Origin of the sequence: Leptospira montravelensis, from assembly GCF_004770045.1 — a bacterium.
GTDB lineage: Bacteria > Spirochaetota > Leptospiria > Leptospirales > Leptospiraceae > Leptospira_A > Leptospira_A montravelensis.
Map to the genome: position 1 here is coordinate 807,401 of NZ_RQFO01000017.1, position 115,343 is coordinate 922,743.

At 37.1% G+C, this 115,343-nt stretch carries 111 protein-coding genes (2 of these 111 running past the window's edge); 56 read left to right on the plus strand and 55 right to left on the minus strand.

Features of this window, described 5'->3' with window-relative positions; genetic code table 11:
- The 7 genes from EHQ31_RS17715 to EHQ31_RS17745 all read left to right on the plus strand — a co-directional run.
- Positions 1–1,922, plus strand: the 3' portion of a protein-coding gene (locus EHQ31_RS17715) for a methyl-accepting chemotaxis protein (RefSeq protein ID WP_135572531.1). Its footprint begins 70 nt before the window's first position; only the last 1,922 of its 1,992 coding nucleotides appear in the window; its start codon lies beyond the left edge, outside the window; the stop codon is at positions 1,920–1,922.
- A gap of 395 nt (positions 1,923–2,317) precedes the next feature.
- Positions 2,318–4,018, plus strand: a complete 1,701-nt coding sequence (locus EHQ31_RS17720; RefSeq protein ID WP_135572533.1) for a porin — start codon at positions 2,318–2,320, stop codon at positions 4,016–4,018.
- A gap of 12 nt (positions 4,019–4,030) precedes the next feature.
- Positions 4,031–4,504, plus strand: a complete 474-nt coding sequence (locus EHQ31_RS17725; RefSeq protein WP_135572535.1) for an LA_3150 family lipoprotein — start codon at positions 4,031–4,033, stop codon at positions 4,502–4,504.
- A gap of 281 nt (positions 4,505–4,785) precedes the next feature.
- Positions 4,786–5,679: a bile acid:sodium symporter family protein gene (locus EHQ31_RS17730; RefSeq protein ID WP_135572538.1), complete on the plus strand. Its 894-nt coding sequence runs from the start codon at positions 4,786–4,788 to the stop codon at positions 5,677–5,679.
- Position 5,680: 1 nt separating this feature from the next.
- On the plus strand, positions 5,681–6,646 hold the full coding sequence (locus tag EHQ31_RS17735) for an NAD-dependent epimerase/dehydratase family protein (RefSeq protein WP_135572540.1): 966 nt from the start codon (positions 5,681–5,683) through the stop codon (positions 6,644–6,646).
- Positions 6,636–8,417, plus strand: a complete 1,782-nt coding sequence (locus EHQ31_RS17740) for a Vgb family protein (protein WP_135572542.1) — start codon at positions 6,636–6,638, stop codon at positions 8,415–8,417. The genes EHQ31_RS17735 and EHQ31_RS17740 overlap by 11 nt, the downstream gene beginning before the upstream one ends.
- Positions 8,414–9,613 (plus strand): MFS transporter, encoded by a 1,200-nt coding sequence (locus EHQ31_RS17745; protein WP_135572544.1) that lies wholly within the window; start codon positions 8,414–8,416, stop codon positions 9,611–9,613. Before EHQ31_RS17740 ends, EHQ31_RS17745 begins: the two co-directional genes overlap by 4 nt.
- A gap of 1 nt (position 9,614) precedes the next feature.
- On the opposite strand, the gene EHQ31_RS17750 is transcribed toward EHQ31_RS17745, so the two are convergent.
- Genes EHQ31_RS17750 through EHQ31_RS17795 form a run of 10 tightly spaced genes read right to left on the minus strand, consistent with a single transcriptional unit; the run spans position 9,615 to position 21,141 of the window.
- A complete protein-coding gene (locus EHQ31_RS17750; protein WP_135572546.1) occupies positions 9,615–10,844 on the minus strand; it encodes a DUF2804 domain-containing protein in 1,230 nt (409 codons plus the stop codon).
- A 29-nt stretch (positions 10,845–10,873) separates the two neighbouring features.
- Positions 10,874–12,436 (minus strand): methyl-accepting chemotaxis protein, encoded by a 1,563-nt coding sequence (locus tag EHQ31_RS17755; protein ID WP_135572548.1) that lies wholly within the window; start codon positions 12,434–12,436, stop codon positions 10,874–10,876.
- Between the two features lie 2 nt (positions 12,437–12,438).
- Positions 12,439–13,224, minus strand: a complete 786-nt coding sequence (locus tag EHQ31_RS17760) for an enoyl-CoA hydratase/isomerase family protein (protein WP_135572551.1) — start codon at positions 13,222–13,224, stop codon at positions 12,439–12,441.
- 11 nt (positions 13,225–13,235) lie between these two features.
- Positions 13,236–15,161, minus strand: coding sequence for an AMP-dependent synthetase/ligase (locus tag EHQ31_RS17765; RefSeq protein WP_135572553.1), 1,926 nt, complete (start codon positions 15,159–15,161; stop codon positions 13,236–13,238).
- A gap of 8 nt (positions 15,162–15,169) precedes the next feature.
- A complete protein-coding gene (locus EHQ31_RS17770; RefSeq protein ID WP_135572555.1) occupies positions 15,170–16,000 on the minus strand; it encodes an SDR family NAD(P)-dependent oxidoreductase in 831 nt (276 codons plus the stop codon).
- 21 nt (positions 16,001–16,021) lie between these two features.
- Positions 16,022–16,984 carry an NAD-dependent epimerase/dehydratase family protein gene (locus EHQ31_RS17775; protein ID WP_135572557.1) on the minus strand — a complete coding sequence of 321 codons (963 nt, stop codon included), beginning with the start codon at positions 16,982–16,984 and terminating at the stop codon, positions 16,022–16,024.
- Position 16,985: 1 nt separating this feature from the next.
- Positions 16,986–18,113: an acyl-CoA dehydrogenase family protein gene (locus tag EHQ31_RS17780; protein WP_135572559.1), complete on the minus strand. Its 1,128-nt coding sequence runs from the start codon at positions 18,111–18,113 to the stop codon at positions 16,986–16,988.
- Positions 18,110–18,991: a bile acid:sodium symporter gene (locus tag EHQ31_RS17785; protein WP_135572561.1), complete on the minus strand. Its 882-nt coding sequence runs from the start codon at positions 18,989–18,991 to the stop codon at positions 18,110–18,112. The genes EHQ31_RS17780 and EHQ31_RS17785 overlap by 4 nt, the downstream gene beginning before the upstream one ends.
- Before the next feature lie 4 nt (positions 18,992–18,995).
- Positions 18,996–20,537, minus strand: coding sequence for a GMC family oxidoreductase N-terminal domain-containing protein (locus EHQ31_RS17790; protein WP_135572563.1), 1,542 nt, complete (start codon positions 20,535–20,537; stop codon positions 18,996–18,998).
- The gene (locus EHQ31_RS17795) at positions 20,530–21,141 is read right to left on the minus strand and encodes a hypothetical protein (protein ID WP_135572565.1); all 612 of its coding nucleotides are present in this window, start codon (positions 21,139–21,141) and stop codon (positions 20,530–20,532) included. The genes EHQ31_RS17790 and EHQ31_RS17795 overlap by 8 nt, the downstream gene beginning before the upstream one ends.
- A gap of 124 nt (positions 21,142–21,265) precedes the next feature.
- On the opposite strand from EHQ31_RS17795, the gene EHQ31_RS17800 reads away from it, so the two are divergent.
- A complete protein-coding gene (locus EHQ31_RS17800) occupies positions 21,266–21,844 on the plus strand; it encodes a TetR/AcrR family transcriptional regulator (protein ID WP_135572567.1) in 579 nt (192 codons plus the stop codon).
- A 10-nt stretch (positions 21,845–21,854) separates the two neighbouring features.
- On the opposite strand, the gene EHQ31_RS17805 is transcribed toward EHQ31_RS17800, so the two are convergent.
- Positions 21,855–23,030 (minus strand): EAL domain-containing protein, encoded by a 1,176-nt coding sequence (locus EHQ31_RS17805; protein WP_135574036.1) that lies wholly within the window; start codon positions 23,028–23,030, stop codon positions 21,855–21,857.
- Positions 23,031–23,237: 207 nt separating this feature from the next.
- Here EHQ31_RS17805 and EHQ31_RS17810 point away from each other — a divergent pair, with 207 nt between their 5' ends.
- Together EHQ31_RS17810 and EHQ31_RS17815 are read left to right on the plus strand one after the other, a co-directional pair.
- Complete coding sequence (locus EHQ31_RS17810) at positions 23,238–23,951, plus strand: RluA family pseudouridine synthase (protein ID WP_135572569.1); 714 nt, start codon at positions 23,238–23,240, stop codon at positions 23,949–23,951.
- Complete coding sequence (locus EHQ31_RS17815) at positions 23,941–24,582, plus strand: HAD family hydrolase (protein WP_135572571.1); 642 nt, start codon at positions 23,941–23,943, stop codon at positions 24,580–24,582. The genes EHQ31_RS17810 and EHQ31_RS17815 overlap by 11 nt, the downstream gene beginning before the upstream one ends.
- 7 nt (positions 24,583–24,589) lie before the next feature.
- On the opposite strand, the gene EHQ31_RS17820 is transcribed toward EHQ31_RS17815, so the two are convergent.
- Together EHQ31_RS17820 and EHQ31_RS17825 are read right to left on the minus strand one after the other, a co-directional pair.
- On the minus strand, positions 24,590–25,519 hold the full coding sequence (locus EHQ31_RS17820; protein WP_135572573.1) for a response regulator: 930 nt from the start codon (positions 25,517–25,519) through the stop codon (positions 24,590–24,592).
- Positions 25,516–27,132, minus strand: a complete 1,617-nt coding sequence (locus EHQ31_RS17825) for a sensor histidine kinase (protein ID WP_135572575.1) — start codon at positions 27,130–27,132, stop codon at positions 25,516–25,518. The genes EHQ31_RS17820 and EHQ31_RS17825 overlap by 4 nt, the downstream gene beginning before the upstream one ends.
- Positions 27,133–27,232: 100 nt before the next feature.
- Between EHQ31_RS17825 and EHQ31_RS17830 the strand changes: the two genes are divergently transcribed.
- Positions 27,233–28,306 carry a quinone-dependent dihydroorotate dehydrogenase gene (locus tag EHQ31_RS17830; protein ID WP_135572577.1) on the plus strand — a complete coding sequence of 358 codons (1,074 nt, stop codon included), beginning with the start codon at positions 27,233–27,235 and terminating at the stop codon, positions 28,304–28,306.
- Complete coding sequence (gene rlmD / locus EHQ31_RS17835) at positions 28,303–29,502, plus strand: 23S rRNA (uracil(1939)-C(5))-methyltransferase RlmD (RefSeq protein ID WP_135572579.1); 1,200 nt, start codon at positions 28,303–28,305, stop codon at positions 29,500–29,502. Before EHQ31_RS17830 ends, rlmD begins: the two co-directional genes overlap by 4 nt.
- Here the strand turns inward: rlmD and EHQ31_RS17840 are convergent.
- From EHQ31_RS17840 to EHQ31_RS17850, 3 genes are read right to left on the minus strand one after another with little or no spacing between them, the layout of a single operon-like run.
- Entirely contained in the window at positions 29,495–31,048 is a 1,554-nt protein-coding gene (locus tag EHQ31_RS17840; protein WP_135572581.1) for an FAD-dependent oxidoreductase, read from the minus strand. The genes rlmD and EHQ31_RS17840 overlap by 8 nt on opposite strands.
- Before the next feature lies 1 nt (position 31,049).
- Positions 31,050–31,577: a hypothetical protein gene (locus EHQ31_RS17845; RefSeq protein WP_135572583.1), complete on the minus strand. Its 528-nt coding sequence runs from the start codon at positions 31,575–31,577 to the stop codon at positions 31,050–31,052.
- A complete protein-coding gene (locus EHQ31_RS17850; protein WP_135572585.1) occupies positions 31,561–32,709 on the minus strand; it encodes a nitrilase-related carbon-nitrogen hydrolase in 1,149 nt (382 codons plus the stop codon). The genes EHQ31_RS17845 and EHQ31_RS17850 overlap by 17 nt, the downstream gene beginning before the upstream one ends.
- 81 nt (positions 32,710–32,790) lie before the next feature.
- Between EHQ31_RS17850 and EHQ31_RS17855 the strand changes: the two genes are divergently transcribed.
- The 6 genes from EHQ31_RS17855 to EHQ31_RS17880 are packed head-to-tail and all read left to right on the plus strand — an operon-like array spanning position 32,791 to position 38,795.
- Positions 32,791–33,999, plus strand: coding sequence for an argininosuccinate synthase (locus EHQ31_RS17855; protein ID WP_135572587.1), 1,209 nt, complete (start codon positions 32,791–32,793; stop codon positions 33,997–33,999).
- A gap of 1 nt (position 34,000) precedes the next feature.
- Positions 34,001–34,483 carry a pantetheine-phosphate adenylyltransferase gene (coaD, locus tag EHQ31_RS17860; RefSeq protein WP_100743597.1) on the plus strand — a complete coding sequence of 161 codons (483 nt, stop codon included), beginning with the start codon at positions 34,001–34,003 and terminating at the stop codon, positions 34,481–34,483.
- A gap of 18 nt (positions 34,484–34,501) precedes the next feature.
- Positions 34,502–36,610 carry a cation:proton antiporter domain-containing protein gene (locus EHQ31_RS17865; protein ID WP_135572590.1) on the plus strand — a complete coding sequence of 703 codons (2,109 nt, stop codon included), beginning with the start codon at positions 34,502–34,504 and terminating at the stop codon, positions 36,608–36,610.
- A gap of 42 nt (positions 36,611–36,652) precedes the next feature.
- The gene (locus EHQ31_RS17870) at positions 36,653–37,066 is read left to right on the plus strand and encodes a nucleoside-diphosphate kinase (protein ID WP_100788832.1); all 414 of its coding nucleotides are present in this window, start codon (positions 36,653–36,655) and stop codon (positions 37,064–37,066) included.
- A gap of 51 nt (positions 37,067–37,117) precedes the next feature.
- On the plus strand, positions 37,118–38,041 hold the full coding sequence (locus tag EHQ31_RS17875; protein WP_135572592.1) for a polyprenyl synthetase family protein: 924 nt from the start codon (positions 37,118–37,120) through the stop codon (positions 38,039–38,041).
- Positions 38,022–38,795 (plus strand): TlyA family RNA methyltransferase, encoded by a 774-nt coding sequence (locus EHQ31_RS17880; RefSeq protein ID WP_135572594.1) that lies wholly within the window; start codon positions 38,022–38,024, stop codon positions 38,793–38,795. Before EHQ31_RS17875 ends, EHQ31_RS17880 begins: the two co-directional genes overlap by 20 nt.
- Before the next feature lie 4 nt (positions 38,796–38,799).
- Here the strand turns inward: EHQ31_RS17880 and EHQ31_RS17885 are convergent, their stop codons facing one another.
- The gene (locus EHQ31_RS17885; RefSeq protein WP_135572596.1) at positions 38,800–39,165 is read right to left on the minus strand and encodes a response regulator; all 366 of its coding nucleotides are present in this window, start codon (positions 39,163–39,165) and stop codon (positions 38,800–38,802) included.
- Positions 39,166–39,214: 49 nt separating this feature from the next.
- Here EHQ31_RS17885 and EHQ31_RS17890 point away from each other — a divergent pair, with 49 nt between their 5' ends.
- The gene (locus EHQ31_RS17890) at positions 39,215–39,448 is read left to right on the plus strand and encodes a ferredoxin (protein ID WP_135572598.1); all 234 of its coding nucleotides are present in this window, start codon (positions 39,215–39,217) and stop codon (positions 39,446–39,448) included.
- On the opposite strand, the gene EHQ31_RS17895 is transcribed toward EHQ31_RS17890, so the two are convergent.
- The gene (locus EHQ31_RS17895; RefSeq protein WP_244247468.1) at positions 39,449–40,318 is read right to left on the minus strand and encodes an alpha/beta fold hydrolase; all 870 of its coding nucleotides are present in this window, start codon (positions 40,316–40,318) and stop codon (positions 39,449–39,451) included.
- Position 40,319: 1 nt separating this feature from the next.
- On the opposite strand from EHQ31_RS17895, the gene EHQ31_RS17900 reads away from it, so the two are divergent.
- Genes EHQ31_RS17900 through EHQ31_RS17915 form a run of 4 tightly spaced genes read left to right on the plus strand, consistent with a single transcriptional unit; the run spans position 40,320 to position 45,324 of the window.
- The gene (locus EHQ31_RS17900) at positions 40,320–42,110 is read left to right on the plus strand and encodes a two-component system sensor histidine kinase NtrB (RefSeq protein ID WP_135572600.1); all 1,791 of its coding nucleotides are present in this window, start codon (positions 40,320–40,322) and stop codon (positions 42,108–42,110) included.
- Positions 42,103–43,614: a hybrid sensor histidine kinase/response regulator gene (locus EHQ31_RS17905; protein ID WP_135572602.1), complete on the plus strand. Its 1,512-nt coding sequence runs from the start codon at positions 42,103–42,105 to the stop codon at positions 43,612–43,614. The genes EHQ31_RS17900 and EHQ31_RS17905 overlap by 8 nt, the downstream gene beginning before the upstream one ends.
- Before the next feature lie 7 nt (positions 43,615–43,621).
- Positions 43,622–44,605, plus strand: a complete 984-nt coding sequence (locus EHQ31_RS17910) for an aminoglycoside phosphotransferase family protein (protein WP_135572604.1) — start codon at positions 43,622–43,624, stop codon at positions 44,603–44,605.
- Positions 44,602–45,324 (plus strand): NTP transferase domain-containing protein, encoded by a 723-nt coding sequence (locus EHQ31_RS17915; protein WP_135572606.1) that lies wholly within the window; start codon positions 44,602–44,604, stop codon positions 45,322–45,324. Before EHQ31_RS17910 ends, EHQ31_RS17915 begins: the two co-directional genes overlap by 4 nt.
- On the opposite strand, the gene EHQ31_RS17920 is transcribed toward EHQ31_RS17915, so the two are convergent.
- A complete protein-coding gene (locus tag EHQ31_RS17920) occupies positions 45,310–46,653 on the minus strand; it encodes a glucose-6-phosphate isomerase (protein WP_135572608.1) in 1,344 nt (447 codons plus the stop codon). The two genes, EHQ31_RS17915 and EHQ31_RS17920, sit on opposite strands and share 15 nt — an antisense overlap.
- 44 nt (positions 46,654–46,697) lie before the next feature.
- Here EHQ31_RS17920 and galK point away from each other — a divergent pair, with 44 nt between their 5' ends.
- Both galK and EHQ31_RS17930 read left to right on the plus strand, forming a co-directional pair.
- Positions 46,698–47,867 carry a galactokinase gene (gene galK, locus EHQ31_RS17925; protein ID WP_135574040.1) on the plus strand — a complete coding sequence of 390 codons (1,170 nt, stop codon included), beginning with the start codon at positions 46,698–46,700 and terminating at the stop codon, positions 47,865–47,867.
- Positions 47,864–48,256 (plus strand): STAS domain-containing protein, encoded by a 393-nt coding sequence (locus EHQ31_RS17930; RefSeq protein ID WP_135572610.1) that lies wholly within the window; start codon positions 47,864–47,866, stop codon positions 48,254–48,256. The genes galK and EHQ31_RS17930 overlap by 4 nt, the downstream gene beginning before the upstream one ends.
- On the opposite strand, the gene mtnP is transcribed toward EHQ31_RS17930, so the two are convergent.
- Positions 48,253–49,116, minus strand: a complete 864-nt coding sequence (gene mtnP, locus EHQ31_RS17935) for an S-methyl-5'-thioadenosine phosphorylase (RefSeq protein ID WP_135572612.1) — start codon at positions 49,114–49,116, stop codon at positions 48,253–48,255. The two genes, EHQ31_RS17930 and mtnP, sit on opposite strands and share 4 nt — an antisense overlap.
- A gap of 92 nt (positions 49,117–49,208) precedes the next feature.
- Here mtnP and EHQ31_RS17940 point away from each other — a divergent pair, with 92 nt between their 5' ends.
- The 3 genes from EHQ31_RS17940 to EHQ31_RS17950 are packed head-to-tail and all read left to right on the plus strand — an operon-like array spanning position 49,209 to position 52,727.
- On the plus strand, positions 49,209–50,642 hold the full coding sequence (locus EHQ31_RS17940; protein ID WP_135572614.1) for a DUF4139 domain-containing protein: 1,434 nt from the start codon (positions 49,209–49,211) through the stop codon (positions 50,640–50,642).
- Positions 50,642–52,228 carry a phytoene desaturase family protein gene (locus tag EHQ31_RS17945; protein ID WP_135572616.1) on the plus strand — a complete coding sequence of 529 codons (1,587 nt, stop codon included), beginning with the start codon at positions 50,642–50,644 and terminating at the stop codon, positions 52,226–52,228. The genes EHQ31_RS17940 and EHQ31_RS17945 overlap by 1 nt, the downstream gene beginning before the upstream one ends.
- A gap of 37 nt (positions 52,229–52,265) precedes the next feature.
- A complete protein-coding gene (locus EHQ31_RS17950; RefSeq protein WP_135572618.1) occupies positions 52,266–52,727 on the plus strand; it encodes a MarR family winged helix-turn-helix transcriptional regulator in 462 nt (153 codons plus the stop codon).
- On the opposite strand, the gene EHQ31_RS17955 is transcribed toward EHQ31_RS17950, so the two are convergent.
- Complete coding sequence (locus EHQ31_RS17955) at positions 52,728–53,996, minus strand: formylglycine-generating enzyme family protein (protein WP_135572620.1); 1,269 nt, start codon at positions 53,994–53,996, stop codon at positions 52,728–52,730.
- A 94-nt stretch (positions 53,997–54,090) separates the two neighbouring features.
- On the opposite strand from EHQ31_RS17955, the gene EHQ31_RS17960 reads away from it, so the two are divergent.
- The gene (locus EHQ31_RS17960; protein WP_135572622.1) at positions 54,091–54,702 is read left to right on the plus strand and encodes a hypothetical protein; all 612 of its coding nucleotides are present in this window, start codon (positions 54,091–54,093) and stop codon (positions 54,700–54,702) included.
- Between the two features lie 3 nt (positions 54,703–54,705).
- Here the strand turns inward: EHQ31_RS17960 and EHQ31_RS17965 are convergent, their stop codons facing one another.
- Complete coding sequence (locus EHQ31_RS17965; protein WP_135572624.1) at positions 54,706–55,359, minus strand: hypothetical protein; 654 nt, start codon at positions 55,357–55,359, stop codon at positions 54,706–54,708.
- 144 nt (positions 55,360–55,503) lie between these two features.
- On the opposite strand from EHQ31_RS17965, the gene EHQ31_RS17970 reads away from it, so the two are divergent.
- The gene (locus tag EHQ31_RS17970; RefSeq protein WP_135572626.1) at positions 55,504–56,787 is read left to right on the plus strand and encodes a homoserine dehydrogenase; all 1,284 of its coding nucleotides are present in this window, start codon (positions 55,504–55,506) and stop codon (positions 56,785–56,787) included.
- 5 nt (positions 56,788–56,792) lie between these two features.
- Positions 56,793–57,164: an STAS domain-containing protein gene (locus tag EHQ31_RS17975; RefSeq protein ID WP_135572628.1), complete on the plus strand. Its 372-nt coding sequence runs from the start codon at positions 56,793–56,795 to the stop codon at positions 57,162–57,164.
- Here the strand turns inward: EHQ31_RS17975 and hflX are convergent.
- On the minus strand, positions 57,148–58,710 hold the full coding sequence (gene hflX, locus EHQ31_RS17980) for a GTPase HflX (protein WP_135572629.1): 1,563 nt from the start codon (positions 58,708–58,710) through the stop codon (positions 57,148–57,150). The genes EHQ31_RS17975 and hflX overlap by 17 nt on opposite strands.
- A 143-nt stretch (positions 58,711–58,853) precedes the next feature.
- Here hflX and EHQ31_RS17985 point away from each other — a divergent pair, with 143 nt between their 5' ends.
- A complete protein-coding gene (locus EHQ31_RS17985) occupies positions 58,854–60,722 on the plus strand; it encodes a HEAT repeat domain-containing protein (protein WP_208652795.1) in 1,869 nt (622 codons plus the stop codon).
- Here the strand turns inward: EHQ31_RS17985 and EHQ31_RS17990 are convergent.
- From EHQ31_RS17990 to EHQ31_RS18005, 4 genes are read right to left on the minus strand one after another with little or no spacing between them, the layout of a single operon-like run.
- Complete coding sequence (locus tag EHQ31_RS17990) at positions 60,709–61,110, minus strand: response regulator (protein ID WP_135572630.1); 402 nt, start codon at positions 61,108–61,110, stop codon at positions 60,709–60,711. The two genes, EHQ31_RS17985 and EHQ31_RS17990, sit on opposite strands and share 14 nt — an antisense overlap.
- A complete protein-coding gene (locus EHQ31_RS17995; RefSeq protein WP_135572631.1) occupies positions 61,107–63,002 on the minus strand; it encodes an ABC transporter ATP-binding protein in 1,896 nt (631 codons plus the stop codon). The genes EHQ31_RS17990 and EHQ31_RS17995 overlap by 4 nt, the downstream gene beginning before the upstream one ends.
- Positions 62,999–63,568, minus strand: coding sequence for an anthranilate synthase component II (locus EHQ31_RS18000; protein ID WP_135574042.1), 570 nt, complete (start codon positions 63,566–63,568; stop codon positions 62,999–63,001). Before EHQ31_RS18000 ends, EHQ31_RS17995 begins: the two co-directional genes overlap by 4 nt.
- Before the next feature lie 55 nt (positions 63,569–63,623).
- Positions 63,624–64,790: an acyl-CoA dehydrogenase family protein gene (locus EHQ31_RS18005; protein ID WP_135572632.1), complete on the minus strand. Its 1,167-nt coding sequence runs from the start codon at positions 64,788–64,790 to the stop codon at positions 63,624–63,626.
- A 123-nt stretch (positions 64,791–64,913) separates the two neighbouring features.
- On the opposite strand from EHQ31_RS18005, the gene EHQ31_RS18010 reads away from it, so the two are divergent.
- Entirely contained in the window at positions 64,914–65,657 is a 744-nt protein-coding gene (locus EHQ31_RS18010; protein ID WP_135572633.1) for a YebC/PmpR family DNA-binding transcriptional regulator, read from the plus strand.
- A gap of 103 nt (positions 65,658–65,760) precedes the next feature.
- Here EHQ31_RS18010 and EHQ31_RS18015 read toward each other — a convergent pair whose 3' ends face one another.
- Positions 65,761–66,006 carry a GlsB/YeaQ/YmgE family stress response membrane protein gene (locus EHQ31_RS18015; protein ID WP_135572634.1) on the minus strand — a complete coding sequence of 82 codons (246 nt, stop codon included), beginning with the start codon at positions 66,004–66,006 and terminating at the stop codon, positions 65,761–65,763.
- A gap of 88 nt (positions 66,007–66,094) precedes the next feature.
- On the opposite strand from EHQ31_RS18015, the gene EHQ31_RS18020 reads away from it, so the two are divergent.
- From EHQ31_RS18020 to EHQ31_RS18035, 4 genes are all read left to right on the plus strand, one after another.
- Positions 66,095–67,444 carry an EAL domain-containing protein gene (locus EHQ31_RS18020; RefSeq protein WP_135572636.1) on the plus strand — a complete coding sequence of 450 codons (1,350 nt, stop codon included), beginning with the start codon at positions 66,095–66,097 and terminating at the stop codon, positions 67,442–67,444.
- 20 nt (positions 67,445–67,464) lie between these two features.
- Complete coding sequence (locus EHQ31_RS18025) at positions 67,465–68,409, plus strand: response regulator (RefSeq protein WP_135572638.1); 945 nt, start codon at positions 67,465–67,467, stop codon at positions 68,407–68,409.
- Between the two features lie 30 nt (positions 68,410–68,439).
- Entirely contained in the window at positions 68,440–69,222 is a 783-nt protein-coding gene (locus EHQ31_RS18030; RefSeq protein WP_135572640.1) for an enoyl-CoA hydratase/isomerase family protein, read from the plus strand.
- Between the two features lie 89 nt (positions 69,223–69,311).
- Positions 69,312–71,276 (plus strand): M23 family metallopeptidase, encoded by a 1,965-nt coding sequence (locus EHQ31_RS18035; protein WP_135572642.1) that lies wholly within the window; start codon positions 69,312–69,314, stop codon positions 71,274–71,276.
- Here the strand turns inward: EHQ31_RS18035 and EHQ31_RS18040 are convergent.
- Entirely contained in the window at positions 71,263–72,030 is a 768-nt protein-coding gene (locus EHQ31_RS18040; protein ID WP_002972927.1) for a glucose 1-dehydrogenase, read from the minus strand. The genes EHQ31_RS18035 and EHQ31_RS18040 overlap by 14 nt on opposite strands.
- A 108-nt stretch (positions 72,031–72,138) precedes the next feature.
- Here EHQ31_RS18040 and purB point away from each other — a divergent pair, with 108 nt between their 5' ends.
- Positions 72,139–73,443 carry an adenylosuccinate lyase gene (gene purB, locus EHQ31_RS18045; RefSeq protein WP_135572644.1) on the plus strand — a complete coding sequence of 435 codons (1,305 nt, stop codon included), beginning with the start codon at positions 72,139–72,141 and terminating at the stop codon, positions 73,441–73,443.
- A gap of 76 nt (positions 73,444–73,519) precedes the next feature.
- Positions 73,520–74,101 (plus strand): class I SAM-dependent methyltransferase, encoded by a 582-nt coding sequence (locus EHQ31_RS18050; protein WP_135572646.1) that lies wholly within the window; start codon positions 73,520–73,522, stop codon positions 74,099–74,101.
- Position 74,102: 1 nt separating this feature from the next.
- On the opposite strand, the gene EHQ31_RS18055 is transcribed toward EHQ31_RS18050, so the two are convergent.
- Both EHQ31_RS18055 and ygiD read right to left on the minus strand, forming a co-directional pair.
- Positions 74,103–74,750, minus strand: a complete 648-nt coding sequence (locus tag EHQ31_RS18055) for an alpha/beta hydrolase (protein WP_135572648.1) — start codon at positions 74,748–74,750, stop codon at positions 74,103–74,105.
- A gap of 33 nt (positions 74,751–74,783) precedes the next feature.
- Positions 74,784–75,611: a 4,5-DOPA-extradiol-dioxygenase gene (gene ygiD / locus EHQ31_RS18060; RefSeq protein WP_135572650.1), complete on the minus strand. Its 828-nt coding sequence runs from the start codon at positions 75,609–75,611 to the stop codon at positions 74,784–74,786.
- A gap of 163 nt (positions 75,612–75,774) precedes the next feature.
- Between ygiD and EHQ31_RS18065 the strand changes: the two genes are divergently transcribed.
- The 5 genes from EHQ31_RS18065 (at position 75,775) to EHQ31_RS18090 (ending at position 78,553) form a co-directional block, all read left to right on the plus strand.
- Positions 75,775–76,164, plus strand: coding sequence for a hypothetical protein (locus EHQ31_RS18065; RefSeq protein WP_135572652.1), 390 nt, complete (start codon positions 75,775–75,777; stop codon positions 76,162–76,164).
- Positions 76,165–76,324: 160 nt separating this feature from the next.
- On the plus strand, positions 76,325–76,684 hold the full coding sequence (locus EHQ31_RS18075) for a nuclear transport factor 2 family protein (protein ID WP_135572654.1): 360 nt from the start codon (positions 76,325–76,327) through the stop codon (positions 76,682–76,684).
- Positions 76,685–76,875: 191 nt separating this feature from the next.
- Positions 76,876–77,385 carry a VOC family protein gene (locus tag EHQ31_RS18080; RefSeq protein ID WP_135572656.1) on the plus strand — a complete coding sequence of 170 codons (510 nt, stop codon included), beginning with the start codon at positions 76,876–76,878 and terminating at the stop codon, positions 77,383–77,385.
- 9 nt (positions 77,386–77,394) lie between these two features.
- Positions 77,395–78,060: a YdcF family protein gene (locus EHQ31_RS18085; RefSeq protein WP_135572658.1), complete on the plus strand. Its 666-nt coding sequence runs from the start codon at positions 77,395–77,397 to the stop codon at positions 78,058–78,060.
- 31 nt (positions 78,061–78,091) lie between these two features.
- Positions 78,092–78,553: a hypothetical protein gene (locus tag EHQ31_RS18090; RefSeq protein WP_135572660.1), complete on the plus strand. Its 462-nt coding sequence runs from the start codon at positions 78,092–78,094 to the stop codon at positions 78,551–78,553.
- A gap of 40 nt (positions 78,554–78,593) precedes the next feature.
- Here EHQ31_RS18090 and add read toward each other — a convergent pair whose 3' ends face one another.
- Positions 78,594–79,946: an adenosine deaminase gene (gene add / locus EHQ31_RS18095; protein WP_135572663.1), complete on the minus strand. Its 1,353-nt coding sequence runs from the start codon at positions 79,944–79,946 to the stop codon at positions 78,594–78,596.
- Between the two features lie 156 nt (positions 79,947–80,102).
- Between add and EHQ31_RS18100 the strand changes: the two genes are divergently transcribed.
- Positions 80,103–81,296, plus strand: coding sequence for a DegT/DnrJ/EryC1/StrS family aminotransferase (locus EHQ31_RS18100; protein ID WP_135572665.1), 1,194 nt, complete (start codon positions 80,103–80,105; stop codon positions 81,294–81,296).
- A 3-nt stretch (positions 81,297–81,299) separates the two neighbouring features.
- Here the strand turns inward: EHQ31_RS18100 and EHQ31_RS18105 are convergent, their stop codons facing one another.
- From EHQ31_RS18105 to EHQ31_RS18115, 3 genes are read right to left on the minus strand one after another with little or no spacing between them, the layout of a single operon-like run.
- Positions 81,300–82,019, minus strand: a complete 720-nt coding sequence (locus EHQ31_RS18105; RefSeq protein ID WP_135572667.1) for a hypothetical protein — start codon at positions 82,017–82,019, stop codon at positions 81,300–81,302.
- 55 nt (positions 82,020–82,074) lie between these two features.
- A complete protein-coding gene (locus EHQ31_RS18110; RefSeq protein WP_135572668.1) occupies positions 82,075–83,475 on the minus strand; it encodes an NHL repeat-containing protein in 1,401 nt (466 codons plus the stop codon).
- Positions 83,475–84,401 (minus strand): site-2 protease family protein, encoded by a 927-nt coding sequence (locus EHQ31_RS18115; RefSeq protein ID WP_208652797.1) that lies wholly within the window; start codon positions 84,399–84,401, stop codon positions 83,475–83,477. The genes EHQ31_RS18110 and EHQ31_RS18115 overlap by 1 nt, the downstream gene beginning before the upstream one ends.
- A 360-nt stretch (positions 84,402–84,761) precedes the next feature.
- On the opposite strand from EHQ31_RS18115, the gene cysE reads away from it, so the two are divergent.
- Complete coding sequence (gene cysE / locus EHQ31_RS18120) at positions 84,762–85,478, plus strand: serine O-acetyltransferase (RefSeq protein ID WP_135572670.1); 717 nt, start codon at positions 84,762–84,764, stop codon at positions 85,476–85,478.
- Here cysE and EHQ31_RS18125 read toward each other — a convergent pair.
- Positions 85,475–86,359, minus strand: coding sequence for an SHOCT domain-containing protein (locus tag EHQ31_RS18125; RefSeq protein WP_244247469.1), 885 nt, complete (start codon positions 86,357–86,359; stop codon positions 85,475–85,477). The genes cysE and EHQ31_RS18125 overlap by 4 nt on opposite strands.
- Positions 86,360–86,387: 28 nt before the next feature.
- On the opposite strand from EHQ31_RS18125, the gene EHQ31_RS18130 reads away from it, so the two are divergent.
- The gene (locus EHQ31_RS18130) at positions 86,388–86,816 is read left to right on the plus strand and encodes a TlpA family protein disulfide reductase (RefSeq protein WP_135572672.1); all 429 of its coding nucleotides are present in this window, start codon (positions 86,388–86,390) and stop codon (positions 86,814–86,816) included.
- Positions 86,791–88,014: an LIC10025 family lipoprotein gene (locus tag EHQ31_RS18135; RefSeq protein ID WP_135572674.1), complete on the plus strand. Its 1,224-nt coding sequence runs from the start codon at positions 86,791–86,793 to the stop codon at positions 88,012–88,014. Before EHQ31_RS18130 ends, EHQ31_RS18135 begins: the two co-directional genes overlap by 26 nt.
- Positions 88,015–88,072: 58 nt before the next feature.
- On the opposite strand, the gene EHQ31_RS18140 is transcribed toward EHQ31_RS18135, so the two are convergent.
- From EHQ31_RS18140 to EHQ31_RS18165, 6 genes are all read right to left on the minus strand, one after another.
- A complete protein-coding gene (locus tag EHQ31_RS18140; protein WP_135572676.1) occupies positions 88,073–88,678 on the minus strand; it encodes an anthranilate synthase component II in 606 nt (201 codons plus the stop codon).
- A gap of 72 nt (positions 88,679–88,750) precedes the next feature.
- On the minus strand, positions 88,751–90,133 hold the full coding sequence (locus EHQ31_RS18145; RefSeq protein WP_135572678.1) for an anthranilate synthase component I family protein: 1,383 nt from the start codon (positions 90,131–90,133) through the stop codon (positions 88,751–88,753).
- Between the two features lie 110 nt (positions 90,134–90,243).
- Positions 90,244–90,819 (minus strand): superoxide dismutase, encoded by a 576-nt coding sequence (locus EHQ31_RS18150; protein WP_004787680.1) that lies wholly within the window; start codon positions 90,817–90,819, stop codon positions 90,244–90,246.
- A 109-nt stretch (positions 90,820–90,928) separates the two neighbouring features.
- Positions 90,929–91,771: an inositol monophosphatase family protein gene (locus EHQ31_RS18155; protein ID WP_135572680.1), complete on the minus strand. Its 843-nt coding sequence runs from the start codon at positions 91,769–91,771 to the stop codon at positions 90,929–90,931.
- Positions 91,772–91,782: 11 nt separating this feature from the next.
- Entirely contained in the window at positions 91,783–92,673 is an 891-nt protein-coding gene (locus EHQ31_RS18160; RefSeq protein WP_135572682.1) for an LIC_10030 family protein, read from the minus strand.
- 17 nt (positions 92,674–92,690) lie between these two features.
- Positions 92,691–94,673: a beta-galactosidase gene (locus tag EHQ31_RS18165; protein ID WP_135572684.1), complete on the minus strand. Its 1,983-nt coding sequence runs from the start codon at positions 94,671–94,673 to the stop codon at positions 92,691–92,693.
- A 75-nt stretch (positions 94,674–94,748) separates the two neighbouring features.
- On the opposite strand from EHQ31_RS18165, the gene EHQ31_RS18170 reads away from it, so the two are divergent.
- From EHQ31_RS18170 to EHQ31_RS18185, 4 genes are read left to right on the plus strand one after another with little or no spacing between them, the layout of a single operon-like run.
- On the plus strand, positions 94,749–95,603 hold the full coding sequence (locus EHQ31_RS18170) for an Hsp33 family molecular chaperone HslO (RefSeq protein WP_135572686.1): 855 nt from the start codon (positions 94,749–94,751) through the stop codon (positions 95,601–95,603).
- Positions 95,600–96,058, plus strand: a complete 459-nt coding sequence (tsaE, locus tag EHQ31_RS18175; protein ID WP_135572688.1) for a tRNA (adenosine(37)-N6)-threonylcarbamoyltransferase complex ATPase subunit type 1 TsaE — start codon at positions 95,600–95,602, stop codon at positions 96,056–96,058. The genes EHQ31_RS18170 and tsaE overlap by 4 nt, the downstream gene beginning before the upstream one ends.
- Entirely contained in the window at positions 96,055–96,726 is a 672-nt protein-coding gene (gene tsaB, locus EHQ31_RS18180; RefSeq protein WP_135572690.1) for a tRNA (adenosine(37)-N6)-threonylcarbamoyltransferase complex dimerization subunit type 1 TsaB, read from the plus strand. The genes tsaE and tsaB overlap by 4 nt, the downstream gene beginning before the upstream one ends.
- 4 nt (positions 96,727–96,730) lie before the next feature.
- Complete coding sequence (locus tag EHQ31_RS18185; RefSeq protein ID WP_135572692.1) at positions 96,731–98,923, plus strand: ribonuclease R family protein; 2,193 nt, start codon at positions 96,731–96,733, stop codon at positions 98,921–98,923.
- A gap of 19 nt (positions 98,924–98,942) precedes the next feature.
- Here EHQ31_RS18185 and EHQ31_RS18190 read toward each other — a convergent pair whose 3' ends face one another.
- Positions 98,943–100,649 carry an alkaline phosphatase family protein gene (locus EHQ31_RS18190; RefSeq protein ID WP_135572694.1) on the minus strand — a complete coding sequence of 569 codons (1,707 nt, stop codon included), beginning with the start codon at positions 100,647–100,649 and terminating at the stop codon, positions 98,943–98,945.
- Here EHQ31_RS18190 and EHQ31_RS18195 point away from each other — a divergent pair.
- On the plus strand, positions 100,609–101,697 hold the full coding sequence (locus EHQ31_RS18195) for a CapA family protein (RefSeq protein WP_135572696.1): 1,089 nt from the start codon (positions 100,609–100,611) through the stop codon (positions 101,695–101,697). The two genes, EHQ31_RS18190 and EHQ31_RS18195, sit on opposite strands and share 41 nt — an antisense overlap.
- 25 nt (positions 101,698–101,722) lie before the next feature.
- Here EHQ31_RS18195 and EHQ31_RS18200 read toward each other — a convergent pair whose 3' ends face one another.
- The 3 genes from EHQ31_RS18200 to EHQ31_RS18210 are packed head-to-tail and all read right to left on the minus strand — an operon-like array spanning position 101,723 to position 103,357.
- On the minus strand, positions 101,723–102,349 hold the full coding sequence (locus EHQ31_RS18200) for an L-threonylcarbamoyladenylate synthase (RefSeq protein WP_135572698.1): 627 nt from the start codon (positions 102,347–102,349) through the stop codon (positions 101,723–101,725).
- 16 nt (positions 102,350–102,365) lie between these two features.
- Entirely contained in the window at positions 102,366–103,103 is a 738-nt protein-coding gene (locus tag EHQ31_RS18205; protein WP_135572700.1) for an SDR family NAD(P)-dependent oxidoreductase, read from the minus strand.
- On the minus strand, positions 103,100–103,357 hold the full coding sequence (locus EHQ31_RS18210) for a hypothetical protein (protein WP_238776979.1): 258 nt from the start codon (positions 103,355–103,357) through the stop codon (positions 103,100–103,102). The genes EHQ31_RS18205 and EHQ31_RS18210 overlap by 4 nt, the downstream gene beginning before the upstream one ends.
- A gap of 24 nt (positions 103,358–103,381) precedes the next feature.
- Between EHQ31_RS18210 and EHQ31_RS18215 the strand changes: the two genes are divergently transcribed.
- Positions 103,382–103,957, plus strand: coding sequence for a Maf family protein (locus tag EHQ31_RS18215; protein ID WP_135574049.1), 576 nt, complete (start codon positions 103,382–103,384; stop codon positions 103,955–103,957).
- Here EHQ31_RS18215 and EHQ31_RS18220 read toward each other — a convergent pair.
- Positions 103,941–104,171 carry a hypothetical protein gene (locus EHQ31_RS18220; RefSeq protein WP_135572702.1) on the minus strand — a complete coding sequence of 77 codons (231 nt, stop codon included), beginning with the start codon at positions 104,169–104,171 and terminating at the stop codon, positions 103,941–103,943. The two genes, EHQ31_RS18215 and EHQ31_RS18220, sit on opposite strands and share 17 nt — an antisense overlap.
- Before the next feature lie 51 nt (positions 104,172–104,222).
- Between EHQ31_RS18220 and holA the strand changes: the two genes are divergently transcribed.
- Positions 104,223–105,332: a DNA polymerase III subunit delta gene (gene holA / locus EHQ31_RS18225; RefSeq protein WP_135572704.1), complete on the plus strand. Its 1,110-nt coding sequence runs from the start codon at positions 104,223–104,225 to the stop codon at positions 105,330–105,332.
- On the opposite strand, the gene EHQ31_RS18230 is transcribed toward holA, so the two are convergent.
- On the minus strand, positions 105,311–106,198 hold the full coding sequence (locus tag EHQ31_RS18230) for a helix-turn-helix domain-containing protein (RefSeq protein ID WP_135572706.1): 888 nt from the start codon (positions 106,196–106,198) through the stop codon (positions 105,311–105,313). The genes holA and EHQ31_RS18230 overlap by 22 nt on opposite strands.
- The gene (locus EHQ31_RS18235; protein ID WP_135572708.1) at positions 106,179–107,756 is read right to left on the minus strand and encodes an LIC10012 family protein; all 1,578 of its coding nucleotides are present in this window, start codon (positions 107,754–107,756) and stop codon (positions 106,179–106,181) included. Before EHQ31_RS18235 ends, EHQ31_RS18230 begins: the two co-directional genes overlap by 20 nt.
- Before the next feature lie 129 nt (positions 107,757–107,885).
- Here EHQ31_RS18235 and EHQ31_RS18240 point away from each other — a divergent pair, with 129 nt between their 5' ends.
- Entirely contained in the window at positions 107,886–108,467 is a 582-nt protein-coding gene (locus tag EHQ31_RS18240; protein WP_135572710.1) for a lipoprotein LipL21, read from the plus strand.
- 73 nt (positions 108,468–108,540) lie between these two features.
- On the opposite strand, the gene EHQ31_RS18245 is transcribed toward EHQ31_RS18240, so the two are convergent.
- The 6 genes from EHQ31_RS18245 to recF form a co-directional block, all read right to left on the minus strand.
- The gene (locus EHQ31_RS18245) at positions 108,541–108,924 is read right to left on the minus strand and encodes a PilZ domain-containing protein (protein ID WP_135572712.1); all 384 of its coding nucleotides are present in this window, start codon (positions 108,922–108,924) and stop codon (positions 108,541–108,543) included.
- Between the two features lie 11 nt (positions 108,925–108,935).
- Entirely contained in the window at positions 108,936–109,949 is a 1,014-nt protein-coding gene (locus EHQ31_RS18250; RefSeq protein ID WP_135572714.1) for a tRNA dihydrouridine synthase, read from the minus strand.
- 9 nt (positions 109,950–109,958) lie between these two features.
- The gene (gyrA, locus tag EHQ31_RS18255) at positions 109,959–112,484 is read right to left on the minus strand and encodes a DNA gyrase subunit A (protein WP_135572716.1); all 2,526 of its coding nucleotides are present in this window, start codon (positions 112,482–112,484) and stop codon (positions 109,959–109,961) included.
- A 19-nt stretch (positions 112,485–112,503) separates the two neighbouring features.
- Positions 112,504–114,423 (minus strand): DNA topoisomerase (ATP-hydrolyzing) subunit B, encoded by a 1,920-nt coding sequence (gene gyrB / locus EHQ31_RS18260; protein ID WP_135572718.1) that lies wholly within the window; start codon positions 114,421–114,423, stop codon positions 112,504–112,506.
- Between the two features lie 79 nt (positions 114,424–114,502).
- A complete protein-coding gene (locus EHQ31_RS18265; protein ID WP_135572720.1) occupies positions 114,503–114,826 on the minus strand; it encodes a DciA family protein in 324 nt (107 codons plus the stop codon).
- Positions 114,823–115,343 carry the final stretch of a DNA replication/repair protein RecF gene (recF, locus tag EHQ31_RS18270; RefSeq protein ID WP_135572722.1) on the minus strand. The gene runs 583 nt beyond the window's last position, so the window shows 521 of its 1,104 coding nt (coding positions 584–1,104); its start codon lies beyond the right edge, outside the window; its stop codon occupies positions 114,823–114,825. The genes EHQ31_RS18265 and recF overlap by 4 nt, the downstream gene beginning before the upstream one ends.

Sequence of the window (115,343 nt, forward strand, 5' to 3'; positions counted from 1 at the left end):
GGATCTCCTCCTTCGCTTACTTCATAGGCAAAACCTATATTGTGAATGCATATATAGGCGAAATGAAAAACGTTGCCAGAATCTCAGGAAGGCAGATTCAGAATTTTTTTGATAATCAATTTCTACTAGCAGAGTTGAATGCTACTAACCCCGAATTTGCGGAACGTTGTATCAAAAAGGATCGTAAATACCTAGACCCACTTCTTGCCAATTTAAGTCAAAAATTTGGAATTTACGAAAATGTTTTTGTATCCACTGCAGAAGAAAACCCGATGGTTTTTTCCGATGCAACCGGTAAGGCCATTGGATTTCGCTGGGGAAACACAGGTTTTGATGAAAATATCAAAGCCGTACTAAAGGGAAAACCTCTTCTCAGTAAGGTGGCAAAATCTCCTGTCACACAAGAACCCGTTGCCGTTCTCACTATGCCTGTATTCCAAGGGAATCAAGTGGTTGCGATCTTTGCCTTTGCGATTTCTTTGAATCATCTTACCGATGAAGTAGTAAAAGATGTCAAAATTGGAAAGGAAGGTTTTATAGCGATTACAGATAAGGAAGGCCAAGTCATTGGACATCCTGACAAATCGTTAATCTTAAAGTTAGATCTACAAAAACTCGATTGGGGAAAAAAGTTACTCACCATAAAATCTGAAGAACATATGGAGTATTTTTTCGGTAAGGAAAAAATTGCAACTGTGTTTGATATTGAACAATATAATATTCGTTTGGCGACAATTGCATCCCAAGGTGAAATTTTAGCAGTTGTTCATGATATGTTGTTTAAAATTGGAATCTTTTCTATTGTTATTTTAGTAATATCGATTTTTGCACTTTCCAAACTCATCACAAAAAGACTAAAACCAATTTCCAGCCTTAGAGATTTATTTAAAAAGATGTCATCAGGCGATCTAAGCCAATCCTTAAAAATCACCCATAGTGATGAAATTGGTGAGTTAAGTAGTGATACAAATTCATTTTTAGTTAGCCTTCGCAAAATTATTTCAGAGATTCAATTTATATCACAAGAACTTGCTTCTAGTGCAGGCGAACTTTCTTCTAGTGCCGATAGTTTTTCAGGAGGTGCCCAAGCAACAGCCGCTTCCACCGAAGAGATGTCTGCAACAGTTGAAGAAATGTCTGCGAGTATGGAAAACATTACCGGTTCGATTGATATCCAACACAATAATATTTCTCAGTTCCAAGTGAAAATCCAAGAGTTAGCAAATAGCGTCAAACAAGTAGCAGACGAAATCAATCATACCATGAACCAAATGAAGTCTATCTCTAACCAAGCGAAAGAAGGAGAACAGTCACTCACCGGTATGAATGATATGATCAGTAACATCCTCAAATCATCAGATGAGATGAAAGCGATCATTGCCATCATCAATGAAATTTCTGACCAAACACAACTTTTGGCTCTTAATGCTGCGATTGAAGCAGCTCGTGCGGGAGATGCGGGAAGAGGATTTGCTGTTGTTGCTGAAGAAATTTCTAAACTATCCATTCGGACAGCATCATCGATCAAATCCATTTCAGAGATGATAGGCAAAAACGCAAAGGAGTTGGATGGCGGTGCCAAAAGCATCCAATCCTCCACTTCCCTCATCCAAGAAATAATTAAAAATATCAATGGTGTATCGCAGGCAATGGATTCTCTTTATTCGATTATGGGTTCCCAAGCCCGAATCAACCAATCGGTTTTGGAAAACTCAGGAGTGGTCAAAGGGGAATCAGACCAAATTAAGGTTGCTGCGGATGAACAAAGGGGAGCGGTGCAGGAAATTACGGATGTCATCACCCAGATCAATGAACATACCATTAACACAGCCGCAGGGGCAGAAGAAATGTCTTCGTCTGCCAAAAATCTTTCTAATACGGCAGATAAGCTAAAGGGAATCTGCGACCAATTCCAATTATAACCTTTAGTTCTTAGTTGTCTTAAGCGGAAGGGATCGTAGCGGAAATCCTTTCGCCTAAGCGAAAGATTGCAGCGTAGAGCCCGGTCCGCACGAACGTGCGGATCCGCCCCCCAAATCTTCTTACCAATCCTCGAAAGAAACCAAATGGATTCACAAATTGGCTCGATTCCATTCGTGATGATCTTGTAATAAAACTCTAGTCTCATTGTTACAAACCTCGTTTTTGTTAAAAAAAAGTACAAAAAGTACGCCCCAAGGTCCCCTGTAACCAAATCGTAACAATTCTGTCATCCAATCCCAACAGTACTTCAATACGTTTGTAACTAGACTGAAACATTGAATCGGATGCGTTTCATCCGTTTGTAATAAATCCAAATCAGTCGTAACCAAAACGAATGAAGACTATTTCAAAAGCAATTTTGGCACTCTTACTCTTAGTAAAGGCAGTTTCTGCAGAATCAGAACCTGCACAAACCAAAGAAGTGGGTCAGGTGGGAACAAACCCAACGGAAGCCAGAGAACATAAAAAAGAAGCAAAAGAACCACAAGCGAAAGTATATCGAGATCTTTATGAAGATACGGAATCAGGCCAAATTTTTACAAAACCAGGTGCCAACCGAGTGAAGGTGGAGTACAACCGCCCCCTTTCTGGAAATACAACCACCCTTCCTGATGCTTTTGCGCATAGGCCTGATGATACTGCCAAAGAAAAATTAACGATTACCGGTAGGATGCAATTTCGCGGAGTTTCTGGATCACAAGACTCGCTTTTTAATAACGGACATCGCGATTTTAATACTGTGGATTGGAACTTCCGAAGGTTACGATTGGGAGCTCAATATGAAAACGATTGGTGGGGTGCAAACATCCAACTTCGTTTAGAAAACATGTTGAACAGGCCAGATGTCGTTCAAACCACTAGCACTTTAAATTATTTGGATGCAAATGGAAAACCAGCTACTACTAGTTATGTGACAAATACTAAAATGAAAGACAATCGTGGTTACATTCACGAAGCCTTTGCTTATGCTAAAATTCCTTATGGTGGAATGCGATTTGTGTTTGGACAATTGCCAACACAATTTAGTAGAGAGTATTTACAATCATCTGCAAATTTTGTGACATTAGAACGCAGTATGATTGTGAATGCGATTCCTCAGTTCGATAACGGTGTGATGCTCCAAGCAACTCCACTTAAAGAAATTGATCATAAATGGGAAAGATACCTTCAACTATCACTAATGGTTGGTAATGGAAAAGGTGGTGGCGGAGATTACGGAACAGGAAGAAGGCAAGATCTAACTTCCGCTAATCGATATGGCGCAGTGAACACTTCCCCTATTTACTATGCACGAGCACAAGTAAATGTGTTTGGCGGACTCAAACGAGAGTCTGATGGAAAGATGGTGAATTGGCAAGAAGGAGAAGAAATTTTCCAACGTGAATTAAAATGGTCTGTGGGTGCAGGTTACGTACAAACACAGAATTTAATCACACCAGCACTTTATGTTCCCGAATACACACCAGGAACCACAAGTGGAATCCAATTGTTAACAGCACAAGGTTCCAACCCAGATCGCGGAAGTTTAGATGCGAATGGATATCCTAATTTTTTAGTGCAAAACTCTATACCTACTTTGGGCCGACCTAAGATGGGACTGATTGGTCATACCTATGATAGCACTTTCACTTATAAAGGTTTTTATCTATCAGGCGCCTATACTAAGTTTGGTGGTTCCGCGTCCAATGATTTATTTGGATATCATGGAACGATTGGATACAATATTCCCATTTTTGATAAATACTACATTATGCCAGTTTTGAAATACGAATTCATCCAAGGTGATTTTAACCGAAATGGAAGGATCGATCCAACCGACTCATTACGAGTGTATTGGGCTGGTTTGAATTTGTTCGGGGACAAACATCATTTTAAAGCCCAATTGTATTACCAAGTCCTTGGCAATCAGTTTGATGTGAATCCGACCACGGGAAATGCAATGCCGATTGATGACAGAAGAGTTTACCTACAATTACAGGCAAACTTTTGGACCGGAGTTGTTTCTCCTGAAGCTTACAGTTATAGACCAAACTAAAAGGACCTTTATATGAAATTAAATCTAATGAATCGATTGTTGTTTATGGTCTTTGTTTTGTTTTTACTTGGCAATTGCCAATCCAAAGAACAGAATCGGGATGAAATTTCCTCACTTGTGATTAACAATTTATTAAACAATGTGCCGGATCGAAATAAATCTTTAGTGGTAATGGAAGTGGCCGACCTGGGTGGCTCTTATACTGGAACTTGTTATGATACATTCCAACTCAACGGCGGAAATATTGGTTCCACAGCTTACTTCAACACTCCTCCTGGTGGTGCTGGTGGCACCCTAAACACGGATGTAAAAAAGTATGCTGTATCAACTTCCTCTTGTTCCGATTTAGGATTTGCCAGTGGCACTAATTTTGGTTCTACATCACAAAGACCAAATCCCAATGATTTGTTTACTTTTAAAATGTTTACTTGTGATCCGAATAACAACCCTTGTGCGAAATCGGCGATCAAAGCAGCAGGATTTTAAACGAAACTCATCAAATCTCTAAAACTAACATCAAATTTCTTTTCACGAAAGGATAAAATCACTATCCTTTTGTGAATTTTGTAAGGATCTTAACTTCATTTAGAATTTGTTCTGTATGGAAAAGAAGTTAGTGTTCAGAAATAACTTAACTCTCACTTTCCTTCCCCTAAAAAAAAGATAGAATTGGATCTTCCATAGAAGAAGATATCGTCTTGCGAACGTAATAAATTTTAACGTGCGTTCTTTATTGGATCTATTTAATTCTATAGGAATGAATCAGAATGAATTATAATAACGACTACCAAATCGTTTTAGGCCTTGTTTTGGCGCTTATGATCTTCGGGGTTGCTTTGGAACTTAGGTTCATAGCTTTTAAAGCAGTGTTACAACGTCCGATCTCTGCCTTAGCTGGCCTCATTGGACAAACCGTTTTTTTACCTTGGATCACTCTACTGATTACACTCCTACTCGATTTGCCCGCAGGGATTGAGTTAGGTATGTTGTTAGTAGCAGCAAGTCCTGGAGGAAATTTATCCAATATCATTACTCATTTGGCTCGCGGAAATACCGCACTTTCAGTGAGTATGACTGCTGTTTCCAGTGCATTCGCCATTATAACTTTACCACTTAACTTTACGATTACGGCAAATTTGAATCCTGTTACACAGGCCCTGATCTCTGGAACAGGAGAACTTCATATTGATAGTATTGCCATCATCAAAGGATTATTGATTTTACTTTTATTTCCTTTAACTCTTGGAATGTTAATTGGAAATTATGCAACGGGAACCGCTCATAAAATCACTCCCTTTTTCAAAAGGGTTTCTTCCTTTGCTTTTCTTGTGTTTATCCTTGTAGCTGTTGGCGGAAACTGGAAAGTGTTTTTAGACAATATGGGATTTATTTTTCTAATTGTTGTCCTTCATAATTTAGTAGCCCTAACCATTGGAAATCTAATCGCTAGAGTATTTCGACAAGACCCTTCCAACCGCCGCGCCATTACGATTGAAGTAGGCATGCAAAACTCAGGTCTTGCCCTGGGACTTATATTAACACAATTCCAAGCAGAACCAAACATGGCTTTGGTGGCAGCATTTTGGGGAATTTGGCATATTGTTTCGGGACTTTTGTTAGTATTGTATTGGCGTAAATTTTCACCTATCGAAGGAAAATAGCTTGAGAGTATTGATTACAGGAGGTGCCGGATACATCGGTACCTCGCTCATCCAACATATATCTAAATCCTATCCAAATTGGAAAATTTTTTCAACAGATATAAAACCTTTTAATGGTTTAGAAAATTTTTCGAATGTCGAATTTCAAATTTTAGACATCACGAAGAAAGAAGAAGTGATTTCACTGATTCAAAAATGGAAACCTAATTCTATAGTGCATTTGGCTTCCATTTTAAATCCTCCACCAGGAATGAGTGAAGAAATCCAACACAAAATTGATGTAGAAGGCACAAGGAATGTGTTAGATGGTGCAGTCCTTTCGCAAACTGAACAAGTAATCATTACTAGTTCTGGGGCCGCTTATGGTTATCACAAAGACAATAAAGATTGGATCGAGGAAACAGATCCCATCCGAGGACATTCTGCCTTTGTTTATTCTAGGCATAAAAAGGAAGTAGAAGAACTTCTTGTTAGTTATCGCAACCAACATCCTGAATTAAAACAACTAATCTTAAGACCCGGAACCATCTTAGGAGCTACCGTCAATAACCTAATTACCGATATGTTTCGAAAACCATTTGTTATGGGTGTTTTCGGACATCTAAGTCCTTTTGTTTTTATTTGGGATGAAGATGTCATACAAATCATCATAAAAGGTATATTGGAAAAAAAAGAAGGACAGTTTAATCTCGCTGGCGATGGGGCTATGACTCTAAAAGAAATTAGTTCTATGATTAAAAAACCTTATTTGCCAATTCCTGCGTTTTTATTACAGTCGGTGCTTTTTATATTGCGAATGTTCCGCCTAACACAATACGGACCTGATCAAATTGATTTTTTAAGATATAGGCCTGTTTTATCCAACAAAAAACTAAAAACAGAATTTGGATACACACCAAATTTCACTTCCAAAGAAACATTCATTCAATATTTACAAGCCAAAGGAGTTCCTTACCATGAACGTTAAATACTTTTTGTTATTTTCTATATTCACCTATGTCCCGTTATTTGCCATTGACATCGAAGTGAAAGATTCTTCAGGAAAACCTTTAGATCTGGTTATGGTCACTGTCAAAGCAGAAAAACCACAAGTACCTCCTCGAGATGATCATGGATATCCTCCCGAAGGTTTGGAATTTACGATTACTCCAGAAGTGACTATGTTTACAAACCCCAACGGAAAAGTACAAGTTCCTTTTCCTTATGCGCCCTCAGTGGTCATTCGTTTACGAAAAATTGGATACAAAGACCAAAACTTAAGGGCCTTTTCCTCTGGTTCATTTCAGTCCTTTCGAATGGAGAAAGTAGTAGATATCAACCTTCTTGTTAGTCAATACCCATCTAATAGTTGGGTAGCGGCCTTAGATTTTGGCGAAGATAAGGATTTAAGAAAAACTTACATGGAACAATGTGGGTTTTGTCACCAACAAGGTAGTTTTTTTATGCGCCGCGCATTCTCTGAAGGAGATTGGGAAGATATTATCAATCGAATGATGGGATATGGTGCAAGGCCACACGGCAAAGCCAAAAAGAAACTCCCTTCATTATTATCAAATGCTTATGTAGATTTACTCAAACATCCTGAACGTGTAAAACCAGGTCGCACTTGGGGAAAAGAATTATACGGTGCTGTAATTCGCGAATGGCCAATGGGTGATAGTTTTTCCCAAATGCATGATCTTTTGTATCATAAAAAAACAGGTTTAGTGTATGTGGGTGATAATATTCAAGACCGACTTTGGGAAATAAATCCTAACACAGGTAAAACGGTAGTTTATAAAGTTCCCAAACAACCAGAAGACGAACTTGGTGGTCTTCTGCCAGGAAGATTACGATCTTTCCAAAAACATGAAACTTATGTTGGTTTACATTCACTAGCAGAGTCTCCAGTGGACGGACATATATTCATCACACCATCCTTACAAAAAAGGATCACTGAGTTTGATCCAATTTCAAAAAAATTCACAGACCATATGTTTGCCGATGGATTATATCCTCATACGGTTCGTATTGATGATGAAGATCGAGTTTGGTTTACATTAGCACTTTCCAACCAAGTGGGAATGTTTGATCGAAAAAAAAATACTTTCAAAAATTATAACTTACCTGCAAGAACCAAAAAGGAAAGTTTTAGTTTATGGATCAGCGGATTCATTGTGAAGTTGATGAACTGGGGTTTCCCAATGCACTTACTTCCTGTGGATGAACGTGTGAGTGGAATGCCTCTTCCTTATGGAATTGATATCGCACCCAATGGAAATGTTTGGTTCACTCGGTTACACGCAGATACAATTGGCGTGATCAATCCAAAAGATGATAGTTTTAAGTTGATCGAAACTCCATTCCAAGGTCCACGCCGCCTAAGAATTGATAAAGACAATCATATTTGGATCTCTGCATTTCCTGAAGGTTCTATTGCTAAGTACACACCAGAAGATGGTAAATTTAAAATGTATCCTTTGCCTACTGCCGTAGATGGAGTAGAAACTCCTTATTCTCTTAACGTCGACAGACCAAGAAACTTAGTTTGGGTGAATGGTACTTCTTCAGACAACCTCATGGCAATGGATATCAAAACAGAAGAATGGAAAGTATATCCCATGAGTCGAAAAGTTACTTTTACAAGAGATGTAGAATTTGGTCCAGATGGAAAAGCATACACTTGTAATGGTGCCTTCCCAAGTTGGCATATTGAAGATGGACAACCAACACTTATGGAAATTAAACAATCAAAATGAATGTTAAAGAAAATTATAACCAAGGACAAATTATAAGATTTTTGGCTGCCTCTTTTTTAGGATTTTTGGCAGGTCACCTAACAAACTATAGTGTTATTTTGTACGCACAAGATGTTTGGAATGCAGATGCCCTTGCTGGTCTCGGCTTTGGTTTGTGTTTTGGTGTCCCACTCATTCTTGGTTGGTTTGCAGGTGCTTGGTGTGATTCATACTCACCACAAAAATTAGCGCAAGGTGCCCATGTTTCTTTTTTAGTTTCTCTTGGTTTATTGCACCTTTCTTCTCGAATGGAAGGCAAGTTTGCAGTTTTTCTTTTTCTACTTGGCGCTGGTTTTGCGGGTGTAGGTTGGTCTATCCTTGCACCAGCACGTATGTCCTTACTGGGTAGGCTTGCCGGGGAGCGCCAAGTAAAGTTAGCAGTTGTATTCAATATTCTTGTGATGCTTGGATTCGGAGCTGCTCCTCCAATTCTTGCTTTTTGCAGAAAAATTAATTCCTGGGAAATGGTTCACCTAACGGGAATCAGTTTATTTTTTATTGCAATGGTACTTCTTTTGGGTATTCAAACGAAAGGACTTGGAAAAAATTCCTCTGCTTGGGATCGGATTTTACGAGGAGTTTCTTACGCTAAAAATCACACTCTGCTCAAACAAACCTTACTTTTTTCTATAGTGATTTATTGTTCTATGGGGCCAGTCCAAGTAATGATGCCTCGGTTTGCCAAAGGTGTTTTGGGACTAGGAGAATTAGAACGAGGATTTTTTCTGGGAGCACTCGCGGTTGCTTTGTTAGTTGGTGGCGGAGTTTCTTTGAAACTAGCAAAACAAGTTGGTTATGGCAAAATGATACTTTTGGCCGGTTTATTTTGTGGGTTGGGTTTTTTAGGGATTGGATTTAGTTCCATTGTATGGGTTTCTGTTTTATTTTTACTATTTAGCGGATTTGGAGCGGGTGCTAGCATTAGTTTAATCGTTGCTATCTTACAATCGGAAGTGGCTACAGAATATAGAGGTAGACTTGTAAGTTTATATACAATCACAAGTCAAGTTGTCCCTGCGGCGTCAGGACTTCTCTCTGGACTACTTTTGGTTAAGCTGCCGATTACGACTGCTGTCATAGGTGCTGGAGCCACCCTCACACTGATTGTGATTTTCAGCACAATCAGATTAGAAACATTAAGAAACTATGAAGTTTAAATTACCATTGTTGGTACATTTGTTCTGCAAAACCAGCAAGGTCTTTTACTACTAGTTTTGTGCCATTGTCCAAAACAACATAACCGTTGTAATATCCGAATGCTTTGTTTAAATAAGCTTCTGTCTTCAGAAGTTCCAATATTTCAGAGAAAGTGAAGTTTTGGTACAATTGTTTTAAAAATCCAATCATCCCCATTAGATCAATGTCTGAATGCAAAAGATAAACGGGTGTGAAATCAAGTTCCATCCGACCTTCGTTACTGATAAACTTCCAAGGTTTTTTGTAATCTGTTACATCATACTTCCATGTAACTTTATCTAGTTTATGAACCTTTCCTTTATAAACGATTCCATTCTCAGTTGCATTGTTTGGAATTCCAAATCCATATCCTAAGTTTAAACTTAGTAATTCTCCATCAACGAGACCTGCACCAGCTGCCCAAAGCCATTTGTTTTGTTCTGGCCAAGTACCTCTTCCCCAATCTAATACGGCATAACTTTTATCGTTAAATTCATATTTGATATCGTTATGTTGGATCGAACCTTTGCATAACAAACTTGGCATTTTGTATTCATAAAAAAAAGTTGATTCGGAAAAAGGAGTGATGACAGCAAGGGCCTCTTGTGCTTTTTCTTCCAACTCTAAATTACCTTTGATGAACTCAGCATTCGAATCACCAATGATAGAATACGCAATGACTCTTTTGCCTTTTAGTTTAGTGATTCGAATGAACTGATCCCCTTTTTTGAATTCAATAGGATCCGTTGTATTTGTTGGAAAAAGTATTTCACCAGGTCTTACTAATTCAGTTTTTGAAAAAATCACTTTGCCTGTGGAAAAATCTAAAAGTTCAATGCTACCCATTGCTAAATTTCCAATATCGGTAACAGTAACAGCACCACCAAATTTTTCATTATAAAATGTGTAATGTTCCCAACGTTTATATCTTTTGGGGTCTACTTTAATAAAAGATTCATTTATTTGGAAATTAGGGTATCTTGACCAACCGGAAACATTAAGTTTACCATCGACTAACAAAAGCGAAACGGGGCTTTTGATTTCCTTTTGGTTAGTCGGATTTGCGTCAGGTTCTGGAATGAGAGTGATGGTTTTTCCATGTTGGTCTATGATTTGACCTGGTTCTAACTTCGCATTAGAACAATTGAATATGCAAAGGCTTAGGAAAATTATACCTAAGACAATGAACACTTGTGGTTTGCTATAAAACATAAAAGTTCTCCAAAAAAACAAATACTAGACTAAGAATTGCTAAAAGTCAATAACTCTTGAGCTTGAATTCTAATTTGTTCAACATACTGCTCTAAATTTCTGGATGCATCCGAAATTTGGCTCTCCTCATCTTCTAGGGCAAGAATCCCTTTATTAACTTCAGTTTGTCCTGAAATCTGTTCTTTCGTACTAAGAGATATTTGTGATGATAAATCATTGATTTCATTCAAACGAGATATGGTATCAAAAATAATTCCCTTTTGTTTTTCAAAAAGCTCATGCATAAAACTCACTTTCTTTGTCGTAATCTCTAATTTTTGAATTTGATTTGTAGTTAAATTCCCTGCTTGAGAGGACACTTCTGAAGCATTGATTATAAATTTTCGAGAGTTACCTACTACCTCCGAAATGATTTTTGCATTAGTTGCAGTAAAGTCTGCTAATTTACTTACTTCGCTCGCAACAACCGCAAAACCCCTTCCTACTTCACCAGCACGAGCCGCTTCAATCGATGCATTTAGCGCGAGTAAATTTGTTTTCTCTCCGATTTCAGCAACTATCTGGTTAATTTCATCTACCTTATCAAAAGAAGATTTTATGGAAGATAAATACTCGGTAGTTCTTTGAGAGACCACTCCAATTTCTGTTGTGTCTTTTTTGTTTTCATTCGCAAGTGATATCAACTCTTGATTTATATCGCTGATAGTAGAAACCAAATGATTTAAGTCGTTGGATCCAGAAAATAAATCTGTAATTTTTATATTTTGTTCATTGATAATCTTCGCATTGGACTCAAAAGAAGAAAAAAGTTCTATATTGATAGCGGTCACTTGTTCTAAAGAAGCCGCTTGGGATTCTAATCTTTCTGCTGTTTTAAAAATGTAACTTCCACAACTTTGAATCGAAGATTCTAAATTGACTGCAGCACCTTGCACCATTTTTTTTTGTATGATTGATTTTTGAAATAAGTCTTCCGATTCAGTTGCTTTCTCCATTCCTTTATCACTGATTTGTATCAAAAGGGCAATGAGTCTTGAAAGTAAAACTCCACTAACAATGATAAATATACCCTTAACTATTTCAGCGGAAGTTCCTACATAACCTGTTTGAATATAAAGAGTAGGATCTTCGGTCGGTATCAGTCCACCATAAGAAATAGATGTAATATAAGCGAGAAATACACCAAATCCCGCCAAACATCCATTAAACAATACAAACTTAGGATTTCCTAAAAATCCAGAGTATATTAAATAAAAATACACTACTAGTAGCACTGCAGTGTTATTTAAGGCAGACTTCGCTTCTAGAGGGCCCATACTACAGTCAATAGATGTATTGATTAAGTGAATTCCAATATCTAATAGAATAAGAAATTTATGAAACCAATCAGGTGGATTTCCGTTTTTTAACCAAAGATAACAAATAGTAGCGTAAATACCCATAAACAATGTTCCCGATAAATGGATAATGAACATTGTTTTTGGCATACTTTCTCTCGTTCCAAGTAACGCCAAAAAGAATATAAAAAACAGGACGATTCTGATTCGGTTGACTGTTACTTTTCCATTTTGCCAAAGTGACTCAATATTCATTGTTAGTTGCCAGAAAAAACAGGTTTACGTTGATTAGTAAAACTTTCTAAAGCTTCTTTTAAATCAGAAGAACCTAAAATCTGAGATTGTAATTCGATTTCTAATTCCAAACTTTGATCTAATGGAATTTTATCCCCTTGTTTTATAATCTGTTTCGTAATCGAAATTGTTTTGGGAGGTAAGGATTTAAACTTATTTGCAAATTGTTTCACTGAGTCTTCCAAATGATCAGAAGGAACTACTTTTGTGACTAGGTTAAGTTGTAATGCTTTTTCAGGGTTAAATTTATCACCTAACATAACCAATTCATTGGTTGCGGCCACGCCAGCATTACGAGTAATTCGGTTGGTTCCCATAAGAACTGTTAATCCTAATTTAACAAGTGGAACAGAAAATACCGACTTTTCGCTGGCGATTCTAAAATCACAACATAAACTCAACATAAATCCACCACCCATACAAAATCCTTGTATTTTGGCGATTGTAGGTTTTTTGATATTTTCAAATGCGGTAAAACAACTTTGCATTTCTCGCATATTATGTTTGAAATCTTCTGTATTAATTTCAGTCACTTTGTTTAAGATATCGATATTTACACCAGAGGAAAAATGTTTTCCTGCACCTTGCAAAATGATGACCCAAACACTTTGATTTTCCTCTAACTCTTTACTAATTTTTTTTAGCTCAAAAAGAGAATCCATATTCATTACATTCAAATCATTCGTTTGTAAAGTAAGGGTTGCAACTCGGTCTTCAATACTGATATTCCATGATTTATAGGTTTGCATAAAATTTCCCCCTATTTCCGATACATAGATTCAATTTCATTTTGATACTTTTCTTGAACTCTATTTCGTTTCACTTTTTGAGTTTGGGTTAATTCATCATGTACAACAAAAGGATTTTGTAAGATATAAAAATTTGAAATTCTTTCAAATGCCTTAAATCCATTTTTATCAGATATAAATCTTTTAACTTCTTCTTTGATTAATTTCTGTAAATTTTCATCTTCGTTGTAGATACAATGGTTCAAATCCAAAGTGATCGAATGTAAATTTAAATAGGTTTGTACTTTTTCCAAATTTAATAGAATTAATACAGATAATGTTTTTTTATCTTGTCCAACTACAACTGCTTGGTCTATATATTCGCTTTGTTTTAAACAAATTTCTATTGGCTCTGGTTCGACATTTTCACCACCAGATAGTACAATTGTATCTTTGGCCCTACCGGCAAACTTCAAAGTACCTTGAGCTGTATAAACAAGTAAGTCTCCAGAATTTAACCAACGATCCTCGGTTAAAACGGCTTTTGTTTTTTCCTCTTCCAAATAGTAGCCTTTCATATTATGAAATCCATGATGGTGGGCTACACCTTTGATTCCCGGTTTTACAATTTCCTTTCCAAACTCATCGATAAGTTTGATTGTTACTCCTTCAATTGGTTTTCCAACATTACCAATTGAAAAATCATTATAATGTCTTATGGTAGAAACACCTGAATTCTCAGTCATTCCATAGACTTCTAATATAGGCATTCCAATTGCATACATAAACCTATCAACTTCGGCTTGTAATGCTCCTGCTCCTGCGAAAGCATAACGTAATTTACTACCTAATACTGATAATATTTTTGATAGAACTAATTTAGAAATAGGTAGCAGAGGAAGATAAATGACTAATTTAATGAAATGAAAAACTTGAGACAAAAGTTGGAGTAATGTTTTAGGCGAATTTAGCCTTGGAATTCTATCAAAAGCAAGATCAAAACAAATCGAAAAATTAACTGAGTTCCAAACAAGTAATTTCAAAAAATATTTTTTGAATAGATTACTTTTGTTAACGGTATCTCTAATTTTATCATAAAAACTTTCCCAAACACGAGGAACTGTAAATAAAATTGTAGGTTTCGCCTTTGCTAAGTCTTTTCCTAACTCGGCAACCGTTGTAAAAGCAATTTTAATACCTGAATAAAAACAGATAGTTTCAAAAATTCTTTCACCACTATGCCAAGGCGGAAGAAATCCTAAAGTAACATCACCTTCTCCCACTCGAACTCCAGTTTTTCGAAATTCAGCCACAAGGGAATGAATCTCAAAAAGAATACTCCCATGTGTTAACATAACACCTTTTGGTTTTCCTGTTGTACCAGAAGTATAAATAATAGTAGCTAAATCCTCTTCCTGGATTTCTTTTCCTCTCAAATGAAACTTTTCATCACTAACGGAAGCACCTGCTCTCTTCAATTCTGAAAAATTTAAAATTGGGAAACCTAATTCGGTATTTTCACTTCGATTGTCCCCAAATAATACAATGGTTTCAATTTTCAGTTTTTTTAATTCAGGTAAAAACTTAAGTAAAGTTTTTTCATTTTCAATAAAGACAATTTTACAATTTGCATGGGTTAAGATATAACTGATGTCATCTAGTGTTGCATCTGTTCCTCTAGGAACATCCACACAACCTATATTTGTTATAGCCATGCTTACTTGTAACCAATGATGGCCTACATCTGCAATGATACCAATTCTTTCTCCAGAATTTGCATTTAAGTAAAGTAATCCTTTGGATAAACTTTCCACAGAAGAAACAAATTCATTATAACTAATATCTAAATAATTCTTTTTATTATCTTTATAACTTTGAACTGTAAGATCGCCGTACAAACGTCTTCCTTCTTGCACCAAATTGTACAAAGTTTTTTTTTCTAAATTGGGAACCTTCATATCCATTCCTAAACGTTGATATTCATATGATTTAACAAAATTTTATCTTTTATTTTTTGTGGCAAAAAACGGTTGAGCCCTAAAAAGAATTTACTCATAAAATCGACTTGGTTGAATAATTTAGGTTTATTAGAAAGAATCACCTTAACTATCTTTTCCGCCGCCTGAATAGGATTCGTAGCTGTTCGAATCAAATCATTATCCCTATTGATAAATCGCACACAACGATCATAATATGGTGAATTCATCTCTGGTAACTTTTGTGCTTTTGCTGCAAAGTTTGTCGATACCTGTGCTGGTTGGATCATAGCCACTTGAATTCCGAATGGAGATACTTCATAACGTAAGGAAGACACCATTCCCTCAATCGCAAACTTCGTCGCAGAGTAAATGGATTCAAAGGGAAATGGAACTTGGCCCACAAGAGATGACATTACAACTAGTTTTCCTTTTTTTGCAGTACGCATAGAAGGTAGAAATGATTGTAAAAGCCTTGCACATCCAATAACATTGATATCAAAACATTGAAGAGCCTTGTTTAAGTCTACTTCTTCAAATGGACCGAAAAAACCAATTCCAACATTTGATACAATAGTATCCACATTTCCAAATTTTTTCAGAACTGAATCTTTAAACTTTATAATTTTATCTGTTTCAGTAATACTCAATGGCTCTAAATGAAACTTCGCATTTAACTTAGTTAATTCAGAAGATAAACTATCTAAATACTTTTTCTCAATATCAAATCCACAAATGGTATGACCTTGTGCCGCTAACATAAGAGAGACTTCTCTACCCATTCCTTGTGCAATTCCACTGATTACTATTACTTTACTCATTTACATATCTCCTATAGAAAACTATTTCATTTTTAAAATTGAACTTTTGAAATCAGGATACTTTAAAGCATAACCTACCGATTTTAATTTTCGATTGTCCATATAATAGTCGTTATACAGATATTTGATTGCTTCATATTCCAAATCAGGAATTTTCCTTCTCAGTTTTGCAATGGGCGCTTCTAACTTTGCCAAAACCTTTAAAAGACCTAAAGGAATGTGGACCTTATTAATTTTTGAACCAAAAGCTTCTGCGGCTAAACTCAAAGCCTCTTCTAAACTTGGATGACTATCATCTGCTATATTAAAAATCCCACCAAAAACAGATTCTCTTTCTGAAAGATAAATGGCAGCAGAAGTAACATCTTCAACTCTAACGTTTGCTATCTTTTGTTTTCCGTTTCCGGGAATTCCTGCAATTTTTCCTGGCCTAGAAAATACCTTTCCAGCGCCATCATTACAACCAGGGCCATAAACCGTACAAGGCCGTAAAATCAACGCATTAAGACCTTTCGGAATCTTACTCGTTACAATTTGTTCACCGTCATATTTGCTTTTACCATAAGAGTCCATAGGGAAACAAAGATCTGTTTCCTGAAATGGATTCCCTTTATAAGTTCCATAAACACTGGAAGAACTAAAGTGAATATATGCTTTCACTTTCTTTTCCAATGCTAAATCTGTGATTTTATCTACAGCATTTACATTGATGGGTTTTAAAGTATCGTAAGGCGTACTTAAATTACAAATCCCCGCCACATGAAAGATTCTATCCACGCCATCCAATAATGGCCGGAGTTCTTCTTCTTTACGAATGTCTGATTTAACAAATTCAATATTTGGATTCTTTAAAGAATCGATTCTATCATTTCTTAAATCCGTAACTCGAATTTTAAGGTTTTTATCTTTGGTAAGTTCCTTTAAAAGTTCAAACCCGATAAATCCATTCGCACCTGTAACTAAAGTTGTAGCGGTAAATTTCATATTAATAGTGATAAGATGGTCTTAAGATTTCTCTAGCGACATTGTTTAACATAACTTCAGAACTTCCACCGCCAGCTAATAGCGACTTTACTTCTCTCACATAACGATCATAAGGACGATTTCTGTAACATGCATGGGATCCCGTGAGAGTGAATGCTTTATTTACCGTTTCATCGGCAACAACTCCTGCAAGATACTTAGCAATAGAAGTTTCTAGATTATGGTTTACTTTTTGATCATGTAACCAAGCCGCTTGGTTTCTTGCCAGTTTCGCAGCTTCTAATTCGGAGGTAAGTTTCGCAATGATCCATTGAATTCCTTGAAAGTCAGAAACTCTGTTTTCACCAACCTTTCTAGATTTGGTAAACGAAACTGCGTGATCCAAACAACCTCGAGCAATTCCAATTAGCTGCGATGCAACACCAAGACGACTTAATTTAAAGATTGCCATAAAGGTTTCGATCCCTCTGCCTTCTCTTCCTAAAACAGTATCAGCAGGAATACGGCAATCTTCAAAGTATACATCATACATAGGAGCTGAACGTAAACCAATTGGATCTTGTTTTACGTATCGAATGCCTTTCGAATCTTTATCTACCAAGAATTCAGTTAATCCTTTATCAGTTTTTGCTAACACCATCATTAACTGTGCTTCTTTTCCCAAATTGATATGTACTTTTAATCCATTCAGCACCCATTCGTTTCCATCTTTTACTGCAGTTGTTTGAATGTTTTGAAAAGACGACCCTGCATCTGGCTCAGAGATAGCCTGTGCAGCCATAATCTTTCCTTTCGCAAGTTCAGGTAACCATTTCCGTTTTTGCTCTTCTGTTCCAACAGCTAAGAGACCTTGCTGAGCTTGGATTAAATTCTGTGGACCATATACTAATTCTTTGGCTGTTTCTTCCATAATGATAGTATATTCCATTGCGCCTTTGCCCATTCCGCCGTATTCCTCTGGAACAATTACGCCAGTCCAGCCCTTTTCACCTAACGCACTCAATACGTCCCATGAAAACTCACTATCGCGTTCTTCCACATCTCTTTGGGGATCTGCACCCGCAATCTTTGCGTAAGCAGCTACAGCTTCTCGTAATCGGTTTTGTTCTTCCGAAAAATAAAAATTCATTTAATCATTTCCTTTTGGTTTTTCTTAGATTTTAAGTAAAATAATAACGTTGCGAATGAAGATGTGATCGGAACAAATAGTGCGTATAACAATGGCATCCACAAAATTTCATTCACTAATCCTGCTGGAAAACTAAGTAAAATCACTGCGATCGTAAGTGGTCCATTTTGAATGCCTGTTTCTAAAGAAACGGTTGTACTTTGTTTCTCTGATAGATTTAAAATCTTACTAAGCGCATAACCGAATATATATCCCAGAACCGTAATCAATATGGCAGAAATATACATTGCGGATGTTGTTTTTTTCAATATCTCAATATTCTTCGGAACCATTACGATCAAAAGAAATACGATCATTAGAATTCCTAAAACACTTCCCACTTTTTCAATTTTTAACGCCAATTTAAGATTAGCTGATCTAATCTTAATGCCGATCAAAACAGGAAATATTAGGATAATAATGGAACCAATAATACTCTTATATGGAATTTGAATCTGTTCTGCGTTGAATCCAGAACAATACAACCAAAACAAAAATGGCATCATTACGATGGCAAGAATTGTCGAAGCAATGGTCATACTAATGCTCAACGCAACATCACCTTTTGCATAATAGGTTAATAAATTTGAAGTAGTCCCGCCAGGAGTACAGCCAACTAAAATTAATCCTATGGCAAACGATGGAGAAAGTTCAAACCCCGTAGCTAGTCCAAAAGCAATCAATGGCATAAATCCAAATTGGGAAATCATTCCAATTAACAATGGTTTTTTGGACTGGATTGCTTTTTTAAAATTTTCTAAGGTTAAAGTTGTACCCATCGCAACCATTAGAAAAAAAATCATAGAAGCAAATAATATTTCTTCGACTCTTGTTAACATAATATTAGTTTAACTCTTTCGCCAAGTGAGTGGCAAGTTTCGATGCAATCGCGTAAATAGTAAAACTTGGATTTACACCCAAACTTGTGGGGAAAATGGATCCATCGATGACAGATAAGTTTTTTACATGGTGAAATTTTCCAAACGTATCTACCACGGAAGTTTTTGGATCTTTTCCCATTGGATTTCCACCTAACGGATGTGTGGAATTTACTACCGTATTTGGAGATTGGATTGTCATTGATTCAATTCCTTTTTTTGCTTCTGACCAAGAAGAAAAAGGACTCACAGCATTATTAGCAGGAACAACAGTTTTTGCTCCTGCTGCAAACTGACACTCTGCCATTGATAAATAAGATCTCCTAATTCCATCTATCATATAGTCATTCAATGGATAATCTAGGATTGGATAACCAACATCATTTAAACTTACCGTTCCACCGAGACTTTCTTGGTTAAATCCATCTCGAATTTGCGAAACCAATACATGTAAGTTTGGATAACTTTTTACATAAGCTTCGAACTCTTCGCCAACTAACTTACGTAAGTTCATAAGAACAATAGGTTGAGCACCTACGGCTTCAATATTATAACCAGCTCTTCCCGTTACTCCATCCTTCCATAAAAATTCGTCCGAAGCCACAGATTGAGGAGCACCGAAAAATCCAAAAACGGAAGAAGGCATTTCTGCAACCGAATAATTATGCAATTGTACGAAAGTTCTTTTTCCAATTAATTGATAAGGATCAGGTAGTTTGGATCTTAAAAGTAATGCCGGTGAATTAATGGCTCCTGCACTGGTAATGAAATGTTTTGCAAATAATCTTATTTTTGGTTTGTTATCTGTTTTATAAACTGCAGGCTCACATACCAAATGATCGATTTGATTTTCACTCCATTCATAACGAAGCGCTTTTGTATTGTACAACAACGTTGTTTTTTCTTTGAGAGCAGAAGGAATCGTAGTCACTAGTTGGCTTTGTTTAGCATCAACGGGACAACCCAACCCGCAATATCCTAACATACGACAGTTTTTAACATTACGCGGAATCGAACTATAACGCCATCCTAGTTTTTTTGCACCTAAACTAAGTAAGTTGTTATTATGATTATGCGCTTCCCATGTTTCAATGGAAAGCCTTTTAGAAGCAACAGCAAACCAAGGTTCCATCTCTTCCGAACTATAACCTGAAATGCCTAAATCATTTTGCCAATACTCTAAAGTTTCTTTTGGTGTTTTGATACAAGTTGTCCAATTGACCACTGTTGATCCACCAACAGTTCTTCCTTGCACAACAGTAAATGCTTTATCTTTTGTAGGTCGAGTTGCGCCTTCAAAGTAAAGTCGATTAAAAGTAGAAAGTTCTTTTAGATCAAAGTCTTTACTCGTTTCGTAATTTCCTTCTTCAACGATAATGACTTTGTATCCTGCTTTGGACAAAATCTCAGCACTAGTTCCTCCACCAGCACCTGATCCAACGATAACATAATCCGCCTCTAAATCCAAATCCTTCTCAAGATAGGAAACATTAATTAATTTATCCATGACGTAATCCTAATGCATGTTTTGGACCTGGATATCCGACATGTTTCCATGAATAGGATGATTCAAAATACCCAATTGTAATCATTGATTGTAATAAAAAGAAAATAGAACGAAATAAACTAATATAGGACATCTTCCATTGGTTCAAGGTTTTGATGACTACGTTCCTATCGGTTAATTCCCAATGGGAACCAGTTCCAAACAAATACCATCTAACAAATCTTAAATTTAAAAATTGAATGGCTTCCAATATCTCTTCTTGAGTATGAATTGGTAAAGTGTAGAGATAGGAATCAATGCCTAGGATGACTTCATTGATTACCTTTTCTTTTTCTAAAGGTTCTTTAGGGAGAAAGTTGAAAAGTACTGCTTCACCTAAATGGGCGAAAAGTTCTTGGGCATCAGGATCTAAAAATTGGCATTGAATGCCCCTAGCAACAACTTCTGAGTTTGTGGATGGTTTGCATTTCCAAGTAGAAAGAAACAGGAAAACCGCCCCAAAAGCAGAAGTTTTGACAATAGTTCGTCTAGAAATTAGATGTTTTCTCGAAATTGCCATTCTATATCCGGATTCACCCTTACGAAATAATGAATGAATATTCATTCCTTTTTTTACTTTACAAGTACTTTTTTAAAAAAAGAATGAAACGAATGAGATCTTGGGATTTTATGATCCCAATTGAAAAAGGAACAATTCATCCAATCTGTTTGGATGGTAGCGAGTAGCATTGGTCGAAAAGTCGTTAAAACTAAATAAAAGCGAAGAAATCCTTAACGCCGCCTTAGAATTATTTACTGCTAAAGGATTTGATGGTACGGCAGTCCCACTCATTGCCGAGAGAGCAAACGTAGCGGCCGGAACCATTTATCGGTATTTTGCTAGTAAAGAAGAATTGGTAAATAGTCTCTTTCAAAGATGGCAAGAAAGTTTATATAATAAGATCAAATCCGATTTTCCAACAGAGGAAAATCCAAGAGAACAATTTCACTGCATCTGGCAGGCAATGGCTGAGTTCCAAAGAGATAATCCCCTTGCCTTTGATTTTTTAGAAATGCAATATAATCTTCCTTATCTGGATAAAAAGAGTGTAGAAAAACGAGCGTTACTTTTGAAATTTTTAACTCGTTTTGCACATAACAACCGCAATATATTTAGAAACTTACCACCAGATGCTTTGATAGCGATTGTATGGGGAGCATTTGTTGGTTTGGTAAAAGGATCTAGAAACGGGAAAATAAAGTTAGATTCTGCTTTTTTAAAAGAATCAGAAGAACTAATGTGGATTGCCATTCGTTTGCCTACTTAAAGAACAACTTTTAATCTAAAGTTAAATCCACAAAAAAAGAATATCCCATTTCGTTTACACGGGAAAACACAATCACATTCTTTTTTAGTTCTTTATCCCAATATGGATCACTCACTTGCCAGTTTTCTGAATCTCTGAAAACTTGTTTCACATGTTTATAAAAAAAAGGCATATAAGACCAGTTTTTCTGAATTAATAATAGGTTTTCACTAAAACTCGTTTCACTAGTTCGCTCATAATAAGGTGAAACTTGGGTACCCTGCCAATCTGTTACATAAACTCTTTTAATATGAGAGTCTATTTTAAAAAATGAGTGTGGATCGATAATCACACGATTATCTAACTTTATAGTTTTTAAATGAATGGAATTTAGTTTTAATTTTATTTGTTTTTCGAATTCAATTTCTGTTGCTACTTCTCTTCGTTTCATTTCATGATAAAATTGTAAGTGTGGGACAACAAGATCACAAATATTATTTTTATCATGATTTTGTTCTGAAGGTCTTCCTAAAAAATAACCTTGTAAAAGACTTGCTCCAGAACTAATAGCACGATACAACTCTTCCTCAGTTTCAATTCCTTCAAAAAGTAATTGAGAACCAATACTTAAAGAAATTTGTTTCAAATATTCTAAAATAGATTGGTATTCTCTTTTCTCGATAGATTTTTTTAATAAGTTTAAATCAATTTTTATGATATCTGGTTTAATAGCACCTAATCGTTCTAAGTTGGAAGATTCAGACCCAACATCATCCAAAGCAATTCCAAATCCTTGTTCTCGCAAAAGTTCAACACCTGCAGCTAAAACATCGGTTCCGTAACTTCCCGATTTTTCGGTAATCTCTATAACAATTTGATTTAAAGGAATCCCATAACGATTCACCAAATCAGAAATGGGTAAGGTATTCGAACGGCTTTCTTCGTATTCCAAAATCACTTGGTCTGGAGACATGTTTACAAACAAAAGATCCTTCGTGGATTGTATTTTAGTGAGTGCCAGACTTAGTAACTGCCGATCGATGATACTCATTCGAAGTGCCGAAACATGTGGATCGGTAAACTCTGGAACCGCCACCAAATTCCCAAGATCATCACGTTTGCGACCTAAAGATTCGTAAGCCACAACTGTCTGTTCCTCTACCGAGAATATAGGCTGTAGCAAAGGGACATATTGATTTGTACGCATCGGTTCCACTGTTGATTCCAAAGTCATAGGTTTCCTTTCCACCATCGTCTGTTTTAACGGAATTAAATTCAATAAATTAAACTAAGCCCATTCTGAACTTAGTTCTATTGCTGAAATTCAGGAGAAATGGACAAGTCTTGACCCCTACCGCACTTTTTCTTAGACTCCTAGGAAGGGTAAGAATTCTCTCTCCCGAAATGACTCAGAATGAAACAAAAGACCAATACCCGTTTTTTACCCAAAGGCCTGACTATTTTGTACGAAGACAGAGACCTTCTTGTGGTAGATAAACCTGCAGGACTCCTTACGATCGCCACCGAATCGGAGAAATCAAAAACCGCTTACGCTGCTCTTATGGATTATGTAAAAAAAGGGAGCGAACGTTCTAAAAATAGAATCTTTATCGTACACAGATTGGATAGAGAAACTTCAGGAACCTTAGTATTTGCCAAAACAGAAACAGCAAAACAAACACTCCAAGAGTCTTGGGAAAAAACTAAAAAAATTTATTTGGCAGTGACTCATGGTGTATGGAAAGAAAAGTCAGGTACCATCCAGTCCTATCTTGTAGAATCCAAAGCGCATCGAGTATATTCCACTGACGAACCAGAATTAGGAAAACTTTCTAAAACAAAATTCAAAGTTTTAAAAGAAACAAATTTATATTCTTTATTAGAAATCGAATTATTAACAGGCCGCAAAAATCAAATTCGTGTTCACTTATCCGATAAAAAACATTCGATTGTTGGTGATACAAAGTATGGAAATGAAACAAGATCCTATCCAAGAATGGCATTACATTCTTTTTCTATACAACTGACTCATCCGTATAACAATGAATTGCTTACTTTTGAATCGAAAATCCCCGCTTATTTTACTGGACTAGTTGGTGGATATGAAAGGAATACAAATGAAACATAAAGGTTTTATCTTCGATATGGATGGTGTGGTTGTAGACAATCATTCCTTTCATTTCAAAGCTTGGATGGAATTTGCAAAAAAATATAATTTTCCACTAAATTCGGAAATCTACAGAGATACGTTTAATGGTAAAACCAATGCAGATCTTTTCCGCATGATATTTGGAAATATCTCTAACAAAGAAATCAAAGACTATGGCGATGAAAAAGAAAGTTGGTACCAAGAATTATATAAAAAAGAAATGAAACCACATACAGGTCTTGTGAAGTATCTTCAATTCCTAAAAGAGAACCACTTAAAAATTGCTCTAGGAACTTCTGCTCCTACAATGAATGTCAATTTTACTCTGGATACTTTGTCTTTAAGGCATTTTTTTGATGTGATTGTAGATGGAACAATGGTAAGCCAAGGAAAACCTAACCCGCAAGTGTATGAACTTTGCGCAAAAGAACTTGGGCTCAATCCAAAAGAATGTGTTGTGTTTGAAGATTCCCTTGCTGGTTTACAATCTGGAAAATCTGCAGGATGTTCCATCATTGGTGTGGCCACATCTCATACAGAATTTGAATTAAAAAATCATGTGAACCACATCATCCAAAACTTCACTGAACCCTCAATTTATAATTTATAAACGAAGTTTACTCTTGAAAGTCGGTAAGTAAGTTTCCCCTTTTATTAGACAAATCGATACGAATGACGGCCGTTCTACCTTCATCCGCATAGGAAAGGTCATCAAAAGATAATTTACGGGCCATAAAAATTCCCCGACCATGCGTTTTAAAAGCATTCTTTGTCATTGCTTCCACAGACAAATACCTTTGCCAATCAAAACCTTTTCCTTGGTCACTCACGCGAATTTCTATCCTTTCTTCATTTTTTTCAAAAGTAACTTTTACAAATTTATCTTTAAATTCGGGAGTATCTAATCTTCTAAAAATTTCTTCCATTAGTTTGTCATTATCATGAAGTTCCGATTTTTCCTGATAAGAAATACCCAAGTTTCCATGTTCAATCGCATTGTTTAAAATTTCCATAATGCCAGTTAACACACGTTCGGGGTCTGGACATGCATTGGCAAGTAACGGTGCTAATTCATGTGACTCACGGATAGAACGAATGCGAAACTCACCAGTGATCATATGCCTAAGTGCACCCATACCTTTATGAAGGTCTTCTTTTGCACGTTGCAGTTTGATAAAATGTTCTACTGCTGTTTGTACAATACGAACGAGTAAAGTTCTAGAATAAGGTTTTGTAAGATAATAAAATGCACCTGCATCCAATCCTTCTGTCATATCTGTGACGGAACTCATAGCAGTTTGAAAGATTACAGGAATATCTTTATACTTTTCTGATCTCTTGATTTTTTTTAGAAGTTCAATCCCATCCATTTTGGGCATTAGTCGATCCAATATAATTGCATGAAATAATGTAGAATCGGAACTAAGGATTTGGAATGCCTCTTCCCCATCTTTTGCTTTTACAACATTAAAGCCTTTGTCAGAGAGAGATTCATCAATGATCATCAAATTGATCATCTCATCATCCACTGCGAGTAAGTTAATCATCGGAGTCCTTCGCGAGAACAAGGAATTAACATAGTAAAAATTGCTCCCTTTGTTTCATGGTTCTCGGCATACAACAAACCGTGGTGATCATTCACAATTTCTCTAGAAATGGACAAACCGAGCCCTGTTCCTTTTGTTCCTGCTTTCACTTGTTTGGATTGGATGAATTTTTCAAAAATTTTATCCAAGTCTTCGGGAGGAATTCCCGGTCCAAAATCACGAATCTGTATTCCGATACCATTGACATATGACTGAGTTTTTCTCGGAATAAATTCTCTTCTGACCATACTAATTTCAATATTAGTGTCATTTGGAATGAATTTTAGTGCATTTGAGAGAATATTTCGTATCACCTGCTGGATCCTTTCGTAGTCGAACTCGGCTTCCCAACGTTCTTCCTTCTCTAATAGAACAACTGTAATCCCTCTTTTTTCCAAAATGACTCGCATTTCGTTAATTACAAATTTAGTGGTTTCTTTCAGACAATTTTTCTCAAATAAATATCTCATTTTGCCTGATTCTAATTTGGCAATATCTAATAGATTTTCAAGTAAACCTAGCAAGCGTTTACCGGAAGAATCGATAATCTGAAAATATTCTTTGATTTTCTCTGGTGAAACCGTTGCTGATTTTTCTTCCCCTAGTTCAGCATAACTTAAAATAGCGTGGATCGGTGTTTTTAATTCATGAGAGATATTTGCTAAAAAGAGAGACTTCATATAAGAGGCTTCTTCAGCAATATTTTTGGACATTTTTAAGTCCATTGTTTGGCTTTCAACCAACTCTTCTAAATGATTTCTATATTGGTATAATTCTTCTTCTTGGATTTTCCTTTGACTAATGTCTCTTAGAATTCCTGTAAACATTTTCCCTGATTTAGTTTTGAATTCGCCGACAGATAATTCACATGGAAAAATTTCACCTGACTTCCGTAGTGCGATAAGTTCCCTACCGACTCCAATGATATGCTGAGTCCCTGTGGCCTTATATCGTCGCAAGTATTCATCATGTTTTTCTTTGTATTCAGGTGGAATGATCATCGTAACGTTTTTGCCAATCACTTCATCATGTGAATAACCAAAAGTAATTTCAGCGGTTTTGTTAAAAAATTGGATAATACCGTCATCGTTGATGATGATAATGGAATCGGCAGCATTTTGTGCCATCGAAAGGAATCTAGACTCACTTTCTAAAAATGCATTCTCTAAACGTTTTCTTTCAGTGATGTCCCTATGGTTGGACATGATATATCCTTCATAGAGAACTACAAACCTAACTTCCACATGACGAATGTTTGGTTCTACACCATAAGAGTATTCTTTCCAAAATACTTGGCTTTTTTTCTCAGATAAATATGCCAATGCTTCTGCTGCGATTTCACGTAAGTAAGGAGGAAGACCCACATCAATATGTTTGCCAAGTAAGGTTTCTGGTTTGTCGCCAATGTTCACAAACCTGGAAGATTTATAATCAACAATGATTCCGTCTCTGTTGATCTTGAGCCAAAAATCAGGATTGGACCGGAGTAGGTTTTCCAATTCCCGAAGTACAGCTTCCGGTGGAAAGTCGGAAGGATTCTGCCAAATACGGGCAAATGAAGAATTTGGTGCCATACAGTAAAGTCCTGATAATGAGTCTCTGAAAGAACGCTATTTTCGGAAAGAAATTGTAAGAAATGAGTGCGAAAAAAGAATCAACGTTAAGGTTCTCCTCTTGTTCTACAATCACCTGATCAAACCAATCCTATTTCATTTAGATCCGGAATCTGCGCACCACTTAGCCGCAACATTCCTTTCACTTTCACAAAAAATCCCTTTTTTCTATAAGACTCTAGCTTCTATATTCCAATACAAATCCAAACGGTTAGAACAAACCATCCAAGGAATCCATTTCCCCAATCCATTAGGACTTGCCGCAGGTTTCGACAAAACAGCAGAACTTTTCCCCACAATGATTCATATGGGATTCGGGTACATTGAAGTAGGAACCATCACTGCCAAAAAACAACCAGGCAATGACAAACCCAGACTCTTCCGTTATCCCAAACACAAAGCCCTCATCAACCGAATGGGATTTAATAACCCAGGCGCAGATATCGCGGAAACCAATATAAAGAATCAACAAAAGTTGGGAGTGCGTGGTATCAATGCCGGTAAATCAAAAGTCACAGAATTAGAAAATGCTGTTGGTGATTATGTTTATACTTTGAAGAAGTTGGTTCCTTATGGGGATTATGCTGTGATCAATATCAGCTCACCAAACACTCCCGGATTACGATCTCTCCAATCCAAAAAAACATTAATTGATCTTATCGAAGGAATCCAATCTGCTTTTGATCACAAATTTCCCATTCCTTTGTATTTAAAATTTGCTCCCGACTTAACAGAAGAAGAGTTAATCGAAAATTTAAAAGTATGTTTGGATTATAAAATCAGTGGTGTCATTCTGACTAACACTACACTTAACAAAGAAGTACTCGGAGAAACCAATCCAGAAGAAGGTGGACTTTCCGGTGGACCTCTTTTTGAAAGATCCCTTCACTTTGTTTCCTTAGCTTATAAAACTCTAAAAGGAACAATTCCTATCATTGGTGTGGGAGGAATCGACTCAGGGGAAAAAGCAAAACGTATGATCGAAGCTGGGGCCAACCTCATCCAAATTTATACAGGTTATATCTACGAAGGACCATTTCTTCCTTACCAAATTTGTTCTTATCTCGACAAAGTGATCCAACAAAAGAAACTCTCCAATATCTCCGAACTTGTAGGAACCGGAAATCCATTATGACACAAACCAATCCCGGTACAAAAATCTGCACCCACTTCGGAACTTGTGGCGGTTGTAATTATCTAGACATTGATTACACCAAAGAACTTCGAAAAAAAGAACAAAACATCAAAGAACTTTTTAAAACGTATCGCCACTTAGAATTTCGTACCATAGTTCCAAGCCCTTCTCCTGAGAAATACCGTCACAAAATCCAACTTCCTTTTGGAAGGAGGATCATTGGAAACAAAACTCTTCTAACTTTGGGTCTCTTTAATAAGGAATCCACATTTGTCCTAGACCAAACCGAATGCGATATCCAAGATCCGGGTCTTACAGAAATTGCACTAGCCGTCAAACAATGGGCTAGGCGAGAAGGACTTCTTCCTTATAACGAAAAATCTAGACGTGGGATGATGAAATACCTTGTGGCTAGAAAGTCCTTTTCCACAGGAGAAATCATTTTAGGAATTGTTACGGCAAAAGAAGATATTCCACATGCCAAAGATGCTTCCAAAAGACTTCACACAGCGATTCAAAACCGAATTGGTAAAACAGGAAAGTTTGGTAAAATAGTCGGAATCATCCAAAACATCAATACCAAACACACCACAATGGCACTGGGTCGCGAAGAACATTTGTTATGGGGTAGACCCTACATCCACGAACATTTTGGAAAACATAAATTCCGCGTGGGCCTTTCTACTTTTTTACAAGTAAACCCTATCCAAACCCCAAGTTTGTACAATTTGGTTTTGGATGAAATCGAACCAAACTCCCGTGTCATTGATGCGTATTCAGGGATTGGAACCATTTCGTTTTGGATTTCAGGAAATTGTAAAGAAGTGATGGGGATCGAAGAAAATCCCAATTCTCATCGAACTGCATTGGAATCTATTAAGTATAACAAAGTACACAATGTACGGTTTCGCAAAGGTAGAGTGGCCGAAGTTCTACCAAGTTTATTTGGAAAAAACTATGATACCTTAGTTCTTGATCCACCGCGCACAGGACTCGGAGTCGAAGTAGCAGAAACTATTTTGGGAATGGGTTTTAAAAAAATAGTCTATGTATCTTGTGATCCAATGAGTCTCAGAGAGGACACAAACCTTCTGGCAAGACAGTACTTCCTAAATTCAGTGCAACCTGTGGATATGTTTCCAAGAACCGACCACGTTGAAACCGTAGCCGTTTTTAGGAATAAAAACCTCACATAACATCCATTACAAACTCTGAGGCTTTTTTACTAAAAGCCATAATGGTAAAACTTGGATCCACACTTACGCCTGTAGGAAAAACAGAAGAGTCTGCGACAAACAAGTTCTCAAATCCATGCACTTGGTGACGAGAATTCACAACAGAAGTTTCGCTCGATTTTCCCATCCGGCACCCGCCTGCAGGATGGGGGGCCGCCATTGGAAATTCCGCAGGCCTCCAGGCCAGAGCATCAATTTCTTCTTTTTTAGGCATTTTGGAATATTTACGAAGTTTCATACCCGCTAGGAAAACTTCTTTGGCACCTGCTTCAAAATTTAACTTCATCTGTTTGTATGTCAGGTCACTAAAGATTTGTTTGGTGACCTTTCCAAATGGATAATTGATTTTTCTTTTTCCAAACAGATCCACTTCGATGGAACCAAGTTCCCCGTCCACATCGTCAATCCAACCAATGGTCCCACCTAAATGTTCCATTTGTTTCATATAAGTATAATGGTCTTTTCCAAAACTGGGAACGAGGGCCGCAAGAGTAGCAGGTTGTAATTGGTTTGGCATTAACATATACCCGCCCTCTTTGTACTTTCCATTTTGGTATCTAGCCAAACGAAAATCCTCCACTCCATAAGCTGCAGGAATGTTTCTCCATTGGATGATGGGTTCTTCAAATAAGGCATGTACCATGGGAGATGGATTGATTGCTAAATACTCACCAAGTGCAGGTAACCTTCTTTTTAGGCCATTGCGAAGTAAAAAAGTAGAACTACCAAATCCACCTGCCGAAACACAAACCGCTTTGGATTGAAAAATTACCTTTGTCGCAGTCGGTCGCAAAGTTCTTCGATCAATCACAACAGCTTCGAGGCCTGCGACTTTCCTACCTTGGAAAATTAATTTTTCTGCCCGAAGGTCTGTATACACATCGGTTCCGAGTAACACTGCCCTTGGGATATGAGTCACAAGTTGTGATTGTTTGGCTCCAAACATACAACCTTGCATACAATGGCCAGATTTCTGACAGTTTTTTCTTGCCTGTGGGACGGCATGACCCTCCCAACCTAATCTTCGTGAGGCGCTTCGAAACAGTCGATTCATCGGATTAAAGGATTCTTCACCCGCCGGTGTTACATGAAGGTCAGCTTCCAATTCCGGCCAATAGGAATGTAGATCTTCGGGAAGGTGATTTTCCATTCCGTACTTACGATTCCATAATAACAACCGGTCATCCGGTGTACGGTAACTATCAGCCCAGTAATGAACCGATGCCCCACCCAGATTGTTTCCGTACACGAGGTTGATTCCACCATCTGCTGTGGTATGAAAATTTCTCTCGGCTGAAACTTTGCCACCCATATTGAGTTCATGGTTATCAAAAGTACCTGTGTGATAGTTTCCGCCTTGTTCGATAAGGGCGACTTTAATTCCTTTTTTAGAAAGTTCGTAGGCCATTGTCGACCCACCACATCCCGATCCAATGACCACTACATCCACAATGATGGTTTCATTCTTCGCATAACTTTTGTAATCGCGGTAAATTCCAGACTTCATCTTAAACTTCCTTTCCATTCACCAAATTTTGGTAGTGGATTCTGGATTCGCTCCATTTCTCAGGAGGATTGCCAAAAGGACCTGGATAAGAAATTTGCGGCCAAGTCGACTTGTGACCATAATAAACCAAACAAACCAAAAGTTTTAAATTTCCAACCACGGCACGGACGATATCCGAATCTGTCTCTGCCAAAAGAGATAAAAGTTCTTCTCGTTTTTCTTTGGAAAGACTGGAAAAAAAACTAAAATATCCATAAAAGAGGGGAAGGTATTCCAAAACCATCACTGCCGAATGAAAGTCTTCCTGGATCTCTTCGGAAACAAAATACAACTCTTCATCCAATCTTCGCATAACATTTGCTTCATCTAAACTAGGCATTCCCGGTTCAGAAACAGGAAGTACAACTTCAGAAAAAGCAGTCACCGTTCCCCTTTCTGAATCACTAAAATAAAAAAATCGAATTTTGGATTTGATGCCCGCACAAAAAACTAAGAGAGCTAAAAAGGATTTTCTAGAGATAGAGTACATAGATTCTTCCTTGGTTTTTTTCTTCTTTCACAACATTGATTACTGGTTTTCCCCCGAGATTTAGGAAAGCATCCCCACTAGCAGCTAAATCCCAAATTTCACCTCGGAAAAATACATTAATTCCTGCTTTTACCTTTGGATCTTTCAGGCGACCATGCATTGCATATTTTTTCCAAGCAGTTCGTTCGGAAATAACACCTATGTCTTTGGGATCCACATCTTTTGGATTCGCATAACCGTTGTAACCTTGCCATTTAACGTTCCAGGCGTCTGTTGGGGATACAAACGAAGGAACGGCAAGAAGGTCCGATTCTGATTTTTTAAACTCCGTATATACTTCTGGAAACCAAGAATCAGCACAAACCATCGTGTATAGTTTCCCAAGTGAGGTTTGGTAACTCGGATTTTCAGCCAACTTCCCTTCTTTGAGAAATTCTTTTTCGTCGGTAATGGGAAATAGTTTTCTTACGATTTGGTCATCCACTCTTCCATCGGGATGAAAATAAAAACTTACGTTTTCCAAAGGCCCATCTGTCGGTGTGATTTTTCCTTCTATGACTTTGGGATGGGGCAAAACAATGGAACCTGCGACAATGGAAACTCGATACTCACGGGCGAGTTTAGCAAAAACAGTTTGGTACCTATCAGTCATTTGCCAAGCTTTCATTCGAAAGAGTGTTTCTTTTAAAGTATCAGAAGAATAAGAACTGCTAAAGAGATAATGCCAAAGAAAGGAACCAAGGTTATGTTTTACCAAAACTTCCATTGCTTCTTGGATTGTATTGGTTGCAAAAACGGATTTGTCCTCGGCGGTCACTACGAGCCAAGTTCCAATATACTCGGGTAAAACAACGATACTACGATCTATAAAAAGAAGATCATTTTCCTTTGCTATCCGAAAGTATTCGTTCAAAGCCAAATAAAAACTATCTTCTGTTGCGTAACTATATTTGTTAAGATACGGTTCCATTCCCAGAAAACTTCCCCGTTTTCCTTTTCCCTCTTTTTGGATGTATACCTTTGGATTGGGAACGTTTTTGGAGATTTCCTCTTGAGGAACAATATGTTTTTGGCAGTGGATCGTAAAAACTGTAATGGTTACAAAAACAGAAAAAGAAACGGGAAAACGCATCCACCAAATCTACTACACAATTTCGTTTCAGACAATATTTAATTGTGTTCTTGGTTTTTTCTTTTATTTTGACCTTATTCTATGAAAGAGAAACCTGCTCCCAAAAAAATCGTTCTCGCTTACTCCGGAGGACTCGATACTTCCGTCATCCTGGCTTGGTTGAAAGATACCTATGGTTGTGAAGTCATTGCTTTTTGTGCCGATGTCGGTCAAAAAGAAGAACTTACAGGCCTAGAAGAAAAAGGAAAAAATACCGGAGCTTCCAAAGTGTACATCCAAGACCTACGTTTGGAATTTGCACGTGACTTTATTTTCCCTGCGATTCGGGGAAATGCCATTTATGAAATGCGTTATTTACTCGGAACCTCAATGGCACGTCCTCTCATTGCTAAAGCAATGGCGGAAGTGGCTACCAAAGAAGGCGCCGATGCATTTTCACATGGAGCAACAGGAAAAGGAAACGACCAAGTTCGTTTTGAACTCACTTTCAAAGCACTTTCGCCTAACTTACAAATCATCGCTCCTTGGAGAACTTGGAATTTTGGTGGGCGTGCAGATCTTATTGAATACGCAAAGAAAAAAGGAATTCCAGTTCCTGTAACAGCTGCTAAACCATATAGTATGGATAGAAACTTAATGCACCTTTCCTTTGAAGGTGGAATTTTAGAAGATCCATACAATGAACCTAAAGAAGATATGTTTATCTTAACCGTATCTCCCGAAAAAGCACCAGACAAACCAACTTATCTAGAATTGGATTTTGAAAATGGGGATTGTGTTGCCATCGATGGAAAAAAACTAAACCCACTCGAAGTGATGGAAACCTTAAATGACTTAGGTGGAAAAAATGGTGTGGGTCGAGTTGACATCGTTGAGAACCGACTTGTAGGTATTAAATCTCGCGGAGTGTATGAAACTCCAGGTGGAACTATCCTTCATATCGCACACCGCGATTTAGAATCCATCACACTTGATCGTGACACCCAACACAAAAAAGATGAACTCTCTCAAGAGTTTGCTCGTTACATTTACAATGGCCAATGGTATTCCAACCAAATGAATGCTTTACGCGCATATATGGATTACACACAAAAATATGTGAATGGAACCGTACGAATTAAATTGTACAAAGGAAGTTGCACAGTTGTGGGACGAAAATCCAACAAATCGCTATACAATGCAGGACTATCTACATTCGAAAAAGAAGAATTGTACAACCAATATGATGCCGAAGGATTTATCAACCTTTACGGTCTGCCTATGAAAGAGTGGGCAAGGGTAAACAAATAAGATGAAAAATATCGCCGTATATCCAGGTTCTTTTGATCCGTTCACAAACGGTCATCTCGACATCATACGGCGAGCTCATCCGTTATTCGAAGAGATCATTATTGCTGTTGCAATCAATTCCAAAAAAACTTCCCTATTTTCCCCAGAAGAACGAGTGGAAATGATAGGGAAAGTTTTTAAAGGTTGGGACAAAATCAAAATCGATACCTTCGAAGGCCTAACTGTAGATTATTGCAAAGAAAAAAATTCTCGTGTGATTTTACGCGGGCTTCGTGCGGTCACAGATTTTGATTACGAATATGCGATTTCACTGATGAATAAAAAATTGGCTCCAGAAATCGAAACATATTTTTTAATGGCGGACAATGAATACTCTTTTGTCTCCTCTACTATCGTCAAAGAAGTAGCAAGACATGGAAGAGCCGTTTCTAACCAAGTTCCAGACATTGTGGGCGAAGCCCTTACCAAAAAATTCTCCGTTTAAGGAGAAAATGAGGATTCTATGAAAACACGTTCTTCTCTTTTTTATGGATTCACCATTCTCTTATTTGGTTCTCTAGGTTACTTTCTTTTACAAGCCGGGACTCTTCTTGAAGTCACAAAAAATATTGTAACAATATCCAATGAACATCTAGACACTGAAAATTTTTTCAACCGTTTCCACCATCCATTAGCCCTACTATTTCTCCAAATAATCATTGTTTGTGGGTCCGCGCGATTTGTTGGTTATGTTTTCTCAAGGAAACTCAAACAACCATCCGTAATGGGTGAAATTGTAGCAGGGATTTTACTTGGACCATCTTTACTTGGTTATTACTTTCCAGAAACGATGGGATTTTTATTTCCACCGGCAAGTCTTCCCACTCTCGGAACCCTCAGTCAAATAGGTTTAGTTCTTTTTATGTTCATCATAGGAATGGAACTAGACATCTCGGTTCTTAAAAACAAAGCACATTCAGCCATAATCATTAGCCACGCCAGTATCATTTTCCCTTTCTTTTTAGGGATGATATTAGCTTATTTTTTTTATACTGACTATGCACCGGAAAATGTAGGTTTTTTATCTTTTTCACTTTTTATGGGAATAGCAATGAGTATCACTGCCTTTCCCGTTCTCGCAAGAATCCTTCAAGAACGGAATCTCACAAGAACTCCGCTTGGTGCAATGGTTCTAACTTGCGCTGCTGCGGACGATATGACCGCTTGGATCTTACTTGCGATCATTGTAACAATTTCTAAAGCCGGAAATCTCAATACGGCACTTTTCACCATAGGACTATCTTTTGCCTATATCCTAACAATGATTTATTTAGTGGCACCCTTTCTCAAACGATTAGGATCCATTTATATCTCCAGGGAAAACTTAACAAGAACTGCCGTTGCTCTTATCTTAATGATTTTATTCCTCTCTTCACTCACAACAGAGGTCATCGGTATCCATGCTCTGTTCGGAGCATTTCTTGCGGGCGTCATTATGCCAACAGAGGGAAACCTCAAAAAACTCGTAGCGGAAAAGATAGAAGACATAGCTGTTATTTTATTTCTACCCATTTTCTTTGTGATCACAGGACTTAGAACTGAGATTGGCCTGCTCAATGGGTCTCACCTTTGGTTAGTGTTTGGACTCGTCATCCTTGTGGCGGTAGTGGGAAAATTTATAGGAAGTGCTTTTGCGGCCAAAGTTTCGGGCTCCAATTGGGAAGATGCCCTTTCCATAGGTGCTCTTATGAACACTCGTGGTCTCATGGAACTTGTGGTTCTTAATATTGGATATGATTTAGGAATTTTAAGTCCTGAAATCTTCGCAGTATTTGTGTTAATGGCACTTGTCACCACTCTTTCTACTGGACCACTTCTCGATGGAATCCAAAAGTTTTTTTCTAATACCGAAAAACGTATTCCTACAGAAAAACCAGTAGACCACAAATTACGAGTGTTAGTTGCTTTTGCCCAAGAGAAAATGGGAAAAAGTTTGGTTCGATTTGCTTTTTCACTTTCTGGAAACCAAAAGAAAAATTTAGAAATCACTGCACTTCATATTTCACCAAACGACTCACTTTCCAATGAAGAAATTCGCCGATACCGGGATGCCAGTTTTGAAGCGATTCGCCAAACAGGCTCTAGTATGGGAATCCAAGTTCAAACAGAATACCGTATCACAGACAATGTTACATATGAAATTGTCAATTTTGCTAAAATCAAACATACAGATATTTTACTCATCGGTGCTGCCAAACCTCTATTTTCTCGTAGTTATACGGGGGGAAAAATTAAGGGAATTCTCAACTATTGCCCTGCCACTGTGGGTGTCCTCATCGACAACGGTTTGGAATCTGTAGAAAAAGTAGCAATTCTTTACAAAGGGGAAAAAGATCCCATCCTGGGTTTTGCACAAAAACTAACCTCCCTCAAAGGAATGAAGTCGAACAAAATCAAAGTGGAAGACTTAGTACAACCGGAAACAGATCTAAATCCCTATCCCATCTCCATAAACAAAATCACTGGGTATTCATTGATTCTCATTGATCTGAATGTCTGGGAAGAAATGGGATTTGAGAAAATGGATCTTCTCCCAACTTCATTTCTTTTGGTTCGTTTTTTAGGCACTTAAAGATTCGATTGCTTTTTTCGGTTTCTCCAAGCTTTTGGAGATATGGAAAGAACTTTTATTATGCTTAAACCCGATGCTGTGAAAAACAAACACATCGGCGACATCCTTCAAAGAATCGAAAAAGAAGGATTTAAAATCCTAGGAATGAAATTCCTAAAACTCAGCCTCGAAGACGCTAAACAATTTTATGCGGTTCACGCAGCTCGTCCATTTTATAATGACCTTTGCACTTACATGGCATCTGGTCCGATCGTAGCTTGCGCTCTTGAAAGAGACAACGCGGTAACACATTGGAGAGATGTAATCGGTGCCACTGATCCAAAAGAAGCAAAAGCAGGAACCATTCGTGCTCTTTTTGCAGAAAGCAAAGAAGCAAATGCGGTTCACGGTTCTGACTCTGTGGCAAACGCACTTCAAGAAATTGCGTTTTTCTTCAAAGGGTATGAACTTAACTAAGTTCGAACCAAACAATCGATCGGTTCTTTAAAGAGAACCGGTCTTTTTCCCGTGCCAACCCTCTTTTCTGAAATTTTAAAAAACTCCAAACAACTCTTTGATTCTTTTTTTGAATCTTATACTAAAGAATTGTTTCAACCTCGCACTCGCATAACGGATGCTTGTTTATATAGTTTACAGGCAGGCGGAAAACGAATTCGACCAATCTTTGTTCTGAATTCTTATTTTGAACCAATTCATTTTCCAACTAATCTAAATAGGGACAATCACCTCTCAGTTTATCTTGCGGCTCTTGCAGTGGAATGCATTCATACCTATTCCCTGATCCATGATGATCTCCCAGCAATGGACAATGACGATACTCGCCGTGGTATGCCTACTTGCCACATTCAGTTTGATGAGGCCACTGCCATCCTTGCAGGTGACACACTGAACTCTTTGAGTTTCTATTTGTTATCTCTATTGGAAAAAACAGACTCCACCACCATCCGTGACTCCATCCAAATTCTCCACAGAGGGGCCGGAATGAAGGGAATGATCCTCGGGCAAATGGAAGATATTGAAGAAGAAAAAAATCCAAGCCCTATCGATAAAGAATCCAAACTCGCATCCATCCATGAAAAAAAGACGGGGGCTCTGATTGAAGCTTCCTTCCTTTTAGGAAACCGATTACGACCGGATTGGTTAGAAAGGGAGTCCGTAATTTCAAGTTATGCGAAAGAAATTGGTTTATTATTTCAAATTACAGATGATATTTTAGATGTGGAAGGAAACCTTGCCGATCTTGGAAAAACGCCCGGAAAGGATGCAAAAGCAGGAAAATTAACTTACCCCAGTCTTTATGGAATGGACACTGCTAAAAAATTAAGAGATGAATCCGTATCCAAAGCGATTTCCCTTGTGGCAAACGTATCGTCCCTAAATAATGAATTCTTTTTAGGATTACCGAAATACATTGCCGAAAGAAAAAATTAGACTGGATGATTTCCTCGTTCGCGAAGGTTATGCGATCGATCGAAAACGAGCACAATCGTTAATCCTTTCTGGATCTGTTCTTATCAATGATGTAGTAATTTCCAAAGTGGGAACCTTAATTTCTCCCAAAGATATAGTTCGCACTAAAGAAAAAATCAAAACCTATGTTTCTCGTGGGGCATACAAACTGCTCGGAGCTTTTGATTCTTTTCCCACTGCCAATGTGAAAAACAAAACCTGTATCGACCTGGGCTCTTCAACTGGTGGTTTTTGCCAGGTGCTTTTGGAAAAAGGTGCCTCCCGAGTGATCGCCGTGGATGTAGGTTACGGCCAATTAGCACAAAAAATTGCCAATGATCCCAAGGTCACAGTTTTTGATCGCACTCATCTAAAAGACCTTACGGTTTCTCAATTAGAACCTTTAACCGAGGAAACTTGGATCACAATGGATTTAAGTTTTATTTCTCTAGTGCCCGTTTTTGGATCCTTAATTTCTCTTTTTCAATCAAGTTCCCATATTGTTTGGCAAGGAATTTCTTTATTCAAACCTCAATTTGAAGTTCATCCTTCCAAATTAGAGAAAGGTGTATTGAGGGATTCGCATCATATTGGTTATACGATTCGTTCTATTTGGCGAAAGATTAGAAATTTAGATTCCAGAATAAAATTTTTAGGGCTCGCAGAATCCCCGATCCAGGGAGCCGATGGCAATCGAGAATTTTTGATTCGATGGGAATGGAAAAATAGAATTTAAAAAATTAAGAAGTAAAACCAGAAACCGCTTCTTTTAATTGGTCCGTAGTGAATGGTTTCAACAAATATGCGTAAGACGGGTTTTGATTGATTCGGTATTTTGCAGTATCATCTAAAAATCCTGTCAAAAATAAAACTGGCACTGAGAATTGTTCCCGTAATGATTCGGCTGTTTCGATCCCATCCAATGACCCCTCCAAATTAATATCCATTAGGATCAAATCCGGAACCTTTTCCGAAACGATTTGGAAAGCCTCATCCCCAGAAGGAACCACTGCTATCACATGAAAACCGAAAGATTCGATTTTCTGTTTGATATTGAGTCCGAGGAAAGGTTCATCCTCTACAATGAGGATGTTCTTTTTTGTCATATATGCTTTATTTTATAAGGGGGGGTCTGTTAAAAAGTAAAAATACTGTATGGCAGATAAAAGTAGCAAACAACCCGAAAATGTACCAGGAAAATACTATGTCGACCAAACCTGTGTCCCTTGTAACGACTGCATAAAGGAAGCCCCTGACCTTTTACAGTACAGTGCAGACGAAAGTCATATTTTTGTAAAAAAACAACCAACAACACCAAATGAAGAAAAACAGGCAAAAGCAGCAATGGCAATGTGTCCGGTAGACGCCATTGGCGATGACGGTGAATAGTTAAGTATTATAGAATATACTAATATTTCTTGCGACCACATCCGGTTTTTCTAGGTGAATTGCATGTCTTACTTTTGGAATCCACACCAATTTACTTTTTTTAATATACGAATTAATTTTTTTCATCATAAATGGTGGTGTAATTTCATCTTCAGCGCCAGCTAAAATCAAAGTTGGAATTTTGATTCCTTTCATTTTAGAATCAAAAAAAATCTCCTCTTCCCTACGTAAGGTATTTTCTTGTAAATATTCGTTCGGTTTATCATTCCAAATAGTAACAAGAGTGTGGCGAAATAAAAATCCAGGTTCGGGAAATTCTTCTCCGTAAAGATATCGAAGTAGCAATACGACCTGTTTTTCTGTTTTAGGAAATAGAACTTTACGCATTTTTTCACGTTCTGGATGAGGAATACCACCGGGTGCTAACAGAATAAGCTTTTGCACTCGGTTATGAGTATCACTTAAAACTAAATGTTGGGATGTGAGCCCACCCATAGAATGGCCGACTAAACAAATATCTTTTAAATCTAATTTTTCGAAACACTCAAGAAGTAAGTCTGCCCAAACATCGATTTGGTAAAGATACTTCACTAAAGGTAATTTACTTTTTCCATATCCAGGCAAATCAAATACATAAAGTGGATAACCTTCATTTAACAGTTCTTTTACGACTCGCCGAAAACCAAAACTTTCGTCGAGTAAACCATGCAAAAAAACTATAGGTTTTTTGTTGCCATTTCCAAATTTCCAATAAAAAATTTGGTGTCCACCCATTGGAATAAAACTGGGAATCCCACCCATATTTTTCATTGATTTACGTCTCTGGGACTGATAGTTTCGAAAAAGGCTTCGGTAAAAATATTTCATCATAATGTTTAATTCAAAAATTGAAAGACTATCGCAGCTACTCTCCCATTCCCAAAAAGGATTAGTTTTCGTCGATCTTAAATCCAAACAAATCCTCTACATCAATTCAATTGCAATTGAACAATTGGAAATAAAAAATCCAAAATCATTGCAAGTGGAAAATATATTCTGCGATTTTGATCTCCTAGTTTCAGAGATCCACACACATCCACAATCCAAAAGCGAATACAAATGGTTTCTAAAAAAACTAAATTCAGAAAAGATTCCAGTATCTGTTCATTATTCCTCTTTAACTGACTTCTTTGATTCCGATACAGAAATATACGCGATTACAATTAACTGGAACCAAATGCATTCTGAGGATCATTTAGAAATAGTTGACCACTTAGAAATTCCGTTCATTCAAACTGATTTAGCAGGCAATTTACAATACGCTAACAATCGTTTTATTGAATTATTCAGGTTATCACCTAACAAAATTGAATCTTATACAATATTTGATGTTCTGATTCTACCGGAGAATCTAAAGAATGAAATTTTAAAAAGAAATACAAAATTTTTAATAGAAGTTGATCACTCTGTTGAGAATTCGATCACCTTTCAATTACAAAGTTTTATCACAATGCAGGAAGGAAAGCCAAATGGAATTTCACTGCTCTTATTAGATCTTTCCGAATTACAAAACGCTGAACGCATTATTAAATATGGCGAAGACAAACTAAGAACATTTTTTGCCACGATGAACAATGGTTTTGTAATTATAAATAAAGACGCACAAATTTTAGAGATTGCTCCTATTTTTAAGTTTTTACTCTTTCAGGTTTTTGCATTTGAAGTAGGTGAAGATATTTTCCATTTTTTTGATGAAAAAATGAAATCAAAACTAATGGAAGTTTTAAGTTCCGTCATCGAAAATCAAAACTCTCAAACAACTGAATTTGATTATTTATTACTTGGTGAAGAAAAAACATTTGAAATTCGGTTTATACCCGTTAGACGATATGATCCGAACGATAAAAAAATTTTGTTAGTATTTTCTGATATCACGGAAGCTAAACGAAAGGATCGACAACTAATTGAATCAATGAAATTTGCAAGTATTGGTGAAATTGCAGCCGGTCTTGCACACGAAATCAATAACCCACTACAAAGTGCACTTTTGTACTTGGACGACTTAATTACTGTCGACGAAGCAGATCAAAATGAACGAAGGAATATTTTAAAAAAAATTGAATCTGCCAATTTGCGAATTCGTGATTTGGTGAAAGCTTTACTAGATTTGGGAAGGATGGAAAGCCCCAATCGAGATATTGTCTCTCCATATTATATTCTAGTTCGAACAAGCGAACTAGTCGAAGTTAGTTGCCGTAAAAAAAATATAAGTTTTACTAGGCATGCAGGACCAAATTTGCCAGGAATCTTTGTGCGCTGGCAAGAAATAGAACAAGTTTTAATCAATTGTGTGGTAAATTCGATCAATGCACTTTCTGAGATGGAGACTGCCAGACAATTTCCAAAAATCGAATTAGGTATCGATTTAGTCAAAATCCAAAAAAAAGAATGGGTTGTTTTTTCAGTCGAAGATAATGGCCCCGGAATTGATGATGATACATTAGAGAAGGTTTTTTTACCCTTATTCACTACGAGACGAAATAAACAAGGAACTGGTTTAGGTCTTTCTATATCAAAAAAGATCATCGCGGAACATGGTGGAGAAATCTATATTAAAACTAAGGAAGGTACGGGAGCTAAGGTAGAGATTTACCTCCCTGCCCATACGGATGAAAATGGATAAGATTTTAATTGTAGATGACGAAGAGGATATACGAATCGCACTAAAACGAGTGTTATCTCGAGAAGGATATCAAATCGAACTCGCGGAATCTGCTTCTGAAGCGATCCAAAGAATTTCATCTGGTGAAACCTTTTCCGTTGCTATTTCCGATATTTTAATGTCTGGAATGTCTGGAATTGATTTCACAAAGTTTATTGCAGAAAAACAAATTAATTTACCTGTTATCCTTATTACAGGAAATCCGAATTTATCATCCGCCGAATCTGCAATTCGTTATCATGCATTCGAGTACATATCGAAACCAGTAGACAGAACACAAATTTTATCTGTTGTTAAACGAGCATTAGAACTTAAAAATCAAAAGGATTCCGATTTAGAAAAATTGATGTTATCGGAAAAACTGGAAAAAGCACTTCGTACTCAAAACTTAGATTTAAACAGACAGAACGCGGCAATATTAAATGCAACTTCAGATGCTGTGATTACAATTGATTCTAAACTTACGGTAGTTTCGGCAAATAAAGCAAGTTTTGAAATGTTTCGTTTCAGAACTCCTTTGGATCTAATTGGTCAATCAGTGAAAATTTTATTCACTGAAAATAAAATGCAAAAATACATGAGCCAAGTTTCAAAAGTGTTGAGTGAAGAAGAAAATAAATCCACTCTTCAACTATCAGATGTAACATTATTACGTTCGGATGCATCTACTTTTTTGGCGGACATTGCAATATGTTCATACAGTTTGGATGGTGATACTTATTACACAGGTGTCATTAGGGATGTAACTCAGAAAAAGGCAATGGTGGAACAACTCATTCACTCAGAAAGAAGGGCTTTTTTATCAGTAGTGGCTGCAAGTATTGGACACGAAATTAATAACTCTCTAACTGCGATCCAAGGCTTTGTAGAAATGGCTTCTCGAGAAAACGCAGATACAATGTTAAAAGATCGTGCCTTAAAGGTGACTTTGAATCAAACGGAAAAATTAAGGGCATTGACTTCCAATCTTTTGCAACTTGGAAAATCCTTAAAATCAAATAATGAACAATCAAAAGTTTTAAATTTGAATAATGAAATTTCCTCGGTTCTTCAAGTGTTTAAGGAAACTGCAAAATTAAAATACTGCCATATCAAAAGAGAAGATTCTTTTGAAGAGATTCTTATCCAAATGAATTCTGATCAATTTGCTTTGTTATTATCAAACATTCTTCTTAATGCAGCTGATGCTACCAATAATATTGGAACTATTGAAATCGTTTCCTATAAAGATCAAAAAAATTCTCATCTTATTGTAACAGACGATGGCGAAGGTATGTCACCTGAAACATTAAATAAAATATATGAACCGTATTTTACAACGAAGGAACTTGGAAAAGGAACGGGTCTGGGCATGTTTGTAGTCAAACAAATTGTGGATAATTTTGACATTCGATTAGAAATTGATTCAACTCCAGGAAATGGATCTAAATTTCATTTTATTTTTCCAAAGGTCTCTGAATCATAGTTGTTAAGTGAAACCTGAATTAACTAAAGAACAACTTGAAGTAATATTTTCTCGGTTTGGCAAACATTGTAAAATTGTTTCCTTACAAGAGGAAGCCTCAACACGAAGGTATTTTCGCATAACATTAGAAACTGGAAGTGAAGAAGTTGTTTGTTCTGACTCAATCGTAAACGAAGATTTTATCATAATCTCTGAATTTCTGAATGCCAATCAAATTCATGTTCCCAGAGTTTTAGATGTAAATAGAGAACTTGGACTCACGTTTATGAGTTTTGAAGGTTTGGATGATTTTAGCTCATACAATTTAAATGACTATAAAAAGAAATTTCCCATTCTTATTGATTTAATTTTAAAATTACAATCCCTTGGTCCACCTCCCTTAGTAAAAAACAGAAAGTTTGATACAGAAAAACTAAGTTTTGAAACCAACCTGACCTTGGAAAAATTTGAAGATTTTCGTAAATTATACCAAATTAAAACAAATATTTCCAATGAAGCTAAGGCCTTTATTGATGAAACCGTTGCTTATTTGAACAAATATCCTGTGAATGTTTTTACACATCGTGATTTTCATTGTCGAAATATTCTAGTTTCACCTAATTTTGATTATTCTTTGATTGATTTTCAAGACGCAAGGATGGGAGTTCCGCAATACGATCTTGCCTCTATTTTATATGATGCGTATTATCCATTGCCAAGGGACTTTCGTTCTCTAATGTTAAAATCATTTCGTGATCGGAACTTAGACCAATCAACAAAATTTAATGATACATTTTATCTCCAAGCTCTGCAGCGTTCTTTCAAAGCTTTAGGAACATACTTTCGAATGGTCACAGACCACGGCAAAGATAAGTTCAAACCTTCTATCATCTCTTGTTTAAACCAACTGGAGGAAATCATCCAATTAGGTATGTTTGCTGATTCGTTATACATTTTTGTACGAAGTTTACGAGACGAACTAAGTCGTCACAAGGATTTTAAAAATTTATGAATGCCTTTGTTTTAGCGGCAGGTTTTGGCAAAAGAATGGGAACTCTTACAGAAAATTGCCCCAAACCTCTGTTAAAGATCCAAAAAATCACTCTCCTCGATTATAGTCTTTATCTACTCGATCAATGGAAAGTTTCTAAAGTTTGGATCAACACTCATTACTTAGGGGAACAAATTAAAAACCATATTGAGAAATTTATCAAATTTCCCATTGAAATATTAGAAGAAAAAAATGAAATCTTAGGAACAGCTGGAGGCATTCGTACTGGATTATCAGACGAACATTTGAAAGAACCAATTTTTCTGATAAACCCAGATACCTTATTTTTTCCAGAACCAAATTTTAAACCAAAAACTGATTTATCCATTCATACAAAAATTCATTTATATTTATTGCCTGCACCTCCTAATCAAAGTTATACAAAAATTGATATTGGTGAAAAAGGAGAATTAACCTTTGGTAACGGAAATTATTATTATATAGGACTTGCTTTACTTAATCCTCAATGTCTTTCTCATTTAGAGAAAAATAAATACTACGACCTTTCTGATATTTTTAAAGAATGTGCGGAGCGTAAAGAGATAACCGGAGAGGTGTTCTCCGGTCGAGTTTTAGATTTGGGAACAAAAGATCTTTGGGAAACCTATGTTAAAACTGATATTTTTGGCGATGAGCTGTCTAAAATCCAAGTTTTTATTAAATCTTCATATATGACTTAAGATTTCCTGTTTACGTTGTTCATATCCTTTTTTGCCAAGCAAAGCAAACATATTGTTTTTATAGTCCTCTACACCTGGCTGATCAAAAGGATTTACACCTAACATATAACCGGAGATCCCACATGCAAATTCAAAGAAATACAAAAGTTCTCCAATGACTTCTTCGGTTAACCCAGGTAAAATTATTTCTAAACAAGGTACACCCCCGTCTTTATGCGCAACGAGAGTTCCAAGCATCGCACTCTGGTTCACTTCAGAAAGTTTTTTGCCAGCCAAATAATTGAGGCCGTCGCGATCGTCTTCCTTTTCTGTAAGATAAACATCTTGTTTTGGCGATTCCACTTTAATGGTTGTTTCCATCAATTGGCGCTCACCATCTTGAATGTATTGTCCCATCGAATGAAGGTCTGTGGTAAACTGGACTGATGCAGGAAAAATTCCCTTCCCAGTTTTTCCCTCACTTTCACCAAACAGCTGTTTCCACCACTCAGATACAAATGACAAAGCTGGTGTATAACTCACAAAAATTTCAATTTTTTTACCATTTGCATATAAGGAATTTCGAATCGCTGCATACATAGCCGCAATGTTTCCTTCAAAGGCTGATTTAGCCTTTAGCTCTGCTTCCATTTGTTTAGCGCCATCGATCAGTTTATTGATACTGAAACCGGCAGCGGCAATTGGCAACAATCCAACAGGAGTAAAGACGGAATAACGTCCACCCACATCGTCTGGAATGACGAAGGTAGGAAATCCATATTCATCAGCGAGTTGTTTTAGAGCTCCTTTATGTTTGTCAGTTGTTGCAAAAACACGGTTTTTTACATTTTCTCTTCCATATTTACGTTCTAATAGAGAGAGTAACAAACGAAAGGCGATCGCCGGTTCCGTTGTGGTTCCAGATTTAGAAATAACATTCACTGAAAATTCTTTGTTTTCTAAAAATGCTAACAAACGGGAGTGATAATCCGCATCCAAGTGATGTCCCGCATAAATAATTTTTACGGATTTTTTATGTAGTTCATTTGCACTAAATTCCGGAGTTAAGGCCTCAATGACTGCACGAGCCCCGAGATAACTTCCACCAATTCCCACAACAACCAAATATTGGGAATGAGATTGGATAGTTTCTGCTGCTTTTCGAATCAATTGGAGGTCGTCTGGATTCGTTTGTCTTGGAAGATCCACCCATCCTAAAAATTCATTTCCTAGGCCCGTTTTTTCGAGAAGAGTTTGTCTCGCTTTCTCAGCCTTTTCCAATTCTTTCTGGATTACTGTTTCGGCGATAAAAGATTTAACAAAACGGTCTGAAATTTTTAAGTTCGACATAACAACGATCCTTGAATAAAGTATGGCATCGAAAGGAAGATGAAGTGGATTCTTTTATAAGTAAAGAAAATTTGAATCAATTTGAATCATTATTTGGAAAAACAAACCATCTCCCTCGTTTGTTCCAAGCTCCAGCTAGAATCAATATAATTGGGGAACATGTTGATTATTTAGGTGGAATCGTGCTTCCTGCGGCCATAGATTTTGCCGTCCAAGTATATCTTCGTCCCAATGATTCTTCTTCTTATCATTTGCACTCTGTCACTTATAAAGAAACTGTAGAATTAAAAAAACCGCTAGTACCAAATCCTAGGTCACCCTGGTCCGATTATATCTCTGGTGTTATCTCTGAAATAGAAAAGTTGGGCCATACAATTCCTGGGTTTGATCTGTTAGTGGACGGAAATATTCCACAAGGTTCTGGACTTTCTTCTTCAGCCGCTTTTGAAGTTGTCACTGGTTATGCGATCAAAGAAACATTCGGATTAAATATTTCACGAGAAGAGATTGCACTTATTGGGCAAAGAGCTGAAAATAATTTTGTAGGAACGAAATGTGGGATCATGGATCAATTCATTATCGCTGTTGGTAAACAGGATGATTGTATCTCATTAAATACCGAAACTCTAAATTACACTTACCACCATTTTGATTTGGGAGATTACGAATTCTACTTAATCAATTCGAACGTAAAACACAGCTTAAAAGACAGTGCTTACAACCAAAGACGTTCAGAATGTGAATCGGCATTGGTAAAAATAAAAGCAAAGTATCCAAATTTTACACAATTGTATGAAGTAAATCTTTCTGAATCTGAATTAGAATACTGTCACCTAACAAAAGAAGAACTTAAAAGAACAAAACATGTTACATCAGAAAGGGAAAGGACAAAAGTTGTCATTGAAGGTTTAGAATCTGATAATTTTAAAGATGTTGGATCCGCACTGTTTCAAACCCATTGGTCTTTATCAAAAGAATTTGAAGTCTCTTGTCCCGAAACCGATTTCATAGTTGATTCTTTGCAGAGTTTGGGCGTCACTGGAGCAAGAATGATCGGTGGCGGCTTCGGTGGATGCGTACTCGTACTAGATACCAAAGATCATTTTTATAAAATAGAAGACGTATTGAAAAAAAGTTATCAACAAAAGTTTAATACTGCGTTAGACTTTTATAGGTTTCAAATTTCAGACGGGGTAAAGGAAATTTCATTATGATTGAAAACTGGAGTGATTACACAGTTGAAAGTGGAGACTTCAAAATGGAAGTTCTCCATCAGAAATTTGTCCCCCTGCCTGAATCCTCAGTTTATTTTGAATTGTCAGGAGAAATTAATCTCTACAATTCACAAATCATGAAAGAAAATTTGGAGATGCTAATCTCCAAAGGAATCAATTTTATTTTTTTAAACTTTGAACAAGTGAGTTATATTGATAGTTCTGGCCTTGGTGTTTGTTTAGGAATCCATTCCAAACTGATGAAACAAAAAGGTTTTATAAGAATCATATCCCCTTCAGAAAAAGTAAGATATGTATTAGAACTAACAAAACTTAGGAGCTTGCTCCAAATTTTTCCAACTTTGGAACAAGCTATAAAAACCGACTAAAAGTAGGTTGGGAAAAGAAATTTTAATTTGATTATTTGTTCCTGGTTTCTTTTTTCAGGAGATGTCACAAGAGAATACTTCGTACTGCCGACAAGACTTGTATCATCCGATTTTCCTAGAAAGTCAATGAGGGCCGATAATAACTTCTTAGCTGTATCTGCGTTGGCACTCAAGTTCGCAAGAACCATTTCCAAGGTGACATGTGCTTCATCTTCTTTCCAACAATCGTAATCCGTAGACATACAAACCATTTGGTAAAGAATCTCTGCTTCTCTTGCCAGTTTTGCTTCTGGAAGGACGGTCATATTAATGATATCCGCTCCCCAAGATCTATACATATGAGATTCGGCTCTTGTCGAAAACAAAGGGCCTTCCATACAAATTAATGTTTTGTTGGAATGAATTGGTAGGCCGATTTGTTTGGCAGCTTCTTCTACTTTTTTACCGAGCCCTGCTGAAAAAGGATCTGCAAAGGGAGCATGTGCCACCATTCCATTCTCAAAAAACGTAGCATGTCTTGCTTTGGTGCGATCAATGATTTGTGAAGGAATCACAAAATCTCTCGGTGCAATTTCTTGGCGTAAACTTCCTACAGAACTAAATGCAATGATTTCTTCTACGCCTAACTGTTTTAATGCGGCAATGTTGGCTCGGGCCGGAACTTCACTTGGATTTAAAAAATGTCCTTTTCCATGTCTTGGTAAAAACGCAATTTCTTTACCCTTAAAACGACCAATGGTGATCGTGTCCGATGGTTTGCCCCAAGGAGTTTCTGGATGAATCTCTTTAATAATCTCCATTCCATCAATTGAATATAGGCCAGTTCCACCAATAACCCCGATTTTCACTACATTTGTCATATGAATCCTCTTAAAGTGCAGTTTTCCCCTAACGATTTTGGTTGCATTCGTTTTTTACATTCGAAGACTGTAGAATGCTCATGGGAGAATACATGAAATCCAAAATATTACCCTTAACCACTCTCACACTCCTGATCTTTACAGCGGGAATCACGTCCGACTCCGCTTTTGATATGTCTACACAATCTGATCGCAAATCTGTCAGTGTTACTATTTACAATGGAGGCATAGGTCTTGTACGGGAAACTCGTCTTTTAAATTTATCCAAAGGAATTCGTACATTGCGTTTCGAAGATGTTCCTTCTCAAATCATCCCACAAACCGTAAGAGTGAAGGGAGAAGATCCAAAAAAACTCACAGTCTTTGAACAAAACTACGAATACGATTTAATTTCTCCTGAACGTTTGATGGACAAATACATTGGAAAGGAAGTTACGCTTTACAATGAAACCAAAGAAAAAACAACTTCCGTCAAAGCCACGTTAATCTCAAACAATGGAAACCCCGTGTACAAAATTGGAGATGAAATTTCGCTCGGTTACAATGGGCGAGTGACAGTTCCCACCATTCCTGAAAATCTTTTTGCGAAACCTACTCTTGTTTGGAAATTGAAGAACGATGTAGAAAAGGAACAAACCCTAGAAGTTTCATACCAAACCAATGGACTTGGTTGGTCTGCTGATTATATTCTCGTTTTGGATAAAGAGGAAAATCTCTGTGGATTGAATTCTTGGGTCACATTAAACAACAACTCTGGTGCTGAGTATAAAAATGCAACTTTGCAACTTGTGGCAGGAAAAGTAAATTTAATCTCTAACCAAGTGAACACATATGCAATGCAGCCTCGTGCAGTAAAAAATACAATGCGAAAGGAATATGATGAATCAGCTGCTGCACCTGAATTCAACCAAGAGAATTTGTCCGAGTATTATTTATATACCTTAGACCAACCAACTAACATTGGATATAACCAAACTAAACAAGTTCAATTGTTTCAGTCGGAAGGAATCGAAATCAAAAAGTTTTTTGTTTTTGAAAACCTGCCTATGTATGAGGGAAATGAAAAAAATTTCAATAATGCAACCATCAAATATATTTTCAAAAATGCGAAGAAAAACAATTTAGGTCGCCCCCTTCCTCAAGGAACCATTCGTGTTTTCAAAGCTGATTCCAAAGGACGCCAACAACTTCTTGGTGAAGATACCATCGATCACACTCCTGAAAACGAAGAAGTAAAAATCAAAACAGGCCAAGCCTTTGATGTAGTTGCTAACGGCAAACGTCTTTCCAACGAAGTTTTTAAACTTTCCCGTGGTGATAAATCAACTTATTCTGCGGAAATTCGAAACAGAAAAAAAGAAGAAATCGAAGTTAGGTTTTACGCAAGCCTTTGGGGTGATTGGACCATCACTAAATCTTCCCATAAATTTACAAAAGAATCAGCAACAAGAGCCTACACGGATGTACCTCTAAAAGCTAACGAAACTGTGACTGTAGAATATACTGTAGAGACTAAGTACCAATAATGGAAAATAAATATGACGTAATCATTATCGGTTCTGGAATTGGTGGCCTAACGGCCGCCTCTATTCTTTCTCAAGTTGCCAAAAAGAAAGTACTCGTTTTAGAACGTCATTTTAAGTTAGGTGGATTCACTCATACTTTCAAAAGACTTGGAAAATTTGAATGGGACGTGGGAATCCATTATATTGGGGACTTAGGCGAAGGTTCAATGTTACGAACGCTTTTTGATTCCATTACAAGAAGAGGGGTGAAATGGCAAAAAATGCAAGAACCCTTTGAGGTTTTCGATTACCCAGGATTTAGTTTTCCGGTGTATGGAGAAAAAGAAAAATTTATAAGTGATTTAAAACAAAAGTTTCCTTTAGAATCCGAAGCCATTGATAGATACTTTCGAGATGTAGAAATTTTTACACAATGGTTCGGAAGGCATTTTACACTCAAGGCTCTCCCAGCTGTATTTGAAAAGGCAGCAAAGTTTTTAAACCTAAACCATATCCCCACTCCGTACATCACTACCAAAGAATATATGGAGTCAAATATTCAGGATGAAAACCTAAGAGCACTTCTAAGTTCACAGTGGGGTGATTACGGCCTTCCTCCATCCACATCTTCCTTTGCCATACATTCCATGATTGTGGCACATTACTTTAACGGTGGTTATTTTCCCATTGGAGGATCTTCTAAAATCGTAGATTCGATAGAACCCATTGTAGAAGAAAACGGAGGGAGCTTAAAAATCCTTCATACAGTCAAAGAAATCCTTCTCGAGGGAGATAAAGCTGTCGGTGTGAAAGTAGAAGTTCAAAAAGGAAAAACTTTTTCGGAACAGGAATTTTATGCTGATGTCATTATTTCAGATGCAGGTGCTTATACCACCTACAACAAACTATTGGCCAAAGAACATTCTAGTTCTTTTCAAAAACCTCTGGAATCTCTTAGCACCCAGGGAACTACGTCCATCACACTTTATATTGGATTTAAGGAATCTCCAACAAAACTCGGATTTCACGGGGAAAACCATTGGATCTTCCCTGACATAAACCATGATGCTTGTTATGCGAAAAGAAATGATCTTATTGAGGGCAAACCACCGATGATGTATCTGTCTTTCCCTTCTTTAAAAAATCCAGAGTCCGAAGGCCATACGGCCGAAGCTATCAGTTTTGCTGATTATTCCTTATTTGCGAAATGGAAGGACGAACCCTGGAAAAAACGCGGGGAAGATTATGCGCAACTGAAAGACAAGATTACCGAAGGTATGTTATCATTTTTGGAAGAACGATTTCCTGGATTTCGAGACCTCATTGAATTTACAGAACTCTCCACTCCTATCACAACCGAATTCTTTACAGGACATAAAGAAGGATCTATTTATGGACTTTCCTGTACACCGGAACGCTTTCAACAAGAATGGTTAGGTGTGAGGACAACGATCAAAAATCTTTACCTAACGGGAGCTGACGCCTGCTCTCCTGGAGTAGCAGGTGCCTTGATGGGCGGCGTGGCTGCTTCTTCTGTGGTTTTGGGGCTTACTGGGACTCTTAGGCTTATGAAAGAACTTTTCCAAAAGAGCCAAGAAACCAGTTGACAATTGGTTTAAGATTTGATAGTTTGATATTAAATTAATGGGAACAAAATTCAAAGGATCTAAAAAAGAAGTACAGGCACTCGATGCGTTTATTAAATTAAAACGTGCTGCCGAATCTCTGTCTTCCCGACTCATTTCTGAGTTTACCAAATGGAGTATTTCAGAAAGTCAATTTGGGGTTTTAGAGACTTTGTACCACTTGGGACCACTCTGTCAAAAAGACTTGGGTGACAAAATCCTCAAAAGTACGGGAAACATCACCCTTGTGATTGATAACCTGGAAAAAAGAAATCTTGTAGAACGTGTTCGCGGTGTAGAGGACAGAAGGTTTATTTCTGTCCACCTAACAGCAGAAGGAAAAAAACTCATCGAACAAATTTTTCCTGACCATGTGAAACGAATTACTTCAGAATTTGCAGTATTATCCCCTGAGGAACAAGAAGTCCTTGGAAAAATCTGCAAAAAACTCGGCAAAAAAACCGAAGCCATCTGTAAGTAATTAATCTCGGTAATCCATTACCAATCGAAATCCTGCTCGCCTATCTTCGGATAGGTTAGGAATCCCACCATAGGACCTAGCACTGGCAGTTGCATTTTTTGCTGAGTCTGCATAAGAACCACCACGAACCACTTTGTATATTTTCCCAAAAGAAAAGTTTTTAATATGATGCCCTGGATATAACTGGTAGTCACTGGATGTCCATTCGGGTGCATTCCCACACATTCCGATCGCACCATAAGGACTTGCTCCTTCTGTTGATAATTCCAAAACCGATTGTGCTTTACCAATTTTTGATTCTCTAGTGTTACAATAAAGGGAATCATATTCATCTCCAAACGGATATTTGGTGGCAATGATTTGGTAACCTAAGGTTTCGTCTCTATTAGTAAATTCAATCACCCCTGGACCACGAGCCGCTTTTTCCCATTCCCATTCGGTGGGAATCCGTTTTCCTACCCAATTGGCATACCTCTCTACTTCTCGGTAAGTGAGATGAACAACAGGAAAGTCCCCTTCTCCTTCTGGATACTTTCCCCCAATCCAATGAGGAGGGTTTGGAGAATTTGTTTGTTTTGAAAAGTAAGCATATTCTGCATTAGTGACTTCATACTTATCAATATAAAAGGATGGGATTTCTTTTAGGTTGGAAGGTTTTGGTTCTAAAAAATAAGGATTAAAACTATCTGAGGAAGGATCTGTCCCTTGCCCGTATAAAAATAAACCTCTCGAAACTAAAACCATTTCCTTTCTATCTTTGGGATGAAAAACTGTTTTTCTGGGTGGAGTGAATCTTCCTTTAAAAAAAGCATCTGGCTCTGTAAAAAAATCTTCTTCGATATAACTGGAGATATAGGCATCTGTTGTGATCTCTTTCATTTTTGAGTTTAGATCCGGTTTGTAATCACCCACTAACACTACTTCGATGAATTGATTTTTTTTGTTGATATGTTTTTCTTCCCAAACAGTGTCTCGAACCACAAGAACCCCTTGTTTTAAGTCTGTCAGTTTTTGATACACAGGAAATTCTTTTGTTTCAGCAAATAATGATTTAATTTCAGCGAGTGAAAGCTTGGAAATACGTTGGTTACGATAAATCCGAACTTTAATCCATAATCTATTTTTATAAACGCCAACAACTTCGCCTTTCCAAAGTTGAACTTTCTTTTTAGTAGTGGCAAAGGGTGATTCTTCCGAAGTTTCCTCTTGCGAAACAAGGGGAGAAATTACAATTCCCCAAACGAATAGAATCATTAGTAGTTTTCTCATACTGTCTTTTATCATCATCGGCGTATTTTGCCGAAACCTTTTGATTGAAATTTCCTGTGCATGTATACAATCTGTGGGAAAGGGAAATACCACATTGATCGAGTTTCAGTACAAACGAGAGAAGGAAAATATCCTTATTTCCCTCAAAACCGATTCTACCCAAATCGGTACCTTCCACCGAATTGCTACCATCATTTATGCACTCAAAATGGACATACTTTCAGGGGAACTGGGCACAGTCATAGAACAAGGTCATGAGTTTACAATCGATTCGTTCATTTTACAAGCAGATGGCGGGGACACAACTCAAGCTGCATTCAAACTGGGAATGATGATGGATTCCTTGTTTTCCAAAAATACTAAATTTGAAGAGATTTTGGAGAAATTACAAATCCAAGAACCAGCCGTTGCCACATTCTTTCGCGAAACACCAGAGTTTATTTTTAGCGATTTACCAGAAAGGAACGAAACTTGTTTGTATTTGGAAAGTAGTGCCGGTCGAGGTTTGTTGTATTATGTATCTCGCATTTTAATGCAAAACCAAATCAACATTCGTAGTGCCACTATTGAAACGGACTTTGAAACAGGCCGAGCCAAAGATAGTTTTTATTTAACGGACGCATCGGGGAAGATGTTTGCTTCTTCTGACCTTGCTGACAAAATCAGAAGAGAAATTCTAGCCCCGATCCAATCGAACTCTCGTTAGAGATTAGTTTTTACAGAGAACTTTTAAAGAAGTAGCTTTGTCCACTTTCGGTGCTTTGCCGTTTGAAAAACGGTAAGCCAATCCAGACTTTTTGTCCACTTCTGTTTTCGTCCAATATTTCTCTTCGCTAGATTTGATCTCTTTTGGAGCTGTTGCCGCAAATTTTACGAGATCATCTTTAGAAGGTACTACTCCACCTACTGATTTACAATAAGCAGCTGCTTCAGACCATTTTTTAGAGGCTACTTTATCCACGAGAAATCCAGCAGTAGATTCTTCCGCAGGTGCAGGAGTCTCTTCTACTTTTTTCTCAGGTTCTGCGGCGACTGGTTTGGTTTGTGCATCTGCAGGAACAGAAGCTGTAGCCACTGGAGCAGGCGCTTTTGTTTTAAAGTATTTCATGTATCCTAAATACCCTATGGCAAGAATTCCTGCCAAAACCAAAAATAGATACACTCCGTTTCCTGATTCTTTCGTTTGAGATGATCCCTCAGAATGCGATACTGGGGATTGAAGAGAAACTTGCGCAGACTCATCGTTTCCGAATAGAGAGGCACTTTCGTTTCTTGTAGATTGTTTCTTAACCGTATTTGTTTTCTTAGCCGCTTGTTTAACAGCCTTCTTCTTAGCGGCAGATGATGATTTTTTCGTTGCCATAATGATAATCCTTATTGCCGAGACAATTCTAATTATAGTTATCACATGAAATCAGAAAAAGCTGAAGAACTTCTTCTCAAATTTGTTTTTTTTTAAAATTTTTTTAAGTGTGTTTCCTTTTCTACTCCGAAATCGTGATCCTAAATGAAAGAAGTTCGTATTGGTCTATTGGGTGCCGGAGTTGTCGGCACAAGCTTACTCCAACTCTTGGATAAAAACCGGGAAAAAATCCAACGTCATTATGGAATCAACTTACAACTAACGACCATTGCCACCCGTAGCCCGGGAAAACTCCAAGGTAAAACGAACGTTCCAGTAACAACCGATGTACTATCTGTTACAAATCGTTCGGATATCGATATGATTGTTGAATTGATAGGCGGAACTGACACGGCTTACCAAGCAGTTCGATCCGCTTTAGAACATGGCAAAACTGTCATCACAGCCAATAAGGCCTTGTTATCCGAAAAAGGAAGAGAATTGTATCCAATCGCTGCAGAAACCGGTGCTGAGCTTGGTTATGAAGCTGCAGTGGCAGGTTCCATTCCCATCATCCGTACATTACGTGATGGACTCTCTTCCTGCGAATTTGAAGTCATTTGCGGAATCCTAAACGGAACCACAAATTTTATTTTAACCAAGATGGAACAAGAGGCCTGGGACTATTCGACGGCACTGAAAAAAGCACAAGACCTTGGATTTGCAGAAGCCGACCCAACCTTTGATGTAGAAGGGATTGATGCGGGCCATAAAATTAGTTTGCTTGCAAGTCTCGCGTTCCGTGAGTACGTTTCGTTCGCTTCCCTTTCTGTAAAAGGAATTTCCGATTTACAATCTTTGGACATCCAATCTGCACTTTCTCTTGGATATCGAATCAAACTTTTAGGGATCTCTAAACGAAGTTCGGCGGGAGTACTTACCAAAGTACATCCAACGCTTGTTCCTCTGGACCATCCATTGGCAAATGTCATGAACGAATCCAATGCTGTTTTTTATAAAACCAAAGAAGCAGATTCCGGAATGATCACAGGTAAAGGTGCCGGGGGAATGCCAACAGCAAGTGCGGTTCTCTCTGACATCATCTACTATGCTTCGAGACTGGGAAGTAAGGACATTGCGAAAGAAAATAATCTTTTTCCAGAAGCCAAAGCCTTTCCTGAGCCTGACAATTTGGTTCGTTATTACCTACGTTTTTCCACTGTGGACAAACCAGGAGTTCTTGCTGAAATTTCTCAGGTGCTTGGCCGTCATAATATTTCCATTGCATCCGTCCAACAGAAGGAGTCCACTTCGGAACCGGTGTCAGTGATTGTTGTCACTCACTCGGCGACAGAAGGGGAATTTCAGAAATCTCTGCAGGAAATTGATACTATGTCGAACATCATCAAACAGAAAACTGTTGCCATCCGGCTTTTGGAAAACCTGTAACTCGCATGGCGGATTTACAGTTTCCCTCCCTGGATCTCAAAACAGAATTCATCGAAATCAAAGGAGAGCGAGTGCTGGTTGTTTCCTTTGTGGGCCAGATCACCAATACCAACGCATACGAAATCAACCGGAATATTTCCGTGATCTTTCGCGACTCTGTTTACAATATCATTTTGGAACTCACCAAGTTGGATTATATTAATAGCATTGGAGTGGCAACACTCATAGGTATTATCAAAACAGTTGAGAGCAATCAAGGTAAAATACTAATTGGGGGACTCAATCATTTTCTGGAAAACGTGATTCGGTTAATGGATTTGCCACGAAAGGTGCAAATTTTTAATACCAAACAAGAAGCCATTACGAATTGGGAATAGAAACTAGATTAGGGTTCTGTTCCTTTTTTTTCCAAAGTTCTTCTTCAATTAAATCCAAAAGATGAGGCAAACCTTCGCGGGTGACAGCAGAAACAAGTAAGGCCTCATTCTTTTCGAAGGAAACACGTGTTTCCTCATCCAACCCATCCGCCTTGTTAAAAACCACCATTCGAGGAATTTCGTTCAATTGAAGGGAATTGAGAATGGTATCTACGGCTTCCATTTGTTCCGCATAATTTGCGTTTGTGGAATCGACTACATGGAGTAATAAATCCGCATCCCCTAATTCCTCAAGAGTTGCTTTAAAGGCCTGTGATAAATCTGGCGGAAGGTCGTGAATAAAACCTACTGTATCAGAAATGATAATTTCTCTTTCTTCAGGAAAACGAATCCTACGAGTTGTGGGATCTAAAGTTGCAAATAATTTGTCTTCGGCAATGACAGTAGAGTTTGTGAGGGCATTGAGTAAGGTTGACTTTCCGGCATTTGTATAACCAACAATTCCTACGATAGGGATTTCGTTTTTGGAACGAGCCTTACGGTTTAATTCTCTACGACGTTTGAGGTCTTTTAGTTCATTTTCCAAACGAGTGATTTTTTCTTCCACACGCCTGTTTCCAATTTCTAATTTGGTTTCTCCAGGCCCTCTACCACCAATACCACCCGTTAGGCGACTCATATTGTCGTCTAATTCCGAAAGGCGGTTTTTTAAGTATTTGAGTTGGGCAAGTTCCACCTGGAGTTTTCCATCTCTTGATTTTGCATTTTTCGAAAAGATATCCAAAATGAGTTGGGTGCGATCGATGATTTTTAAATCACTGGCATCCGAGATTTTTTTTGCCTGCGAAGGAGTGAGTTCCAAATCAAAAATTAAATGTTCAATGTCTTTGTGAACCGAAGTTAAGATAATTTCTTGTAACTTACCTTTTCCTACAACAGTTCTGGGATCAGGATCTCTTTTTTGAACATAAGTATCCACAACATGGATACCTGCTGTGCGGCAAAGTTCTTTGAGTTCTACCATCGAATGTTCCGGTGAACGTTTCATCTTCCTGACATCATAAACACCCACAAGGAAGGCTCTGTTTTCTTTTTGAGATTCTTTGAGGATGGATGTTTTTTTTGTGAATTCGGATTCCAGTGCTTCCACTTGTTCCGAGTAACCATACTTCAATTGGCCTGGGTATTGTTTTGGCGAAAGGATCCAAGGTTCCTTTGCATCGGGATCGGGATTAATAAAGGCAGAAAAAAAGAATTTGGGAATTCCATCGGCTCCCACACAAGCTGCCGTAATGGAATCAAAGCGGTTGAGGACAAGGTCCATCAAATCTTCTTGGTTTAACGGGTGTTCTTTGAGGTGTGTGTGAAAAAGGCGTAAACCCCTGAGCCGAGAATGTGCCACTCGATATCGGTCCAAATGGGGAATTTCTATGGAGTTGTCATTGCCAACAATCAAATGGGTGACATAACCTGTCCTTTCAATGAGAAGGCCGACTTGCCTGCGAATTTCGTTTGAAATCTCGCCAACGAGCCTTGCTAGCTCCATAGAAATGATAGAATCCTCCCGAAGTCGTCTTTCTGAGAGAGATTTTAACTTTTTTAACTGGTTTGGCTTGAGACCAGCTAGATTGCCGCTAATTTTACTTATAGTACGTATCCGATATTCAAAGTATGGAAATAGGCTATCAGATGTTTCAAAAGGGTCAAGACATAATTTGGAAGAGAAGTTTATGGGTGGTCCTTGTTCTGTTGATCAGTTGTTCCACTTCAAAACCATACCAATTAACAGACGTTTCACCAAAGTATAAAGAATACCAAGGATCGGATTTAGACCCGCATAAATCAAAATCTGTTACAATCCCTGTGACCAACAATCGTAAGTATGATGAGTTTATCCAGGAAGCGCATAAGGCCATTGCTTTACTTGAGTTTGGAGAAAATGTAGCCCTTCGTGCTGATAGCAAAAAGACGGTCGGCGAACCTGTAGATAAAGAAATGCAAGCCGCAGCTTATTTGGAAGAAGACCTACCTGTCGTAATAAGCAAGTTGCCAGGTCTCATCCAAACTAACCAAGATCTTATCGATAGTGTTCCCAATGATTTTGATGGCCCTGCCATTGGTCGTGTTAGTTATGAATTGGGTAATATTCTTGATTCATTAAAACAAAATAGCCCCAAAGCAATTGGTATCCAAAACGCGATTCGACATTTACGTTCTGATTCAGGAAATTACAACCAAGGAAAAGATAACACTGAGAAAGAAAATAAACCAGTTGTGGAAGATCCTATCATTGTAACGAATGAAGTCGAAACTCCTAAAAAAATAATTCCAAACAAAGTAGAGAATCCATCTAAAATATCGATCAAACGACTCAATCGCAAAGCAAAAGTAACGGGTAAAGCTAAAGTAACCGATCAAATCAATGAGTCAGTTAAAAAGGAAGAAGAGGTTCTATCTGAAGAAGAAAAAAAGGACAGAGAGTATACAGATCAAATTCGTAAAGGGTTGGTTCAAGTATTCCAATGGGAATACTACCGAAAGCCAAAGAACTTAGAAAAGATTTTAACCACTCATCCTATCCCTCGTGTACGTGCAGCCGCTGCACTGGCTCTTGGTAGATTAAAAGCGGGTCGAGTTAGTTTAGAAAATGCCATCGATAAAGACGGATACCAAGTAAGACCTGCTGCTTACAAAGCTTTGTCCGATATTGGAGATAAACGTTCCCTTTCTTATTTTATTGCGGGAACCAAGGCAGAAGATCCAGAAGTGATCGCAGTAAGTTACGAAGGTCTAGGAAAAACAAAAGATCCGGCAGGACGAGAAATGATCCTTACGACAGGACTCTCTTCAGAATTTGTGGTTATTGTTTCAGGTGCCTTACGTGGTCTCGCCTATCACAAATTAGATGCTGATGTTGAAGTTTTTAGTAAGTTTTTAAAATCGAATGACCAAGACATTAAAGTGGCATCACTCGAAGCTCTTGCGATTCATGGAAGTAGGGAAAGTCTAAGAATTTTGGAAAAGTTTGTTTCAGAAGAACCAAATATGGCGTTACTTGCCATTGATGAAATCAGTAAAAACCCTTCTTTATCAGCAACCTTTGCTCTCATTCGATTGAATGAATCGCAGACTGATGAAAAAATAAATAAACGAATTGGTGAGTGTTTACTTCGTCGTAAGGCTTTTGGAAAGTATGCGATCATACTCATAGAAGATGATTACCTCCGCGCAGAACCAAACGAACGTTCAAGGCCTGTTTCTTATATCAAAAACAAAGAGATTGGCCTAATTCTATCTGAAACCAAAAAGGAATACGCTGTGCGGATCGGAGAAGACATTCTCACTGACAAATATATTCAAGTGAAAATGGAATCTACACTTCCGGGCGCGCGCGAAGCCTTTGTAACAGGTTGGGTTTTTTATCCAAAGTTAGATATCATTGAGGTGAAACAACTAGGCAGTGATGGGAATTCTGGAAAGTATTCCAATTTGAAAAAAGGAAAACACAACAACCTCTTCAATCCAATAGAAGAAATTAAAGTTCCTAAAAAGGATTAAATTTTCCTTTGGAAAGGGCGGTCGAAACCCATTCTACCGTCCCTTGTTTTAGAGGAACTTTTGGAATCATCCAGTGAAGGCCGCAGAACCAAGGTAAAAACAAAGAAGAAAACGGCATCACACCAAAGACATCAAATCCTGTAGATGCTATCGCAAGAACACCCTTATAACCAGATTTGTAAATTTGACGCATCATCCAAAGTCCTGAAGTTTGAGTTTCCATTGTTACATCAGAAATAATCATATCATAGTTCGGATTTTTTGTAAAAAGGGTTAAACCTTCCTTTGCATCGACAGCACGATCCGAGGGAATATTTTTGGAGTCAAAATACGATTTCAAATTATTCGCATAACGGTCATTATCGTCAACGATTAAAACTCTTTTCATATCTGAATCTCCGCTTCTGCAAATTGGCTGTCATATAATTTTTTATATATTCCGTTTTGGGCAAGTAACGAATCATGATCGCCCTTTTCTCTGATTTCGCCCTCTTCAATCACAACAATATTTTTTACTCGTCTTACTGTGGAAAGGCGGTGCGCAATGATAAAAGTAGTTCTATTTTTAAAGAGTCGTTCCAAAGCTCTGCTGACCAACCTTTCGGATTCGGCATCAAGAGCACTGGTTGCCTCATCTAAAATCAAAATTTCTGCATTTCGTAACAAAGCTCTGGCGATGACAAGACGTTGTCTTTGGCCACCGCTCAGATCAAGTCCACGGACTCCAATGACGGTATCATAGCCGTTTTCCATATTAGTAATAAAATCATGTGCATTTGCTAATCGTGCTGCACGAATCACTTCTTTTCTGGTAGCAGCACCAGTCCCATAAGCAATGTTATCTGCAACCGTTCCGTGAAAGAGAAAAATTTCCTGAGTGACAATTCCAATTTTTTTACGAAGGGATTTTAGGGAATAGCTACGAATGTCCATTCCATCGATTAAAATTTTGCCGGCTGTTGGATCAAAAAAACGAGGAATCAAATCCATCATAGTTGATTTGCCTGAACCACTAGTTCCGACAAAAGCATAGGTTTCACCAAGTTTGATATCTAAGTTGATTCCTTTTAAAACTTCTTGGTTGGTACCTGGATAAGAAAAATGAATGTCGTTAAACTGAATCCCCTTCTCTATTTTTTCGAGAATGGTTTCATCTCCATGTTCCACTACCTCTGAATCACGATCAATAATTTCAAAAATCCGTTTCCCGGCAGAATTGGCTTGGGTAATTTTTCCCACCATTTGTGAAAGTTGGGTAAGGGGACGAAGTAAAAATAACAAAGTAAGAAGGAAGGCCATAAACTCACCTTGCGTAAACTTACCTGAATATATAAATTTGGCACCCATCGCAAAGTAACCAAGCACCACGATGGATGAAGTAAGTTCGACAAGACTTGGTGCCATTTGTAAATAGAATTGGCCTTTGAAAGTCCTTCGATACACTTTATAATTGATATTATCAAATTTTTTAAGGTCCTGTTTCTCTTGGCGAAACGTTCGGATGACCTTAATTCCTGAAATGAATTCCTGGATATGACTATTGAGGTCGGCGAGCTTTTCTTGGAACCTTGCAGTCGATGAGGAAATTTTTCGTGTAAACAAAGTTACAGGCATTATGACGACAGGAATTGTGAGACAAGCAAGGAGTAATAATTCTGAATTCAAATAAATGAGGATCATTAGATGTGTCAAAACGTAAAAGAAGTTTATGACCGCATCACGAAGGTTACTCGAAATCACTGCAGCTACGATCTCTGCATCATTGATAACCCGACTCATAATTAGTCCGGTTTTTTCTTTATAAAAATAGGTAAGAGGTAATCTCTGAACTTTTTGAAATAACTCTTGTCGGATATCTCTGACTGCTTTGTAACCGGCCGTGGCAATACAATAAACTGACAAAAGATAAGTTCCCAGTTTCAAAAGATAAAGTGGAAAAACTGCAATACAAACTGCCCAAACCACTTCTTTGGGTTCCATATCCTTTGTGAAATCATTGATCTGGAGCTTTGCAGAGATTATCAAACGTTTGATTCGCTCTAATCCATCCAAACTATCTGCACCCAAAAGAACTTCTTGGACGAGGATCGTTTTTTCAGGAAGAGTTAAATCCAAATGGAAACGATTATTTTTGTCACCACCTAACGAATCAAATAGGGGAATGAGTGCTGTAAGAGAAATTCCATTTAAAACGGCCGTCAAAAGTGCAAACACGAGTCCCAAAACAAATCGTTCCCGGTAGTGCACAGAATAGGACAATAGTCTTAAAAAATATTTCATTTGATGACTTCCTCATAGAAGTTGCGAAGTAAGGTTTCCCCATTTTCTGTGAGGATGGATTCCGGATGAAACTGGACCCCAAATACCTTACTCCATTTTCTGTGACGAATTCCCATTATGACTCCATCTTTAGTTTCCGCTGTCACTTCCAATTCGTTTGGCAAAGAAACTTTCGAGACAGCCCAAGAGTGGTACCTGTTGGCTAAAAATCCATTGGGGATGTTTTTAAAGACACCTTCTCCATTGTGTAGGATTTCCGAAGGTCGACCGTGGAACACTTCTGGAGTTTGCTCCAATTTGGCTCCGAACATTTCTCCAATGGCTTGGTGGCCGAGACAAATTCCTAGTACCGGCATTTCCTTATAAAGGAAATCTAAATGAGACATGAGTTTACCTGAAGTTTTCGGAAGACCCGGACCCGGTGACAATACAACAGCGTTGTATTTTTTTTGTAGGTCCACTGGTAGGTCTTCATCATGCCGCATGACAGTTGTTGGTATGATTTGGTTCAGGTATTGGTACAGAATATAAGTGAATGAGTCGTAGTTGTCGATGAGAAGGAACATACTGGGAGAGGACAAGTGGTGATAAAATCAAGTCCACCTGTCCTTAAACCAATCTTTACGCGTTAGGAGTTTCGATTCCAACACCATCATTTAAAAATTTAGAAATGATGACTCTTTGGATCTGCGAAGTTCCTTCATAAATTTGGAAGATTTTTGCATCACGCATCAATTTTTCGACTGGGTATTCTTCGTTGAATCCGTAACCACCAAAAATTTGTACTGCATCCGTTGTAACACGCATAGCCATATCTGCACAAAATACTTTTGCAATCGATGCTTGGTAAGTATTTCTGAATTTGTTATCGATTAGCCAAGCGGATTGCCAACAGAGAAGTCTTCCTGCTTCAATGTCACGAGCCATTTCAGCAATCATAAAACTAACACCTTGGTTTACAGAAATAGGTTTTCCAAACGCATTACGAGTGTTTGCATAACGGATAGAATGATCAAGTGCCGCACGTGCCACACCCACAGCTCCAATTGCTACGGCAGGACGAGTTTGGTCAAAAGCGCCCATCGCAATTTTGAACCCTTCCCCTTCTTTTCCGATCATGTTTTCTTTTGGAACTTTTACATCTTCAAACGTAACTCCACGAGTATCGGAACAACGTTGCCCCATATTTTTTTCTTTTTTACCGACGATAATTCCAGGAGATTTGGCATCGACGATGAAACCTGTCATACCTTTGTGACCGGCATTTGGATCAGTTTTTGCTAAAACAAAAAACCAATCTGCATGGCCGGCATTTGTGATCCACATTTTGGATCCGTTGATGATGTATTCGTCACCCACTCGTTTTGCTGTGGTGCGGATACCGGCTACGTCAGATCCAGCACCTGGCTCCGTTACTGCATAAGCAGCCAATGTGAAATTTTCAGTCATTGGTTGGATGTATTTTTTCATTACATAATCGTCAGCACCTAACAATACCGGCGCGAGTGCTAAGTTGTTTGCTAGGATGGCTGTTGCCATTCCCGAACAACCGTAAAATAATTCTTCGGAAGCAATCAGTTCATCCAAAACACCGAGCCCAGACCCACCGTATTCCACGGGGATATGCATATTCATAAGGCCTACATCAAAAGCTTTCTTTAAAATTTCTTTCGGATATTCACCTGTGTGGTCATGGTGTTCCGCCTTGGGAATCATTTCATTTTTGGCGAAATCTTTCGCTAAGTCGCGTAGGGCTTTTTGTTCATCGGTGATAGAAAAGTCGATCATGGTATGCCTTATAGATGTTTTTTTACAGTACTTTGGAATTTTCTCTCTGAGTCAAGAAACTAGGGCGACTTAAATCTGTTGAAAAATCTTTTGAATCAAAAATCCTAGCCTTGGGAGAAAACAATGTCAGGACACTCGAAATGGGCGACGATTCGAAGAAAAAAGGGAGCCATTGATGCCAAAAGAGGTGCCATCTTTACAAGGATTGCCAAAGAAATTTCCGTAGCAGCAAAAGAAGGTGGTGGAGACCAAGAAGGAAACCCGAGACTTCGTTTAGCGGTCACCAAAGCCAAAGCCGCCAACATGCCAAAGGACAACATTGAACGTGCCATCAAAAAAGGTACAGGTGGACTCGAAGGTATGGTCTACGAAGAGTGTCTGTACGAATGTTACGCACCTGGTGGTGTTGCCATTATGGTGGATGTCCTTACTGATAAAAAATCCCGTACAACTCCTGAAATTAAAAGCATTCTAACCAAACTCGGTGGTTCCCTCGCCAACGCAGGCGCTGTTTCCCGTTTTTTTGAACGAAAGGGTCAAATCTCTTTAAAAGCAGACCAAATTTCTGAAGAGGCGTTGTTTGATTTGGCACTCGGGGCCGGAGCAGAAGACATCCAAGTCAATGATGGAATGTATGTAGTGATTACATCCCCTGCAGAATACGAAGCTGTCCAATCTGCCCTTTCCACAAAAGGTCTGAATATGGAAGAATCAGAAATTAAATACATTGCTATGACGACTGTCGAAGTGAACGACAAAGAAACAGCAGAAAAGGTGATGAAGTTAATTGATAACTTAGAAGCCAATGACGACGTCCAGGGTGTGAGTTCCAACTTTGAGTTAGGTGAAGGTGTCGAACTAGATTAGTATATCTCCCGAGGCAGGACGGTTAGTTATGTCGCCCTGTCTCAAGCGAAGTTTGAAATCGTAAGGCAAAAATTTTGTATTACGAAATTTTCGGTTTTTTGGTTTATCTTTTTTTGATCATACCCGCAATGAAAATAAGTAAAATCGCTCCTACCACTGCAACTATCAGTTCCGCAACCAGACCATAAGAACGAAAACCGAGTAGGCCAAATACGATTCCTCCCAAAAAGGAACCGACTACGCCAATTACCAAATTGGCAATGAGCCCAAACCCTTTTCCGCGCAAAATACGACCAGCAAGCCAACCTGCCGCAAGACCAATCAGTAAAAACCAAATAAAACTAAACATAAGTTACTATCCTTGTTGCCTTTTCTTTTGAATTCTCATAAATTTACAAGAAGTCGTTTGAGAATCAAATCATATACGAAGGCTACATTTGAAAAATCAACTTTTAACTGGTCCCTATTATTTTGGAATGAAGGATTTGGATGTATTCAAAGAACATTTCATCCAAGAAAACCAAGGGAAACCTCTCTTCCTCATTCGTTTTGAAAATATTACTGGAATCGAACTCACTGATTTTTTAGATCTACTTCGAACTGAGTTTTATAACTGTATGGATTTGGAAGATATTACTTTTGGATTTCATCATATTGAAAAACAAAACATTTTGATTATGGGTATCTCTCCCCTTTTTGAATGGGATATCGAACGATTCCCGAACATTGAAAATGCAGTTGGTAAATTCCAACAACAATGTTTACAAAATAAAACCGCATCCTTTCACTTTGGAGTTTCTAGAACACAATCTAATTTTATATCAGATGGTGATGAAATATATAACGAACTTTATAAATCATCTGAAAAAAATCTAAACGATAACCTAGTTCGTTGGAGTTGGACTTATTACAATAAAGCCAATACTTATATTTCTGGTTCAGTTCATGAAGCCATGATCCAACCGACTGTCATCTTCAATCCGAAAGACAAAACCTATTCGGTGAAAGGAGGTGAAGTTTTTCTTGGAGGTGGCGCCTATATTGGTTATAAAGACCTAATCAATGATATTCCATCTGACCAAGACTTGAACCGGATTGAACTTTTGATTTTAGAAAAGTTGATCATTGCATGTGAAGGGGCACCGGGATTATTAAAATTTAATATTTCTCCTCAATCATTAATTGATACTTTTTCGCAAATGGACCGAGTGGATCGATTGAAAAAACTCATCCAAAATAAAGACCTACTTCCTGAAAACATACGATTTGAACTCGTGGAAAAACCTTACGATGACTCGCACTTTCCACTAAAGGATGTGTGTCATGCATTCTATTCGCATGGGATGAGTTTCGCAGCAGACGACTTTGGAGTCAAAAGTCAGTCCCATCAAATCGTTTTGGATCTTGGGATTATGATTAAAGAATTTAAACTAGATCCTATCAGTTTTAAATTCAAAATGGAAGAAGACCAAATTAAATTTTTAGACAACTTGGCATTTATTGATTATTGTAAACGCCTAGCTGATAACAGGGAGGCAGTGATTACTGCAGAAGCCGTTGAGGATTACGATACTTTACGATTTCTTATGGAACACCAAATTTACCAGTTCCAAGCCAATATTCTATTTGGAAAAATGACTGTATCGGATTATAAAAGAGATTTTGAACTTCTGCATTCTATTCATGAAGATGCTGTGAAAGAAGTATTGACAGATAAAATTTTGTCAGAAAAACAAAAGAAAGTTGGGAATTTGTTTCGGGTTGCTTCCGAAGAAGGTTTAATTTAAAATTCATTATGCATTTCATTATGGCGATTGAAAACGATCCCAATTCCTCTCAGGATTTGGAAAACATCTTCCTTGGTTTACGCCAAAGAGTTGTGATCACAAAATTTTCTCAAACAGTACAAGAATATGTAAAATCCTCTAATCCAGATATCATATTAATGGGTTTGTCTTTTAAGGATAAAAAAGAGTTAGAGTTTGTATTGGAACTTCGCCGCGATGTAATCACACATAACATTCCTATTTTGGCTATGATTCCTAAGGAAGATTCTAACTTCATAGCAAATCACAAAGCTCTTGGATTTACAGATTATATGGTTAAACCATTAATCAAACAACCTCTTTTAGATCGTATTCACTCACATATTGAAGAGTATAAGTTTAGCGAGTCTTCTAAAACAAGAGACAATATGTCATTTGTCGTTGTTGATAGAGGACACGGACGTGTTTTATTTCAGTGTCGTGCCAATCTCAAAAGATACGTATTTCCAGAATTCAAAAAAATATTCACACCTAATTTTTTAAAATCAATCCAAGCGGAACGTATTTGTTTTGATGTTCGTGTTGTTCCTGAATTAGGCAAAGAGGAAGTAGAAGTATTCGAACGTGTGATGAAACTTTTTTTAAATCATGAAAAAGTAGTGTTTATCGCAGGCCGTCACATGGGAGCTTTTATTGAACATGCTGCTGATGATGAAAAAATGTTAGTATTTATGGCTCCCAACGAATTCGATGAATACGTAAAAATGGAAGATCAAAAAAAAGAAGAGATACGTAAAAAAGAAAAAAAAGAAAAGTTTATTAAGGAAACTGGTAAAGAACCCGCACAAAGTCCTACTTTGTTAAGCCAAGTCAAAATTGAAATTCCGACAGATCCTCAAGATGAAGCTGAAAATCAAAACCTTTCTACAGAAATTACTGATAATCCACCTAACTCTGATACTACGGATTCTTCCCCTCAAACTTAATTAATAAAAATAACACAAAAGAAGTAACCAATGAATTACAAACGCGAAGTCATCGATATTCCCAACGGCAAAGGCGAAATCATTCGCTTTCAAATGAACGACCAAAATTCTCTCACTGGTCAAAACATGAAAGAACTTGGTGAGATTTTAAATGAAATCAAAGCCGATCCTTCCAAACGAGGTGTGATCTTAACTACAGATAATCCTAAATTTTTTTGTAATGGCCTCGATGCGGATAACTTACTTTCCACCAGTAGAGACAAACTCCTTGATGAGGTTGGTGGAATTGTCATTCTTTTTGGTGAACTTGTAAAATTCGATAAACCACTTATAACGGAAGTGACTGGTCATGCAATGGGTGGAGGTGCCGTGATCACTGTGGCTTCTGATTTTAAGTATATGTTGGATGGAAAAGGAAGAATTGGATTTACAGAAGTTAATGTTGGTCTTCCGCTTCCTGGAAGTTTTATCGATCGCATTCGTATGTGTGTAGATCCAAGATATTGGTCAGAGGTATGTTTAGAAGGAACCACTTACAAAGGAGCAGAAGCCAAAAAAATTGGTCTTATCGATGAAGTGGCACCAACTCCCGAAGAGGTTCGTAAACTCGCTTTAAAGAAATTAGAAACACTTTCAAAAGTTCCTTCCGCGGCCTATCGGGCCACAAAAAATACATTGAATGGTGCTCTCATTGCGCACCTTGAGCAGTATAAAAAGGACACTATCAAATCCTTTGAACAACCAGGTGTTGTTGATAATTTACTCGAAGCAATGACTGCTCTCAAAGAAAAACGTAGACCTGTTTTTAAATAAATTTTATCAGAACGAGGGGAAAATGAGAATCACCCCTCGATTCTTATAAGTCTTTTCACCATAAGAGCCGAAAATTAAATTGAAATCTGATGTTGCGTTCTTTCGTATTTGTACTTATCCTATTTTTCTTTCCGCTATCTGCAATATCTGTCTCTGATTTTCCACCAGGTTTTGTTTTAAAAAATCCCTACGTCTGGCCCGTCAAAGGATATGACTCCATCACTGGCACTTTCGGTGAATTTAGAACAGGTCATTTTCATATGGGCCAAGATTTTTCTACTGGAGGCAGGATTGGTATTCCTATCGTTGCTGTAGCAAAAGGAAAAGTCACGCGCGTACAAAGAAGATGGACTAGCATTGGTTATGCGTTATTTCTCCAACATGATGATGGAATGACTTCTCGTTACGGTCATTTACACAAATTTTCTCAAAAAATTATCAAACAAATTTTAAAATCAAAACAGGCAAAACGATACAAAGACAGAACTGATTTTGATATTGCTCTTCCTGAAGCAGTTGAAGTTGAAGCGGGGGAGACTATTGCATTTTCAGGCGACACGGGAGTCGGGCCACCTCACCTTCACTTTGAACTATTTAAAGACAACGTATATTATAATCCCGTGCATTATGGTTTAGGATACAATGTTGCGGAACAAATTGTATTCAATGCGCTACGAATCACTCCGCAAACGCCACGTACTTTTATCAATGGACGAAATGAAACGGTTGAAATTCCTTTTTATGAAACCGGCGGAAACCGGTTTGAATTATCTGAGTCACCCACTCTTTTTATCCAAGGTAAAGTGGGAATTCAAATTGCAATTCATCAAAAATCAAATAGTAATCGTCTCGGAATATTCACCTTAGACATGTTAATTGGCGAAAATGTCTTACAAGGTTTCCAACTATCAAAAATCCTAAAAGAACATACTAGAAAAAATGTTTTGTTATATGACAGTTCAGTTAGTAAACCCAATGGAAACCCATTTTCCTATTATTTGCACACGCGCGATGGAAATGATCTTTTAGGTATGAGAAGTAATGGAAGAGAACAGGGACTTCTTGATAGCGAACAGATGCGAATTGGTGAACCAAAAGAGATTACAATCCGTGCAACAGGTATGGGTGGCCAGATGTCCTTTGCATCGTTTTATATTTTAAAAGACCAAGGTGATTATAGTCATATTGTCACTAAGGAATGGAAATACAATGTATACTATGATCGATATACAACCTTTAAATCCAAAGATACAAAAGTGGAATTGTTTTTTCCTGTGAATGCTGTTTATTCTAAAGCTTTTTTTGATATCGAGGCCCAAGAACAAATTCAAATTAAAACACAAGGTTTGAATCAACTTTCTAGTGTTTATAAAATCGGACCTGATTTTAAGGACTTTAATTTAGGTTATGACCTTTATGTCAAAGTTCCTAAATCCAAAGATATTAATTCAGCGGACTTATATGAAGTGTTGGCTGATGGAAATGTTAAAAAAATCAATGGATCTTCTTTTAGTTCTTGGGGTCAGTTTTTTAAAGTAAGGTTACGCAAAACGGGAATGTTTGTGGTCCTTTCGGACCAAACTCCACCCAATATTTACTTACACGAGTTAATGAATAAAACTGTTTATCCAAGGGAAGACTTCGCTTTGTATCTAAAAGCTGTGGATGTTGGATCAGGAATTATGCCAGACGGCTTTGATATCACTGTGGATGGAATTCCCGGCAAAGCTGAATTTTTCCCTAAAGATGGGCGGTTAGAAATCTTTGAACCAGAGATTTTATATGAACCAGGAAAACATACGGTGCTTGCGAGTGTCAGAGACTTTGCAGGAAATTGGAGTTCTACCGTTAGGTATGATTATGAAATCCAAACACCACCAGTCCCGGAAGAAAAGAAAAAACAACCTTCGGACAATCAAAACACAGATACGATAAAAGATAAAAAGAATACAAAAGAAACAAAAAACAAATCTTCTTCGCCTAAGGTGCAAAAGGCGGTAAAACCAATTTCAATCGCACCTAAGGCAAAGGATAAAAAATCTACATCCCGATAGCCGCACCACCGTCTACACGGAGGTAAGTTCCAGTGATATAAGATGCATCATTGCTTAAGAAAAATTTCACAGCAGATGCAATCTCTTCTTGTTTTCCCGGACGTTTGAGTGGGATTACAGAAGGATCTGTCAACTTGTCTTGTACTTCTTTAGAAAGAGTTCCTGTCATTTCTGTTTGCACGTATCCAGGGCAAACTGCATTTACTAGAACGTTTCTTCCAGAAAATTCACGAGCAGAAACTTTAGTTAACGCAATCACACCCGCTTTGGAAGTGGAGTAGTTTGCTTGGCCAGGTTGGCCTGTTAATCCAGAAACTGAAGAAATGTTTACGATTCGACCAGAGTCAGATTTTAGAATGAGTTTACTTGCGGATTTAGTCATAAGGAAAACTCCCTTACAGTTTACATCCATTACAAAGTCATATTCTTGTTCAGACATACGAATGAGAAGATTGTCTTTCAAAACTCCCGCGTTGTTCACAAGAAAATCTAATTTTCCAAAAGCTTCTTTCGTTTTGCTGATAGCAGCGTCACAGTCTTCTGGCTTTGTTACGTTACAAGCAACTCCAATTGCTTTCACACCAAATTTTGCTTCTACTTCTCTTGCAGCTTCTTCAATTTTTTCCTGATTCAAATCAACAAGCACCAAACTTGCACCATGCGATGCGATTCGGTTTGCGATTGCTCTTCCCAAACCAATGGGAGAGGCAGCTCCCGTTACCAGTGCTACTTTTCCTTCGAATTCTTTGGACATATGCCCCCCTAGGATTTATTACTAGATTCTAAACTTGAATTTCGAACATCGTTCGGCAATCGTAAAATTCCCAGTTGAAAGAGAAGTTTCTAATGAAAGACTGCCCTTATGATCGATCGTTACAGCCATCCAGAGATTTCTGCCATCTGGGAATTAGAGAACAAATTTAAAATTTGGACAGATATTGAAATTTATGCCTGCGAAGCCCGCGCCAACCGCGGAGAAGTTCCCAAAGAGGACCTAGAAACCATCAAACAAAAGGCTAAATTCAACGTGGATGAAATTCTAGAAATAGAATCTAAAGTTCACCATGATGTAATCGCCTATTTGACTAACTTAAACTCTTATATAGGACCAGCAGGCCGTCATGTTCACTTTGGACTGACATCCAGTGACGTTGGTGACACTGCACTTTGTGTGCAAATGGTACAAGCGATGGACCTTCTCATCCAACGCACCGAAACGCTTTTAGAAACAACAAAAGAAAAAGCAAAAGAGTACAAAGACCTTCCTTGTATCGGACGTTCTCATGGAATCCATGCAGAACCAATGACACTTGGACTGAAGTTTGCTCTCTTTTATGCTGAGATGACTCGTAACCTAGATCGGATGAAAGATGCTAGGGCTCAAATTGCCGTAGGTAAATTGTCTGGGGCTGTCGGAACTTATTCCAATATTGATTTAGAAATTGAAGAATACGTTTTAACCAAACTTGGATTAACCGTTGATCCGATTGCTACTCAAGTCATCTCACGTGACCGTCATGCTTTTTATATGTCCGTACTTGGTGTGGTTGCAGCGAGTTTGGATCGTATGGCAACAGAAATCCGTCTTTTACAAAAAACAGAAGGACGTGAAGTAGAAGAACCATTTGCCAAAGGCCAAAAAGGATCTTCGGCGATGCCTCACAAACGAAATCCTGTGGTTTGCGAAAGAATTTCTGGGATCTCCCGAGTCATTCGTTCGAACGTAAACGTAGGTTTACAAAACGTAGGACTTTGGCATGAAAGGGACATTTCTCACTCATCTGCCGAACGAATTGTCCTTCCTGACTCCACCATCGCACTCGATTATATTTTGGAAAAAATGAACTTTGTTTTAAAAGGCCTTCATGTATATCCAGATGCCACCGAACGTACATTAAACGTAACTCGTGGACTTATCTTCTCACAAAAAGTATTGTTGTGGTTGATTGAAAAAGGTGGAATCTCAAGAGAAGATGCTTACCTCATCGTTCAAGAAAATGCAATGGCAGTATGGGCAGACCAATCCAAAAATCTTCGCGACCTCTTAAAACAAGATCCAAGATGTTCTGCCATCCTCAAAGAAAGTGACCTGGATGAAATTTTCCAAATCAAACCATATTTGGAAAGAATTCCGCTCATCTTTAAACGATTGGGAATTATCGATTGATTCCAATCGTGTCATTTTAAATGGAAATTCTATAGAAAGTGGATTCCTAAATCAAATTAGAAAAGGGTATAATCTCATGGCCGAAAAACAAAATGTGATTCAAAGATTAGTCGGTAAGGGATTGTATCCTTCGCAAATGGCATGGATGTTACTTCTTCCATTCCGAAACCTATACTTATCACCAGCGAAACTAGCAAATCGATTGGATCTTAAAGATGATTCTATCGTTTTGGAACTCGGATGTGGACCTGGATATTTTAGCCCCTTCATTGCCAAAAGAATTCCAAAAGGAAAACTTTATCTTGCAGACATTCAGCCAGAAATGCTTGAAAAAGCACGAAGCCGGATGAACCGAAAAGGGATAAAAAATGTAGAATTATCACTTACTGAAAAGGATTCTCTTCCTTTTCCTGATAATCATTTTGATAAGATTTATCTTGTTACGGTTCTTGGAGAAATTTCAGATCCTAACAGTTATGCAAAGGAAATGTTTAGAGTGTTAAAAACAAATGCAATTGTTTCAATATCTGAACAAGCTGGTGACCCGGACTCCCTATCCCTCGCAAACGTTGAAAAGATTCTGTTACCAACTGGATTGCGTCTAAACCGAGTATTCGGAAAAGGCAGGACATACACTGCCAACTTTATCAAAATTTAAATCAAAGATTTTTTTCCAACCACTCAATCAAATCTTTTAGCATCTCCCGGTTGATGCTATGACCTTCTTCATATTCATGATAATGAGGCCGAATTCCAATTGATTCCAAATATTGCCTTACTGAACGTGCATATTCAATCGAAAGAACTCGATCATTGGTACCGTGAGAAATAAAAATCTTCTTTGTTAATAATTCTTCTGTAACATTAATTATTTCCTTATTCTCTTCCAACAACCTTCCACTTAACGCGATGATTCCTTTGAATTTATCTGGATAAAGTAAGCCCAAAGAATAAGACATGATGGCTCCTTGGCTAAAACCACCAATCCAAACATTGGATTCATCAAATTGGTAATTTGATTTTAGATAAACCAAAAACTCTAATAATAACTTTCTACTTTGTCTTTCTTGTTCTAAGTTAATCTTAGGTTGGCCGGCTGTGAATAATACTTCATACCAACCGTAACTATTAGGGCCTAAAATTAAAGGGCCACGGAGAGAAACAACGAGAAAAGAATCTGGTAGATAATTTGATAAGGAAAACAAATCTTCTTCATTACTACCAACTCCATGTAACAATAAGAGGAGAGGGGGTTTTTCGATCGAAACTTTAGGTTTTCGAATTAAGAATTCTAATGGTTTTTCCATGTTTATTTATACCTTAGTCCTCGTCCGTTTCTATTAAGAATCTAATCTTACAGAAGTCATTGTCAATGCTCCTGCCACTGGTTTATCATTAAAAAATGATACGGTGTCAGAATCAAATTTTGTTCCTAATGTGTATAACAATGGCAAATAGTGTTCCGCTGTTGGGATGGCCCATTCAAATTCTTTTCCATGATTTCGTATTTGAATTAATGAATCATAATCTCCCGACAAAATCCAATCTTTAACTTTTTGATTCACTTCAAGAGCCCAGTCAAATCCATATACATCGTTTAATCTGTCCCAGGCCACCATACGCAAGTTATGTACAATATTCCCACTGGCAAGAATAAGTATACCTTGGTTTCGAAGCGAAGATAATTCTTTAGCTAGCTGAAAATGATCTTCAAGCGATGTTTTATAATCCATACTTAACTGAACTATAGGAATATCTGCATTTGGATAAATATGTTTAATCACACTCCAAGCTCCGTGATCCAATCCCCATTCATAATCTAATTTTACATTTTGAGTTTTTACCAACGACTGAACTATTTTTGCAAGTTCAGGGCTACCAGGAGCAGGGTATTGTACATCAAATAATGCTTTTGGAAAGCCACCAAAGTCATGTATGGTGGAAGGATTTTCCATTGCAGTTACAAATGTCCCATCGGTTACCCAATGCGCAGAAATACAAAGAATGGCCTTAGGTTTCGGAATAGTTTTACCCAAATTACGTAAACCTTCCACAAATTCATTTTCTTCAATGGCATTCATCGGGCTGCCATGTCCTAAAAAAAGAGAAGGAAGTATGGTGGAATTTTTCAAAAAATTTGAATTCTCTTTAATTTCTGCTGAGCTCATTTTGTATTCGGAATTTTGTCATTCCGACCCTCTCTTTGGATAGTTTAATATTAAATCATTTATTGTCAATCTATTCTTATCTTCGAAAACTGAAATTTGTCCTTTTTATAGCAGACGAATCGTTGCAAAGCAGATCTGATTAAGATAAAGAGGTTTTATAGTTATGAAAGCAATAAAATGGAATTTAGGATTTGGTTTTATGAGTTGGTTTGTGCCGTTTTTTATCTCAATTTTCTTTTTTTCAAAAGAAGGTTCGCTGCAAATAGACTTATTTCTTTTCAAAACAATTATGATTGTTGTTGGATCTCTAAGTGGTTGTTTTTTATTGTTTCGATATTTTTTGTTAGTTGATTCTAATTATATAAAAGAAGGAATCATCATTGGGATTTCTTGGATTTTGCTTAACTGGATTTTAGACATACTAATATTACTGCCAATGTCTAAAATGCCAATAGATGTTTACTTTATTCAAATCGGATTTCGTTATCTTTCAATACTGTTTTTTGCAATAACATTGGGCGCCATATTAGAGAAAAAAACTCAATCGAAATGATAATTTCAAAAATCATCTTAAACAAAATTATCTTTTGAAAAACTGGATTCCAAAATGTCAAATCTTCCTATGCTCGCTATTTTGAAATCAGAGATTTCTATTCTATCTTTAGAGAAACCATTGCTCTACCTTATGTTATCATTGTTAATTGATAATTTTTATGAATGAAGAAACAAATTTAAACTTAATCGAAACCCAATTAAATGCCTATAACAATAAAGACATACATTTGTTTCTAGAATGTTGGGATAAAAATGCAAAAATATTCCTCCATCCGGATACTTTGTTAGCAGATGGAATTGATCAAATTAAAGATAGGCATATAATTCGATTTCAGGAGCCAGACCTTTTTGCAAAATTAATTTCTAGAACTTCCTTCAACGGGAAAATTGTAGACCATGAAATGGTTACTAGAAATTTTCCTGAAGGAAAAGGAACAATTGAAGTATTAGCCATTTATGAAATCGAAAATGTAAGAATAATCAAGGCTTGGTTTTTATTGGGAGAACCAAAATTCTAAGTTAGAGTTTATTAAAGCATGAACCATTGTTGACCCGAGGTTTCTATTCCCAAGAGAATCGAATCTCGATTTTCCTTTTCTTTCAATAATTTATTATTGTAAGATTGTTATTACCATTTAGATTATTTCGTTTAACCTGATAGATTTCAAGAAAAATGAATAATTTAACAAAGTGATTTGAGGAAATATCTATGGCAGCGCCAAAGAAGAAGAAAAGCAGCAAAACAAAGATAATAAATAAAAAATTAGATTATCGAGCCAATCCTACTCACAGCATTTCCCCTTTTCTTATGTTTAACGCAAACATCGAAGAGGTTGCAAAGTTTTATGCATCTGTTTTTAAAAAATCCAAAATTATTACTGCGAACCCCATGCAAGGAGAGTTCATTTTAAACGGACAAAAGTTTAAGGCATACAATGGTGGACCAGATTTTAAGTTCACCTGGGGAGTTTCGTTTATGATCAGTGTAGAAACTCAAAAAGAAGTAGATTATTATTGGAACGCACTTTTATCCAATGGCGGTAAAGAAAGTATGTGCGGCTGGCTTCAAGATCAATTTGGTATGTATTGGCAAGTAACTCCGAAAATTCTTTTACAACTCATTTCGCACAAAGATCCAATCAAAGCAGAACGTGCCACGCAAGCCATGTTAAAAATGAAAAAAATAGACATAGCTACATTAAAAGAAGCAGTAAGCTAATCTGTATCATTGTTAATCACAAATAAAAAAATTTCTGATACTGATTTGGAATCTGCTTTAATCATTTGGGATTTTCTCACTCAAATAGATGATCTTAATAAAGCAGATTTAATTTTTGTCCTATGTAGCCATGACATTAGAATTGCAAAGTATGCAGTAGATCTATACAAAAATGGTTATGCAAATCGAATTTTATTTTCGGGGGGACTTAACTTTTTTACTAAAAATATATTCACTGATTCGGAGGCTGATTCTTTTGCAAAGTTTGCAACGAATGAAGGCATACCTATACAAGATGTATTCATCGAAAATCAATCTACCAACACAGGTGAAAATATTCAATTCACTAAATCTTTGTTAAACAAAATGAATATTAAGGTAAACTCGGTAATTGCGATTCAAAAACCTTCTATGACTTTAAGAATTAGGTTGGCTTTAGACAAACAATGGCCAGAGAACCAATTTAGAATTTCTGCGCCTAACTACTCATTAATGGAAGCCCCTCATAAATATATCAATCTTTATATGATTATAAACGAAACTGTTGGTGATTTACAAAGAATTATTGTAAACTCGAAATTAGGTTTTCAATCTGAAACCTCTATTCCTGAATCCGTTGAATCTGCTTTTAAATATCTAATTTCCCGAAAATATAACTTACATTTAATTCGATGACTAAAAAATAACCTTGAGGAACTATTTCAAAATGAATAAAAATCAAATTTCTGTTCTCTTAATTATTTCTTTAAATTTTCTTTTTCCATTTAAAACTGAGGCAATCAATTTAAACAAAAATACAATCAAACTTGAGTGTCAAAAAAAACTACTAGGTGTATTTGAATATACTTACCCAATTGCGGGTAAATTTAATATTACTGATGTAAAAATTATTTATACTAAAAACAAAATTTATACTTTTAGAGAATATCCAAATTTCTATTTTGTAGAATGTATCGAATGGGTAGATTCGTGTACCTACAAAACATACAAATGTGAGCTTCACGATCCTATTCTTGATGAAAAAACTGAAGATACTACCACCTCAGTAGAACAATTCACTCAAATTGTTGGTAATAAATTTTATTTCAAAAGATTTAAAAACCAAAAACTCACAAATGAAGGCTATATCAGAAAAACTTCAAATGATATACCCATTGAATTTCGATAAATTCAAACTTTTTATTTAAAAGAATTGATTAGAATCGAAATTAAACAGCTGTTACTTGTTTTTCAGAAATCAAATTGTATTTTAATTTAATTTGATCTATTTTTTCTTCCATTGACTTCCATAAAGAATCTTTTTCTGGATGGAAGGTACAAAGCACACCCTGTCTCACCAAATCTATAATTTCATCGATTGAAAAATCTAAAAACCGATAGAGTTTAAAAAATTCATACGTAAGATTAACATTAAAGATATCTGGATCATCCGTATTGATACACAACATCAAACCTTGGTCGTAATAATAGCGAACTGGATGGTTTTGTTCCTTACGAACATATTTTCCAGTAAACACATTGGAAGTTACACAAATCTCTATTGGAATTTTGTTTTCCTTCATGTAACGAACAAGCTCTGGATCTTGGATCGCAGAAGTGCCGTGACCAATTCTTTCTGCCTTACAGAGATTGACCGCATCCCAAATCGCCCAAGGTCCATCATCTTCACCAGAGTGAGCGACACATCGTAAACCAGATTCTCGTGCTACCTTAAAAACTTCCGAATAATCTTTAGCAGGTCCCATAAGTTCAGCACCGCCAAGTCCAATTCCTATGACTTCTTTATGTTTTAATCCCAATACTCGTTTGAGATTGTTCATCGCATTTTCTGGACCGAAAGAACGAGACACGTCAACTAACAAACGAATGGTGATTCCATCTTTGACTTCGATTTGACGAATGCGATTGACCATCACTTCTACCATTTCATCAAAATCCAATCCATTTTGAATGAACTTAGACGGAGCAAAGAATGCCTCACAGTAAACAATGTTATTTGAACGTAAATAATCAGCTAAACTATCAATAAAATATCCGAGGTCTGAGGCTTCTTTTACTGCACCTTGAACAAAGAAAAATACTTGGATGAATCCATTTAAATCTTTAAAATTATATTTGTCTTCGAACTCTTTGTCGGTTACTTCGATACCATTCTTTTTATAAAGAAACTTTAAGGTTTCCTTATTAACGCAAGCTTCCAAATGGAGGTGCACTTCCGTTTTGGGAATTTCGCGAATGAAATTAATGACATCCTGTTCATTCGGATGTGGGACAGACAAATCCCCAGCAAGTAAGGATTTCCTTTCTTTAAGAACCGAAGGTTCTGCGGCTTGCTCCAACCCTTCTTTGGACAAGAGCCAAAGTGGGGGATGGAGGATTGGAAGCTCCATCAAGGAAACCCGCTCGTTTAAAAGCGTATTTATTTGTTTATCAAAAGTAAGTTGGATGGTTGGAGAGTACGGCCTGTCAGCCGGTAGCCGACTTTTTAGGCGATTGAGCTCTGCAATGTCACGGTCAATGACTGCAATACGATTTAGAATCTCAGAAAAAGGAACTTCCATGTTCCAGGAAAGAATGGGTAAATGAGTGGGTATCTACAAGTAGATTTTTAAAGACCAGGTGAAAATCCCTATTTAGGTTTGAAAAATCCCGTCGATAGGATGTTCGGGGGCGGAAAAGACTGGAAATTTTTTCCGAATTATGTCGTATAAATGAATATGCTCACATCTCGCAAAACCTTTCTACCGTTTGCACTTCCATCAATTTCCGAGGATGCTATTGAAGAAGTTGCCCAAGTTTTACGATCTGGTTGGGTTACTTCCGGCCCCAAAGTCAAACAGTTTGAGATGGAGTTTGGCGACTTTGTTGGTAGTAAAGAAGCCATTGCGGTGAATTCCGCCACTGCCGGCTTACATTTAGCCTTAGAAGCCATTGGCCTAACTTCTGAGGACGCAGCAATAACCAGTTCAGTTACTTTTACAGCGACTACAGAAGTGATTTGTTATTTCGGTGCCGAGCCAATTTTAACTGATGTTGATAGCATTCACAATCTAATGACACCAGAAACGTTAAAGGAAACCATTGAATCCAAATGCAAATGGAATGGGAAAGAACTCAAAAGTAAAAAAACCGGAAAACACATCAAGGCAATTATGCCAGTCCATTTAGCAGGGCATACATGCGATATGGAAGGACTTCTCAAAATCGCAAAAGAATATAATTTGTATGTTATCGAAGATGCAGCTCATGCATTTCCGGCAGTTCATAAAAATAAAATGATCGGAAACTGGGGCGATTTCACAGTGTTTAGTTTTTACGCAACAAAAGGAATCACAACAGGAGAAGGAGGGATGGTCACCACTTCTCATAAAGAGGCAGCTGAACGAATTCGTAAAATGCGACTTCATGGTATTAACCGTGATGCGTTTAACAGACCGGGTTGGTACTACGAAGTAGTTGATGCAGGATATAAATACAATATGACCGACATTGCCGCTGCCTTGGGTGTTGTGCAGTTAAAAGAATCTCACGGATTTTGGGAACGTAGGACAGAAATTGCAAAACATTACAACCAAGAGTTTTCTTCCCTTAAAGGAATTAAACTTCCAAAAGAAGATCCAAATGGAATTCATAGTTGGCATCTCTATCGAATTGAATTAGATCCAAAAATTGCGAAAGTAGGACGCGATACATTAGTAGAAGAATTAAAAGAGAGAAATATTGGAACAAGCCTACATTTCATTCCTATCTTCGAACACCCATATTATAAAAAAACCTTTCAATACAATCGCAAAGAATATCCAAATGCTTGTTCTATGTATGACAAATCAGTATCTTTACCTTTGTTTGCTGGAATGACGAAATCTGATGAAAAAGATGTGATAGATGCTGTAAAAGATATCTTGGGATAAAAATTAATTAGAAGTTATCATTATCCGGTTTTGATAAAACTCCGGATCGTACAACTTTAACAGATCAATTAATCCTAATACAAAGTCAGTATCAGTTCCATCTGCCTTTCTACGAATCCAAAATCCAACAAGTTCTTTTACTACTTGAGCATCAATGGTTTCATCTCCCTTTCTATATACAAATCGTGATGATTCTTCAGGGTCTTCATTGTCGGTAAAAGCAGGATACAAAAATAAAATGAATCGATCTAAGTAGTAAGGATCCAATCTATTTTCTTCCACTAACATCAAGTAACGATCTGCTTCTTTTTTAAAAAATTTGGGGTTCGAATCAAGTTTTTGGTAAACAACAAAAAACTCACGTGCAATATTTCGAAGCGAAAGTTCGTAAATTGGTAAAGTTATCGTATACAAAGATTTGTTAGTTTTTGCGGGAAGTAGGAACTCTCTTAGTTTTATAGGAAATTCAGGATGATAATGTCCAAAGTCATTTGGTGAGTTCAATTCTAAATAATATTTTGTATGCGGGCCGGATACAAAAATTGGAATTCCAAGGTATTCCGAAAGTTTACGAAAACTTAAAATCGTTTGGATTTTACAATAAAACTTGTGATAAGAAATTTCCTTATCACAAGATAATCCTAATTTTGGATATTGTATCCAAGTAGATTCAACTAGATCTCGAAATTTTGTTTCCATTTCTAATGTTTTATCTACAAACAAGGAATCTACTTTTTGTCCCAGTGCAGAACAGGCCAATAGACAGATAACTGATAGCCTACTTAATCTTATAAGTGATTTCTGCAGGCAAATTTTCCCATTCAGAATTGGCATCTTTACGAAAGTATACAGGAGAAACGGATGGTTTGGAATTCAAACTTTGGAATAAAATTAAGTCAGTTTCTTTTTTTTCAAAATATCGTTTGTCCGTATTACTGCCCAAACCCAAATCTGCAATGGGGATCCAACCATAACTTAAAAGAAAAATAGATACTGAATCTTGAATGGATTTTGGTTTTCCTTTTTCAAAACGAATCATTCGAAATGGCTGGATAGGAACTCCCATTTCTTTCATTTTTTCTTTAAAATCATTTAAACTAATACTAGTTTGACGAGCCTGGAAAATCGCGTCCAAATAATCTCTTGGTAAAAATTTTAACTCTTCATTGGTTTTTTCATAAAAAGAAGTAACATCATTTGGATACGCTGCTTCTTTATCTAAGTATTCATCTGTTACGTAATATTTGATAAACTGATTTTTTGACGAAAACTTATACTTAATGATTTGTTCTCCCGGTAAATCTTCGATGGATAACTTTTTCAGATGTACCCGATTTCTTTGAATGAAAGAGGGTTGGTAAGTTCCATCTGTAAATTTAACACCACGTATTCTTTGTTGTTCATTTGAAGGTGGATGGAGGATGGCAATCTGAGCTTTGGAAAGAGAAACAGAGTCTAGTTTGAATTTTAAAGATACTTCCAAATTGTATTCTTCTTCACCAGAGGCAATGAACCTTTCTGTTTCAATGAAGGGAATATTTTTGATTTCTTTATTTTCTCGGTCAACAACCCAGAGTTTTGAACCACTTAACAAAACTCCACGTATCGAACGTAAGTTTGTTTTAATAGAACCTGTAATTTTCCCTGTTTTGGTATCATATCGATAGATACTATTATCTGCTGAATCAGATATCCATAAGGAATCTCTCCCATAACAGATATCACGTGGTCTTGTGCGGTCTGTAAAAAATCCACCGATCATAAGAGAGGAAGACTGGTCATAAATTTGCACTTTTCCGGAATCCAAATCTAAAATATAATAATAATTTCCTACACTTGCAATTCCAGCCACGTTAGAGAGTGGGATTTGGATTTTGTCTGTTATCCCCCCTGAGTTAGGATCCAATTTTAAAATCTGTTTTGGGGCTACTACTAGGAGTTTGCCTTCTCGTGTATCAAAACTAATGCCACGAAGGTTTGCTAGACCTAAATTAAAAATCTCTTGTTCCCCGATTTCGTTGATTTTTATAATCGCACGCCTGTTAGTATCAATGTACCAAAAATTGACTCCGTCCCAAGCAAGACCATAAGCTTTATCAGTAAGTTTGTATTCTTTACTCTCTTGAGCAAAAATTCCAGAGGAAATAAATATCAGTAAAAATATTAAAAAACGAATCATTAATTGAACCCGATGTTATTGGTTATCAGACGAAAAATATCCATGAGTAAAGAAGATTCTTCCAATTCGGATCCTAAGATGATTGGTTTTGGTACGAAAATTACTAGGAATGATACTAACATGATAACACCAAAATAAAAACGCGTTTTTCCAATTCCAACAACGGAATCACGTATGAAAGGATGTTCCACTTTAACCACATAATAAATAATGAAACCCCAAAGTAACCAGGTAAAATGAATTAATGCAAATACCAGAAAAGCAGAGAATAGGATATGAATCCATTTTCGGTAACTTTCGCCAAACATAGAATAAATGACATGGCCACCGTCTAATTGTCCAAAGGGCAGTAAATTTACTGCCGTAATTAAAAGACCTACCCATCCTGCTTTTGCCAAGGGGTGAGCCTGAATATCCATTGTAGAAAAATCGATAGGCCCTAATATCCACTGACTCGTAAAATAAGTGAACAGACTATCTCCAAAAAACAAAAAACCTGACCTGTCAAAATTTGCCGGTATTTCTATTACTTTCGAAAGGCTAATTCCAACCAACCAAGCAATCATCGAAAGTACTAAACTTGCCGTTGGTCCACCAATCCCAATATCGAATAATACTTTTTTATCGGGAATCTGCTGTTTAATTTGGATGACCGCGCCCATAGTTCCAATGGGACCCACAGGTAATGGAATAAAATAAGGCCATGTCGCTTTGACACCATAAAACCGAGCCGGTAAATAATGTCCCATTTCATGCGCTAATAAAATGAAAAGAAGTGACACGGAATAGGGCCAATTCTCTAAAAACATTAGTTTATAATTCTCTAATGTTTGAGGCACTTGTGGATTTAAAAAGATATCAGAATAAGTTAAGGTAAAAAATGTGAGAATGAATAAAAGGATGTGTAATGTTTTTTTTGATTCCAAATTCGGAACAACCTAGAAATTTATTTCTACTCGAAAGGATAAATAACTGAGTAATAGAATCAATGATAAACCCAGTCTTTATCAGAAATTTGAATCAATCTTTAGACTCTGAACTAGATTCAGATGCAAACTCAGTTTTTGATCTTTTGGAAAAACTGTGTCATTTCCGATAACATTGACAAAGTTGATTCGTTTTGGTAAAGCTTGCGATGGGAAAATCTTCTTCCTAAATTTGGGTCATTTCAATCCACTGAACAAGTGGATTTTCTGTACGCTCTCCAAACTTTAGTTCCATTAAATCTTTCCCAACTCTTGGAAAAGTTGACTCGTCTAAATAGTAATTCTAAAACCATTTAATCAATGTTTGAAAATATAAAAATTATCAAAAAATTTGACCCTGCGGCAAAATCCTATTTGGAAATTGTCCTTTGTTACCCTGGTCTCCATGCCCTTTGGCTTCATAAATTTGCACATTTACTCTATAGACTTCGCTTACCCATCATTCCCAGACTTGTGAACTACATTAGCAGGTTTTTGACAGGAATCGACATCCATCCCGGCGCAAAAATTGCAGCAGGAGTTTTTATCGATCACGGCTCTGGGGTTGTCATTGGTGAGACCGCCATCGTTGGCAGTGGTTCCTTAATTTTTCAAGGAGTGACCCTTGGAGGAACCGGAAAGGAATCTGGTAAACGTCACCCAACCATTGGGAAAAACGTTGTGATTGGTGCGGGTGCCAAAGTGCTCGGAAACATTGTTGTAGAAGACCATGTTCGGGTTGGTGCTGGTTCCGTTGTGATGCGAAATGTTCCTGCAGGATGTACTGTGGTCGGTATTCCAGGAAAAGTAGTCAAAGCGGGCGATGTTGCATCAGATAGCGTAGAACAAATGTTAGAGCATAATCAAATGCCAGATCCCATTGCTAAAGTTTTTTCTGTCTTGTTGGAAAAAGTGGAAACCCAACAGCAACTCATTAACAAATTATATGAGAAACAACAACTTTTAGAAAAATCTTCTGACGAGGCTCCAGAGAACGATCGTTTTATCCAAGAGTTCATTCATGGAGATGGAATTTAAAATTCTTTTAAAAGTTCCGTTTTTTTACGATCAAATTCTTCATCAGTGATAAGTTTGTTTTTTCGCATTTCTTCTAATGCCTTTAATTTTTCAGGTACTGTCTTCCACGGTTCCAACGGCAGATTATTTTCATCTTCCTTTGGGTAACGAAAAAGAGGAGGGTTTGGTATTAACTCTGGAACATTAAAAATAATAATATTTCCATAAATTGCATTTTTACTTCTACTTTTGTCTTTGTACAAACTTGTCTGATACTTATCACGCAACCAAAGTTCGGGTCTGTAAATTGGTTGAATTAGTGAAGGATGAAAAATCACCCAATCCTCAAAAGAATATTGTGTTTGGAACGTTATATTCGTATTCATTTCATGAAACAATAATACCAAACCATTTTTAGTACTTAGGAAATAAAAACTGGTTTTTAAAATTTTAACATTAGGTGAAAGAATATCATCTAATTTCAAAATGCAAAGGTATACCTTTGGCTCTTCGTTTTTTCCAATTTTTTCAGCAAACTTTTGAATATCAGGAAGGTAGGATTCCGGAACCAAGACATCCCAATCTTCATACGCAAGGACACCACGTTTGTATTGAATGGATTTTAATACAGTGGTTAGTTCATTAAAATTATTAGCGTTAATTTTAAGTAAAGATATCTCGGTTGGAAATATTTTTTTCCATTCCTCTTCTTCCACTTCGAAAAACGCAATAGAAGCAGAAGATTCAATTAATTTGATTTTTCTTGAAAAACTAGAACAACCGAATACAAAAAAAAATAGAATCAAAACGCAGAAAATTTTTGCACTTGCCGTTAATGGATTTATGAATAGGCTAAAATCTGTGTCGCGATCTGTAATATTTCTTTTAGCAGTGGTATTCATATCTCACGAAAACTGGGAAGCACAGCCCATGCCACAATTTCAGATGAAGGACCAATATGGGCAATCGTATTCTGAAAGTTCTGTGAAAGGAAAACCTGTTGTTTTAATGGGATGTTTTCTTCGTGACTTAGAACTTTGTCGAAAACAAGGCCGAAAACTATATTGGAAAATGCAAAATTTGCTATGGAAAGATAGTAACAAAGTTCATTTTCTACTTTATCTAGATTTTCAAGAAACAAACAAATTAGTGGAAGATTATTTAGAAGAGTCCAAAACAAAACAATACGAAAGTATTCTTTTGGATCGCAAAGGTCATCTTGCAGTTGGTCTAACTAAAGGCGAATTTTACTTACGAATTTTTAACAAATCAGGCAAATTGATTTCATCTACCTCTCAGGAAAAAATGGATGAAAATCTGATTCAGGAAATATATGGTATTCTTAAAAAAGAAATATAACCTTCAAAAAACTCTATTCTTTACATTAGTATTTTTTTCTTTTACGAATTGTTTTCAAAAAAATCTAAACTACTATCAGTTCTGGAAAGGATACGATCACTTACAGCGCTCCATTAAATCTACTTCTAAAAATGAAATATTACTTTCTGCTTTAGCAGGTAGTCTTAGTGAAGAAAACGAAGCCCAATTACAAAGAACAGCCGAAGGTTACCCTTATCTTTCACTCTATGGAAACATAGACAACCAACAAAATTGGAATCTCCATTGGAATGAACCAGAACCACCTAAATATGATTATTTAGCAAAAGTTATATTCACTCCAAAACTTTGGGACGAAAGGGAAATCTATACGGTCGAAAGAAAAATCATTCACAAACTAAATGGTTATCAACCAAGAGACTTTTTTAAATGGTTAAATGATTTTGTTTTAGCTATCAATGATCACAACGCATATCAAACATTAAAGTCAAAATCACAAAACTTACAATTCCTATGTAATGCTATGCAGTGCCATGTTACCGAAAATGCAGAATGGCAAACTTTAGAATTCACTATCAATGAAGATACAAAAGCGAAATTTCCAGGTTTCTACCAAAGAACGGGCTCACGGTTAGAGAAAACCAAATTGAACCTTGAAATTTGGGACAGATTCAATCCGACCCATAAATTAAAAATTACCAATCAAGGTAAAACCATCCAATTTCATTTCCCAGTGAATCCTCCTCCGGATTATTTTCTTTCATCAAAAGAAATTCGGTTTTTAGGCGATTTTGAAATCAAATCCTTTGGAATTACTGTAAAAATCCAAAACTTGGAGTATAAACTCAAAACAACGTTTGAGAAACAATCGGATACACTCGACGGACATTTTGTACGAATTGGAAAAAAGGAAATTAACGGAAATTTTTTCTATATAATACCTCAAGGGTTTGTTAACTTTTTTATTCCAGGAAATATGGATGAATACTTTAATGAGTTTTTTACCCTACTCATCCAAGGAACCCAAGGTCGCGGGGGGTCACAAATTCACGCGACATTTAAAAAAACAGATCGTGGACAAATCAACTCAATCACTACTTACAACGAAACTAAACGAAAACGTTTTTCATTGTTTGGTGGCGATGATTCTCAAAAAGCAAGCAACGATTTTGATTTTTATGCATCTTGGGAAGAAGCCATGTTGTTAGATTTAAAATAATAACTTCTTCAATGAATATTATAACTTTTCATTGTTTAAAAAGCTAAAAATAGACTTACTAAGAATTAATAAAGTTTCTGAGTAAGTCCTTACCTTCTTCTGAACCAAATGATTCGGGATGAAATTGGACTCCTTCGATCTTTAAAGTTTTATGACGAAGGCCCATGATTTCACCCTTCCCTTCCCCCGCAGAAACTCGGGCAGTTACTTCCAATTCATCGGGAAGTGAAGATTCTTTTGCGACCAATGAATGGTAACGCATAATTTCAATTCCTTGTGTTAATCCAGAAAAAACACCCTTTCCATCATGTTCAATGGGTGAGAGTTTTCCATGCATGGCTACATTGGCCCGAACTACTTCACCACCAAACACAGTCGCCATTCCTTGCATTCCAAGACAAATTCCAAGTACCGGTGTTGTTTTTCCCACCTCTTTAAGAATATCCGCGCTCACACCAAAATAAGCAGGGTCTGCTGGATGGCCGGGACCTGGAGAAATAATAATCTTATCGTAGTTAGCCGACTTAATCCATTCGAATGGTTTTTCATCATTACGAATGACATCCAATTGAAAAAGTTCCTCTCTTTCCTCGAGGATTTCGCCTACGATTTGATAAAGATTGAATGTAAAAGAATCATAATTGTCTAAGATGAGAACTTTCATTTTGGTTTCTCCGTTATTTTGGTACTTTGTTTATTTTAAGTTACTTCGTTTAGCATTTTTAATCGCTACTAACTAAGGAGCATTATGTAAATCTAAAGCTTTGCGAACCGAAGCCATTTTATTGATAATTTCTTGGTATTCATCTTCTGGTTTGGAATCAAAAACAATCCCACCCGAAGCACGAACAAAACCTTTGTTTCCATTTACAAAAAAACTACGAATAGGAATGGCAAAGGTACAATCACCATTCAAACCAAAACTTCCTACAGCACCGCCATAGGGACCGCGGGGTGATTTTTCAATTCGTTCAATGATTTTCATTGATTCAATTTTTGGTGCACCTGAAAGTGTACCTGCAGGAAACGAAGAAGCAAGTCCCGAAAACATATCTTCTTTGGAAGATAAAATTCCCACTACTTCGCTAGAGATATGTTGCACATGAGAAAAGCGTTTTACATCAAAACGTCTACGCACTTTTACTGTTCCAAATTTTGCCACTCGCCCCACATCATTTCGATGGAGATCAATTAACATATTGTGTTCTGCAATTTCTTTTGGATCCGTTAAAAGTTTTCTAGCAAGGAGAGTGTCTTCTTTAGCATCTGCGCCTCGTTTGGTGGTTCCAGCCAAAGGAAAAGATTCCATTTCCCCTTGTCGCAATCGAAAGAGTAATTCTGGGCTGGCACCTAAAATTGCACGTTTCCCAAATTTTACATAATACATATGAGGCGAAGGATTAATTTCCCTAAGCGTCTCATAAATCGCTAAAGGGTTTCCATCCACTGTGTAAATTTCTTCAAATCCAATTTGGCACTGAAAAGTGTTACCTGCTTTAACTTCTTCTAAAGCTTCTTCCACCATTTGTTTGTGAATTTCTTTGGATAAACCTGCTTTTAATAGAGAAACCTTTACTTTTGGTTTTTGGGATTTTTCTTTGCCCGCATCCTCTAAGATTTGGTTCACTTCTTTGGTACGATTGGTTCCGTTATCAAAATAGATTAGTTCGCCAGTAAATTTGTCATAAATCAGACCATCCAAATACAATCCAAAAATCATCGCAGGAAAATCAGGATGTGGTTCGAGTTTCAGTTTTGGTTCAAAGAATTGCATACTTTGATAACCTAGGTAACCAACAAATCCACCCGCATAACTTATGCTTAGCGAATTGTAATCGGTGAGTTCCCTTAAAGCAAAATAGGGATTCGCAACAGAATACTTTTTTACATCAATTTCTAATACGCCAGGCTCTCCTATGATTAGATGAGATGGCTCGAATCCTATCACAGAGTAACGTGAATCATATTGGTTATCTCCAGCCGATTCGAGTAGGAAACAATTCTCATATTTCGCCTCAATGACCCGAAATAGTTCCCAAAACTCGATTCCTTCCGGTAACGATAAAGAAGTATAATTTGGTTTTTTAGGGATCTTAATTTTAGGAAGTGTTTGGCTCATAAAAACTCTGTATTAGGTACCAAGATTCATTTTGAATCTTTTTATGAAATAAAAAAGGCAGGAGCCGGATTCCGGAACCTGCCTTTCGACGTGTGAATTTGAATCCGTTCTTATTTTAAGTTTTGGTTTGCAAAGTCCCAGTTTACTAAATTCCAGAATGCTTCTACGTATTTTGGACGAGCATTACGGAAATCAATATAGTAAGCGTGTTCCCAAACGTCGATGGTCAACAAAGATTGGAGTCCATCTTTCAAAGGGCTTCCGGCATTGCTAGTGTTTACGATTTCTAAACCGTCACCTTTTTTAACAAGCCAAGTCCAACCAGACCCAAAGTTTGTAATCGCAGATTGTGAAAACTTTTCTTTAAAAGCATCAAAGGAACCAAAAGATTTTGTGATCAAATCGGCAACGGCACCTGTGGGAGCTCCGCCACCTTTTGGAGAAAGAGAATGCCAGTAGAAAGTGTGATTCCAAATTTGCGCAGCGTTATTGAAGATTCCTCCAGAAGATTTTTTTACAATCTCTTCAAGAGTCGCATTCTCAAATTCTGTACCTTTAATTAGGTTATTAAGGTTTGTAACGTAAGTTTGGTGGTGTTTTCCATAATGAAACTCTAAAGTTTCAGGTGAAATATGGGGAAGAAGGGCATCCTTTGCATAAGGAAGTTCTGGGAGTTTATGTTCCATTGATCGGTCTCCTGATGGATTCAAGTGTAATTGTATTTTGTATCTAGTATGGATCGCAAAAGCAAATCGTAAACTAAAAAAGTAGAACGATTCTAATCGTTCCCCTCTATTAATTTCGACTGACTGTAGAACGAACTGTCTTTAATAAATTTAAAATTTCCGAATGTAAAACTCCATTAGAAGCTACCAACTCCGGAAGTCCGGTATAGTAATGCACTCCATTTAAGTCAGTTAATTTCCCGCCTGCTTCCGATAAAATCACGGAAATGGCAGAAACGTCCCAATGTTTTACCGTTTTTTCCCAAATGGCATCCATCACACCTTCCGCAATGAAACATGCATCCAAAACAAAGGAACCAGTTCGGCGAAAGGAGCGTGCATATGTTAAAAATCCGGATAAGTCAGCCATAATCTCTTGGATCATGTGTGCTCGTTTTGTTGGTAGGTTCGGGGAGAAAATAGCTCGGTTTAATTCTGAAATTCTAGAAGTAACGATAGGTTCTCCATTTTTATAAGCACCTTCGCCAAGCACTGCCGAATAAACTGACTCCTGTGGAGGAACGATTACAACACCACCGACAGGTGTTTCTCTATGTTCGAGTCCAAAGGAAATCGCATACAAAGGAAGGCCACGAACAAAATTCATCGATCCATCCACTGGATCTAGAACCCATTTGAAATCACCACCATCAATGGTAGGTTTGTCTTCACAAATGATTCCATCTTTTGGAAAGGATTTTTGTAAAAATCGAATTAAAATATCACCTAACTTTCCGTCGGCGGCATCAATTCTTTCTTTTTCATCCGCATCCGTTTCTGATCGAATTGCGGAAACTTCCCGTTGGATTTTTTTTGCTTCATGGATGATTCCCATCGCATTTGCTTTTACGTATTCAATCCGTTTGATGGTTTCATCTACGGGGAAATTAATGGTTGGTGAAGATATGCCCATACTACCTGCTTTTAATTATCGGATGCTTTTTGAATGACTTTCCATAAAATATTACCGGACTTTGACTGTGTCCTCTCGACTTCAAAAGAAGTTAGGTATTCATGGTATTTTTTTAACGTTTCCTCTGGAATTCCAGACTCACTATGAGTTAAAATTGGATAAAAATTTCGAAATTGTTGGATGGTTTTTGGTAAACTAGGAATTAAAAAGCGAAGCGATAACGACAAATAGTCAATTCCAATAGGACTATAAATTCTACCTAACTTCCAAACATCCGTTGTAATTCCTAATTCTTCTCGTATTTTTGATTCTGTATCTGAAAAATCTATTTCATCAAAAATTTCTGAAAACTTTCGAATTGGCTTGGATTCATCCTTTTCCGATTCCACACGAAAGACTCCACCTTGAAATCGTTTTGCTTCAAAGTCAGTAATGTCTTCCCCATCTTCTTTTGTGGAATGGAGATGAATGATTTTTGTCTGAAAATACAATCGATCTGTAATAATGGAGGGAGTCATATTTTGTGAGCCAGCTTTTTTGATTTCTTCCGACTTGGCTCCACCCAAATACAACATATCCACAGAAAACACATATAAAAAACGAGAAGAGCCAAATAACATGGGTCTTACAAAAAATAACTTTCCTGTTTCTCGTTTGGGCCGTGGTTCCGGCAACAAACAAGTGCCTTCTATGGCTTCGGGAATATATTTTAAAATGATATGAACGAAATCTTTAATATCACCAAACTCTGGTTGGGTGACGGAAGTTCCAGAGATCACGAATTTTTCCGAAAACTGTATATATGGTGTATGTAAATTATCCACATAAATTTCGCCTGATCTATTTTTAGCAGAAGTTTCGTTCAGAATCCGGTTAATTGATTTATAATCTTGTATTTTCATTTTGAAATGTCAAAAGCCTATTTGGGAATTTTTTTGATTTTATAACCAAACGGTTTTAAAATCGAAAGTCCCGCCAACTTATATCGGTTAGAGTGGTTCATTGTTATTTCGTAATTGTATTTTTTTCCTTCACGGAAATGGCGCTCAATGGTCGCGCCTAAAAATCCAAAGGAAACGCCAGCTCCCTTTAATATCTTTCTATACAATAGGATAAAGCTCTCTGGTGTTAAAGAAGACCCTACATAATAGACTTTCCCTTTACCATATTCATTTACTGTGATCGCAGCTTTTCCTGTGTAAAACTTCTTCGAATCATTGTATCTTGCGATGACTTTGGCCGTTGTTGGTTCCAAAATTTCACAGAACTTGGAACCTTTGAGTGGGAAAATTCCCATCCGAATTCCAACTTTTTCAGTTGCTGGTGCTTCAAACTGAAATACTTCGACGCCAGCCATTTCTCCAAACACTCCAGGAACCGGTTCTTCTACCATCCAATGGTCTTTGTCTTTGATTCCTGCACGATATCCAAGAACCAAAGTTCCCCCACCGGAAACATAGGTTTTTAATTTTTCTACGACCGAAGGTTCAAACATTGTATACAGTGGTAAAGTTAATACTTTGTAATGGGACCAGTCGTTTTCTGCGCTAATCGGAAGAGAATGAGCATTTACATTTAAAACATTAGTGCCTGCAAACCAGGTAGCAAGTTCGATATCATACCCTACTTGTGCAAAGGGAACGGGTGAAAATTTTAAACCATCACTCAAAGGTTGGTGTTTGTAATTACGTGAATTTTCAATATCGTGTAAAATTGCCACCTCAGCTCTGTAAGGCGAATCCGCAATATCGGAAGCAAATTCACTGATATCTTCTATTGTCTTTTTTAATTCAAAATATTTGGATGTTTTTCTCTTCCCATGATCCAAAATTCCGTAACAAAGTTGTTCCTGACCGAAACGTGCTGTGCGGTAACGAAAGAAATAGATTTGGTTGGCTCCATTCACTATAGCTTGAGTGAGCCAAAGACCAATTTGTCCAGGGGGAGGAAGATAACCCAAAGTATCATGCCCTTGCACACCAGAGAATTGTTCCATAACAGTGTAAGGTTTGTTTTTTAAACCTCGAGAGTACTGTTGGGTAGCCGAAACCAAAGGATGAGGGTATGGTTCTTGTTGGTTTCCCCAGACAGGATAGTTGTCCCAAGACACATAGTCTAATTTGGAAAATAATTCTGCCATGTCTGTCACAGGTAAAAAAGGAGATGGATATAGATTGGTAGTTAATGGTTTTCCTTTGCTGTATTTTTTTAAAATTTCAGCTTGGAAATGAATGTAGGAAACTAGTTCATCGGATTGAAATCTATAGTAGTCCTGAATCATCGCCGGATTGAAATTACTTGCCACATGAGCTGCCGGTAACGGAATTTCATTCCAATCCGAATAAATCACTCCCCAGAAAATGTTCCCCCAACGTTTGTTAAGCGAATCTAAATTTTTGTATTTTGTTTGTAACCAAGTTCGAAAGTTTTTAAGTGCAAGTGGTGAATAATCAACATCAGAACCCTCGTGCCCAGGTTCATTGTCAATCTGCCATCCTACAACTGCAGGATGATTACCAAAATGTTTGGCCATAGCCGTCACAATTCGCTCTGTTGCTTTTTTATAGGCCGGGGAAGAAAAACAAGCTTGGCGTCTAGTGCCTATCCCTCTAACGATACCCTCTTTGGAAACTTGGACAATTTCTGGGAATTTTTTATACAACCAAGGCGGAAAGGTAGCTGTCGGAGTCCCAAGAATGGCAGTCATTCCGTGTTCTTGAACTTTTTTTAATACAGCATCGAACAAAGAAAAGTCGAACTTTCCTTCTTTCGGCTCCATAATTCCCCAAGCAAATTCTGCAAGCCTTACTGACGAAAGACCCATTTCCTTCATGATTTTTAAGTCTTCGTCCCAGTCCGCAGGGTTCCATTGTTCGGGGTAATAACAGGCGCCAAAGATCATATTTTTCCTTTTTGCGATTGCAGAATCTATCTTGTGACACAGACTGAATCAGAAAACAGCACTTTCAATCAAATAATGTCTGACCAAGTTATTTTAGGTATATCCAACACCCACCACTATCGATTTACAATAGTCGATCTCACAGAAACCGCTAAAGAAGCGATGTTTCTACATTCTCTAAACAAAGAAATGTCCGTATTTCTTTCTAAAACCATGATGGGTGCGTTGTTTCTCGCAGAGATGACAAAAAACCAACAAAAGGTGAGCATTCAATGGAAAGATGACTCCAACAAACAAGCATTAGCTTATAGTGATCGTTATGGCAAAATGAAATCTGTTGCGTATTCTGCAAGCCATGAAGAAGGAGACATCCGAAACGAGTTTATTTTAGGCCAAGGAATTATGAAAGTTATTCGTTGGGATTTTGATTCGGATACTTACCAGTCTTATACAAACTTAGTAGAAGACACTTTTGAAGTTAATTTTATTAAATACCTTACCGAATCGGAACAAATTAAAGCAATTGTGGGAATGGAAGTTTATCCTTTTGATTTTCCCGGAAATGATTTTTCCGCTAAAGGTTTGTTCTTTGAAGCACTACCTGATGCTCCCGAAGAAAGTTTTAAGTTTCTTATTTCCAAAATTCAACCTTTAGTAAAAAAAGAAGCATTCTGGTCACTCAACATCGATGAAATGTTGAAATCCCTCCAAACAGAAATTGGATCCGAGTTGGAAGTATTAAGCAAAGAAGCACCCGAGTTTTTATGTGATTGTTCCAGACATAAAGTGGCAGATATCATCGCTTCCCTTGGTAAACAAGAAGCTGATTCTATCATTGATGAATTTGGAAAAATAGAAATCACTTGTGAGTTTTGTAGAACTGCCTACCAATTTGATTCCTTTGATGTGGAAAAATTTTTTAATCAATGAAGGCCAGTTTTCTTTCTCTTAGAGAATCGGAACTAAATCCAGTGTTTCTAAGTTTGGACCAATTAGTAGACCAATTTTTAAAGAAAAATAAATACCCCGTCATTTTGATTTCTGGAGAAATGGGTGCGGGCAAAACCACGTTTATTCGTGAATGGTATAGTCGGTTTGGGACAGAAAGTTCCATCAATTCACCTACCTTTTCCTTGTATAATATTTATGATTCGCCTAACTTTCGATTGTATCATTTTGACTTATACAGGATCAAAGTTTCCGAAGAATTAGAAGAACTTGGATTTGAAGAAATATGGGGAAAAGAAGGTGTTTCTGCCATCGAATGGTGGCAAATAGCGGAACCATATTTGCCAAAAGAAAATCACATTTATTTGTCAATTGATTCGGATTCTATGGAAGTTCGCTCCTATATTTTGGAATGGAAACAAGAGGAAGTAACGTGAACATTCTTTACTTCGATACAACTCAAGATTGGATCCAAGTCCTTGTTGTTAAAGAGTCGGAAAACACAGACCTGGAAATACTTTCCGAACAAACAGAAACCACACCAAAAGAATCCTCTTATAAACTGGTTGATTACATTCGTTTGGGTTTGGAGAAGGCAAAAATCAATAAACCAGACCTAATCATTGTTGCTAATGGGCCTGGATCATTTACGGGAATTCGCATAACAGTGACTACTGCGAAAGATCTTTCGCAATTATGGAAAATTCCTGTTTTCGCTGTCGATAGTCTTGAAGCCTATTTAGTAGGAACAAAAGGAAATAAAATCGATAAAGAAACTTCCCTACTCTGCCTGGATGGAAAACAAGGAAAGTACTATGTAAAGTATAAATCCGAAAATGAATTTTCGGATTCTTTTGACATGACTCCAGATACTATTGAATCAAAAATCAAAACCTTGGAATGGACACCTAACAATTGGTACTATACTGGAAATTTACCTAAATTTTACCCCTTAAAGGCATTAAAAATTGAGGCGACAAACTTAAATCTTTCGTCTATACTAAAGCATAGTTTGAAAAAATACTTCAAAACAGAACCAAATAAAACCGACTATTTATCTCTCCTGCCCAACTACATCCGCGGGACCTATGTAGATCACAAATGAATTTATGGATACCTATAAAATACAAAGAAAAATCATAGAATTTCTAGATCAAAAATCTGGAAAGGACATCACAAGACAAGAGATCAAAAAAAAATTTACCGAATCAAGTGAATTCAAACGACCCGACCCAAAAACAAAGAAAGTAAAATCTTTCAAACGAAAAGAAAAAGTACCTAGAAAGGAAATTGAGTTTCTTATCGATCAACTTCTCAACTTGTTAGAAGTCGAAGGATTACTAATTCCTAATAAAAAATACTTAACTGTAGCAAATCCCTTTCGCCTAACAGGCAGAATCTCCATTTCTCGTAGGGGTGATGGTTTTATCTCACTCCCTTCCAAAAACGAAATTTTTGTTCCGGGGCCCATGACCAATTCAGCCATTACCGGCGATAAAGTAGAAGTCATTCCTTTGGGCGTTGGAAAAAGAGACAGGCTCGAAGCGGAAGTCACAAAAATTGTCAAACGAGGTCGCATACTCTACCGAATGCGAGTCAGAGAAAAAACAAACAAATTTGTTTTTGGAAATTTTCTCGATATGCTTGGTGAAGGCAAAGAAGGTGTTCTTCATGTTAAGTCCATTCTCAAAGACACATTTGATTCGATTCAAGTAAACGATATACTGATTGTAAAATTTAAAGAAGGTGCACTTCCACAAGATAATCTTTATGATGTCAGTTTTATTCGATTTGAATCGGATACAAAAGAAGACAGCGACCTACAACGGATTTTAATGAAGTACAATTATGATCCGGTGCACCCAGATTTCATTCCTTTAGAATTTCCAGAAGAAGTATCGGAAAAAACAGTTTCTGATTGGAATGTAAGAACCGACTTACGCGACTTATATGCTGTTACGATCGATGGCATTACTGCGAAAGATTTTGATGATGCCATTAGTTTTGTCGATGAAGGGAATAGACTCCGTGTATGGATTCATATTGCGGATGTTTCGTATTATGTAGAAAAAGATTCACCTCTAGACAAAGAGGCTTATGAAAGAGCCACTTCTGTTTATTTAGCAAACCGTGTGGTTCCTATGTTGCCACCCATTTTATCGGAAGACCTTTGTAGTTTGGTTGCAAATACCAATCGCCTAGCCTTTACCGTAGAGATGGAAGCAAGTAAAACTGGTGAAATTTACAATGCCAAGTTTTATAAGTCCGTCATCAAAGTGAATACAAGATACACTTATGAAATGGCCGAAGCAGAAATCAAAGCTAAAGATCCAAAAAATTGGATGTATCAAGTTTCGTTATTCACAGAAGCCCTTCGCAAACGTAGAATGGAAGCAGGTCGTATCGATTTAAACTTACGAGAAACTACAATCACCTGGAACGAAAGAAAAGAACCGATTGGGATTGAAAATCGCGAACGCCTAACAAGTCACATATTAATTGAAGAGTTGATGTTGTCTGCTAACTTGAAAGTAGATGAATTTTTGAGAAAACGAAAAGCTCCTTCCTTACATCGAATCCACGAAGCTATGGATGAAGAAAAGTTAGAAACCTTGAATCATTTCCTTCAATTGAACGGATATAACATCCAAATCAAAGATACAAGTTACGCAGAAATAATGAAAGCGGTGAAAGAAATTGAAGATGGTTCCGTTGGAAAAATTTTCAATTATCTACTTTTACGAAGTTTTATGCAGGCCTACTACGGATCAGACCCACTGGGCCACTGGGGACTTGGTTTCAAGGACTATTGCCATTTCACTTCACCAATCAGGCGTTATCCTGATTTGATTGTTCATCGTGTGTTACAAGCTACACTTCTTGAAACCGAAAGAACTTATTCTGAAAATGAAATTGCTGTGATGGGACTTCATTGTTCGGAAGAAGAAAGAAGAGCTGCAGATGCGGAACGAGATATCGTTAAGATCAAATCTTTTCGTTATTTGGAATCGACAGGGATAAAGGAATTTAAAGGATTTATTGTTGGGATTCGACCTTCACAAATCTTTGTGGAATTAGATATTTCTAATTTGGAAGGCGTTTTGGATAAATCGGAGTTTACCGATGAATTTGAAGTGATGATTAAAAACGACTTCTCCTTCTATTCTAAGAAGTATTCCAAAATATTCTTTATAGGTGATCCTGTGACTGTGAGCCTCGATCGCATTGATTTTGAAGAAATCAAAGTTTTTTTGAAGTTAAAAGATTTCAAAAAAGATGAAACCGCAACCAAAAAAAAATAACAGTAGTTCCGAATCTATTTTATAACGATAGATTCGGAATTTCTTCTCGTTTCCAAACCTTTCTGAAAAACTGCCTATCTTTCACTTGAATCGACAAAATTTTTTGGATGATAGCCTCTTCGCTGATTTGATATGTTTTCATCAAATCACGGTCCAAAGCTAATTGAGAATGAGCAACCCATTTCACAAGAGAACGTTTAGTTCTTTCTGATCCTGGCAATAGTTCATTCAGCGATTCAAAAAACTTTTCATGGCTTAAAAAAAGTCCATTGGAAATTTCTGGCATTGGGGCTGCACCATGATCAGCCGTTACCACCATAATAAAGTTATCACCGTAATTGGTTTTTAGAAATTCAAAGATGGTTTCGATTTCTTTATCCGTAGCTTTTAAAACTTGTTCCGCTTCTTTAGATTCCCATCCATACAAATGACCCACCGCATCAGTAGCCTTTAAAGTTACATAGGCAAGATCAGTGATTCCATCTTTATCTTTTTTCGTATTGATGATCGTTTCAGTAAGCGTATCACGAAAAAGGGCGCCATCCATCTTAGCTTGAAATTCTGATCCTTGGAAATGATGGATTTTTGCGATTAAGTCGATTGGATCTTTAGCCTCAAAATGCGTAGAAATCTCTTTTTTAAGATCCAAATAGAATTTGAACAGATTGTACTTTTGTACAGTTTTAGGAACAAGGAAGGCGTCGTTATATGTTGACCAGGATAGATTTTTTACATCTTGCCAATACACATAATCATTATCTGGAGAAACGGTTTCAGATCCTTTTTTTATTAGTGTGAACTGTTTTCCATGTCCGCCCATACCAACTGCTGCTCTTGCCGCATAACACTGACTTACGATGACCGGTTCATTGTTCTTAAAAAGATCCCATTCATCGGCAAAACTCGGAACTTGCATCTCACTCAAATCCCAATCTTTGTTTTTTCCTTGGTAAACTGGTCTATGGAGGACTTTTCCGTCGGCATAAGAATAGATTTCATTAGAGAAGATTTTTGAGTCTTTTGGAAACGCACCGGTTCCAATGGCCATATGTCCGACGGCTGTATGTGATTCTAAATGGGCAACTTTTGCTTTTTTAAAATAAGCTGTTTTGTTTTTGAAATCTTCTAAGAAAGGATAAGCACCTTTGTGTGCTTTGTAAAGTTGTCGTCCTCCTTGGTCTACAACTACAGTGACGATGATTTCGGGTTTTCCATTCTGGTTTTGGAAAACTTTATTTAAATAGGATACATCAATGGAATTTTTAAACTTAAAGTCTAAAATTTTTCCGTAAATGGAAGGGATATGTTGTTGGTTGATTTCATCGGAATATTGACCTGTACGAATCCATTTTGGTCCATAGATCCAAATGGGAATTTCTGTATCATAAAAATATTGTGTATAGTGTGAAGTGTAATTGACTTCTTTCGAAAAATGTTCGTCTTCCACATCTAATTGCCATTGGTTTTTTAAATCATCCCAGGACAAATCATGGTCTTCTAAGATATTTTTAATTTCCTCCTTTGAATAATGGGAAAGAGTGATTGCATCCCTTGCTTCTCTATCAAAAATATAAAATGGATATGGTGCTAATATTAAATCGGTATCAGGCTGCATGGAAAGATAAGCAGCACGTTTATAATCTTTTTCCCAACCACAATTAAAAAGTACCAAAAACAAACCAACTATGACTACAATATTTCGTTTTATATATTTTTGGTGTATCACTGTTTCCTTCCTATCTTGTTACACTCTACCTGATGTTTACTTTACTAGGCAAGTGCGAATTAAAGTTGTTGGTGATCTCATGTGTCATAACTCACAGATCTCAACCTATTATTCTCCAAAAACAAAACAATATGATTCCACTACTAGTTTCGAATACGTTTCAAATTCATTACAAGATGCAGATTTAACATTAGGAAATTTAGAAACTACGATTGCAACTGATCCGAATGAATTTACAGGTTATCCTAGATTTGGATCTCCTATCGGTTATCTAAAGGGGATACAAAATGTTGGATTTGATATTTTATCCACAGCTAACAATCATTCTGCTGATAAAGGTGCTTTTGGAATTGATCATACAATTGAATCTGTTAAACAAATGGGAATGGTTCCGATTGGAACTTTTAAATCCAATTCTGATTACATAGATAGAAAGGACTTTTTTATCGAGGTCAATGGAATCAAAATTGCGATTTATAATTATACATATTCCACAAATGGAATTCCTGTTAAAAATGACCGAATTGTTCGATTACTAAATGAAAAACAGATTCAGGAAGATGTGGCTTTTGCCAAGGAGAATGGAATCCATTTTGTGGTCCTTTGGTATCACTATGGAATCGAGTACGAAGAGAAACCTGACAAGTCGCAAACCAAATGGGTAGAAATTGGATTGGAGGCCGGAGCTGATATTATCATTGGAGGTCATCCACATGTCGTGCAAAAAATTGATCAGTTTCAAGAAGAAAAAAGTTGGGAAGATCGATTGGTTGCTTATTCCCTTGGTAACTTTTTGTCCGCTCAAAATAGAGAAAACACCGATGGTGGAATCATTTTATCTTTCGAATTAGAAATCAATTCACAGAATCAAAAACGAATTAAAAATGTAATTACGGAACCGGTTTGGGTTTATTCCCATGGTTATAAAATCATACCTATTTTAAAATACACTAGGAATGAAATTCCATTAAAACTTCCGAAACATTTAGAAAAGAGAATGTTTGGTTATGAAGCCCATCTAAAGAAAATTCCAGGTATCATATTTTAAATTAATTTAACTAATAGGACTCATTTTAACCAGAGATTTCTCCGGCTATCAGATCATAACCTTTTCCTTCACGAATCAATTCGATCGAATCATCATTGATTTGTAAAATAGTGGAAAGTTCCGTTTTGACTATCCCACCATCCACAATCCCATCCACTTGGTTTCCATAAATAGATTCTAAATCATCTATATCGATGATGAACTCATCATCACAAAAGGCAGAAGTAGAAGTAAGCGGAGAATCATGTATTTTTAATAGTTCACTTAAGTAGATATGGTCGGGAATACGAATGCCAATTTGTTTGTCCTTATGGTGAGCTACCGAAGGTTTTGGAAGATTTTTATTGGCCTTCAAAACAAATGTATAGGGACCGGGTGTCACCCGTTTCATCAGTCTGTAAGCTGAATTTGGTAAATACTCAATGAAATTAGAAGCCATTGATATGTCTTTACACATAAGAGAAAGTGGTTTGTCTTTGGGTAACTTACGAATTGCGTATATTTTTTCTACTCCAAACTTAGAATGAGCATCGGCAATAATCGCATAAACAGTGTCAGTTGGAAATATAAATACGGCTCCATCCTTCAACCTGTCCGAAATTTGTTTAAGTTTTCTGATTTCGGGATTTTCTGGATGGAGATAAAGGATCATAAAAATTTCACAGCAACTATTGTGCTGTGAGCCCCCCATCCAAAACAATGCACTGACCTGTCATATAGGAAGAAGAGTCAGATGCCAAATAAATGGCTGCACCTAGTAATTCTTCTGGTTTACCAAGTCTTCCCATAGGAATACCAGCAAGCACTTGTTTCATAATAAATTCTTTGTCTTTGATCATGTCAGTCATTTCAGTATCAATAAGGCCTGGACAAATGACATTCACTCGGTAACCATTATTACACCATTCGATGGCAAGTGCTTTGGATAAAGTGATGACAGCACCTTTTGTGCCGGAATAAACGGAAGCCAATTTACTTCCTACCATTCCCAGAACAGAAGCTACATTGATGATGTTTCCACCTTCTTTTTTATGGTGTTTGTAATAGGCCTGGCAGTTGCGAAAAACACCTACATAGTTAGTTTGAACTATATTTTGTAATTCTTCTTCTTTAAATCCAGAAGCAGGAGTGTTTGTTGCTATCCCTGCATTGTTAATGAGCGTATCGAGTTTTCCATGTTTTGCTCTGATTTGACCAATGATTTCATAAGCCGCACCTTCACTTCGCACATCAAGCACTACCCCATTGATTCCTTCTTTGGCCATCCATTCGATAGATTCTGGTCTGGAACCTGCACCATAGACAATGGCTCCAGCATCTCGAAATCCTAAAGCCAAAGTTTTTCCAATACCTCGGCTGGCGCCAGTGATCAAAATTGTTTTCCCTTTTACATCAAATAAACTCATTTTACCTCGTGATTGGAAGGATAACAATCGCTAGCTTGAGGTTTTGTGTCTTCCAAAAGTTTTTTATAATCTAAAGTATTATCATCCCGAACCAAATCTCTTCTTATGTAGTGTGTTCCTTTTTCATAATAATCTGCTACGGGATTACAATCTTGAATGTCTTCCGAAAAACCTCGTTTGCATCCAAAAACAAAAACGATCGCCCATAAAAAAATAGCCAAAAGTCGAGGACTCATCATTATGAAATGAAACAATATCCCGTAAGGAATAGCAAGAATTTGTTTATACTCAAATCGACATCACCAAGAAGGATCCAAATACTCACCGATCTTGGATTTTCATTCCAAGTGAAACCAGCAAACATTGATGAAATGCAAATTCCTGGAGAAGTCCCTTTAGTTTATTTAGAACGAATGGTTCACTCTAAATTGGGAGATCAAGCTGATAAAAACAACTTATACCTAGCAGCCGATACCATTGTTGTATTTGAAAATGGAATTTTACACAAACCGGTCGACGTGGAAGATGCGGTTCGCATACTCAAAACCCTGTCTGGCAAAAAACATTCAGTCTTTTCTGGAGCAGGTTTACGGTTTGGAACAAAGTTTGATTTCTTTTATGAAGAAACAAAAATCTTATTTAAGGACTGGAAGGAAGCTGAGATTCGGGATTATATTTTGCGATGCCAACCATTTGACAAAGCTGGATCTTATGGAATCCAGGATGAAAATGGGCCGGTATTAGAACGAGTTGGTTCCTATACCAATGTGATGGGATTTCCCCTCCGAAGTTTTTTTGCACTTTCTTCGGTTTGGTTGCCTTTCTGGAAAAGGTCTATTACGCGTATAAGTTAACTAAATTTCCAGGTTTGTAGGCCGCTTTGGCATCCGGACTTGTTTGGACTTCCGCTGCTTTTTTTTCTGTTTCACCAGAAACGTATTTAGGCTGGTACGAGCGCGATTGAATTTCTTCCACTTGCTCCACTGCTTGGGTATTGTATGCGGGAGCCACATACATATACGGCTCGCCTAGTCCTGAAACTCTTGCCACATTACTTGAGATTTCCATACTATGAATATCGCCTCGATCCTATCGAAAGATTAGACCGGATTTGCTAAAATGGAAACAAAAAAATCACAAGCGAGAGAATTTACCTCTCTTTTCCAACTCTTCAAAACCCAGACTAGTAACCTTCCGCAATTTTTTGCCTATTCGGGGGAAGATTCCTATGAATTTGAACTCATCATAGATCATTACAAAGACGCGCTTTCGAAATCATCGGGAGCCTATGAGATTATTTTGATCGTTTCTGAATCAGGGGAACAGGCAAAACTTTTTGCAGAACTATTTACTCCTGACATGTTTTATCCGAGAAAACTCATTATAGTTAAACAAGCAGCTGCACTTTTTAAACCCATACTTGATGCAAAAGCCGCACAAGAATGGAAAGACTTTGCTTCTGGATTTCGCAAAAACATAACCTCTGTTTCCGATGAAATTTTTCTTATTGTTCATTATGATGGAAAAGATATCCCACAAGGTTTGGTCCAACTCTTTCAAGGAACCCTAAACTATTACAAAACTAAGTTTTTATATCCAAGCGATTATCCCAAAGTTTTCAAAGAAGTTTGTGACCAAGAACAAGTACACTTTGAACCAAATGCTGCCGAAGAATTCATCCATCGCATTCCTGCCAATGTAGGTGCTTATCTAAAAAGTGTAAAAAAACTAAAACAGTACTTACACCGTTCAAAATTTACAATCGATGATGTGAATTCTGTTTTGTTTAGCCAAAATGAACTGAATACAAATGTACTTGTTGAAACTTTGGTACAAAAACGTAAGGTAGATTTTTTTAAAGAGTTCACAAAGTTTGGGGATCAAAACTCAGAGATTCTCAGTTTCTTAACCAGACTCAGTTACAAACTGGATGAGATTCGCAAAATCAAAGTCATACGGGCAAGGCATAATGGGGAAGTTCCGATTCCGATCATGGATGAACTTTTAAAAACAGGAAGTTATTCTGATGCGAGGAAAAATTTTGTTAGAAGGCAATTGGTTTCTGATTCTGCTTTATTTACAGATAAAACTTTAGATTTGTTTTATGACCAAGTGATTGAAATGAATATCAAATTTAAATCGGGTCTTCGTGACGAAGAAGGAAGGAATTATTTTTTGCAAAAAATTATGCACCTCTTTTCTTTACTTCAAGAAAGATCTTCCAAATGATATTCATGTAATTTACGATATAAATTTCTTTCAGAAATTCCGAGTAATTTGGCAGCTTTTTCTCTATTCCCTTTTGTATAAATCAAATTGGCTTTGATGATTTCCTTTTCATAAGTTTCCAAACTGATCCCTGGTTTTACCTCTAAATCAGACAATTGATTTTCAAAAAAATGGGAAGGAATTTGTTTCCAATGCAATTGTTTACCTGTTGAAAATCCAACAAGTGCAAAGATCATATCTCGTAATTCAGAAAGATTCGTTGTAAACGTTTTGTTTTTAAAGAAAACAAAAAACTCCTCTTCTATTCCTGTTATTTTTTTACCGAGATCTGTGTTTGCTTCTTCTAAAAATTGAGAAACAAATAAGGGTAATTCAGAAATTCTTTTTTTCAGATTGGGAAGTTCAAACCGAAAAGACTTTAACTGATCATAGAAGTCAGAATACACATTCTTTTGGTTCAAAATTTCTACTTCTTCAGAATGAATTTCCCAATATAAATTTACTTTTGACTTTTCTTCATATTTTTCCGATTTCCACCATTGTTGTAATAACAACACTTCTTCCGGCTTTGCTTTTGTGATATGGTCAAGGTAAAGAGTAACCATTTGTTTTGATGATTTGATTTTTTCCAAAGATTCGGCGAATGACGTAGTATATGAAAAATCCAAACGAATGATAGAGTTTGGTAATATATTTCTTTGTTCTAAACTCTTTTGGATCCAAAAACTTTTTCCTACACCTCTTTCACCAATAATTAACATCGGTAAGTTGGAATTAGAAGTTTCGATCCATTGGTTGCGAATCTTTTGAATGTCAGATCCACTAGAAATCCATTCAAAAGGCTGTTTACTTCTTTTTGATGACACTCACTGTCCCTTGAAGATATCCATTAAACTCTCTGATTTTATTTGTATCTAAAAACTTTTTTGCCTGGGATGGTTTTACCAAAAGAGTCTTTGGATATGTTGAATTGATTTTTAATAAATTGGTTTCTGCTGGTGCATTTTTTACGCCCCATGTGGAAAGAGGATCCAAAACAAATGTAGTTTGGATCAAATACTCTTTTCCTTTATTCACAGCAACATCATAAGGTAGCTGAATCCAAATGGCTTCTCCTTTTGATTCCACAAGAACTGTTTGAAATCTATCTTTTTCTGTTTGGTCAGAATTTGATTCCGTTCGCAGAATATATTCCAAATCAGTTTTGATTTCTTCTTTTTCCAAAACACGTTTATCTGAAATTTTTTCATATGCCAAATAAAGATTATAAGGAGTGACCACGTCAACTGCCGCGCGGACGAGTGAAGCATCATATTTTTTGATTTGGTTTTGGTTCCAATTAAATGGCATTGGCAATTCTTCCATCGAAGAATACACATTGAATTGATTTAAATAAAGGTATTCATAACCTTCCGATGTTCCTATTTTCTGGTATTCCGTAATTCCAACAACACGGCTATTACTTGCCTTACCAATTCTTTGTAATTCTCGAATCGTGCTTAATTCCGAGTGATTTGGAATTAATAGAACTGGTTCAATCTCCATATGTCGCAAGTCATTCAATGCCATAATAATAGAACCTGATTTGTCTTTTACAGCGGAGGAAAGTAATAAAAACAATTTTCTAGATTCTTTTTTACCAGAAGAAACTTTTGACTTTAATCCTTGTAAGGCTGAAAGAATTGACTCAGCTTGGTTATTTCCTTGCCATCCCGTTTCTTCCATCAATTTTTTAATTTCAATATGATCTTTTGTAGGTGGGATTGTTATTATTTTTTCTTTTTTTACTAAGGTCACTCCCAAAAACAATCCGTCTTGATCGTACATAGAAGTTAAACTTTTTAAGATATCTTTTTTGTAATATGCATATGAAGAATTTATATCAATAAAAACATTTATCTCATAATTAGGCGCAACTTTGTTTTTCTTTTCGTAAAAACGAGGAGGTAAAAATCGAAAACTTTTATCGTTATGTTTTTCATAAGCTAATACAAAGTTTGAAATCAGTTTAGATTGGATGGTCTGTCTAGATTGATTTTTACAATTAAAAATAACTGTCTTAACTAAAATTGGATTTCCAAAATCAATCTGATCTTGGACCACAAAATGAGAATCCCATTCATTACAAAATGAATATAAATCTTGATCTTTAAGTTCGTTATCTTCGTTCCATTCCGATTCATTCAGATAATTTTCTATTAGCTTAGGATCTGTTACTTCAGTAAAAAAATTTCGTTTTAAATAGTGTCGTGAAAGACGGGACAATTCAAAACCAGCTTCCCTCCTTGTGCCAAGTACTTGCGGAACTTCTCCTGAAATATAAGCAGGTAAGATAGAAATTTCTTTCCCGTGAATAAAATTTGGAAAGAATGCAATAAAAATCAAAAGCACTATATGGGGAATTCGGAGGGGTCGGCGAGACATAAAATTAGAATTGGTCTATTGAGGGAAAATGTAAATCTTTATCCTACAGCCATCATTCGTTTTCTTTGAGAAAAGATTGACAAGGGTTTTTTATGGGATCAAATTCTTCGGAAAAGGAGTAGATTCTTTATGAAGAAATCGCTTATCGTATGTGCCTCTCTAATCGCATTTGTTGTATCTTGCGGATCCAATGATGGAGGCAGAAGAGACGCTACGACCGTAGGTAAAAATGGTTGGATTTTTGAAGGTTGGGCTTGTGCGCCTGACGCAGCTGCTGCAAAACGTGGTGAAAGCCCTGCTGAATATTGCAAAGGAAAAGAAAAAGAATTCGATTATCTTTACATGAAATTTTCTGCACGTGCTTCTGATAAAGCTATCAAAGCTAATTCAGTTGCAATGAAACAATCCACTTGCCGTGAAGCAGCTCGTCTTCAAGTTGCTGGTGATGGATTGAAAAAAATCTTAGGTGAATACTTAGAACAAGCATCTGGTGTATCTGATGGTCAATCCACAGGTTCCGTAATTGTTTCTGAATCAAAAGGTATCATCAAAGGTGTTGGGGTTTACGACTGCTGTTCACTTAACAACGAAACAGGAATTTGCGCAAATGTTGGCGAACCTGAAACTTGGGAAGAATGTCAGTGTGTTGGATACTTGCGTTATATGGGCGGACAAAAAGCTCTTGAAGCTAAGGCGACTGCAGCTCAGTAATCTGACTGTTTAGCATTCAACTTCAAAGAAGAGCCTCCTAAATTAGGAGGCTTTTTTTTGCCCTGAATAGAGATTACTTTTTAAGTTTTGGATCGAAGTAGTGTTTATGAATAAAATCTTGAACCACTTTATGTTGCAAGGCCGTTAGAGGTTGAAAAATTACCGAAGTTGTTTTTCCCGCAGTTCGATGGACCGTTCCAATAATCTCTAATGGATTTTGATGAAGAGAAAATTGAATTCTTACTTGGTCACCTTCATAAAAGATTGCCGTTGTTTGAAATGCAAGACCACCAGTTCCCAAATCAGAAAGATGCCCAGTCACTGGTGTATTTTTTGATTTTACCAGTTCCACAGTGCAAGGTACGTCTAATTTTACACGAGCATCTTTTCTTTTTTGTTTTGCCCCACCGTATTTACTATAACTATCTGAAAAAATTGACTGCTTTGAATCTGCCATTCTAACTTCCTTTATGCGAGACTAACAAAGGTTTCACAATTGATACTCTCATTGTATATTTCGCTTGTTCCCAAAAATATAGAATCCATCTGTACAGATTCTAAAGTTTCTATAAATTGACTTACGTTTGTAATTGTTAAAAGTTCTCTTTTAGTATTCTCTGGAAAACCTGTATTCTCTATGTATCGTATAAAGTGTTTGCGAAAAAGTATTAACGCATAATCATCTTCAGAAGGATAAAAATTTAACATTAAATTTAAATGCTCCAGAATGACTTCTTTGATTTCTGACCAACTAACTTTTTCTTTTGCCCTCTCAGAAAAGATCCAAGGATTTCCGATGGCTTTACGACCAATGAGAACAAGATCTACTCCATATTCTTTTTTCTTAAACATGGCTTCCGAATAACTAGTCACATCTCCATTTCCAAAAATGGGAACCATTGCTTTGGATTTGATTTCACCAATTGCATTCCAATCGGCAACACCAGAATATGCCATTGCTTTTGTTCTTCCATGCACGGAAATAGCAGAGACTCCTGATCCTTCTAATACTTTGACTGTTTCTAAATAATTTAAGGAATTAGAATCCCAACCAAGGCGAATCTTTGCTGTGACAGGAAGGTTTGTTTTTTTTCGAATTCCTTCGATCATAGCACCCGCCAATCGAACATTTCGTAAAAGACCAGCGCCTGATCCGTGATGGGAAACTTTGGCTACAGAACATCCCATATTCAAATCAATCACATCTGGATTTCTTGACGCAGCAATTTCTGATGCATTCACAACCGTTTCTAAATCCGATCCGAAAATTTGAAAAAAAATTGGTCTTTCAGTTTCTAAATAGCGAAACATATCTAAAGATTTTGTATTCCCCATTAACAATTGTTCTGTGGATACAAATTCAGTATAAGCAAAAGCCGATCCAAACCGCCTAGTTATTTGTCTATAGGGACTATCTGAAATACCAGCCATCGGCGAAAGAACAACATCACCTTTGATTGTTACTCCTCCGATGGTAATCATATTTGCTCTTTATTCTGATTCGGACTCTGAATCTCTAACGACAGCGAAGTCTTTTACAAAGTCTTCATCTTTGGTATTCACCACTTTGACACCCATCGCAGAACGACCCACCATTGAAATGGTTTTGACTTCGACACGTATTGCCATACCGGATTGAGTGATGACAAGAAGTTCATCTTCTTCTTTTACCGAAGCGATTCCCACAGCTCGTCCATTTTTTTCACCAATCTTTAAGTAGGTCATTCCTTTCCCGCCTCGACCTTTCGTTGAAAACTCTTCAAAATCGGTTCGTTTTCCAAATCCATTTTCGGAAACACAGAATAGATTTGTACCTGGTTCTACTTTTGTAATCCCGGCAATGGCATCGTCTTCTTCCAACTTCATAGCAGTTACACCAGAAGCCGTTCTACCTTGCGAACGAAGTTCGTTCAAATTCATTCGGATTGCGAGTCCATTTTTACTTCCTATAAACACATCGTAGTTACTAGGATTAGCAATTACATCAATGAGTTCATCACCATCACGAAGTCCAATCGCAATGATTCCCGATTTTTTCGTATTTGTGAATTCATCCAATTGGATTTTTTTCACAAAACCTTCTCTTGTCACCATTAGAAGATAGGACTCGTCGAAATTTCGGAATGTAAACAAGGAAGTAATGATTTCATCATCATTTAAGTTAATCACTGCCTTGAGTGATTTTCCTCGTGCTTCTTTTGAACCAATAGGTAGTTCATAAACTTTCATAAGGAAGGCTCTTCCTTTATTAGAGAAGAGCATCAAGTTATCATGAGTCATAGCACTACTTAGTTTTTTAACAAAGTCTTCTCTTTTTGTAGAGATCCCTTGAACACCCTTTCCTCCACGTTTTTGGCGACGGAAAGTATCCATAGGTAGGCGTTTGATAAACATATCTTCTGATAACTGAACTACCACTTCTTCATCTGCAATCAAATCTTCAGCGTTAAAGGTTGAAGACTCTAAGGATTCCAAACTAATTTCAGTGGAACGATTATTTCCAAATGATTGGGCAACCTTACCTAGCTCATCACAAATGATAGATTTAACTCGTTCTGGTTTAGCAAGAATGTCTTCTAAGTCAGCGATCAGTAGTCGAACCTGCTCTAATTCTTCAATGATCTTTTGTACTTCTAAAGACGTTAAACGTTGCAAACGCATTTCGAGAATTGCATCCGCTTGGATTTCAGAGAGAGCAAACGTTGCCATGAGGGAACTTTGCGCTTCTTTTACATCTTTTGAAGCTCGTATGATACGTATCACTTCATCAATATTATCAAGAGCAATACGAAGTCCTTCTAAGATATGCGCTCTTTTTTGTGCTTTATCTAAATCAAATTCAGTACGTTTGATTACGACTTCATTTCTATGATCCGCATAGGATTTTAGAATTTCTTTTAACGAAAAGATTTTTGGGCGATTGTTTAAAATCGCAAGCATCGTAATTCCATAACTCACTTGTAGTTGAGTGAGTTTGAAAAGTTGATTTAGAATGACTTGTGCATTGGCATCTTTTTTAATATGAATCTCAACTCGAATTCCTTTTCTATCTGATAGATCTAAAATTTCAGAGACTCCTTCGATGATTTTCTCATTCACAAGTTCCCCGATTTTTTCGAGTAGATTCTTTTTGTTTACTTGGTATGGAATTTCATTAATAACAATGATCTCGCGACCTTTGTTATTTTCGATGATATCAACTTTCGATCGAATCCGAATGGATCCTTTTCCTGTGGCGTAGGCTTGGTATAAACCTTCCCCGCCAATAATAGTTCCACCAGTAGGAAAATCAGGTCCTGGAAGAATTTTCATTAATTCCGGAAGTGTGATATCTGGATTTTGAATGAGAGCTATGACAGCATTTACCGATTCTTTTAAGTTATGCGGTGGAATGTTAGTTGCCATACCCACAGCAATTCCTGTTGAACCGTTTACTAAAATATTTGGGAAATTTGCTGGTAAGACATCTGGCTGTTGTCTCGTATCATCAAAGTTTGGTGAAAAACTGACTGTATTTTTTTCGATGTCCTTTAGAAGTTCTTCCGCAAGTTTCGTAAGTTTAGCTTCTGTATATCGATAAGCCGCCGCGTTATCACCGTCGACCGATCCAAAGTTTCCTTGCCCATCGATCAATGTTTCTCGCATGGAAAAGGTCTGCGCCATACGAACCATTGTTTCGTAAACCGCCGAGTCACCATGTGGGTGGTAGTTACCAATCACTTCCCCAACAATCTTTGCTGATTTTACATAAGGACGATCGGATCTCCATGCTCTTTCATTCATCGCATGTAGAATTCGTCTATGTACTGGTTTTAATCCATCTCTAACATCAGGAAGTGCTCGACCTACAATTACACTCATCGCATAATCAAGGTAAGCTTCCTTCATTTGGTCTTCAATTTCAACCGGAATGACTCTTACACCTGCTTTGAGAGCACCGGCTACATCTGGTCTGCCGGAAAGATTGAGTGCTAAAGTTTTATTTGATTCGTTTTCTTGGCCGTTTTGTTCGGTCATTTTTTTATCCTAATTCCGATTATAGATCTAAATTTGCAACTTTGTATGAATTCGCTTCAATGAAACGACGACGTGGAGATACTTCATCACCCATTAGGATATTGAATGTATCTTCTGCTTCTACAAAATCTTGTAACTTTACTTGTAACATAACTCGTTCTTTTGGATCCATAGTTGTATCCCAAAGTTGTTCTGGATTCATCTCTCCAAGTCCTTTGTACCTTTGGATCACAACTTTGTCATTGGGCCTTGATTTAAGAATTTCTTCCTTTTCTCTGTCAGAGTAAACATAGACAGCCTCTCTTCCAAACTTCAAAAGATACAATGGAGGTTGAGCCACAAACAAAGATCCTTGTTCAATGATTGGTTTCATATACCGGAAGAAAAAAGTTAATAGAAGTGTTCGGATATGAGATCCATCCACGTCCGCATCTGTCATAATGATGATTTTTTTATAACGAAGTTTTTCCACATTGAATTCATCATCACCAATTCCTGTTCCCATAACTGTGATTAGGGTTCGAATTTCTTCATTCGAAAGAATTTTATCCAAACGGGCTTTTTCCACATTTAGAATTTTACCTTTAAGTGGAAGGATTGCTTGGGTATTTCTATCTCTTCCTTGTTTTGCTGATCCACCCGCCGAGTCTCCCTCGACAAGATACAATTCGCAATGTTCTGGATCTTTTTCGGAACAGTCCGCTAACTTTCCAGGTAGGCCGCCACCTTCTAAAACCGTCTTACGTCTTGTTAGGTCTCGTGCTCGTCTCGCTGCTTCTCTTGCTTTGGATGCTAGAATACATTTCTCTAAAATCTTTTTGATGACTGCAGGATTTTCTTCAAAGAAACGATTGAGCCCTTCGCCTGTGATTGTCTGCATCAGACCCTTCACTTCTGCGTTCACTAACTTTTCTTTTGTTTGTGAGTTAAACTGGGGCTGTGGGATTTTGATGGATATGACTGCGCAAAGTCCTTCTTTGATATCATCCCCTTGCAAACCATTGGGTTGTTTTTTAAAAAGGACCTGATCTTTTTTTAAGTGATCATTCAAAGTCCGAGTAAGGGCTGTTCGAAAACCTTCTAAGTGAGTTCCACCTAAGTTGTTATTAATGGCGTTGGTAAAACAAAAAATATTTTCGCTGTAAGTATCACAATATTGGAGAGCAATTTCTGCCCAAACATTTTCTTTTTCACCGACAAAGTGCAAAACTTTGTGCAAAGGATGTTTTGCTTCCGTGATGTATTCAACGAAGGAAACAATCCCTCCATCAAATTTAAATTCGTGTTTTGCAACTTCTTCTTTTCTTTGATCTTCAATACGAATGAGTAGACCTTTATTTAAAAAAGCAATTTCTCTAAATCTTGCAGAAAGGGTATCAAAAGAAAAATCAACAGTGGTAAAAATAGTATCGTCTGCTTTAAAACGAACGACTGTTCCACGGTGTGTTGTATCACCTATAATTTTTACATCTTCAACAGGAACACCTGCTTGGTATTTTTGGTAATGTAACTTTCCATCTTGGTGGACTTCTACTTCTAAATAAGTAGAAAGAGCATTCACAACGGAAACCCCTACCCCGTGCAAACCACCAGATACTTTATAGGCATCGTTTTCAAACTTTCCACCAGCGTGTAAAATGGTTAAAACCACTTCAATGGTGGATTTACCTTTGTCAGGGTGAATTCCAGTGGGAATTCCGCGACCGTTATCTCGAACTTCAATGATATGGTCTGGTAAAATGCGGACATCAATTTCTGTACAATGGCCAGCCATTGCCTCATCCACAGAGTTATCCACAACCTCATAAACCATCTTATGTAGGCCGGACTCGTCTTGGGTTCCGATATACATTCCGGGGCGTTTCCGCACCGCTTCTAGACCCTCTAGGATCTTAATTTTCGAGGCTGAATAGGCGTTTGGATCGGTTTGGTTGGACATAGATTTATAAGATACCCTATAGGAAGTATCCTAGAAAGACCCTCGAAGGGCAAGTGAAAACGAGGAGTTTTGGGCGGCTTTAAGACCTAGGATTCTGGAATTCGTTTCCTGTTTTAAATTGAATTTTTTCCAATAAAACCGGGTTTGTAATTGAGTTCACTTTCGTTAAAAGTTCCGTCTTTTGGAACTCCAATTCCTGGGAGATCATCGAGTGACGACAAACAACTGTGAGTTTTTTTCCATCAATAGATTTGGGAAAACTCTGTTTACCAAAGTATTCACCTACTATGTCATTCCATTTGAGTCGTAGGGTTTTCAAAATTTGGTCTCGAAAGATAGATTCCCTGTCCATACCCAATTTTTCTAAACTTTGGAAGAGTTCTGAGAGTTCGACCTTTTTCATTTCTCTGAAAACACCTTTACTTTTCCGGCTTCCACTTGGTAAATTTCTTTATCAACGGTTAGGTTTCCCACATATTCATGAATCCCTTCTAAATCTGTGGTTGTAAAAAAAGCCTGACCACATTCTGAAATCAGATTCACAAAGTATTCTCTCCGTTTCACATCCAACTCCCGAATGATATCATCAATCAGTAGGACAGGAGCTTCTCCCGTCGTATCACGAATCATTTGAAAACAGGCAGTTTTTAGAGCAATGACCGCACTTCGTTTTTGGCCTTGGGATCCAAACCCACTCAAATCTTTATCATCAAATCCAATCGGTAGTGTGTCCCGATGGTTTCCGCAACTCGTGTAACCGATGGCTCTGTCCTTTCGGAGATTATCGATGAGTTTTTGTCTATGTTCTTCTTTGGATGCGATATTGGGTTTGTAGGTTAAAAAGAAGGGATCTTTTCCAGAACTTAACTGTTGTAAGTTTTTATGAAAGTATCCAGCCAGGCTTTCGATAGTTTTGGTTC

Excerpts from the sequence above, each read along its gene's own strand:
- EHQ31_RS17725 (WP_135572535.1), top strand. The coding sequence starts at position 4,031 with ATGAAATTAAATCTAATGAATCGATTGTTGTTTATGGTCTTTGTTTTG.
- EHQ31_RS17995 (WP_135572631.1), bottom strand. The coding sequence starts at position 63,002 with ATGAAATATTTTTTAAGACTATTGTCCTATTCTGTGCACTACCGGGAA.
- EHQ31_RS17865 (WP_135572590.1), top strand. The coding sequence starts at position 34,502 with ATGAAAACACGTTCTTCTCTTTTTTATGGATTCACCATTCTCTTATTT.
- EHQ31_RS18165 (WP_135572684.1), bottom strand. The coding sequence starts at position 94,673 with ATGATCTTTGGCGCCTGTTATTACCCCGAACAATGGAACCCTGCGGAC.
- EHQ31_RS17855 (WP_135572587.1), top strand. The coding sequence starts at position 32,791 with ATGAAAGAGAAACCTGCTCCCAAAAAAATCGTTCTCGCTTACTCCGGA.
- rlmD (WP_135572579.1), top strand. The coding sequence starts at position 28,303 with ATGACACAAACCAATCCCGGTACAAAAATCTGCACCCACTTCGGAACT.
- EHQ31_RS18075 (WP_135572654.1), top strand. The coding sequence starts at position 76,325 with ATGAATGAAGAAACAAATTTAAACTTAATCGAAACCCAATTAAATGCC.
- EHQ31_RS17810 (WP_135572569.1), top strand. The coding sequence starts at position 23,238 with ATGAAACAAAAGACCAATACCCGTTTTTTACCCAAAGGCCTGACTATT.
- EHQ31_RS18220 (WP_135572702.1), bottom strand. The coding sequence starts at position 104,171 with ATGGAAATCTCAAGTAATGTGGCAAGAGTTTCAGGACTAGGCGAGCCG.
- EHQ31_RS18130 (WP_135572672.1), top strand. The coding sequence starts at position 86,388 with ATGCCACAATTTCAGATGAAGGACCAATATGGGCAATCGTATTCTGAA.
- EHQ31_RS18185 (WP_135572692.1), top strand. The coding sequence starts at position 96,731 with ATGGATACCTATAAAATACAAAGAAAAATCATAGAATTTCTAGATCAA.
- EHQ31_RS18125 (WP_244247469.1), bottom strand. The coding sequence starts at position 86,359 with ATGAATACCACTGCTAAAAGAAATATTACAGATCGCGACACAGATTTT.
- EHQ31_RS17785 (WP_135572561.1), bottom strand. The coding sequence starts at position 18,991 with ATGTTAACAAGAGTCGAAGAAATATTATTTGCTTCTATGATTTTTTTT.
- EHQ31_RS18110 (WP_135572668.1), bottom strand. The coding sequence starts at position 83,475 with ATGATTCGTTTTTTAATATTTTTACTGATATTTATTTCCTCTGGAATT.
- gyrB (WP_135572718.1), bottom strand. The coding sequence starts at position 114,423 with ATGTCCAACCAAACCGATCCAAACGCCTATTCAGCCTCGAAAATTAAG.
- EHQ31_RS17840 (WP_135572581.1), bottom strand. The coding sequence starts at position 31,048 with ATGAAGTCTGGAATTTACCGCGATTACAAAAGTTATGCGAAGAATGAA.
- EHQ31_RS17745 (WP_135572544.1), top strand. The coding sequence starts at position 8,414 with ATGAATGTTAAAGAAAATTATAACCAAGGACAAATTATAAGATTTTTG.
- EHQ31_RS18090 (WP_135572660.1), top strand. The coding sequence starts at position 78,092 with ATGAATAAAAATCAAATTTCTGTTCTCTTAATTATTTCTTTAAATTTT.
- cysE (WP_135572670.1), top strand. The coding sequence starts at position 84,762 with ATGTTTGAAAATATAAAAATTATCAAAAAATTTGACCCTGCGGCAAAA.
- EHQ31_RS18205 (WP_135572700.1), bottom strand. The coding sequence starts at position 103,103 with ATGAGTTTATTTGATGTAAAAGGGAAAACAATTTTGATCACTGGCGCC.
- EHQ31_RS18005 (WP_135572632.1), bottom strand. The coding sequence starts at position 64,790 with ATGATCGACTTTTCTATCACCGATGAACAAAAAGCCCTACGCGACTTA.
- purB (WP_135572644.1), top strand. The coding sequence starts at position 72,139 with ATGATCGATCGTTACAGCCATCCAGAGATTTCTGCCATCTGGGAATTA.
- EHQ31_RS18170 (WP_135572686.1), top strand. The coding sequence starts at position 94,749 with ATGTCTGACCAAGTTATTTTAGGTATATCCAACACCCACCACTATCGA.
- EHQ31_RS17900 (WP_135572600.1), top strand. The coding sequence starts at position 40,320 with ATGTTTAATTCAAAAATTGAAAGACTATCGCAGCTACTCTCCCATTCC.
- EHQ31_RS17920 (WP_135572608.1), bottom strand. The coding sequence starts at position 46,653 with ATGTCGAACTTAAAAATTTCAGACCGTTTTGTTAAATCTTTTATCGCC.
- EHQ31_RS17750 (WP_135572546.1), bottom strand. The coding sequence starts at position 10,844 with ATGTTTTATAGCAAACCACAAGTGTTCATTGTCTTAGGTATAATTTTC.
- coaD (WP_100743597.1), top strand. The coding sequence starts at position 34,001 with ATGAAAAATATCGCCGTATATCCAGGTTCTTTTGATCCGTTCACAAAC.
- EHQ31_RS18065 (WP_135572652.1), top strand. The coding sequence starts at position 75,775 with ATGAAAGCAATAAAATGGAATTTAGGATTTGGTTTTATGAGTTGGTTT.
- EHQ31_RS17770 (WP_135572555.1), bottom strand. The coding sequence starts at position 16,000 with ATGAGTAAAGTAATAGTAATCAGTGGAATTGCACAAGGAATGGGTAGA.
- EHQ31_RS17760 (WP_135572551.1), bottom strand. The coding sequence starts at position 13,224 with ATGCAAACCTATAAATCATGGAATATCAGTATTGAAGACCGAGTTGCA.
- EHQ31_RS18015 (WP_135572634.1), bottom strand. The coding sequence starts at position 66,006 with ATGTTTAGTTTTATTTGGTTTTTACTGATTGGTCTTGCGGCAGGTTGG.
- EHQ31_RS17795 (WP_135572565.1), bottom strand. The coding sequence starts at position 21,141 with ATGAATATTCATTCATTATTTCGTAAGGGTGAATCCGGATATAGAATG.
- EHQ31_RS17945 (WP_135572616.1), top strand. The coding sequence starts at position 50,642 with ATGGAAAATAAATATGACGTAATCATTATCGGTTCTGGAATTGGTGGC.
- EHQ31_RS17965 (WP_135572624.1), bottom strand. The coding sequence starts at position 55,359 with ATGGCAACGAAAAAATCATCATCTGCCGCTAAGAAGAAGGCTGTTAAA.
- EHQ31_RS18195 (WP_135572696.1), top strand. The coding sequence starts at position 100,609 with ATGACTACAATATTTCGTTTTATATATTTTTGGTGTATCACTGTTTCC.
- EHQ31_RS17765 (WP_135572553.1), bottom strand. The coding sequence starts at position 15,161 with ATGAAGGTTCCCAATTTAGAAAAAAAAACTTTGTACAATTTGGTGCAA.
- EHQ31_RS18080 (WP_135572656.1), top strand. The coding sequence starts at position 76,876 with ATGGCAGCGCCAAAGAAGAAGAAAAGCAGCAAAACAAAGATAATAAAT.
- EHQ31_RS17730 (WP_135572538.1), top strand. The coding sequence starts at position 4,786 with ATGAATTATAATAACGACTACCAAATCGTTTTAGGCCTTGTTTTGGCG.
- EHQ31_RS17940 (WP_135572614.1), top strand. The coding sequence starts at position 49,209 with ATGAAATCCAAAATATTACCCTTAACCACTCTCACACTCCTGATCTTT.
- EHQ31_RS17755 (WP_135572548.1), bottom strand. The coding sequence starts at position 12,436 with ATGAATATTGAGTCACTTTGGCAAAATGGAAAAGTAACAGTCAACCGA.
- EHQ31_RS17825 (WP_135572575.1), bottom strand. The coding sequence starts at position 27,132 with ATGGCACCAAATTCTTCATTTGCCCGTATTTGGCAGAATCCTTCCGAC.
- EHQ31_RS18000 (WP_135574042.1), bottom strand. The coding sequence starts at position 63,568 with ATGTTCCTTCTCATCGACAACTACGACTCATTCACTTATATTCTGTAC.
- EHQ31_RS17885 (WP_135572596.1), bottom strand. The coding sequence starts at position 39,165 with ATGACAAAAAAGAACATCCTCATTGTAGAGGATGAACCTTTCCTCGGA.
- tsaE (WP_135572688.1), top strand. The coding sequence starts at position 95,600 with ATGAAGGCCAGTTTTCTTTCTCTTAGAGAATCGGAACTAAATCCAGTG.
- EHQ31_RS17975 (WP_135572628.1), top strand. The coding sequence starts at position 56,793 with ATGGCGGATTTACAGTTTCCCTCCCTGGATCTCAAAACAGAATTCATC.
- EHQ31_RS17895 (WP_244247468.1), bottom strand. The coding sequence starts at position 40,318 with ATGATGAAATATTTTTACCGAAGCCTTTTTCGAAACTATCAGTCCCAG.
- EHQ31_RS17930 (WP_135572610.1), top strand. The coding sequence starts at position 47,864 with ATGATTGAAAACTGGAGTGATTACACAGTTGAAAGTGGAGACTTCAAA.
- EHQ31_RS18010 (WP_135572633.1), top strand. The coding sequence starts at position 64,914 with ATGTCAGGACACTCGAAATGGGCGACGATTCGAAGAAAAAAGGGAGCC.
- EHQ31_RS17915 (WP_135572606.1), top strand. The coding sequence starts at position 44,602 with ATGAATGCCTTTGTTTTAGCGGCAGGTTTTGGCAAAAGAATGGGAACT.
- EHQ31_RS17990 (WP_135572630.1), bottom strand. The coding sequence starts at position 61,110 with ATGAAAAGAGTTTTAATCGTTGACGATAATGACCGTTATGCGAATAAT.
- EHQ31_RS18050 (WP_135572646.1), top strand. The coding sequence starts at position 73,520 with ATGGCCGAAAAACAAAATGTGATTCAAAGATTAGTCGGTAAGGGATTG.
- EHQ31_RS18040 (WP_002972927.1), bottom strand. The coding sequence starts at position 72,030 with ATGTCCAAAGAATTCGAAGGAAAAGTAGCACTGGTAACGGGAGCTGCC.
- EHQ31_RS18100 (WP_135572665.1), top strand. The coding sequence starts at position 80,103 with ATGCTCACATCTCGCAAAACCTTTCTACCGTTTGCACTTCCATCAATT.
- EHQ31_RS17720 (WP_135572533.1), top strand. The coding sequence starts at position 2,318 with ATGAAGACTATTTCAAAAGCAATTTTGGCACTCTTACTCTTAGTAAAG.
- EHQ31_RS18035 (WP_135572642.1), top strand. The coding sequence starts at position 69,312 with ATGTTGCGTTCTTTCGTATTTGTACTTATCCTATTTTTCTTTCCGCTA.
- EHQ31_RS18135 (WP_135572674.1), top strand. The coding sequence starts at position 86,791 with ATGGTATTCTTAAAAAAGAAATATAACCTTCAAAAAACTCTATTCTTT.
- EHQ31_RS18055 (WP_135572648.1), bottom strand. The coding sequence starts at position 74,750 with ATGGAAAAACCATTAGAATTCTTAATTCGAAAACCTAAAGTTTCGATC.
- hflX (WP_135572629.1), bottom strand. The coding sequence starts at position 58,710 with ATGGAGCTAGCAAGGCTCGTTGGCGAGATTTCAAACGAAATTCGCAGG.
- EHQ31_RS17780 (WP_135572559.1), bottom strand. The coding sequence starts at position 18,113 with ATGAATTTTTATTTTTCGGAAGAACAAAACCGATTACGAGAAGCTGTA.
- EHQ31_RS17970 (WP_135572626.1), top strand. The coding sequence starts at position 55,504 with ATGAAAGAAGTTCGTATTGGTCTATTGGGTGCCGGAGTTGTCGGCACA.
- EHQ31_RS17790 (WP_135572563.1), bottom strand. The coding sequence starts at position 20,537 with ATGGATAAATTAATTAATGTTTCCTATCTTGAGAAGGATTTGGATTTA.
- EHQ31_RS18150 (WP_004787680.1), bottom strand. The coding sequence starts at position 90,819 with ATGGAACATAAACTCCCAGAACTTCCTTATGCAAAGGATGCCCTTCTT.
- ygiD (WP_135572650.1), bottom strand. The coding sequence starts at position 75,611 with ATGAGCTCAGCAGAAATTAAAGAGAATTCAAATTTTTTGAAAAATTCC.
- gyrA (WP_135572716.1), bottom strand. The coding sequence starts at position 112,484 with ATGACCGAACAAAACGGCCAAGAAAACGAATCAAATAAAACTTTAGCA.
- EHQ31_RS18250 (WP_135572714.1), bottom strand. The coding sequence starts at position 109,949 with ATGATTACCATCGGAGGAGTAACAATCAAAGGTGATGTTGTTCTTTCG.
- EHQ31_RS18235 (WP_135572708.1), bottom strand. The coding sequence starts at position 107,756 with ATGTCTCGCCGACCCCTCCGAATTCCCCATATAGTGCTTTTGATTTTT.
- EHQ31_RS17805 (WP_135574036.1), bottom strand. The coding sequence starts at position 23,030 with ATGCGTACAAATCAATATGTCCCTTTGCTACAGCCTATATTCTCGGTA.
- EHQ31_RS17905 (WP_135572602.1), top strand. The coding sequence starts at position 42,103 with ATGGATAAGATTTTAATTGTAGATGACGAAGAGGATATACGAATCGCA.
- EHQ31_RS18245 (WP_135572712.1), bottom strand. The coding sequence starts at position 108,924 with ATGGCAGATTCAAAGCAGTCAATTTTTTCAGATAGTTATAGTAAATAC.
- EHQ31_RS17740 (WP_135572542.1), top strand. The coding sequence starts at position 6,636 with ATGAACGTTAAATACTTTTTGTTATTTTCTATATTCACCTATGTCCCG.
- EHQ31_RS17845 (WP_135572583.1), bottom strand. The coding sequence starts at position 31,577 with ATGTACTCTATCTCTAGAAAATCCTTTTTAGCTCTCTTAGTTTTTTGT.
- EHQ31_RS18025 (WP_135572638.1), top strand. The coding sequence starts at position 67,465 with ATGGCGATTGAAAACGATCCCAATTCCTCTCAGGATTTGGAAAACATC.
- EHQ31_RS18265 (WP_135572720.1), bottom strand. The coding sequence starts at position 114,826 with ATGAAAAAGGTCGAACTCTCAGAACTCTTCCAAAGTTTAGAAAAATTG.
- EHQ31_RS18155 (WP_135572680.1), bottom strand. The coding sequence starts at position 91,771 with ATGGGCATATCTTCACCAACCATTAATTTCCCCGTAGATGAAACCATC.
- EHQ31_RS18240 (WP_135572710.1), top strand. The coding sequence starts at position 107,886 with ATGAAGAAATCGCTTATCGTATGTGCCTCTCTAATCGCATTTGTTGTA.
- EHQ31_RS17815 (WP_135572571.1), top strand. The coding sequence starts at position 23,941 with ATGAAACATAAAGGTTTTATCTTCGATATGGATGGTGTGGTTGTAGAC.
- EHQ31_RS18200 (WP_135572698.1), bottom strand. The coding sequence starts at position 102,349 with ATGATCCTTTATCTCCATCCAGAAAATCCCGAAATCAGAAAACTTAAA.
- EHQ31_RS18160 (WP_135572682.1), bottom strand. The coding sequence starts at position 92,673 with ATGAAAATACAAGATTATAAATCAATTAACCGGATTCTGAACGAAACT.
- EHQ31_RS18140 (WP_135572676.1), bottom strand. The coding sequence starts at position 88,678 with ATGAAAGTTCTCATCTTAGACAATTATGATTCTTTTACATTCAATCTT.
- EHQ31_RS17850 (WP_135572585.1), bottom strand. The coding sequence starts at position 32,709 with ATGCGTTTTCCCGTTTCTTTTTCTGTTTTTGTAACCATTACAGTTTTT.
- holA (WP_135572704.1), top strand. The coding sequence starts at position 104,223 with ATGGAAACAAAAAAATCACAAGCGAGAGAATTTACCTCTCTTTTCCAA.
- EHQ31_RS17985 (WP_208652795.1), top strand. The coding sequence starts at position 58,854 with ATGTTTCAAAAGGGTCAAGACATAATTTGGAAGAGAAGTTTATGGGTG.
- EHQ31_RS17870 (WP_100788832.1), top strand. The coding sequence starts at position 36,653 with ATGGAAAGAACTTTTATTATGCTTAAACCCGATGCTGTGAAAAACAAA.
- EHQ31_RS17950 (WP_135572618.1), top strand. The coding sequence starts at position 52,266 with ATGGGAACAAAATTCAAAGGATCTAAAAAAGAAGTACAGGCACTCGAT.
- EHQ31_RS17775 (WP_135572557.1), bottom strand. The coding sequence starts at position 16,984 with ATGAAATTTACCGCTACAACTTTAGTTACAGGTGCGAATGGATTTATC.
- mtnP (WP_135572612.1), bottom strand. The coding sequence starts at position 49,116 with ATGACAAATGTAGTGAAAATCGGGGTTATTGGTGGAACTGGCCTATAT.
- EHQ31_RS17890 (WP_135572598.1), top strand. The coding sequence starts at position 39,215 with ATGGCAGATAAAAGTAGCAAACAACCCGAAAATGTACCAGGAAAATAC.
- EHQ31_RS18030 (WP_135572640.1), top strand. The coding sequence starts at position 68,440 with ATGAATTACAAACGCGAAGTCATCGATATTCCCAACGGCAAAGGCGAA.
- add (WP_135572663.1), bottom strand. The coding sequence starts at position 79,946 with ATGGAAGTTCCTTTTTCTGAGATTCTAAATCGTATTGCAGTCATTGAC.
- EHQ31_RS18145 (WP_135572678.1), bottom strand. The coding sequence starts at position 90,133 with ATGAGCCAAACACTTCCTAAAATTAAGATCCCTAAAAAACCAAATTAT.
- EHQ31_RS17955 (WP_135572620.1), bottom strand. The coding sequence starts at position 53,996 with ATGAGAAAACTACTAATGATTCTATTCGTTTGGGGAATTGTAATTTCT.
- EHQ31_RS17820 (WP_135572573.1), bottom strand. The coding sequence starts at position 25,519 with ATGATTAACTTACTCGCAGTGGATGATGAGATGATCAATTTGATGATC.